The 99,031-nt window shown below is 56.5% G+C and carries 81 protein-coding genes, 1 pseudogene and 1 riboswitch; of the genes and pseudogenes, 37 read left to right on the forward strand and 45 right to left on the reverse strand.

The window, feature by feature from the left end; translation table 11 throughout:
• Nucleotides 1–168: 168 nt before the first annotated feature.
• Nucleotides 169–1,218: a porin gene (locus ABEA08_RS17340; RefSeq protein WP_345336640.1), complete on the reverse strand. Its 1,050-nt coding sequence runs from the start codon at nt 1,216–1,218 to the stop codon at nt 169–171.
• A 240-nt stretch (nt 1,219–1,458) separates the two neighbouring features.
• A complete protein-coding gene (locus ABEA08_RS17345) occupies nt 1,459–3,777 on the reverse strand; it encodes a DNA polymerase II (protein WP_345336641.1) in 2,319 nt (772 codons plus the stop codon).
• 70 nt (nt 3,778–3,847) lie between these two features.
• Between ABEA08_RS17345 and dinG the strand changes: the two genes are divergently transcribed.
• From dinG to ABEA08_RS17395, 10 genes are all read left to right on the forward strand, one after another.
• Nucleotides 3,848–5,923: an ATP-dependent DNA helicase DinG gene (gene dinG, locus ABEA08_RS17350; protein ID WP_345336642.1), complete on the forward strand. Its 2,076-nt coding sequence runs from the start codon at nt 3,848–3,850 to the stop codon at nt 5,921–5,923.
• Nucleotides 5,924–5,943: 20 nt separating this feature from the next.
• Entirely contained in the window at nt 5,944–6,720 is a 777-nt protein-coding gene (locus ABEA08_RS17355) for a TSUP family transporter (RefSeq protein ID WP_425557383.1), read from the forward strand.
• Nucleotides 6,717–7,343 (forward strand): primosomal replication protein, encoded by a 627-nt coding sequence (locus ABEA08_RS17360; protein WP_345336644.1) that lies wholly within the window; start codon nt 6,717–6,719, stop codon nt 7,341–7,343. The genes ABEA08_RS17355 and ABEA08_RS17360 overlap by 4 nt, the downstream gene beginning before the upstream one ends.
• A gap of 15 nt (nt 7,344–7,358) precedes the next feature.
• Nucleotides 7,359–8,036, forward strand: a complete 678-nt coding sequence (locus ABEA08_RS17365) for a YccT family protein (protein ID WP_345336645.1) — start codon at nt 7,359–7,361, stop codon at nt 8,034–8,036.
• Nucleotides 8,037–8,172: 136 nt separating this feature from the next.
• Nucleotides 8,173–8,367, forward strand: coding sequence for a hypothetical protein (locus ABEA08_RS17370; protein WP_345336646.1), 195 nt, complete (start codon nt 8,173–8,175; stop codon nt 8,365–8,367).
• A 37-nt stretch (nt 8,368–8,404) separates the two neighbouring features.
• Nucleotides 8,405–8,668, forward strand: a complete 264-nt coding sequence (locus ABEA08_RS17375) for a late competence development ComFB family protein (protein WP_345336647.1) — start codon at nt 8,405–8,407, stop codon at nt 8,666–8,668.
• Between the two features lie 17 nt (nt 8,669–8,685).
• Nucleotides 8,686–9,375 (forward strand): DUF3108 domain-containing protein, encoded by a 690-nt coding sequence (locus ABEA08_RS17380; RefSeq protein ID WP_345336648.1) that lies wholly within the window; start codon nt 8,686–8,688, stop codon nt 9,373–9,375.
• Nucleotides 9,372–9,845 carry a DUF2919 domain-containing protein gene (locus ABEA08_RS17385; protein ID WP_345336649.1) on the forward strand — a complete coding sequence of 158 codons (474 nt, stop codon included), beginning with the start codon at nt 9,372–9,374 and terminating at the stop codon, nt 9,843–9,845. The genes ABEA08_RS17380 and ABEA08_RS17385 overlap by 4 nt, the downstream gene beginning before the upstream one ends.
• A 112-nt stretch (nt 9,846–9,957) precedes the next feature.
• Nucleotides 9,958–10,524, forward strand: coding sequence for an ankyrin repeat domain-containing protein (locus ABEA08_RS17390; protein WP_345336650.1), 567 nt, complete (start codon nt 9,958–9,960; stop codon nt 10,522–10,524).
• Between the two features lie 89 nt (nt 10,525–10,613).
• Nucleotides 10,614–11,174, forward strand: a complete 561-nt coding sequence (locus ABEA08_RS17395; RefSeq protein ID WP_345336651.1) for a chalcone isomerase family protein — start codon at nt 10,614–10,616, stop codon at nt 11,172–11,174.
• Nucleotides 11,175–11,237: 63 nt separating this feature from the next.
• Here the strand turns inward: ABEA08_RS17395 and ABEA08_RS17400 are convergent, their stop codons facing one another.
• Together ABEA08_RS17400 and ABEA08_RS17405 are read right to left on the reverse strand one after the other, a co-directional pair.
• The gene (locus ABEA08_RS17400; RefSeq protein ID WP_345336652.1) at nt 11,238–12,110 is read right to left on the reverse strand and encodes a DUF6268 family outer membrane beta-barrel protein; all 873 of its coding nucleotides are present in this window, start codon (nt 12,108–12,110) and stop codon (nt 11,238–11,240) included.
• 38 nt (nt 12,111–12,148) lie between these two features.
• Nucleotides 12,149–12,757 carry a TetR/AcrR family transcriptional regulator gene (locus tag ABEA08_RS17405; protein ID WP_345336653.1) on the reverse strand — a complete coding sequence of 203 codons (609 nt, stop codon included), beginning with the start codon at nt 12,755–12,757 and terminating at the stop codon, nt 12,149–12,151.
• A 112-nt stretch (nt 12,758–12,869) separates the two neighbouring features.
• On the opposite strand from ABEA08_RS17405, the gene ABEA08_RS17410 reads away from it, so the two are divergent.
• Nucleotides 12,870–13,970, forward strand: a complete 1,101-nt coding sequence (locus ABEA08_RS17410) for an efflux RND transporter periplasmic adaptor subunit (protein ID WP_345336654.1) — start codon at nt 12,870–12,872, stop codon at nt 13,968–13,970.
• The gene (locus ABEA08_RS17415) at nt 13,967–17,047 is read left to right on the forward strand and encodes an efflux RND transporter permease subunit (protein ID WP_345336655.1); all 3,081 of its coding nucleotides are present in this window, start codon (nt 13,967–13,969) and stop codon (nt 17,045–17,047) included. The genes ABEA08_RS17410 and ABEA08_RS17415 overlap by 4 nt, the downstream gene beginning before the upstream one ends.
• A gap of 57 nt (nt 17,048–17,104) precedes the next feature.
• Here ABEA08_RS17415 and ABEA08_RS17420 read toward each other — a convergent pair whose 3' ends face one another.
• The 6 genes from ABEA08_RS17420 to ABEA08_RS17445 all read right to left on the reverse strand — a co-directional run bounded on the left by ABEA08_RS17420 (nt 17,105) and on the right by ABEA08_RS17445 (nt 22,516).
• On the reverse strand, nt 17,105–17,350 hold the full coding sequence (locus ABEA08_RS17420) for an HP1242/YdcH family protein (RefSeq protein ID WP_345336656.1): 246 nt from the start codon (nt 17,348–17,350) through the stop codon (nt 17,105–17,107).
• 389 nt (nt 17,351–17,739) lie between these two features.
• The gene (locus ABEA08_RS17425) at nt 17,740–17,997 is read right to left on the reverse strand and encodes a DUF3862 domain-containing protein (protein ID WP_345336657.1); all 258 of its coding nucleotides are present in this window, start codon (nt 17,995–17,997) and stop codon (nt 17,740–17,742) included.
• Nucleotides 17,998–18,028: 31 nt separating this feature from the next.
• Nucleotides 18,029–18,940, reverse strand: a complete 912-nt coding sequence (locus ABEA08_RS17430) for a ribonuclease T2 family protein (protein ID WP_345336658.1) — start codon at nt 18,938–18,940, stop codon at nt 18,029–18,031.
• A 665-nt stretch (nt 18,941–19,605) separates the two neighbouring features.
• Nucleotides 19,606–19,713 (reverse strand): cytochrome bd-I oxidase subunit CydX, encoded by a 108-nt coding sequence (cydX, locus tag ABEA08_RS17435; protein WP_067659034.1) that lies wholly within the window; start codon nt 19,711–19,713, stop codon nt 19,606–19,608.
• A gap of 27 nt (nt 19,714–19,740) precedes the next feature.
• Nucleotides 19,741–20,883: a cytochrome d ubiquinol oxidase subunit II gene (cydB, locus tag ABEA08_RS17440; RefSeq protein ID WP_345336659.1), complete on the reverse strand. Its 1,143-nt coding sequence runs from the start codon at nt 20,881–20,883 to the stop codon at nt 19,741–19,743.
• Entirely contained in the window at nt 20,876–22,516 is a 1,641-nt protein-coding gene (locus tag ABEA08_RS17445; protein ID WP_345336660.1) for a cytochrome ubiquinol oxidase subunit I, read from the reverse strand. The genes cydB and ABEA08_RS17445 overlap by 8 nt, the downstream gene beginning before the upstream one ends.
• Nucleotides 22,517–23,508: 992 nt before the next feature.
• Here ABEA08_RS17445 and napF point away from each other — a divergent pair.
• The 7 genes and pseudogenes from napF to ABEA08_RS17480 all read left to right on the forward strand — a co-directional run bounded on the left by napF (nt 23,509) and on the right by ABEA08_RS17480 (nt 30,441).
• Complete coding sequence (napF, locus tag ABEA08_RS17450) at nt 23,509–23,907, forward strand: ferredoxin-type protein NapF (RefSeq protein WP_345336661.1); 399 nt, start codon at nt 23,509–23,511, stop codon at nt 23,905–23,907.
• A gap of 95 nt (nt 23,908–24,002) precedes the next feature.
• Nucleotides 24,003–24,245 (forward strand): chaperone NapD, encoded by a 243-nt coding sequence (locus ABEA08_RS17455; RefSeq protein WP_345336662.1) that lies wholly within the window; start codon nt 24,003–24,005, stop codon nt 24,243–24,245.
• Between the two features lie 25 nt (nt 24,246–24,270).
• Nucleotides 24,271–26,763, forward strand: a pseudogene (gene napA, locus ABEA08_RS17460) (nitrate reductase catalytic subunit NapA).
• A gap of 53 nt (nt 26,764–26,816) precedes the next feature.
• On the forward strand, nt 26,817–27,278 hold the full coding sequence (locus ABEA08_RS17465) for a nitrate reductase cytochrome c-type subunit (RefSeq protein ID WP_345336663.1): 462 nt from the start codon (nt 26,817–26,819) through the stop codon (nt 27,276–27,278).
• 9 nt (nt 27,279–27,287) lie between these two features.
• The gene (napC, locus tag ABEA08_RS17470) at nt 27,288–27,932 is read left to right on the forward strand and encodes a cytochrome c-type protein NapC (protein WP_345336664.1); all 645 of its coding nucleotides are present in this window, start codon (nt 27,288–27,290) and stop codon (nt 27,930–27,932) included.
• Between the two features lie 166 nt (nt 27,933–28,098).
• Entirely contained in the window at nt 28,099–29,229 is a 1,131-nt protein-coding gene (locus ABEA08_RS17475) for a M14 family metallopeptidase (RefSeq protein ID WP_345336665.1), read from the forward strand.
• Between the two features lie 501 nt (nt 29,230–29,730).
• Complete coding sequence (locus ABEA08_RS17480) at nt 29,731–30,441, forward strand: hypothetical protein (protein WP_345336666.1); 711 nt, start codon at nt 29,731–29,733, stop codon at nt 30,439–30,441.
• Nucleotides 30,442–30,642: 201 nt separating this feature from the next.
• On the opposite strand, the gene add is transcribed toward ABEA08_RS17480, so the two are convergent.
• Nucleotides 30,643–31,647: an adenosine deaminase gene (gene add, locus ABEA08_RS17485; protein WP_345336667.1), complete on the reverse strand. Its 1,005-nt coding sequence runs from the start codon at nt 31,645–31,647 to the stop codon at nt 30,643–30,645.
• Between the two features lie 73 nt (nt 31,648–31,720).
• A riboswitch (purine riboswitch) is annotated at nt 31,721–31,820 on the reverse strand.
• Nucleotides 31,821–32,037: 217 nt separating this feature from the next.
• Between add and ABEA08_RS17490 the strand changes: the two genes are divergently transcribed.
• The 3 genes from ABEA08_RS17490 (at nt 32,038) to ABEA08_RS17500 (ending at nt 33,488) form a co-directional block, all read left to right on the forward strand.
• On the forward strand, nt 32,038–32,454 hold the full coding sequence (locus ABEA08_RS17490; protein ID WP_345336668.1) for a helix-turn-helix domain-containing protein: 417 nt from the start codon (nt 32,038–32,040) through the stop codon (nt 32,452–32,454).
• A gap of 62 nt (nt 32,455–32,516) precedes the next feature.
• Nucleotides 32,517–32,906: a VOC family protein gene (locus ABEA08_RS17495; RefSeq protein WP_345336669.1), complete on the forward strand. Its 390-nt coding sequence runs from the start codon at nt 32,517–32,519 to the stop codon at nt 32,904–32,906.
• 204 nt (nt 32,907–33,110) lie between these two features.
• Complete coding sequence (locus ABEA08_RS17500) at nt 33,111–33,488, forward strand: VOC family protein (RefSeq protein WP_345336670.1); 378 nt, start codon at nt 33,111–33,113, stop codon at nt 33,486–33,488.
• 163 nt (nt 33,489–33,651) lie between these two features.
• Here ABEA08_RS17500 and purL read toward each other — a convergent pair whose 3' ends face one another.
• Nucleotides 33,652–37,554, reverse strand: coding sequence for a phosphoribosylformylglycinamidine synthase (purL, locus tag ABEA08_RS17505; protein WP_345336719.1), 3,903 nt, complete (start codon nt 37,552–37,554; stop codon nt 33,652–33,654).
• A gap of 226 nt (nt 37,555–37,780) precedes the next feature.
• On the opposite strand from purL, the gene mltF reads away from it, so the two are divergent.
• Nucleotides 37,781–39,178 carry a membrane-bound lytic murein transglycosylase MltF gene (gene mltF / locus ABEA08_RS17510; protein ID WP_345336720.1) on the forward strand — a complete coding sequence of 466 codons (1,398 nt, stop codon included), beginning with the start codon at nt 37,781–37,783 and terminating at the stop codon, nt 39,176–39,178.
• Nucleotides 39,179–39,523: 345 nt separating this feature from the next.
• Here mltF and tadA read toward each other — a convergent pair whose 3' ends face one another.
• Entirely contained in the window at nt 39,524–40,036 is a 513-nt protein-coding gene (gene tadA / locus ABEA08_RS17515) for a tRNA adenosine(34) deaminase TadA (protein WP_345336671.1), read from the reverse strand.
• Nucleotides 40,037–40,316: 280 nt separating this feature from the next.
• On the opposite strand from tadA, the gene ABEA08_RS17520 reads away from it, so the two are divergent.
• From ABEA08_RS17520 to ABEA08_RS17540, 5 genes are all read left to right on the forward strand, one after another.
• Nucleotides 40,317–41,108 (forward strand): ETEC_3214 domain-containing protein, encoded by a 792-nt coding sequence (locus tag ABEA08_RS17520; protein ID WP_345336672.1) that lies wholly within the window; start codon nt 40,317–40,319, stop codon nt 41,106–41,108.
• A 21-nt stretch (nt 41,109–41,129) separates the two neighbouring features.
• Nucleotides 41,130–42,071, forward strand: a complete 942-nt coding sequence (locus ABEA08_RS17525) for a hypothetical protein (RefSeq protein ID WP_345336673.1) — start codon at nt 41,130–41,132, stop codon at nt 42,069–42,071.
• Nucleotides 42,072–42,128: 57 nt separating this feature from the next.
• On the forward strand, nt 42,129–43,130 hold the full coding sequence (locus tag ABEA08_RS17530) for a hypothetical protein (protein ID WP_345336674.1): 1,002 nt from the start codon (nt 42,129–42,131) through the stop codon (nt 43,128–43,130).
• 85 nt (nt 43,131–43,215) lie between these two features.
• Complete coding sequence (locus ABEA08_RS17535; RefSeq protein ID WP_345336675.1) at nt 43,216–43,791, forward strand: LPP20 family lipoprotein; 576 nt, start codon at nt 43,216–43,218, stop codon at nt 43,789–43,791.
• 13 nt (nt 43,792–43,804) lie between these two features.
• The gene (locus ABEA08_RS17540) at nt 43,805–45,265 is read left to right on the forward strand and encodes a transglycosylase SLT domain-containing protein (protein WP_345336676.1); all 1,461 of its coding nucleotides are present in this window, start codon (nt 43,805–43,807) and stop codon (nt 45,263–45,265) included.
• A 292-nt stretch (nt 45,266–45,557) separates the two neighbouring features.
• Here the strand turns inward: ABEA08_RS17540 and ABEA08_RS17545 are convergent, their stop codons facing one another.
• From ABEA08_RS17545 to punR, 3 genes are all read right to left on the reverse strand, one after another.
• The gene (locus tag ABEA08_RS17545) at nt 45,558–47,801 is read right to left on the reverse strand and encodes a caspase family protein (protein ID WP_345336677.1); all 2,244 of its coding nucleotides are present in this window, start codon (nt 47,799–47,801) and stop codon (nt 45,558–45,560) included.
• A gap of 10 nt (nt 47,802–47,811) precedes the next feature.
• A complete protein-coding gene (locus ABEA08_RS17550) occupies nt 47,812–49,134 on the reverse strand; it encodes a hypothetical protein (RefSeq protein ID WP_345336678.1) in 1,323 nt (440 codons plus the stop codon).
• A 201-nt stretch (nt 49,135–49,335) separates the two neighbouring features.
• Nucleotides 49,336–50,241 carry a DNA-binding transcriptional activator PunR gene (punR, locus tag ABEA08_RS17555; RefSeq protein ID WP_345336679.1) on the reverse strand — a complete coding sequence of 302 codons (906 nt, stop codon included), beginning with the start codon at nt 50,239–50,241 and terminating at the stop codon, nt 49,336–49,338.
• Between the two features lie 146 nt (nt 50,242–50,387).
• On the opposite strand from punR, the gene punC reads away from it, so the two are divergent.
• A complete protein-coding gene (gene punC, locus ABEA08_RS17560) occupies nt 50,388–51,566 on the forward strand; it encodes a purine nucleoside transporter PunC (RefSeq protein ID WP_345336680.1) in 1,179 nt (392 codons plus the stop codon).
• Nucleotides 51,567–51,657: 91 nt separating this feature from the next.
• Here punC and ABEA08_RS17565 read toward each other — a convergent pair whose 3' ends face one another.
• From ABEA08_RS17565 to ABEA08_RS17605, 9 genes are all read right to left on the reverse strand, one after another.
• Nucleotides 51,658–52,623, reverse strand: coding sequence for a flavin reductase family protein (locus ABEA08_RS17565; RefSeq protein WP_345336681.1), 966 nt, complete (start codon nt 52,621–52,623; stop codon nt 51,658–51,660).
• Between the two features lie 82 nt (nt 52,624–52,705).
• Nucleotides 52,706–54,382, reverse strand: coding sequence for a hydroxylamine reductase (gene hcp, locus ABEA08_RS17570; protein WP_345336682.1), 1,677 nt, complete (start codon nt 54,380–54,382; stop codon nt 52,706–52,708).
• Nucleotides 54,383–54,760: 378 nt separating this feature from the next.
• Entirely contained in the window at nt 54,761–55,333 is a 573-nt protein-coding gene (locus ABEA08_RS17575; RefSeq protein WP_345336683.1) for a LutC/YkgG family protein, read from the reverse strand.
• The gene (locus ABEA08_RS17580) at nt 55,333–56,724 is read right to left on the reverse strand and encodes a lactate utilization protein B (RefSeq protein ID WP_345336684.1); all 1,392 of its coding nucleotides are present in this window, start codon (nt 56,722–56,724) and stop codon (nt 55,333–55,335) included. The genes ABEA08_RS17575 and ABEA08_RS17580 overlap by 1 nt, the downstream gene beginning before the upstream one ends.
• Before the next feature lie 12 nt (nt 56,725–56,736).
• Nucleotides 56,737–57,480 (reverse strand): (Fe-S)-binding protein, encoded by a 744-nt coding sequence (locus ABEA08_RS17585; RefSeq protein WP_345336685.1) that lies wholly within the window; start codon nt 57,478–57,480, stop codon nt 56,737–56,739.
• A 91-nt stretch (nt 57,481–57,571) separates the two neighbouring features.
• Nucleotides 57,572–60,406, reverse strand: a complete 2,835-nt coding sequence (locus tag ABEA08_RS17590) for an FAD-binding and (Fe-S)-binding domain-containing protein (protein WP_345336686.1) — start codon at nt 60,404–60,406, stop codon at nt 57,572–57,574.
• A gap of 72 nt (nt 60,407–60,478) precedes the next feature.
• A complete protein-coding gene (locus ABEA08_RS17595; protein WP_345336687.1) occupies nt 60,479–62,158 on the reverse strand; it encodes an L-lactate permease in 1,680 nt (559 codons plus the stop codon).
• Nucleotides 62,159–62,747: 589 nt separating this feature from the next.
• Complete coding sequence (locus ABEA08_RS17600) at nt 62,748–63,614, reverse strand: LrgB family protein (protein ID WP_345336688.1); 867 nt, start codon at nt 63,612–63,614, stop codon at nt 62,748–62,750.
• Nucleotides 63,611–64,006: a CidA/LrgA family protein gene (locus tag ABEA08_RS17605; RefSeq protein ID WP_345336721.1), complete on the reverse strand. Its 396-nt coding sequence runs from the start codon at nt 64,004–64,006 to the stop codon at nt 63,611–63,613. Before ABEA08_RS17605 ends, ABEA08_RS17600 begins: the two co-directional genes overlap by 4 nt.
• Nucleotides 64,007–64,112: 106 nt before the next feature.
• Here ABEA08_RS17605 and ABEA08_RS17610 point away from each other — a divergent pair, with 106 nt between their 5' ends.
• Both ABEA08_RS17610 and ABEA08_RS17615 read left to right on the forward strand, forming a co-directional pair.
• Nucleotides 64,113–64,475 (forward strand): hypothetical protein, encoded by a 363-nt coding sequence (locus tag ABEA08_RS17610; protein ID WP_345336689.1) that lies wholly within the window; start codon nt 64,113–64,115, stop codon nt 64,473–64,475.
• On the forward strand, nt 64,462–65,061 hold the full coding sequence (locus ABEA08_RS17615; RefSeq protein WP_345336690.1) for a hypothetical protein: 600 nt from the start codon (nt 64,462–64,464) through the stop codon (nt 65,059–65,061). The genes ABEA08_RS17610 and ABEA08_RS17615 overlap by 14 nt, the downstream gene beginning before the upstream one ends.
• A 96-nt stretch (nt 65,062–65,157) precedes the next feature.
• Here ABEA08_RS17615 and ABEA08_RS17620 read toward each other — a convergent pair whose 3' ends face one another.
• Nucleotides 65,158–66,036, reverse strand: a complete 879-nt coding sequence (locus tag ABEA08_RS17620; protein WP_345336692.1) for a LysR family transcriptional regulator — start codon at nt 66,034–66,036, stop codon at nt 65,158–65,160.
• Nucleotides 66,037–66,161: 125 nt separating this feature from the next.
• Between ABEA08_RS17620 and ABEA08_RS17625 the strand changes: the two genes are divergently transcribed.
• On the forward strand, nt 66,162–67,334 hold the full coding sequence (locus ABEA08_RS17625) for an MFS transporter (protein WP_345336694.1): 1,173 nt from the start codon (nt 66,162–66,164) through the stop codon (nt 67,332–67,334).
• 323 nt (nt 67,335–67,657) lie between these two features.
• Here the strand turns inward: ABEA08_RS17625 and ABEA08_RS17630 are convergent, their stop codons facing one another.
• The 3 genes from ABEA08_RS17630 to gshB all read right to left on the reverse strand — a co-directional run bounded on the left by ABEA08_RS17630 (nt 67,658) and on the right by gshB (nt 73,720).
• Nucleotides 67,658–70,516: a sulfatase-like hydrolase/transferase gene (locus ABEA08_RS17630; protein WP_345336695.1), complete on the reverse strand. Its 2,859-nt coding sequence runs from the start codon at nt 70,514–70,516 to the stop codon at nt 67,658–67,660.
• Between the two features lie 188 nt (nt 70,517–70,704).
• Nucleotides 70,705–72,693 carry a flavohemoglobin expression-modulating QEGLA motif protein gene (locus tag ABEA08_RS17635; RefSeq protein WP_345336696.1) on the reverse strand — a complete coding sequence of 663 codons (1,989 nt, stop codon included), beginning with the start codon at nt 72,691–72,693 and terminating at the stop codon, nt 70,705–70,707.
• Entirely contained in the window at nt 72,680–73,720 is a 1,041-nt protein-coding gene (gene gshB / locus ABEA08_RS17640) for a glutathione synthase (protein WP_486322306.1), read from the reverse strand. The genes ABEA08_RS17635 and gshB overlap by 14 nt, the downstream gene beginning before the upstream one ends.
• Nucleotides 73,721–73,963: 243 nt before the next feature.
• Here gshB and ABEA08_RS17645 point away from each other — a divergent pair, with 243 nt between their 5' ends.
• Nucleotides 73,964–74,842, forward strand: coding sequence for a LysR family transcriptional regulator (locus tag ABEA08_RS17645; protein WP_345336697.1), 879 nt, complete (start codon nt 73,964–73,966; stop codon nt 74,840–74,842).
• A 130-nt stretch (nt 74,843–74,972) separates the two neighbouring features.
• On the opposite strand, the gene ABEA08_RS17650 is transcribed toward ABEA08_RS17645, so the two are convergent.
• Together ABEA08_RS17650 and ABEA08_RS17655 are read right to left on the reverse strand one after the other, a co-directional pair.
• Nucleotides 74,973–76,187 carry an MFS transporter gene (locus ABEA08_RS17650; protein WP_345336698.1) on the reverse strand — a complete coding sequence of 405 codons (1,215 nt, stop codon included), beginning with the start codon at nt 76,185–76,187 and terminating at the stop codon, nt 74,973–74,975.
• Between the two features lie 232 nt (nt 76,188–76,419).
• Nucleotides 76,420–77,277, reverse strand: a complete 858-nt coding sequence (locus tag ABEA08_RS17655) for a PA4780 family RIO1-like protein kinase (RefSeq protein WP_345336699.1) — start codon at nt 77,275–77,277, stop codon at nt 76,420–76,422.
• Nucleotides 77,278–77,379: 102 nt separating this feature from the next.
• Between ABEA08_RS17655 and ABEA08_RS17660 the strand changes: the two genes are divergently transcribed.
• Entirely contained in the window at nt 77,380–77,745 is a 366-nt protein-coding gene (locus ABEA08_RS17660; protein ID WP_345336700.1) for a hypothetical protein, read from the forward strand.
• A 43-nt stretch (nt 77,746–77,788) separates the two neighbouring features.
• Here ABEA08_RS17660 and ABEA08_RS17665 read toward each other — a convergent pair whose 3' ends face one another.
• From ABEA08_RS17665 to ABEA08_RS17675, 3 genes are all read right to left on the reverse strand, one after another.
• Nucleotides 77,789–79,294: a M16 family metallopeptidase gene (locus ABEA08_RS17665; protein WP_345336701.1), complete on the reverse strand. Its 1,506-nt coding sequence runs from the start codon at nt 79,292–79,294 to the stop codon at nt 77,789–77,791.
• Nucleotides 79,291–80,709 carry a M16 family metallopeptidase gene (locus ABEA08_RS17670; protein ID WP_345336702.1) on the reverse strand — a complete coding sequence of 473 codons (1,419 nt, stop codon included), beginning with the start codon at nt 80,707–80,709 and terminating at the stop codon, nt 79,291–79,293. The genes ABEA08_RS17665 and ABEA08_RS17670 overlap by 4 nt, the downstream gene beginning before the upstream one ends.
• 196 nt (nt 80,710–80,905) lie before the next feature.
• Nucleotides 80,906–81,421 (reverse strand): DUF3087 family protein, encoded by a 516-nt coding sequence (locus tag ABEA08_RS17675; protein WP_345336703.1) that lies wholly within the window; start codon nt 81,419–81,421, stop codon nt 80,906–80,908.
• A gap of 343 nt (nt 81,422–81,764) precedes the next feature.
• On the opposite strand from ABEA08_RS17675, the gene ABEA08_RS17680 reads away from it, so the two are divergent.
• On the forward strand, nt 81,765–82,058 hold the full coding sequence (locus ABEA08_RS17680; RefSeq protein WP_345336723.1) for a GNAT family N-acetyltransferase: 294 nt from the start codon (nt 81,765–81,767) through the stop codon (nt 82,056–82,058).
• Between the two features lie 1,278 nt (nt 82,059–83,336).
• Here the strand turns inward: ABEA08_RS17680 and ABEA08_RS17685 are convergent.
• The 11 genes from ABEA08_RS17685 to ABEA08_RS17735 form a co-directional block, all read right to left on the reverse strand.
• Nucleotides 83,337–85,739, reverse strand: a complete 2,403-nt coding sequence (locus ABEA08_RS17685) for an ABC transporter permease (protein ID WP_345336704.1) — start codon at nt 85,737–85,739, stop codon at nt 83,337–83,339.
• Nucleotides 85,733–86,446: an ABC transporter ATP-binding protein gene (locus ABEA08_RS17690; RefSeq protein WP_345336705.1), complete on the reverse strand. Its 714-nt coding sequence runs from the start codon at nt 86,444–86,446 to the stop codon at nt 85,733–85,735. Before ABEA08_RS17690 ends, ABEA08_RS17685 begins: the two co-directional genes overlap by 7 nt.
• Before the next feature lie 11 nt (nt 86,447–86,457).
• Nucleotides 86,458–87,684 carry an efflux RND transporter periplasmic adaptor subunit gene (locus ABEA08_RS17695; protein ID WP_345336706.1) on the reverse strand — a complete coding sequence of 409 codons (1,227 nt, stop codon included), beginning with the start codon at nt 87,682–87,684 and terminating at the stop codon, nt 86,458–86,460.
• Between the two features lie 163 nt (nt 87,685–87,847).
• Entirely contained in the window at nt 87,848–89,968 is a 2,121-nt protein-coding gene (locus ABEA08_RS17700) for a winged helix-turn-helix domain-containing protein (RefSeq protein WP_345336707.1), read from the reverse strand.
• Between the two features lie 547 nt (nt 89,969–90,515).
• Complete coding sequence (locus ABEA08_RS17705; RefSeq protein WP_345336708.1) at nt 90,516–91,307, reverse strand: phosphatidylethanolamine N-methyltransferase family domain-containing protein; 792 nt, start codon at nt 91,305–91,307, stop codon at nt 90,516–90,518.
• A gap of 335 nt (nt 91,308–91,642) precedes the next feature.
• Nucleotides 91,643–91,993, reverse strand: coding sequence for an HlyD family secretion protein (locus ABEA08_RS17710; protein ID WP_345336709.1), 351 nt, complete (start codon nt 91,991–91,993; stop codon nt 91,643–91,645).
• Nucleotides 91,990–92,187: a hypothetical protein gene (locus ABEA08_RS17715; protein WP_345336710.1), complete on the reverse strand. Its 198-nt coding sequence runs from the start codon at nt 92,185–92,187 to the stop codon at nt 91,990–91,992. Before ABEA08_RS17715 ends, ABEA08_RS17710 begins: the two co-directional genes overlap by 4 nt.
• Entirely contained in the window at nt 92,187–92,390 is a 204-nt protein-coding gene (locus ABEA08_RS17720; protein WP_345336711.1) for a hypothetical protein, read from the reverse strand. Before ABEA08_RS17720 ends, ABEA08_RS17715 begins: the two co-directional genes overlap by 1 nt.
• Before the next feature lie 70 nt (nt 92,391–92,460).
• Entirely contained in the window at nt 92,461–93,114 is a 654-nt protein-coding gene (locus ABEA08_RS17725; RefSeq protein WP_345336712.1) for a helix-turn-helix transcriptional regulator, read from the reverse strand.
• A 2-nt stretch (nt 93,115–93,116) separates the two neighbouring features.
• Nucleotides 93,117–93,332, reverse strand: a complete 216-nt coding sequence (locus ABEA08_RS17730) for a hypothetical protein (RefSeq protein WP_345336713.1) — start codon at nt 93,330–93,332, stop codon at nt 93,117–93,119.
• Between the two features lie 107 nt (nt 93,333–93,439).
• Nucleotides 93,440–95,485, reverse strand: coding sequence for a winged helix-turn-helix domain-containing protein (locus ABEA08_RS17735; protein WP_345336715.1), 2,046 nt, complete (start codon nt 95,483–95,485; stop codon nt 93,440–93,442).
• Between the two features lie 490 nt (nt 95,486–95,975).
• Between ABEA08_RS17735 and ABEA08_RS17740 the strand changes: the two genes are divergently transcribed.
• Nucleotides 95,976–96,926 (forward strand): dihydroorotate oxidase, encoded by a 951-nt coding sequence (locus ABEA08_RS17740; RefSeq protein WP_345336717.1) that lies wholly within the window; start codon nt 95,976–95,978, stop codon nt 96,924–96,926.
• 120 nt (nt 96,927–97,046) lie between these two features.
• A complete protein-coding gene (locus tag ABEA08_RS17745) occupies nt 97,047–98,267 on the forward strand; it encodes a DEAD/DEAH box helicase (RefSeq protein ID WP_345336718.1) in 1,221 nt (406 codons plus the stop codon).
• The last annotated feature ends 764 nt before the right edge of the window (nt 98,268–99,031 follow it).

Below are 99,031 nucleotides of genomic sequence, written 5' to 3' on the forward strand. Positions count from 1 at the left end.
CCTTTGTACTGCCAATCCGGCGAGAGCGCCATTACCCTCGAGCTGTGAAGCGTCGTCCCCAGAAATACGCAGTTCGGCGACCACGAAAGAAAAATGCCAGTCAGCTTAACTGACTGGCATTACCGCCCGAAGGCGGTGGTTTATCGTTATTAGCGGGTCGCTTCAATATTAGAAGTAAACGCGCGCGCCAATAGCGAAGTTGTTGTCGTTCTTAGCGACATTACCGTTGGCGTCCAGGACGTCCAGATCGTGCTCAACGGTGTAACCTACGAATGGTACGAAGTTGGAAGCAACATTCCACTCAACGGTAGCGAAGGTGTGGTTGAAGGCAGCACCGTTCTTACCGAACAGCTCAGTGTCGTTTTCCAGGTACTGGTGCTTCACGGCGTAGGTGAAGGTGCCGGTGCCGTAAGCAGCAACCGCTTCATAGCCAAAGGAGTCGATACCCAAGCCCTGCAGGTTCTCCGCCCAAGAGTAAGCCGCCGCCAAGGACAGGCCGTCACCGTAAGAGCCGTAGTTGGCGGAAACCACTTGGGTGTTTACGTCAACAGTATTGTCGGTAACCATCGCAGGAGAAACAGTTGCGTCAAAGGTCACGTCACCGCCGCTGTAGGCATAAGCTACGCGCAGATCGCCGTGCTTGTACGCCATACCGATGGAATAGCGATCGTCGAAGTTACCCTGGGCACCCTGGTGCTGAGCAACGAAGCTGAAGTTACCGCCAGCAACATCGAAGTTGTTGGTGTACTGGATGGCGCTGTTGGCACGACCCAGACCCAGATCACCGTGGGAGCCTGCGGCACCACCGTAGGTGTGCAGCGCATCGGAGCTGATGTAGATAGGCTGGTCGGTTGCTTGAGAAGCCACGAAGTAGGCAGACCACTGCTTACCGATGGACACACGACCGAAATCTTCGTGGGATACACCGATGTAACCCAGACGGTGGAACAGTACGTTGTCGGCGTCGCCAACTACGTCGGAGAAACCGTATTCAATACGGGAATCCAGCTTGTAGCCGTTACCCAGATCAGAGTTCCAAGAGAAGTTCATACGTGGGGAGTTACCCGCCACATTTACGTCGCCGTCGGAAGCGTTAGCTTGGATGGTCATGTGACCGCCGATAGCGAAAGAGTTTTTACCGTCGTCGTACAGTTCAACAGCGGATACGTTTGCGGCCAGCAAAGCTGGGATCGCAGCAGCGAGCAGTGTCTTTTTCATTTAAGTTTGCCTAACCAATCAAGCGTTCTAATTTATTTGTGTTCCCTGCTAATTCCATGGGAACTTTTTTGTTCATCCGAAAACAGGCGACGACATTAGCAAAGGCACGGAAAGGCCAAAAGAGAGAAAGATCACAAAAATACACGTTCGACCGACATTCACCCCAAAAAAGACAGCGAGTTAACATTCTATTAGCTGATTTGCCCACCCTTTCCAGCTAGAACAACCTGCAAACAACATCTAAAACAGACCCAGTTGATCGCCATCAACCTCATGAAAACCTATCCCTAATGCTATCAATACCGGTTCAGCGATCGGCTTTAACTGCTTTTCAATATAATGCTCGCGATCCAACTCCCCTTTTCCCTCTTTTTGCGGGTAGGCACCGGAAAGGCCGATAAAATAACTGATCTGGCTACCTTTGCGGTAATGTTCCTTATTTAACATTGCATTAGCCAGCCTAGCCGCTTGCACATGCGGCGGTGACGCCTGGTAGGCGTCGAGAGGTTGCCTTAATCGCTTTCGATAAACCAATAGGTGGTCAACGTCGCCACTGCGGATCGCCTTGATCCAACGCTTCAGCAAAGGCAGCACCGCTCTTCCGGAAAACCAGTCATGGTACAACTCTTGCTGCAACTGCCGAGCCATGGCCGTCCAATCGCTACGCACCGTCTCCATGCCTTTAAAGATCAGATCGATCTCTCCATCGTTGATCACGGCGCCAACATAGCGCTTTTTAGAGCCAACGAGCGAACCACGGATAGTAGGCATAAAAAAACGATCAAACTGCGTTTCAAACTCCAACTCGAGTGCACTCTCTAAGCCGAGCTCAGCCAAGTTGTCGCACCAGGCGGCGTTGATCTTTCGACTCAGCGCCAGACCGATCGCACGCGCCTGCGACTTTTCACACCCGTCGCCGACATGGACAAAAACAGAATCGGTATCGCCATAGATCACCCTATATCCCTGCTGCTCGATCCAAACACGGGTCTGCTTCATGATCTCATGGCCACGCAAGGTGATCGAAGAGGCCAGCTTAGGATCGTGAAAGCGACAGCCGCTGGCCCCTAACACGCCATAGAAAGAGTTCATCAAGATCTTAATCGCCTGCGACAGCGGTGCATTCTTGTCGCGCTTGGCGAGCTCCCGCTGCTCAGCCAATTCGGCGATCAAGCCCGGTAATCTGTGTTGTTCACGATGGAATCGGGCACCACGAAACCCTACAACGCTGGCGTCCTCCGGCGCACGCTCCGCTACGATCATCCCCATCGGATCGATCAGGAAACTTCGGATAATAGATGGGTACAAACTCTTGAAATCCAGCAACAAAACATTGCGATACAAGCCTGGCATCGAGTCCATGACATACCCGCCCGGACTCGGTGGGATCGTATGCTCGGTGAGATCCGGCGCCACATAGCCGGCCCGATGCAACAGAGGCAGGTAACGAAAGGTAAACGCCGCCGACGAGCCGCCAGTGCGATCCAACTGCAAGCCGGTATTCGATCCCCGTGCCAGCACAAACGCCATCAGATCGGTTTTTTCAAAGATCCGCCACACCAGCTCACAGTCCTTGAGGTTGTAGTGGGCCAGCGCCAACTTATTGTGATGAAAATTGTGCTCGATCTCCGCCAGCCGGTTAACGCTGTCCTGGCAGGCTTTGCCCTCGCCCAGCAAAGCATGGGCGACATTATCCAGTGCAAAACTGTCAAACGAGTAAAACGCCGCTTTCAGCCAGTCAATGCCGTCCAACACCAATCGTCCAGCGATAGAACACTCCCGGCCCGGCCCCGCCCGCTCCTGCCACGCCGGCTCACTGCCATCCCGCCCTAAGCTCAACCGGATCCCATATAGCTGTGCGCGTTTGTGCAGCAAAGCCAGATCAAAATGGGCGACGGACCAACCGATGATCGCATCGGGATCATGCTGTTCAAACCAATGCAGCGTGGCCCGCAGCAGTTCAGCTTCGTTTTCCACAAAATGAAGGTAGCTGGGGGCGGGCTCCGCCGGCGCAGGGCCGATCATCCATACGCTCTGCTCTCCCTCATGGTAAAAGCCGATGGAGTACAACTCGCCGTGCCGGCTGCACTCAATGTCCAGCGACACCATACTGGGCTGATGTTGAGGCTGCGCTGGCCGCATCGCCAGCAAGCGGTGGCCTTGCGCTCTGACGGTCACGCCATTACGGATAAAACGCGCCATCAGGTATCGCTCTTGCGGAGCAATGTCCGCTTCGAGCAATGACCAGCCTGACGCCTGCGCCTGTTGCCGCACTTGCCGCCACAGCTTGGGGGCAACCACGTCCAGCGCCCACACGGGCTGGTGACTGAAATCTTGCGCAGGCACCGCCGTCAACTCCCAACCCGGCCGCTGCCCCAACCATTGCCGCCATCGCCGCGCATCACTCTCGCGCACAAAACCGCGCCAGCGCTGTTCAGCCAAAGTGACGCAGCGGGGCCCATGCTCGGTGCTCAACCAGTAGATCAGCTCGGCCCCTGAGGCGTGAGCACGATGTTCGCGGCTTAAGATCCAGCCGTCGCAGAGAGAAATGCAATCCATCTGCACATTGTCGGTCAACTACTGGTAATATGTACAGCCGATCCGTTATCCCGCAGCGTCAGAAGGTCACATGCTCAGCGACAAAGTCAAAAAAGCCACGCGCACGGCGTACAACAACCTCGCCGAAGCCATTCCCAACTTTGTCCGTCGCAAAGAGCAGAATTACCTGATCGCCGAGATCGCCAAGACCCTGTCCGGCAGTTACGACAAGGAACGCCGGATCGTCGTGGTTCAAGCCGGCACGGGAACGGGCAAATCCCTGGCCTACGCGCTCGGTGCTCTGCCTCTGGCCCTAGCGCAAGGCAAAAAGATCTGCATCTCAACCGCCACAGTGGCACTGCAAGAGCAGTTGGTAAACAAAGATCTGCCGCTACTGCAGCGCCACAGCGGTTTGGAATTCCGCTATGGCTTGGCCAAAGGACGTCAACGCTACGTCTGTCTATCCAAGCTGGAGTTGCTCGCCGGTGAGGTGCCTGATAACCAGCAAGCACTGTGGGAGAGCAAACCCGCCGACGGCGATGTTGCCTTACTGAAGCGGCTGCACACCGCTTACCATGAAGGCAAATGGGACGGCGAGATCGACTCAGTGCCGGAGCCCGTGGCCGATCACCTTTGGCAGCAGATTAGCTCCGACAAACACAGTTGCAATCGCCAACTGCCTGCTCACCGACATTGTCCGTTTCACAAGAGCCGGGAGAAGATGGACAGTTGGGATGTACTGATCATCAACCACAGCCTACTGATGGCGGATCTTGAGCTGGGCGGAGGCAAGATCCTGCCCGATCCAGACAGCATGTATTACATCATGGATGAGGCCCACCACCTGCCACAGGTGGCCAGGGACTTTTCGGCCGCCAGTGCGCGAGTCAAAGGCTCAGTGGAAAGCCTGGGCAAGCTGGAAAAGCTGGCACATAAGCTGGCACGAGAGTTGGCTTCCGACAAACCCGCCATTCTCGCCTCTGAGCTGTCCGACGACATTGCTGCGCAGTGCGAGGGCCTGGGGCAACTGCAGGCCTTCTGCGACAACAACGCCTTCCTGTTTGACAATGAAGATCGGCGTCACCGCTTTGCCGGGGGCGTTCTGCCAGCCGGCTTGGTGACGCTGGCCGAGAACCTGGAAACCGCCAGTAAAGCCGCCAGCAAAAAGCTCAACAAATTACAGCAAATGCTGATGGAGGCGATCAAAGACGGCGAGCTTAAGAGCCACAAAGCGGAGCCGCTGGTGGCAGAGCTGGGCTTTGCCCTCCAGCGACAGGAAGCGCAATTAGCGGCCTGGCAGATGTTAGCGAAGCCGGTTCCGGACAAAGGTGCACCACAAGCCCGCTGGGTAGAAAAGGTCGACGGCAAGCTGGACGACTTTCTGTTCTGTGCCTCTCCGATCGAGATCGGCTTCCTGCTCGAAGAGATGCTCTGGAGCAAAGCGGCCGGGGCCGCGTTGCTCTCCGCCACGCTGATGGCCATGGGCAACTTTGAGCACTACCGCCATCAGATCGGCTTACGCAGCAACGATGGCACCCGCTTTATCAACCTGCCGTCGCCGTTCGACTATCAGCAAAACGCCACCCTGTTTTTGCCCAAGATGAAGGTTGAACCCACACACGATGAGTTCAGTGAAACGCTCAACCAAATGATCCCCGAGCTATTGGAGGAACAAACCGCCAGTTTGGTGCTGTTTACCTCCTACCGGCAGATGGAGTCCGTCGCCGAGTCCCTGCGCCGTTTTAAGCGGCTGCCCGTCTTGGTCCAAGGTGAATCGCCCAGGCAGGATCTGATCCGCGAGCATAAGGCGCGGATCGATGCGGGTAAGCCCTCCATTTTGATGGGCACGGGCAGCTTCTCCGAAGGGCTCGATCTTCCCGGTGATTACCTCACCAACCTGATCGTCACCCGCCTGCCTTTCGCCGTACCGACGTCGCCGGTGGATCAGGCCCACGCCGAATACATCAAAGCCAAAGGCGGCAACCCGTTCCTGCAGCTTACGGTCCCCGATGCGGCCAAAAAACTGGTCCAAGCCTGTGGTCGATTGCTGCGAAACGAGCAGGATTATGGCAGGATCACCATCCTGGATCGCCGTTTGATCACCAAGCGTTACGGCAGTTCGCTATTGGACTCGCTACCGCCCTATCGTCGCCATATTGAATACTGAGCAAAGCTCACTGGAGTGTTATTTTGGAGCTGGCTCTCTCGTATGATGTCCTCGCGGCCCTCGCGGCCGTTGCCTTTATTGCCGGATTTGTCGACGCCATCGCCGGTGGCGGTGGCCTACTGACCATCCCAGCGCTGCTCACTGCCGGCTTACCGCCCCACCTCGCGCTGGGCACCAATAAACTGGCCGCAACCTTTGGCTCGGCCACGGCCAGTTGGACCTTTTATCGCAAAAAACTGTTTGATCCCCGCTTCTGGCGGCGCTCGTTCATCGCGACCTTTATTGGTGCCATGATCGGCACCTTGACCGTCAGCGTGGTCAGCGTCGACTGGCTGGATAAGCTTTTGCCGCTGTTGATCATCGCCATCGCGGTCCACACCCTGCTCACCCGCGCCCCAAAAGAGGAGCAGCATCAACTGCCCACGCGCACCCCCAGCATTCTACGGCGCCAGTGGGGGCAAGGACTCAGCATCGGTTTCTATGACGGTTTTGCCGGCCCCGGCACCGGCGCATTCTGGACGGCGTCCTCCATGGTGCTGTATCGGATGAACATCCTACTCAGCTCCGGCCTGGCCAGAACCATGAACTTCATCAGCAACGCCACCTCATTAGGCTTTTTCATTGCGCTGGGCTCGGTCAACTTTAGCCTAGGGATCACCATGGGGATCTCACTGATGATCGGCGCGTGGATCGGCGCACACTCCGCCATCCGATTTGGCGGACGATTTATCCGCCCGGTCTTCATTACCATGGTGATGTTGATCGCAGCCAAACTGGCGTGGGAGGCCTGGCTATGAAACCGCCATTGGTGATCAAACTGCGTGAACAGCTCAATCAATTGGAACAACGGATCCAACATCATGATGCGCAGCTCACCGATGCCAACAAAAAGTGGCTGGCCCACAAATCGCGCTTTCATGATCAACTGTTTGACCATCAGGGTGCCAGTCTTGCCGGCTGCCTCACCGTCCTGCGTAAAGATCTCAAGCAGATCGAACAGCTGCTGCAGATCGGCGCCACCGGCGAGACCGTCGAGCTGGCCTGTCAGCGCTTCAGTGGCCGCTTCCAAGCACTGCTTCAAGCTGTCGCCAACACCCAAACCGCCACACGCGGGATCCAAAACAGCGCCTATAAGCGTCGCTCCAGTGCCAATGCGGATGCGGGGTACCAATGGATCGCGCAGAACATCATGAATTCCAGTCACAAGCTGTATCAGGAGCTCAATAAGCACCGCAACTGGGAGCAAAAAATGCAGCAGAAGATCCAACAACTTGAACACGCCCTTGACAACTATCGAGGGGGCGACAAAATCACACTACAAAATGAGATCCTGGCGCAGCATAAGCGCCTCGGAAAATGTCGACAAGCCATGACCTATATCGAGCAAAGAATAGCCTGGCTCGAAAAACCCAAATACTGATAACAAGGAGCCGTTATGAACAGGGCCTTTGCCTTCTCACTGATCCTCGCCCTCAGCCCAACAGGTTGGGCCAATAGCTTAACCATTCCGCTCGAATTTGAGTATTTGGCGGTTAACGGCGAAAAGATCACCTCTTCCTTATTCAGCCACAAAGACAAGGTGGATCTGAAGCCCGGCGTCAATAAGATCGCCATTCAATACAAAGATCTGATCCGGGAAGCGATCGGCGACAACCATAAGCGCGTCAGCTCCAACCCCTTTGTCATCACCCTGGATGCCGCGCCAGACGAAGACTACCGCTTACTGCCCGCCAGCAAGATCCGTGACATCAAAGAGGCGGAGCGCTTTGCCCAAGCGCCCAAACTGAAGATCCTCACCAGCAACAAGCAAGAGGTGCCATTCCAGTTTGCTCTCACGCAAGGCGATGATCCAAATATGCTGGAGCAACTGATGGGCGCACCTGCCCCCGCACAAAGCCTGGAGCAACAAGCCATCGCCGCCAGTGCCGCCACGAGCGTTGGGGCCGTCGTCGCCACGGCTCCCACCTCCACCGATCTCGAAGCGACCACCGCCGCACCAACTTCCGCCGGTGACAACGCCATTCAGGCAGAAGCCATGCTCAAATACTGGTGGCAACAGGCCGACGAACCCACCCGCAAAGCCTTCATGAGCTGGGCAGTGCAACAGCTCTGACCATCGATTTGTCATGGTTGCAAAGCATGCCCGATGTTTCGAGTATGCTTTGCATGCCAGCTCTGTCGCACAAGCGCTTATCTGCGCTGATTGCCCCGTATTCTTCCCATAGGCTCCCTCCCAAGAACACGAGCAAATGACCCACCTAGTCGCGCCCAACAAAGTTGGGCTAATTTACCAACTCAACGACATCGACATCACCAGCGAAGATCCATTAGCCTGTATCCAGGCTCATAAAGAAGTGGGCTTTGCCCAGCGCCGCGGGATCATTGGGTCAAAGTCAAAAACGACGAGCCGACATGGGGACATTAACGCCGAGCGGCTCAAGTGAACGCACAGGACGCGCTGAGCGCCATAGGGAGGCAACAATGAGTTGGGAAATTCAGAACTATTACGAGCTCTTATTGCAAGACGCACTGCAAAGCCGTCGACTGCATGAAAAACTGGCGCAAGACCCACTGACCGATCTCATCTGCCTGGCCTTAAACAAACTGCCGGCGCGCTATATCCGCTATCAGGTCGATATGGCAAACTACGTGGTTGGTGATGAGCGCCGCAACATGGAGTTGCAGGTCGAACAAGCACTGGATGACGCACTGTTTTTCCTGCACGAGCACCCTCGGCAGGACTGATCTTCAGGAGATCTTCGTTGTACCCACGGCTCTTGGCCGCGATAAGCGCGGCCCTACTGTTTCTGCTCACACCCGTTAGTGCTGAGCCCCCCGCCCCCTATCAAGCCCAATACCGCGCCTTCGCCAGCGGCCTGCCCTGCGGTCAAGGCGAGATCGAACTCAAGCGATTGTCACCCGGCCAATATCAATACTCAGCCTCCGGCAAGATCTGCAGTATGGGCCCGCGCGCATCTCATCAGAGCCTATTCACCTACGACGACCGTAAGATCTTACCGCAGCGCTACGAAACTGTCTTGGATGGGGTATGGCGCGATCGGCACTTAGCTGGGATCCAACAAGAAGGCGTCTTCGTCCAAACACTTAATGGCGAGCCCTTACCGCTCGAGCTGCCCTTTCACCCGGCGCAGTGGGAGCCCACCTTATTGATCCATCAACTGGGCCTGGCCCGCAGCTCGGTGCAGTTGTCATATACCTGGGGCGAAGAGACGCGAGATTACCTGTTTGAATACCTCGGAGAAGAAACGCTCGAGACCAAGCTGGGTCAACTTAAGACGCACAAGTTTGAACAGGACCACCCACATAAGCAGCGCGTCGCTCAGTTTTGGTTTGCGCCGCAATTGAATGACGCCTTAGTTCAGGTCAAAGTTTCCCGCCTTGGGATCCCTTGGCTGACAGTGGAACTGAGCGCGTATCAGGCTGCACCATGATCTTCCTTCCGCCAGAACGCCTAACCGACCAGGGTTGGGCCACCCCCAGTCTCTGGCTCTATCTACTGATGGCGCTATGCGGTCGTACCTGGTGGCTGTTGATCGTCGCCGCCATCAGTCGTGAGCATGGCAGTGAACTGCTTGCCCTGTTTTATCCAAGTCGCACCGATTTTTATCTGGGCTTGGCGATAGGCCTGTGCCCGGCTCTGCTGCTCTGGTGCCAGGGCTTTCGCCAGCACAACCGGATTGCTGCTCATCTATGGTATTTGGGGCAGCCCATGCTGCTGCTCACCATGCTGGCCGATCTCACCTTGCAATTGCGTGTGCATATTCTCAGTAACGGCCAATTCTCTTGGGGCCCTGCCATCCTGTTTATGCTGACCATCTGGGCGACCTGGTATCTACTGCAGAGCCGGGATACACGCACCGTGTTCAAGTTACGGGGCCAGCAAGCCGCTCGCCTTCGCTAAACACCAAGGTGCATACAAAATAAACATAAATGGATAGTTTATCTGTTTATGGCGTTAAGTTATGAGTTAAACTGACGCTATTGTCCTTCTCTCACTACTTATCGGCCGCATGATGACACAAAAGCCTATTATTCTCTTCGCCACCCTCTTGTCCATCCTCATGACCGGCTGCGCCCACCGTAATGCCGCCACAGCAGGGGATGCTGATTGGTATGATGCAGCGCAAGTGGGCCACTCCGGCTATGTCGAGCAGCACAGTGGCGATCTGAATACCCAATCGCTCGAAGGCCAGCACCCGCTGTTCTTTGCCTACAGTGAAAGTGACCGACTGGCGTTTAAGGCCCTGCTCGAGGCCGGCGCCGATCCGCATACGGCTAACACACAAGGCACTACCCTCTTGTGTCAGGCTGCCGAGAGTAACGATCCCTTCTATCTGCGTGAACTGCTGGCTTACGGCGCCAACATTGATCAGGCCAACCCCGGCGATCCCAAACGACCGAACGCCGCCTTCTGCGCCGCCGCCAGCGGCCGTAAGCACAATCTCACCCTGCTCATCTCCCTCGGTGCGGATCAATCCGTACGAAATAGCGATGGAGACACCGTTTGGGATGTGGCGGAAGAGTTGCTCCCGACTTCGACACGGCCCATCAAAGAGCAACTGAAGCAGCCAACGCCGTAACTGGTCTAGCCTGTTTTCCATTGTTGATGATCAGGCCGCATGGTACATATTGCGGTCACATTCTCGATTGACAGCAGAAAGTAACGCTGATGAAAAAAATAATCTCTGTATTAGCCCTGATCGGCGCCATTGTCCTACCCGCCCAAGCCAACACCGTGTCCGGGGTAGACTTGGCACCAAGCATTAAGATCCAAGGGCAATCATTGAACTACTATGGCGCAGGCGTGCGCTCGAAGTTCTTTATGAAGCTCTATGTCGGCTCTCTGTATGCTCAGCAAGCCGAACTGAATGCCGCCAACGTCCTGACCAGCGAACAACTCAGCGCCGTTCGCCTGAACATCATCTCCAGCATGATCACCTCCGATCGCATGGTAGATACCATCATCGAAGGCTTTGAGACAGCAAGCAATGGGAACCTGGCCCCACTGCAGCAACGGTTGGATACCTTCCTGGCAGTGTTTGATGAAGCCGTTGAGATCGGCGATCAGTTCACCATGGTGTCCATTCCCGGCGTTGGATTGGAAGCCTATAAGAACGGCAAATTGCTGACCCTGATCGAAGGCGATGATTTCCGTCGTACCCTGTTTGCGATCTGGCTGGGTGACAAACCCGCCGATAAAAAGCTCAAGCAAGCAATGCTTGGCAAGTAAGTCACGCTCAGACATGACAACGGCGCCCCTAAGTGGCGCCGTTTCATTTCCCGAGAACAAACTTTAGAACATAAAGTTGAAGCTCACGCCGAAGCCAAGGCGACCATCAATATCTTGCTTCCGACGCCCCCACTTCTGGCCGTCCCATTCCAACTCACCATCAAATTGATAACCGGCCATTACTGACAGATCCCAACCCGTCTGCGGGAAATAGCTCCAACGTAAAAACGCTAACGGTGCGGCCGTTTCCGCCACGCCATCCGCTAGGGCGAAACGGTCACTGCGATACGCGGCGCCCCACGCCAGTTCATAATGTCGATTCCAACGATAGCTCAGCTCAAGTCCCGCCCCGCCGGAAAAACCCGGCTCGAAGGGGTTATCCAACTTCCATTTTTCATTGATCTGCCACTTCACCAATATGATAGGGAATGCCTTGGTATCCTTGATGTCATGCAGATACGACAGGCCCAAGCCCAATTGCAGATCCGAATTGAGTGTGTACAACCCCCCAGCCAGCACACCGTAACTGTCACCCTTGGACAGACTGGCGTCCTCGGTCGCAGACCACTGCAATCGAGGCGCAACAATCAAGCTCCAGCGCTCATCCAGTAGGTGTATGACATTCAGACCGACGCCCACTTTGTCTCGGCGCTCCCAAACCGGCAGCGTGCCCCCAAACAGTGTCTCCGCGTCAAAATCAAATGCACGGCGGTCATAACTGATATTTGCCCCCACCATCCACCTTGGCCCCAAGCGGGTACGGTAGCCGAGCCGAGCCCCCAAGTGATGGTCGCCGTAGTCACCATCTTGTGCCATGGTGCCATCGGCAAACTGCACCCCATGCAGATCCAGCGCCCACGGTGTACGCGCCGGTTTCCCCGGTTGTGCCATCACCCCACACGCGATCAGGGCCAGCGCTCCAATGCAATACTTCATGATCCATCCTTGTACATCATTACTTCGTGCGCCCGAAGCTATCCTTGTGCGCCCTGTAAAAACAGGTCTAGAACCTGCTCTATCCTAAGCCGACGCTGCTGCGGCGTTTCACGGCATGGCAATCCAAGCTCACAGCGCATGTGCTCTAATCCCCGAGCCATCAACAACAATTGCTCAGCAGCGAATTCCGGCTCTGCCAACTGTATCCAACCGTCAATGCAGGCCTGTTGCAAGTAGTTCGCTAAATGATGATGAACCCTATCGGGCCCCGCCTCAAAATAACGCTGCGACAGCTGGGGATGCGTTTCGGCCGCACTGACACACAGCCGGTAAACATAGATCGCTTCCGGACTGTAGATCATGTCAACAAAGTGCAGCAAAAATTCCGTCAGTACATTGCGCATATCCCTGCCTTTGAGGGTGTCCAACTGCAGCTCGGCCGCGACGCACTTGCTCTCCACACAATAGGTGAACAACTCATCCTTGCTGCCAAAGTGGGCGTAGACCGTCTGCTTGGACACACCCGCCTGCTGCGCGATCTCATCCATACTGGTGGTCAAATAGCCTTGCTGCATAAACAGTTCGCTCGCCGCTTGCACTATCTGCTGCCGTTTCTGCTCACTTCGTGGCGACAATCCTTGACCCATATCCCTTCCCATCTACGCAACCTAACATTCACATTCAAACTGGACAGTCTAGTTTTGTCAAATTAGACTCAGCAGTACAGTTCACACTTTGACCGAAAACAGGCGAAGGATCATGCCCCACTTTTCCACTCTTCAACGGCTCGTCGCTGCTGGATTTGTTCTGCTGCTCAATGGGTGCAATGAGGAGCCCAACACCACACCCACGGCAACACCGACGCCCGTGCAGGTCCAGGCCGTCGCTTTTGACAACAGCTATCCGGTCACGCATCGTTTCGTCGGCCAGATCAACAACGCCAGCACCAGCGTATTGGGGCTTGAATTAGGTGGCGTGATCCGCTCAGTCTTGGCAGATGTCGGGGATCGTATTGAGTCAGGCCAACCCTTGGCCCAACTGGATACCTCGTTGCTGCAAGCCGAAGCGGCGCAACTTGAAGCCAATCGAAACCAGATCCTCGCTCAGCTCAGCCTCAATCGCGCCACTCGCGAACGCCAACAGACGCTACAGCAACAAGGCTATCAATCACAGCAACAGCTCGACGAACTGATCAGCCAAGAGGCCAGCCTGCAAGCCAACCTCAGTGAGCTGGATGCCGCACTGCAAGCCAATGACTTGCGCCAGCAAAAAAGCACCTTACGCTCCCCTTATGCCGGGATCTTATCGCAGCGCAACCTCGCGCCGGGCCAAGTGGTTGCCGCTGGCCAAGCGGTGTTTACCCTAGTGCCGGAACAAGGTGCAGAAGCCCGGATCGGCGTGCCGGTTGCCCTGCTAAACCGCCTGAAAACGGAGCAGGCATTTACCTTACTGCATGGCAAGGAGCCCATCGAAGCGACGCTACTGGGCCGCAGTGCCGAAGTGGACAGCGCGACCCGCACTGTGGAACTGCGCTTCGCGCTGCCGTCCGGGCGCAGTTGGCTCAATGGCGATCTCATCTACCTCTCCTTGGTCGAAACGGTATCCCAGCGTGCCACGGCGATCCCCGCAGATTTGTTGATCAGCGGTCTGCGCGGTCGCTGGAATGTACTGGTGGCCGCGCCACAGGAGGACGGGCACATATTGCAGCGCCGTGATGTCACGGTTCTGCATACCGACCAAAACCAGGTGTATATCGACGGCGCGCTGATCGACGACGAATGGCTGGTCAGCGCGGGTCTGCACAAACTGGTGCAGGGTCAACACGTCGAACTGGTGATCAACCCGGAGACACAGCCATGATCCGTGCGCTGATCTACAACCCACGGCTGTTTCTTCTGTTGCTTGCGCTGATCTTGGTGGCGGGGCTGGGCGCGCTCGATCAGCTACCTCGAACCGAAGACCCAGCCTTTATCAATCGCTTTGCCGCGGTGATCACGCCATACCCCGGTGCCAGTGCCGAGAAGGTTGAGCTGCTGATCACCGAGCCGCTTGAGGCTCAACTGCGTCAGCTGGATGAACTCAAGCTGATCACCTCCAGCTCCCGACCAGGACTGTCGGTGATCTCACTGGAGCTCAAAGACAGTGTGATGGATGGCCAATTAGCCTGGAGTCGCGCACGGGATCTGGCGGCACAGATCATCCCACAGCTGCCGCAAGCCGCCGGAACACCGGATCTGGATGATCAGATCGCCAATGCCTTTACCCGGATCTTCAGTCTGCGTTGGGCTGGTCCGACGGAGCCCGACATGGCCGCGCTGGGCCGCTACGCCGAGGCCCTAGCCAACCGCTTGCGTCTCCCGGCCGGCACCGATTACGTCACGGTCCAGGGGCGACTGGCCGAAGAGATCGCGGTCGACATCGATGAAGCACAGATGCAGGCACTTGGGCTGACCACACAACAGCTCGCACAGGTGATCGCGGCCAGCGACAGCAAAACCGCCGCTGGCACGCTGGACAACGCCAGTCTGCGTGCCCAGGTCGAGATCGGCGGCGAGCTGGATTCCTTGGCACGGATCCGTCAGATCCCGCTGCGACTGGATCAACAACACGCGATCCGTCTGGGCGACATCGCCACCGTTTCCCGCGCACTGTACCGGCCGGCGACCGCAACGGCACTGGTGCAGGGGGAAAGCGCGGTATTGGTGTCGGCACGAATGCTGCCCGACTTTCGGGTGGATCGCTGGGATGATCAGATCGAGCAACAACTGGCGATCTTCCGCCACTCGCTCCCGGCCAATGTCCAACTGGACACCCTGTTTACCCAGCGTGACTACACCGAAGGTCGGCTCAGTGAGCTGACCGTCGGCTTAGGCCAAGGATTTGTCCTGATCGTACTGGTCTTGCTGATCACCCTTGGCCTGCGCTCAGCCCTACTGGTGGCGACGGCCTTGCCGTTAACCGCGCTGATCACCCTCGCGTGTATGATGTTCTACGGCCTGCCGATCCATCAGATGTCCGTTACCGGCTTGGTGGTGGCATTGGGGATCATGGTGGATAATGCCATCGTCATTGTCGACGCCATCGGTCAGCGCCGCCGCGAAGGTCAAGATCCGATCAGCGCCGTGCGCGATACCCTGCGCCATCTCTGGCTCCCTCTTCTCGCCTCCACCCTCACCACGGTCCTGGCGTTTGCGCCGATCTGGCTGATGCCGGGTCCGCCAGGGGAGTTTGTCGGCGGGATCGCCCTGTCCGTCAGCTTCGCCCTGCTGGCCTCCTACATCGTGTCCCATACCCTGATCGCCGGTCTGGCCGGCCGCTTTGTTCCTAGCAGCACAGGTAAGCACTGGTGGCAAAGCGGGATCCAGCTCCCCGGCGTGATCCGCGCCGGCAACCGCCTGCTGACCCTCGCGCTAAAACGCCCACTGCTGACCATCGCGCTGGTAATGATCTTGCCCCTGACCGGATTCTGGAGCGCAGGTCAAATGGCCGAGCAGTTCTTTCCACCGTCGGATCGCGATATGTTCCAGATCGAGATCTGGTTACCGGACACCGCCAGCCAAGAAGCCACTGAGCAAGCCGTGCACTCCGTTGATCAGTGGCTACGGCAACGAGATGGGATCACCCAAACCGCCTGGAGCGTTGGCCAAAACTTCCCTGCCTTCTACTACAACCTGCTACAACGTCAACGCGGGCTGGCCAACTACGCACAAGGGATGATCACCACCGCCCACTTTCGTGTCGCCAACGCCCTGATCCCCGAACTGCAGCACCAGTTGACCCAACAGTTTCCCCAACTGCAGATCATCGTACGGAAGTTAGAGCAAGGCCCGCCGTTTGAAGCGCCCATCGAATTGCGCTTGTATGGGCCGGAGTTGGAAGGGCTCGACCAGCTCGGTGAGCAGCTGCGCTTACGTCTGCAACAGCAGCCGCAAGTGGTTCATACCCGCAGCACACTGACCACCGGCCTGCCCACGATCCAACTGCAACTCGACGAACAAGCCACCCGCGCAGCCGGCCTGAGCCTGACCGAAGTCAGTGCCCAACTGCGCGGCAGTCTCAACGGCAGTATCGGCGGCAGTCTGTTGGAGGGGCCAGAATCCTTACCGATACGAGTGCGCCTTGGTGCCGAACAAAGGCAAAGCAGCGCCGATCTCGCCAACATGCCATTGGCCATTCCATCCGGCGCCCTGTTGCCGGTGTCGGCTTTAGGAGAGCTTGTGGTGCGCCCAAGTCGCGGCGAGATCCCACGCCGAAACGGCGAACGTCTCAACGTGATCCAAGCATACGTAGAAACCGGCGTACTGCCCTCGCAGGTGCTCGACCCGGTTCTGGCGCAGATGGACGCCGACGCCTTCACTTTGCCCGCTGGCTATCGGATCGAGCTGGGGGGGGAGAGTGCCGAGCGCAACGATGCCGTGAGCAAACTGATGTCCAATGTCGCCCTCATCTGCGTCGCCTTGGTGGCCATCATCGTCTTATCCTTCAACTCATTTCGCTTAACCAGCGTGATCCTCGCCAGCGCGCTGCAATCCGTGGGCTTGGGGCTGCTCTGCGTCTATCTGGCGGGTTATCCGTTTGGCTTTAACGTGATCATCGGCTTAATGGGACTGATGGGACTGGCGATCAATGCCGCCATCGTGATCCTGGCCGAGCTGGAAGACTGCCAGCAGGCCAGCGCCGGTATACGCGAGGCCGTCGTTGCCGCCGTTGGCCGTTGCGGACGCCATATCGGCTCGACCACCATCACCACCATTGGTGGCTTTTTACCCCTGATCCTAGCCGGGGGCGGCTTCTGGCCGCCCTTTGCTATCGCCATCGCGGGTGGAACCCTGCTCACCACCCTGCTCTCCTTCCTGTTTGTGCCCGCAGCCTACCGTTTAGCCCGGCGCTCGCAACGCAACACCAGCGCGACGCCCAATATTGCCATCGCTGCTTGAGTGAAACGCTGAACATAAAAAACGGGCCACTTGGCCCGTTTTCCTTCCTATGGGGAGTTAGCCGGCGCCATTGACCAAGCGTTGGTGGATCACATCTTTCAAGTGGACCCGTCGGGTCTTCATCTGGACAAAACGTTCATCACCGGCAGGAACGCCATTCACCTCTAAGCCGCGGATCGCATGATCCAGTTCATGGTACTCCTTCGCCATTTGGGCAAACTCTTCATCGCCCACCTTTAACGAATGGATCCGCTCTTTGTGTTCCGGAAACTCGTACATCAGCGCGTGGTTTTCTCCCAGCATAGGGCAGCCTCTTTGGTCGACGAAATGAACTGTAACCATAGCTCATCCCTCACCGTTCGGCGCAGGGTTCACTCAGTCGGTGTTTCTCCTGCCGACCGCGATGAACATAACGCACTCAGTGCAGATCACAGCCCCCCTCCCACGAGCATTCGAGCCTTACTCACTTGGATCGCTGGGTGCGTGTAACAAGGCGTAGTGGATGCAAGCTCGCCGCCGGTTCAAGAGCGCAGTTTCCCCTCTTGCTGCTATCACCTCCGCTAAGTCATCGTTAGCCGCGCCCATTCAAACCACCGCCTCTACGGTCAACCGCCAGGGTCACACTCAAACCACACACAGCAAAAAGACGAGTAAAGACTCGTCTTTTTTCGTCCCCCCGTCACGGCAACGGATCAGTTGGCTTCCAGTCCTTTGCTGCTATAGAGCATGGCTTTGTCACCGGCAAACGCGACTTTGATCTGGATGTTATCATCCCCCCAGACACAGGTTTGTGTCCCCAAGGTATCATCACAGCGATCCGCCTGACCCAATATGGCCTCGACATCCACCTTGTCCATGCCCAGCGCGATCTTGTCGTAGTTTTCTGCCGTCAATTTGCTGCAGCCTGCGACCAACATCAGCACGATCCCTGCTGCTATCGCCTTCCTCATACTCACCTCATCATTAACACATTCGCAACCACTAAGGTAACAGATCGAAAAAGGACGGACAGCTCTGCTGGAGCCGTGCTGGCGCAAACCGGCTCAATTCAGGCTGCGCGGGTAATTGTGGCGACAGCCGCAGGCGGACCTCCTCCAGTGCGCCATTGCGGCAATGCAATGTCACTGCCCCCTTTGCCCCCCAATGATCGAACCAAGTGAGCACTTGCTGGCGCGATAACCGCGCGCCGGCATGCCGCCGTAACTGCCGCGCTGGCTCGGACTCCTTAAGCCAAAGCGAATAAGCGATCGAACGCTCAAAATAGTCCGCTCGACTCAGTCCAGCGCAAGAGCCATGCTTATGCCACTGATAACGCTGCAAACACACATCTACCCCAGGCATCACACGCCGCAAGCTCGACAGCTGTTGATCGGCCAAAGACAATGACGGGTAACGACAGAAGCTGCGCCGATCACTGCCATCGCAATACGCCGGGTGCGGGGCCTTAGCATTCGAGGGCCAAAGCCCGTGCAACACCAGCTCGGGCCGGGCATTGCGGCAGTCCGGGCGTTTCCCCTTGCCCTCGCAGAATCCCGGATGCCAACTCATCGCTAAGGTGTAGTGCGCAAACGCACTGCCATCCGCGGGTTCGGATCTGAGTTCAGGTTCGGCCTCCCTCTGCCACGTTTCCCCCTCAACCGTGCCGCAGGATTTCGCCACCCAACGTCGCTCATTACCTAGCTGCACCAGCCACCAATCGCCATCCGGGCGATTTTCGGCGTGCAGGATCAGCGTCTGCCCGACCGCCACAAACCGATCGCCAGGGTTGCTTTGCCTTCGTATTGACTGAAACGCGGGACACGGCGTTTGGATCGTCAGTTCACCCGTGGCAGGCACTTGAGCCCAACCTGTCTGAGCAAAGACCAGGCTGACTAACACAATTAAATGACGCATAACTCATTCATATATTGGAGTGAATATCACATTGTACCAAACTTACCTGAGCGCCGTTCGCCCGCCCTGGCGCCACTGCCCGTCCGATCACCGCCGGTCCAACCACACCGCCATCCTTTGCAAGCGCTCACCAATACTGTCGCTAGAGACGCAGCAACTAGTTGATCAAGCTGGAATATTCCCATCAAAGCGGTGCACAAACTGTGCCCAGAGTTTGAAACAGCAGCTAAACCGATTCCAACTCTGACCGCAAAATTGGCACCGTGCAGGACAACAGACACGTCCTCAGCGGTGCCCTCCCCAAAGCTGCCCCTGCTTCCGGCACCGTCCAGCCCAAGTGTTTGGCTCGCCGATGACGCGCACGGATCCTGACTATCCTCGTCGGGTTACTCGCCGAGCTAGTACCAATCACATCTTTCCCCAAACCTGAGATCAGCATGCCCATCGCTCGCGGACAAAGGTTGGCGCGCGGCAAGTCGACGCCCAGTACGACTCTACGCGCGTCGCGCCATTGACCCCACGCAACAGGTTGATATCGCCTTCGATGGCGTTGACCACTCCCACTTCTGCCCGGCCCCAATCACAAAAAAACGCAGCCGAGGCTGCGTTTGCTTGGGCGGCCCACACCGCGGGTGCGGGCCAAGGAGTGGACTAAAGAGGAGTATTTAGTCTTCGTCCTTATCCAGTGCCTCCTGCGCTTCGAGCCACAGGCCATTAATAATGCCAAAGGCACAGGCCAGCAGCACGCCGAGGATCCAAGTGAAATACCACATAGTGTTAAGCTCCTTTCGATCCCGGGTTCAGTACAGGGAAGTGGAATTTTGTTCGATGTGTTGTTCGCTGATCCGCCCCCACATCTTGACGTAACACCACGTGGTGTAGGCCAAAATAAGGGGAACGAAGATCACCGCAGCCGCCAGCATCACCTTCAGGGTCAGCTCCGAGCTGGTTGCATCCCACATGGTCAGCGACTGGTTCGGGCTCTTAGAAGATGGCATCACGAACGGGAACAGGGCCACCACCGCCGTGGTGATCACGCCAACAATGTTCAGCGCCGAAGCGAAGAACGCCAAGCCATAACGCTTCGCCTTCGTGGCGAACATCACCACAAGCGGCATCAGCACGGCCAGGGTTGGCAGAATGAACAGCGCAGGGTAGTGGTGAAAGTTACGCCACCAGGCACCCGCTTGAAGCTCAACGGTCTTGGTCAATGGGTTGGATGCCGCGTTGGTGTCGATCGCCGAGGTGATCACATAGCCATCGATAAAGGCATACTGGAACACACCGGCCAAGACAAACAGCAGCAACGACGCCGCCGCGAAGATCATCGACATCTTGCGGGAGCGCTCAAGCAAGGCACCCTCGGTCTTCATCTGCAGCCACGTCGCGCCATGCAGGGTCAACATGGCAAACGACAATAAACCAGCCATCAGCGGAAACGGGTGTGCCAGCAAGCCAAAGAAGCCGCCGTCATAGTAATTGCGCATCCACTCGTCGTAGTAGAACGGCACGCCCAAGAACAGGTTACCGAAGGCCACCCCGAACACCACCGGCGGGACGAATCCACCGATAAACAGACCCCAGTCCCAAGCGGTACGCCAGCGCGGATCTTCGATCTTAGAGCGGTAGTCAAACCCGATAGGACGGAAGAACAACGCAAACAGAGTCAATACCATGGCCACATAGAAGCCCGAGAATGACGCCGAGTACACCATGGGCCAAGCGGCAAACAGCGCACCACCGGCGGTCAACAGCCACACCTGATTGCCATCCCAGTGCGGCGCGATGGTGTTGATCATCACCCGTCGCTCATTGTCGGTTTTGCCAATGAACGGCAGCAATGCGCCCACGCCCATGTCGAAGCCATCGGTGACGGCGAAGCCGATCAGCAGGACCACAACCAGGACCCACCAGATCAGTCGTAACATTTCATAATCAAGCATTGTTTGGGCTCTCCTTGGCAGAAGTGGTCAGCGCACTGTCAAAGCTGTCGTTGCTGGAGGACTTATCGCCCTGCTCAAAGTGGTAACGACCGGTTTTCAGGCTACTTGGACCGAGGCGGGCAAAGCGGAACATCAGGAACATCTCGATCACCATCGCCAGGGTATAGAAGCTACAGATCAGGATGATGGAAAACCACAGCTGACCAACGCTCAAGCTGGAAGCAGACATGTAGGTCGGCAACACCTCTGCAATGGTCCAAGGCTGGCGCCCATATTCGGCCACGAACCAGCCACACAGGATGGCGATCCACGGCGCAGGCAGCATGAACAGCAGCGCTTTGAGCAGCCATGGCTTCTCATCCACTTTCTGTTTGCAGCTTTGCAGGAAGGCCAGGGTGATCAAGCCGAGCATCAAAAAGCCCAGGCCGACCATGATACGGAAGTTCCAGAACATTGGCCCGACCGCTGGGATGGAGTCGTCCACCGCCTTCATGATCATCTCTTCGGTCGCGCCCGCGATCAAATTCAGATCAGACGGGTCTTGGGTGTAGCGCACCAACAGGAAGGCATAGCCGAGATCGTCTTTATGTTGCTCAAAAATGGCGCGCTCTTCCGGGGTTTCCGTGCCTTTACGCACCGCCCCCAACACCGCCGCTGCCTTCATCCCGCTACGAATGCGAACTTCATGCTCACCTTTCAGATCCGCGATCCCTTTGACCTCTTCATCCAAGGAGCGCGTCGCAATGATCCCCATCACATAGGGGATCTGGATAGCAAAGTCCGTTTTCATATTTTCGCTATCCGGGAATCCAAATGCGGTAAACGCGGCCGGCGCTGGGTGGGTTTCCCATTCCGCTTCCATGGTGGCCAGCTTCACTTTCTGCACATCACCCACTTCATAACCGGACTCATCGCCCAACACGATCACGGACAAGATCGAGGCCATCCCGAACGCCGCCGCAACGGAGAACGAGCGGCGGGCAAACGGCAGATCGCGCTTCTTCAGCAGATAGTAGGAGCTGATCGCCAGCACAAATACGGCACCGGTGACATAACCTGCAGCCACGGTGTGGACGAATTTCACCTGAGCGACTGGATTGAATATCACCTCGGCGAACGAAGTCATCTCCATCCGCATGGTTTCATAATTGAACTCAGAGCCCACCGGATGTTGCATCCAGCCGTTGGCGATCAAGATCCACAACGCCGACATATTCGAGCCCAAAGCGACTAACCAGGTGACGGCCAAGTGCTTACGCTTGGACAGACGATCCCAGCCGAAAAACATCAGACCGACCAAGGTGGACTCGAGGAAGAAGGCCATCAAACCTTCGATCGCCAGCGGCGCCCCGAAGATATCCCCGACGTAGTGAGAGTAATAAGCCCAGTTGGTGCCAAACTGGAACTCCATGGTGATCCCAGTGGTCACGCCCAGTGCGAAGTTAATCGCAAACAGCTTGCCCCAGAACTTGCACATGTCCTTGTAGACCTGCTTGTCGGTCATCACATAGAGCGACTCCATGATGGCCAGCAGGAAGGCCAGACCTAAGGTCAATGGCACAAAAATAAAGTGGTACATCGCGGTTAACGCGAACTGTAACCTCGAGAGATCGACGACTTCATCGATGATCATTGCGTTCTCCTCAACACCGAAGACTCCTTGCGGAGTGGACGGCAACGCCTAGTACAGTTAACAAATTCAAATGGTGTGATCTCAGATCACGCCCCTAACAACGCTCGCCCGGCACCAAATGTTAATAAAGCGAGAGTGGGGGGGGGAAGATACCAACGGCTTGTTGATGATCATCTCGCTTTACGGCCACCTGGCAACCGTACATTTTCTTAACACCGCAACCTCACGTACGATGCCCTATTTCTAATCGAATTCGCCGCCAAGCAGTGAGACCCAGCTAACAAAACTCGCCAAATTTATATCACCGCCAGCACCAAACCCCCAAGCCCTGCCAGAGGCGCACAAACCAAGATGTGATGCATCGCACAAAACAGCGCCATCAGGTTCAAGAAGCTTACCTTGTTTCACAAGTGTTACATTCGCAAGCGTGTTGATTGTGATCCTAATCCCAGTTTTGTTATGTGCTTCAGCCCAAAAGGCCACCACCGACAATTAACACCAAGTCACCATATCGGAACAAACAAGATACAATTATGAAGGTGTAGATTAAGCCACTGTTATTAATGAATTTAATAACGAAAAACCTAGAAGCTTTATCTTTTTGACCATTAATTATTCTAATGGTTAGTTTTTAACTATTTCATTTGTCGCAATTATGTAACGCGACTACCATTTCGCCTGAATTTCAATCACCGCATTGACCCATCGGCCGGGTCACTGCTTTATTCAAGAGGACGCCCATGAAGCACTTCATCAAGGCATTGGCTGTCAGCTATCAGCGCAGCTTTTCTGAGCTCTATCATCTTCACGCCAAATAACGGCGTCGATGGCTAACAAGGAGCACCGTCATGGCGGTGCTTTTTTGCCTCGCCCGAATGGGATTTTTGATCCACATCAACATCACGTCACATCACTCTATTGCTACATCTTGTATGCCTGTTACCAAAGATCTGTTCTCATAGCCTTATCACAACAATTGATCAACAGGCCTTGTGGGAACGCTTCTTGCTTGGCGCCGCTCTCACGCTCAAGCCACTTTCGCAACGGACCATGTGATCCGTATGCCACATCTGCTCGACGGATCGGCGTTTCTTGAGCACTGCAGTCGTTGTGCTGAATGCCTCAAAAGTTGTGAGACCGGGGTGATCACCCTTGGCTCCGGCGGATTTCCACAACTGGATTTTGAACGTGCCGAATGCACCTTTTGCTCAGCCTGCGCTGATGCCTGCCCCGAAGATCTGTTTCTCGCCCCAAGCCTAGCTCCCTGGCCCTATCTGCTAAGCGTCGCCGACACCTGCTTAGCGTCTTTAGCCGTTGAATGCCGCAGCTGCGCCGATGCTTGTGAGCAGCGAGCCATCCAATTTCAACCGGGTCAGATCGCCCCCCCATGATCAATGCCGACTGCACTGGCTGCGGGGCCTGTCTGCCCCGTTGCCCCGTTGCCCCAGTCGATCTCTTTCGTTACAGCCTAAAAAGGAAACTGCTCATGACTGAGCACATCTGCTCTTTGGTGCTCAGCGTAATGCCGCCAAAACGCACACAAGTGGAAGCCGCGGTTGAAGCACTGGACGGTGCCAGCGTGGCCGTCGCAGATCCCAGCGGCAAGTTGGTTGTTCTGCTGGAACACTCACAGCAACAAGCCCAGGTCGATTGCATCGACACCATCAAGGGACTCCCGGGAGTCAGTGCCACCACACTGATCTACCACCAAGAATTAGAAAACGTTTAACCATGACTCACATCAAGGAATGGATATGAAACTGACACGACGTGGATTTGTAAAAGCTCAGGCCATCGCTGCAGGCGCCGTCGCCGCCGGATTGGCTGCACCGGCCGCAGCGCAGGGGATCATTGCCACCCAAGCGGATGACAAAATTAGCTGGGACAAAGCCCCATGCCGTTTCTGCGGCACAGGCAGCTCCGTGCTGGTGGGTACCAATCAGGGTAAAGTGGTCGCGGTTCAGGGCGATCCTCAGGCACCGGTCAACCGAGGCTTGGTGTGCATCAAGGGCTACTTCCTGCCGAAGATCATGTACGGACAGGATCGCCTGACTCAGCCGATGCTGCGTAAGAGCAATGGCCAATACGACAAGAACGGCGAATTCACCCCCGTCTCCTGGGACGAGGCGTTCGACGTCATGGCAGACAAATTCAAAGCCGCACTGAAGGAGAAAGGGCCGACCTCCGTCGGCATGTTCGGCTCCGGCCAGTGGACCGTGTGGGAAGGCTACGCCGCCGCCAAGCTTTATAAAGCAGGCTTTCGCTCCAACAACATCGATCCCAATGCCCGTCACTGCATGGCCTCTGCCGTGGGCGGCTTTATGCGTACCTTCGGCATCGATGAGCCGATGGGCTGCTATGACGATCTCGAGCAAGCGGATGCCTTTGTGCTGTGGGGCTCCAACATGGCGGAGATGCACCCCATTCTCTGGTCGCGCCTCAGTGCCCGCAAGCTCTCGGCCGAGCACGTTAAGGTCGCGGTGCTGTCCACCTTCGAGCATCGCAGCTTCGAGTTGGCAGACACCCCCATCGTCTTCACCCCGCAGACCGACTTGGCGATCCTCAACTACATCGCCAACTACGTCATTCAAAGCGATAAAGTGAACCAGGACTTTATCGACAAACACGTCACCTTCCGTGAAGGCACCACCGACATCGGCTATGGCCTGCGTCCCACTCACCCGCTGGAGCAGGCGGCCAAGAACCCAGGCAACGGCAGCTCCAAGGCGACCGATTTCGAACGCTTCAAAGCCTATGTTGCTGACTATGACGTCAAGTCTGTGTCCGAACTGTCCGGGGTGGAGGAGGATAAGCTGATCGCTCTGGCCGAGCTGTATGCGGATCCGGATCGCAAAGTCGTCTCCTACTGGACCATGGGCTTTAACCAGCACACCCGCGGGGTCTGGGCCAACAATCTGGTCTACAACATCCACCTGCTGACCGGCAAGATCTCCCAGCCCGGCAATGGTCCCTTCTCTCTGACCGGCCAGCCCTCCGCCTGCGGCACCGCCCGCGAAGTGGGCACCTTCGCCCACCGCCTGCCCGCCGACATGGTGGTGAAAAACCCCGAGCACCGCGCCTACGCCGAGAAGATCTGGAAGCTGCCTGAGGGCACCATTCCGGCCAAACCCGGCTATCACGCGGTGCTGCAGGATCGCATGCACAAAGATCGCAAGCTCAATGCCTACTGAGTGATGTGCAACAACAACATGCAGGCCGGTCCCAACATCAACGAGGAGCGACTGCCCGGCTATCGCGATCCCGCCAACTTTGTGGTGACGTCGGATCCCTACCCCACGGTTACCGCCATGGCGTCGGATCTGATCCTGCCCACCGCCATGTGGGTGGAAAAAGAGGGCGCCTACGGCAACGCCGAGCGTCGCACTCAGTTTTGGTACCAGCAGGTGAAGGCGCCGGGCAACGCCCAATCTGATCTGTGGCAGATCATGGAGTTCTCTAAGCGCTTTACCATGGAATAGGTTTGGGATGAGTCGCTGCTGGCCAAAGCGCCGGAGTATCGCGGTAAGACGCTGTTTGACGTGCTGTTTGCCAATGGCCAAGTCGACCGATTTAGCTTGGATGAGATCCCGGAAGACCGGCTCAATGACGACGCCCGCGCCGCAGGCTTCTATGCCCAAAAGGGTCTGTTCGAAGAGTACGCCGAGTTTGGCCGGGATCACGGCCATGATCTGGCCGACTTCGAGACCTACCATCAGGTACGCGGCCTGCGCTGGCCGGTGGTGGACGGCCAAGAGACCAAGTGGCGCTTCAAGGAGGGGTCCGATCCCTATGTCAAAGCCGGCAAGGACTTCGAGTTTTACGGCAAGCCCGATGGCCGCGCGGTGATCTTCGCCCTGCCCTATGAGCCAGCGGCCGAGTCTCCCGATCCCGAGTTTGATCTCTGGCTCTCTACCGGACGAGTACTGGAGCACTGGCACACCGGCACCATGACCCAACGCGTGCCCGAGCTCTATCGCGCCTTCCCCGACGCTGTGGTGTTTATGCACCCACTGGACGCTAAAGAGCGCGGCCTGCGCCGGGGCGACAAGGTGATGATCACCTCCCGTCGCGGCGAAGTGGAAACCGTGGTGGAAACCCGTGGCCGCAATAAGCCGCCCAAGGGGCTGGTATTTATGCCCTTCTTTGATGCCAGCACCCTGGTCAACAAGTTGACCTTAGATGCGACCGATCCGCTCTCCAAAGAGACGGATTACAAGAAGTGCGCCGTCAAAGTGCGTAAGGCCTAAATCCGCAGCGGGCCCAACGCGGGCCCGGTACACCCAAGTTCCTGGAGCAAACTATGAAACTCAAATCTGCTTTGTTGGTGGCCTTCCCTCTGCTGGCCGCCGCCATGATCCACACAGCCCAAGCGGCCGAAGACGTCGAGTTTGGCCAGCGTGGCGACGCCCCGCTGGCGCAAACCAACCCGGCCCCCGACCTCAAGCCTGTGCTGAAAGAATCCGGTCGCAAGGCGCTCAATTACGTCAATCAACCGCCGGTCATTCCGCATAAAGTCGCCGGTTATCAGATCACCCAATCCACCAACCGTTGCCTGCAGTGCCATGACGTCGACAATTACCTGACCACCGGCGCCCCCCGGGTGAGCCCGACCTACTTCACCGATCGAGATAGCATCGTGCAACCACAAGTGGCACCACGACGTTACCTCTGCCAGCAGTGTCACGTGACGCAAGCGGACGTAAAGCCGCCGGTAGACAACAACTTCCAGCCATTGGGGCAATTTGCCAAAGACAGGGACTAGGAGGGATCGATGAAACGACTCAATTGGATCACCAAACTCTGGCAGTGGCTGCGCCCCCCCAGTGGTATGGCGCTGGGCGGCCTGCTCGGCATCGGTTTTATCGGCGGCATCTTGTTCTGGGGCGCCTTTAACACCGGCATGGAAATGACCAACCGAGAAGAGTTCTGCATCGGTTGTCATGAAATGGAAAACAACGTTTACGAGGAATACATCACCACGGTGCACTACAACAACCGCAGCGGCGTACGCGCCACCTGTCCGGATTGTCACGTGCCCAAGGAGTGGACGCCGAAGATCATCCGTAAGATCCAAGCCTCGAAAGAGGTACTGGGCAAGATCACCGAACTGATCGACACGCCAAAAAAGTTCGCCGATCACCGTCTGCAGATGGCGCAAAACGAATGGGCGCGGATGAAGGCCAACGACTCGCAGGAGTGTCGCAATTGCCACAACTTCGAGTTTATGGATTTTACCGAGCAGAAGTCGGTCGCCGGACGAATGCACGCCGAGGCCAGTGATCAAGGCAAGACCTGCATCGATTGCCACAAGGGGATCGCCCACAAGCTCCCCAGTGACTACCACGGTAACGACGCCATCTCGCAAGCCCTGTCTCAGGAGATGGCCACCCAAGCCGCGACCACAGGGCACTACTAAGCCTTCGAACCGCGCTTTGCCCAACGCCTCGTGTCGCTGGGCAAAGCGCGCTCTGACGCAGCGCTGTACGCGTGTTCAAGCGCCATTTTCCCCCTTCGCTTGATCTGCCCCAAATTCCGCTCCACCCTAACAGCTGCTCTTCCCTCCCCCACACAAGGAACGAATCGTGCAGATCACCAGTGCGTTTGACAGCGGCAACATCGAGGTGGTGGCGTGTGACCACGCCAGCGATATCCAGCTCAAGATCCAAACAGACCACAACACCGAAAAGTTTCAGTGGTTTCATTTTGCCTTGCACGGCGCAGGCCAAACCCCGTGCCAGCTCAAACTGATCAACGCGGGAGAGGCGGCCTACCCCAAGGCGTGGCAGGATTACCAAGCCGTGGCCAGCTACGACCGGGAAACCTGGTTTCGGGTCGATACCGCCTACCAGAATGGTCAGTTGATCATTGACCACACTCCGGCGTGCGATCTCATCTACTTCGCCTATTTCGCTCCCTATCTGGCAGAGCGCCATCGAGATCTGATCGCCGTCTGCCAAACCGACGAGCGCCTCCAATACCACTGTCTAGGACTGACGCCAGATGGCCAAAGCCTAGATCTGCTGCAGCTGGGCGAGCACGCTCCGGGCAAGAAAGTCTGCTGGCTCATCGCCCGCCAGCATCCGGGCGAAACCATGGCCCAGTGGTGGATGGAGGGCTGCATCGACAGTTTGCTGGACGAGTCCAACGCCGTCAGCCAGGCACTGCGCGCCCAGTGCGTGTTCTACCTGGTGCCCAACATGAACCCGGACGGCAGCCGCCGCGGCCACCTGCGCCATAACGCCCACGGCACGGATCTCAACCGGGCGTGGCGCAGCCCAGATCTCGCCACCAGCCCCGAGGTCGCATACGTCCGCCAAAAGATGGAACAAACTGGCGTCGACTTCTTCTTGGATGTGCACGGCGACGAAGAGCTGCCCTACAACTTCATTGCCGGTGCAGAAGGGATCCCCGGTTGGACCGCCCAGCATCAAGCGCAGTTGGACGGCTTTAAGCAGGCACTGCTCCACGCCAGTCCCGAATTTCAAACCCAGCACGGCTACCCCTTCGACGCCCCCGGCCAAGCCAATCTGGACATCGGCAGCAATTTCATCGCCAGCCACTTCAAGTGCCTGTCGATGACTTTGGAGATGCCGTTTAAAGACAACGATGCCCTACCCAACCCTGCGGTCGGCTGGAGCCCTGAGCGTGCCGCAGCCTTCGCCCCAGCCAGCCTTCAGGCCTTGCTTCGCTGCCTACAGCACGCTCTGCTCTAACCGCGTTCATCGCGCCGAAGCCAACCAGATGATATCAATTGGCTTCGACACGTTTGACCTGTCCGGGACGCGCCGCAGCTGGCCGTATTTAGGCGCCAACGTATCTGTCGGAATCAACAACTTCAGCTTCATTGTGTCCAGCGTCAGCGGCGATGCCGACTTATCTGTCCGTTATGGCAACCAACCGGCAAGACGGGCCTATGACTGTCGATCCTTGTATCTACGTCAGTGGTAACGAAGAAAGCGGCCCCAACCTAACCATCAACTACGAATAAGTCCTCCAGCCGGTTGCCACGCTGCAACCGGCTTCTCATTCGCTCCTCAATACCTCGCACTCTTCATCTACCGTCAGGGCCGCCAGAGCCTGTCCCCTCCCCAGCGCTAAGCCCTCAGGCTAAAACAAGAACTGGATAAAAACCGGACAGAAACTGGACGGAAACTGGACAAGCACACATTAAGAGCTGTATAAATAAACACTGTTTAAAAAAACAGGCCATTACGATGCCGAGCTACCAACTTCGCCATGACCAACCCGTCCATTGGCTCAACCAATTGGGCACCCAATCCGTCGACCGACTGCTCACTTCCCTGTGCAGAGGGTCGAAACACAAAGCCCTGGGGCAGTTTCACTGTCGTAATGCCCATTCCTGTCGTAATGCTTGGTATGAACTCTTTCCATCGCAGGAACTCGTCGGCCTGTTTGATCAACTCTATCGTGTGCTCAAGCCCGACACTCAAGGCCAGATCCTGTGCGAGCAGCTGGATCTCCCCAGCCTTATCCCCATGGCACAAGCGGCCGGGTTTCGGATCGGACCCGCCCAGATCTGGCAACAACTCAAGGGGCAGAGCGGTAAACGATCCCATCTGCACTTCATTTTACAGCTGTACAAAGGCAAGCCGGTTCCCAGCTGGCAACAGCGAGAACAGCTCTATATCTACGAGGATGAGGTTGGACGCAGACTCCCCCACGCCCTATTAACACGACTGCTGGAGGGAATGGAGGACGGTTTAGTGATCGATCCCTTTATGCAGGATCACAGCATCGCGAGCAGCACTCTGCAAACAGGCTTACGCTTTTCCGGTGCCCATGCCGATCCCGAATTACGCCACGAGCTTAGAAAAGAGCTGGAAAACCAAACCAATGCCTTTGAACTGATGCGCCAAGCTCCGGTGCGCCCGGAAAAGGACGGCATGCAACTCCCGTTGATCTGATCCCACAATAAACGTCGCTCTATGCAGTGATACGCCTTTTGCCCCTGCTGGCAGACCCCTTGATAGGGGACTCGGACAGCGGGCAGACACATTCGAGCCGCTCATAGCCGCAGCCAAGCCCCCTTCCTTGCTGAGCTAGCGGTGATCCACCCAAGCAGATACACCGACCAGACACGCACAATGGGCTCAGGTAGTATCACCTCACCACCAGTGATCGTTCAGGGCCAATAACCCTTCCTTTATCTCAGATGTGGCAAAACACGCCGCCACGCTGGCTCGGTAGATCCGACGGTACTCCTCGATGGTCAGCACAAAGGCCTGATCAACCCGATCCAGCTCGGTCGTCACCGTCGTATCACTGACGGTGCGGTTATCCGTGCTGATATTCACCGCCACGCCATCGCGGACAAACTCCGCCACCGGGTGGCGCGCCATCTCGGCAAACGCCTTGGTTTGAATGTTGCTGGTGGGGCAGACCTCCAGCGCTACCTTGCGAGCCTTTACCAAGGCCAAGGCTTGCGCGTCCTGACAGACGTAGACCCCATGGCCGATCCGCTCAGCCCCTAACAACTCGATGGCGTCCACCACGTTCTGGGCACAGCCTGTCTCGCCGGCATGGATCGTCAGGCGGTAACCCATCGCCTTAGCCTTCTGGCAAACCTCGACATAATCCTTGGAAAAGCCGGGATCTTCCCGCCCAGCCAAATCGAAGGCCACCACGCCTTTGCCCAAAAAGGCTTGGCCCGCTTTCAGAGTCTGGTGACACAGCTCAATGGGAAAGCCGCGCATACCGCAGAGGATAAGATTGGCGTCGATGGCAAACTGGGCCTTAGCCTTATCCATGCCATCAAGCACCGCAGCAATGGCCTGCTCCATGCCCAGTCCCTGTTGCAAGTGGAAGGATGGCGCAAAGCGCACCTCGATGTAGCGCACCTGCTCCGCGGCGGCATCCTCGAGCACTTCGAAAGCCACCCGCGACAAGGCCTCGGCAGTTTGCATCACGGAGATGGGCAGCTCGAAGCGCTGCAGGTATTCGATCAACGAAGGGCAACTGGGCGGGGCCACCATCAGGGCCTGGATCTCGGAACTGTCCTCAGTCGGCAAAGCCATGCCCTGTTGTAAGGCCAGTGCGAGCACTGTCTGAGGACGCACGCTGCCATCCAAGTGGCAGTGCAGTTCGATCTTGGGCAGTTGGGTGAAGTTCATTGGTTACCTCGGTAGCAGAAGAGATCCCGCCGAGCCCCAATGATAGGCACAAAAAAACCTGATCACGAAGAGGCACGGCAAAGTACCTCTTCGTAATCAGGATTGTTCGGTTCCTGGTAGAAACTCCCCGACCGTATTACGGGGATTATACGAAGATCATTCGGCACCAAGCCGAATTTGCGCGGCACTTTGCCACAGAGATCTCAGGATAGCAAGCGTCTGTTGAACAAAGCGTTCTATCTACAGAACGGGTCGTGGAAGCTCAGACAAAGACCACCCCTTCATTCGTGGGATCGGCATTGAGGCAGTTGCGGGTAACGCCTTGGTACGATGCATCGAACCTAAGAGCTCTGTTTGATATGTTAAGATCTGCCCTCTCCAGCCGACCACATGCCGTTTCCAATGCCGAGCAAGCCCAAAACCTTTTATGAAATGGAGCTGGAACGCGTATACCAAAAGACGTCGTTTCGACCCGAGCACTATCTTCAGATCAGACAGTCCAAGGCCTTTATGAAGAAGTACCACACTGAGCGAATCGAGTTGAACGATTTGGCTGCAGTGGCCTTCATGTCCAAGTTCCATTATGTCCGCACGTTTCAACGCATGTATGGCTTAACCCCGAGGCACTACCTGCGAGATCTGCGGATCGCAAAAGCGAAAACCTTACTCCGCCAAGGGATCAGTATCACCCAGACCTGCTTCGATGTGGGCTACGAAAGCCTGCCCACCTTTTCAACCGCCTTTAAAAAGTGCACCGGCCTCACCCCCAGAGCATATCAAAAGCGTCATCAGAGCAATCTGGAATAAGTATCCGCAATGCCGTTTCACTATCCTATGCGTATTCCTGTTCCGTTAGAGCGTGTGAAACCATGATTAAGATCAGCGTCACCAGTATCCCGGTAGAAGACCAAGAGAAGGCACTGGATTTCTACACCCGGGTATTGGGCTTTATTAAAAAGCACGAGATCCCCCTGGGTGAGCATAAGTGGTTAACCGTGGTGTCCCCACAAGAGCAATCCGGTGTTGAACTGCTGCTGGAGCCCATGGCCTTTGAACCGGCAAGACTGTACCAGCAGTCACTGAAAGAAGCGGGGATCCCTTGGACCTCCTTCGCTGTGGATGACTTAGAAGGTCAATATCAGCGGCTGTGCGATCTGGGGGTCGAATTCTCCATCGCGCCCAGAGAGGCCGGCTCCGTCAAGATCGCGGTGCTGGATAACACCTGTGGCAACTACATCCAACTGATGCAAGAGCTGTAACCGTGACCGCGCTTTATGAAAGTTGGCAGCAGCTCTGTACCCCTTCGCAACGCATCGCGCGGTAACCGGATCATGCCTTAAGGCCGCCTCGATGCTTATTGCCCCAGTCAGCCGTGCCATTCAGGGCCTGGCGAAACCATGACCTGCATCGCTGCTACATAGCGTGATGGATACTTAAACCTGAGTGAAAGAAAGGATCGAAAGATGAAATTGGAAATTAATCTGATCGTAGCGGACGCAAAAGCAGCCGGCGACTACTACCAAAACCTGCTGAACGCGGAGATCCTTTCGCAAACCGATGAAGCGACGGCAATGAATGAGACCTTGATGAAACTCGGTGGCACCGAGATCCGGGTGCTCAATGAAAATAAAGATTTCGGCCTGTTCGCCCCGGTCGAAGGCACGCCCGCCTCCATCGGCATCAACCTGTTCGTTGCTGACATCGACGCGTTTTTTGACAACGTGGTGGCCATGGGCTGCAAGGTACTCTCCCCGGTTCAGGAGTTTCCTCAGATCCCAGCGAAAAATGCGGTATTTTCAGATCAATTCAATCATATCTGGGTCGTAAATCAGCAGTATTGATCGACCCATCCACCACGCCATAAAGGCTTAGCTGACGGCGCCACGCCAGCATAGAAAACAAAAACGCGCTTCCCTCGAATGAGAGAAGCGCGTTTTTCTTTGGCTCTTTCCTAGAACCTAGCAGCGCAGCGCCCTCGCAAGCGCAGCGCCCTAGGATCGGCTCTTAACCCAGCTTAACGCGGGCGCTGCGGAACATGCGCATCCACGGCGAATCTTCGCCCCAAGCGTCAGGATGCCAGGAGTTGGACACGGTGCGGAACACCCGCTCAGGGTGCGGCATCATGATGGTGGCACGACCGTCAGTGGTGGTCAGGCCGGTAATGCCCGCCGGAGAGCCGTTCGGGTTCGCCGGGTAGGCCGTGGCGATCTCACCGCGGTGGTTCAGGTAGCGCAGCGCCACGGTACCGGAGGCGTCCGCCGCCTGGAACGCATCCAGGTTAGCAAACTCGGCACGACCTTCACCGTGGGACACGGCGATCGGCATAATGGAGCCGGCCATGCCGCCCAGGAACGCAGACGGGCTTTCCTGTACTTCCACCAGGGAGAAGCGAGCCTCGAAGCGCTCGGAGCGGTTGCGCACAAAGTGCGGCCAGTGCTCCGTGCCCGGGATGATCTCTTTCAGGTTGGAGAGCATCTGACAGCCGTTACACACACCCAAAGACAGGGTGGTGTCGCGCTCGAAGAAGCTCTGGAACTGGTCGCGCGCACGGTCGTTGAACAGGATGGACTTGGCCCACCCCTCACCGGCGCCCAGTACGTCACCGTAGGAGAAGCCACCACAGGCCACCAGGGCTTGGAACTGCTCCAGGGTCAGGCGACCCTCCAGGATATCGGACATGTGCACGTCGATGGCTTCAAAGCCAGCACGGTCAAACGCCGCCGCCATCTCCACATGGGAGTTGACGCCCTGCTCACGCAGAATGGCCACTTTCGGCGCGGCACCTTTCGCGACAAACGGAGCAGCGATGTCCTCCGCCGGATCAAAGGTCAGCTTGGCAAACAGACCCGGATCGTCCGCGTCCTGCTTGGCTTCATGCTCCTCACGGGCACACTCTGGGTTGTCACGCAGAGACTGGATCTGGTGCGTAGTTTCGCCCCAGAGGGTGCGCAGCTCGGTGCGAGACTCTTCCACCAGTACGGTGTCACCCTGACGGATCACAACGCTGTCGCCCTTCTCTTTACAAGAGGTCAAGCCACCAATGGCGTGGCTGCAATCCCTCAGGCCGTTGGCCGCCAGGATGGCATCCACCGCAGCGCGGTCGTCCTTGCGGATCTGCACCACGGCACCCAGCTCTTCGTTGAACAGCAGGGCCAGGGCATCGTCGCCCAGACCGGCTAGGTCGACATCGATGCCCTGCTTACCGGCAAAGGCCATCTCCGCCAGGGTCACCAGCAGACCGCCGTCGCCCTTGTCGTGGTAGGCAACCAGCTTCTGTTCAGCAGACAGTTGCTGGATGGCGTGCCAGAAGCCCTTGAGCAGCTCAGCGTTGTCCACGTCCGGCGCTTCGTTACCCAGCTGGTTGTATACCTGAGCCAAGGCGGAGCCGCCCAGACGCTGCTTGCCGGCGCCCAAGTCGATGAACAGCAGCTCAGAGTCACCCAAGTCGCTGCGCAGCTGCGGAGTGACCGTATTGCGAACGTCTTCAACACGGCCGAAGGCGGTGATCACCAAGGACATCGGAGAGGTGACGGCCTTCTGCTCGCCATCCTGCTCCCAGGCGGTCTTCATGGACATGGAGTCCTTGCCCACCGGGATGGTAATGCCCAGGGTCGGACACAGCTCTTCGCCCACGGCCTTAACCGCTTCATACAGGCCGGCATCCTCACCCGGGTGACCTGCGGCGGACATCCAGTTGGCGGACAGCTTCACGTGCTTCAGCGCACCGATGTGAGCAGACGCCAGGTTGGTCAGGGACTCGCCCACGGCCATACGGGCGGAGGCACCGAAGTTGATCAGCGCCAGCGGGGTACGTTCCCCCATCGCCATGGCTTCACCCTGGTAGGAGTCCAGGGTCGCAGTGGTGACCGCGGCGTTGGCCACCGGGATCTGCCAAGGACCGACCATCTGATCCCGCGCCACCATACCGGTAACGGAGCGATCGCCGATGGTGATCAGGAAGGTCTTCTCGGCCACCGCCGGCAGACGCAGCACGCGGCGGATCGCATCTTGTACGCTGACACCACTCATGTCCAAAGCCGGGGAAGCGCACTGCGCGGTGATCGCCTCGCGGTGCATCTTCGGCGCTTTGCCCAACAGCACGTCCATCGGCATATCGATCGGGGTGTTGTCGAAGTGGCTGTCTTCCAGAGTCAGGTGACGCTCTTCCAGGGCTTCACCGATCACGGCGTAAGGCGCGCGCTCTCGCTGGCAGATCTCGTCAAATTTCGCCAGGTTCTGGGGCGCAACGGCCATCACGTAGCGTTCCTGAGATTCGTTACACCACAGCTCCAGCGGCGTCATGCCCGGCTCATCTGAGAGAATGTCGCGCAGCTGGAACTTGGCACCACGGCCACCGTCGTCCACCAGCTCAGGCATGGCGTTAGACAAGCCGCCCGCGCCCACATCGTGGATAAAGGCGATGGGGTTGTCGTCACCCAACTGCCAGCAGCGATCGATCACTTCCTGACAGCGACGCTCAATTTCCGGGTTCTCACGCTGTACGGAGGCAAAATCCAGATCCTCGGAGGATTGACCGGAGGCCATGGAGGACGCCGCAGAGCCACCCAGGCCGATGTTCATCGCCGGGCCACCCAGCACGATCAGCTTGGCGCCGACCGGGATCTCGCCCTTCTGTACGTGATCTTCGCGGATGTTACCGAAGCCACCGGCCAGCATGATCGGCTTGTGGTAACCACGCACCTCAGAGCCGTTAAAGCTCTGCACTTCCTGCTCGTAAGTACGGAAATAACCGTTCAGCGCAGGACGACCGAATTCGTTGTTGAACGCGGCGCCGCCCAGCGGGCCTTCGATCATGATGTCCAGCGGGGTGACGATGCGATCCGGCTTGCCGTACTGCTTCTCCCACGGCTGTTCGAAGCCCGGGATGTTCAGGTTGGACACGGTGAAACCGGTCAGGCCGGCTTTTGGCTTGGAGCCGCGGCCGGTGGCGCCTTCGTCGCGAATTTCACCGCCGGAGCCGGTGGCGGCACCCGGATACGGGGAGATGGCGGTCGGGTGATTATGGGTTTCCACCTTCATCAGGATGTGGACCGGCTCCTGGTGGTAGCGGTAGGTGCCGTCCTGATCGGCAAAGAAGCGACCGCCTTCGGAGCCGGTCATCACCGCGGCGTTGTCCTTGTACGCGGACAAGGTCTCTTCCGGGGTCACTTCAAAAGTGTTCTTGATCATCTTAAACAGCGACTTGGGCTGCTCTACGCCGTCGATGGTCCAATCGGCGTTGAAGATCTTGTGACGACAGTGCTCTGAGTTCGCCTGGGCGAACATGTACAGCTCGATGTCGTTCGGGTTACGACCCAGTTTGGTGAAGTTGGCGACCAGGTAATCGATCTCATCTTCGGCCAGAGCCAGGCCCATCTCAACGTTGGCCTGCTCCAGAGCAGCACGGCCGCCCTCAAGGATCTCAACGCTGGTAAATGGTTTGGGCTCGGAGGCTTCAAACAGCACCTTGGCATCGTCAAAGGTGGGCAGTACCGCTTCCACCATACGATCGTGAATAAGGCCCAGCAGCACTTTTTGCTGCTCATCACTCAATTCATCTTCCAACTGGATATACCAAGCCAGACCGCGCTCCAGACGTCGCACTTCAGACAGGCCACAGTTATGGGCGATGTCAGTAGCCTTGGAGGCCCAAGGAGAAATGGTGCCAGGGCGCGGCACCACCAACAACAGTTTACCGGCTGGCTCGTGCTCTTCCATACGGGGGCCGTAAGTCAGGATCTGGGCTAATTGCTGGGCGTGTTGTTGGGACAGCGAAGCTGAGAGATGGGCGAAGTGGTAGTGTTCAGCGTAGAGGTCGGAAACGGGCAGGTTGGCGTCACGGCAAGCTTCTAGTAGCTTGGTTACCCGAAACGCGGACAGTGCCGGCGCGCCGCGAAGGATCTCAATCACGTCGATTCACCTTATAGTGTTATGGTGCAGGGTATTATTATTCCCCTTTATTGTTCGATGCTGATATCCATGTCCCCAAAAACAGGACCTGAAACGTTCAGACATTGACCAGGGGATTTAGAGGTGGCGGTATTATAAGGAAAAGTCTTTGGCAAAGCACCCCTACGAGGTACGAATGACAGGGAGACTGCGGGCTCAGCAAAAGGAAAAAATGCGATCTTTATTGCAAAGTTTTGCTTACGCCCATTTGGGACTCACCCTTACCGCCTGTGTCGAGTTTGAACAAAACTCACCCCCCTCTCGTCCTGAGCTACCCGAGGTGTTAGTGGTTGGCACCCTCAGCAGTCCAAGCAGTTACCAGATCAGAGGCCAAGGCCCCGTCGGCTTTGATTATGAATTGGCACAGGAGTTTGGCGATTACCTCCAGCGCCGGGTCAAAGTAACACCTTACAGCTCCATGGAAACACTGTTTCAAGCAATGGACGCCGGTGAGGTCGATCTGATGGCAGCAGCCCTCACTCGTACACCGTTGCGACAGCAATTTTGGCACTTTGGCCCCCCTCTTTATGATGTCACCCCGAAACTGATCTACCGCCATGATCGCCCCAAACCAGTCGATCTCGGTGATGTCACCCTCAGCTTGGTGGTCGTGAAAGGGTCAAGCCATGCTGAACTGCTACATCAAGCTAAGAGCCTCGACTACCCCAACCTTGAATGGGGCGAAACCGTCGAATATGACAGCGATGAGCTGGCCGCGATGGTGGCCCAAGGTCAACTCGATTACACCTTGATCGACTCCACTCACCTGGCCCTTAATCAAAGATACCATCCTACGCTTAGGGCCGCGTTTGACGTTGGCCCCCCGCTGCCCGTGGCTTGGGCACTCCCAAAACAACGCCATGATCCCCTGTTCAGTGCCTTGCTGGACTTCTGGGACAGCGAAGTCAAATCCGGTCGTCTCAAGCGCCTAGAAGAAAAGTACTTCGGTCATGTTCAACGCTTCGATTTTGTCGATACCCGCGCCTTTATCCGAGCCGTAGCGACAGAGCTACCGCGCTATCAAGCCTTATTTCAGCAATATGCCGGTGAACTCGATTGGCGTAAATTAGCAGCCGTGAGTTACCAAGAATCCCACTGGGATCCCAATGCCCGCTCTCCGACCGGCGTAAGGGGGTTGATGATGTTGACCCAGTCCACGGCCAAACGCATGGGGATCAGTAACCGGCTGGATCCAGAGCAAAGCATCCGCGGAGGTTCCGCTTATCTCCAACAATTAATCACTCGATTACCTCCCAACATTCCGGAGGACGAAGCCATGTGGTTTGCCCTCGCAGCCTACAACATCGGCTTAGGTCATCTCGAAGACGCCCGAGTGATCACCCAACGTCACGGCAAAGACCCCAACAACTGGGGAGACGTGAAACAACACTTACCCTTACTGCGTCAACGAAAGCACTACGAACGAACCAAATACGGCTTCGCCCGGGGCGACGAAGCCGCACACTATGTCGCGAACATTCGGCGTTATTACGACACCCTACTCTGGCTCGACCAACAAATTTCCCCGGCCGAAGAGACAGCAGGTACCGCAACAGTTGGTGACACAGATCTCAGTCCATAAAGAAAGCAACCTGCCTGCCTCTCAATTCTGAACCGGCACGTGATAACCGGCACCGTTTATGGTATTTACTTGTCTTGACAATGAGATAGCACAAGCGCAAGGTGAATACATGGGAACAGAAGTGGCATCTTCGTTTTGTCATATCCGTGACATGGGGAAGTCACTCTTTCAACCCACAATCACAGTAAGAATGAATAGGAACAGCTAGAAGAGTAAGGGAGGTCACACTATGGCCAAAGGTAGTCGTCGCAACAAGGCACTGAGCAGCAATCTAAGTCGTCGCCGCCAGTGTCGAAAACGCACCCACATGCGCGTTGTTCATCGAAGTAAGATGTTTACCCAGATTCACAATGATGAACTGGCACCGTCCGAAGCCAGTTTTTGAGCCTTCTTTAAGGCTTTCTTCTCCGCCCTGCGCCGCCGAAAAAACGCGCTTAACTGCTCCGCGCAGGGCTCAGCCAACACGCCACCAACCACTTCCGGCCAGTGATTGAGTTTCGGGTGATCCAACAAATTCATCACGCTGCCCGCCGCACCGGTTTTGAGATCGGACGCGCCAAACACCACTCGCCCGACACGGGCATGCACCAACGCCCCCGCGCACATAGGGCACGGCTCCAGCGTCACGTATAAGGTCGTGTCCAGCATCCGGTAATTTTCCAGCTTTGGACCCGCCAAGCGCAAACATTGCATCTCAGCGTGAGCTGATGGGTCATGATCAATAATGGAGCGATTGTAACCCTCAGCCAACACCTCATCACCGCGCACCAACACCGCACCAACGGGCACCTCACCGATGGCCTCCGCCATAGATGCAAGCTCCATCGCCCGCACCATCCACTTTTCATCTTGTTGCATCAGATCATTCCACAGCCGACAGGGCCAATAATGCATGTATCAAAACGTCCTAGGGTATCGAAAAAACACCACAGTGTTTAGTGCTAATCCTTACCAGTCAAGCTACAACCAATGACAAGAACCTACCGGAACAACAGGATCTAATTCTGAAAGCCCCCAACCTATCGATATGGACGCATTTTTCACCTAACCACTGCAACACCTAAAAACACCCGCTCATGTTTACTTTTGAGCGCTCTCCGATTATCTTTCACTAAAGGTTTTTCATACCTAAGATCTCATGGACGAGAATAGAAATAGTCAAAGCCCGATGACAGTGTCTCCGACGAGGCTGTCATGGCAATATGTAAAATCTGTTGGCCTATCCATTGTCGGATTGATGCTGGCTTTTGGTAGCTGGAGTGATACCAAGCAGCTTTCTATTTCACTCTATCACAGCGCAATTTCGAACTTTACACATAATGTCGAGCTAGCTCAACTTGATAAACTCGATGTTGGAAACTACCTTCCTTTTGCTGAATTAACATTTGGAACACCACAAGTAATTAAAACATCACGCCTTATTGAAGGTGTACAATTTAGATACCACAAGAACAACAAATACCTTCTTACCCTTATCGTTAAAAATGAAATTATTGAAGGGTATATTGTTGAGTCACTGATGATGTTCGAAAACTTGGGCTTACCCGGTCAATTTCAGCCACCAGTCCCCTTTTTAGAAGCTTTTCTTGGACAACAACCATTTGATAAATTTACCTTTCCTGATAATGGCTTATGGCTTGATACAGCCAACTTGGTTTATTTTATAGAACAACATCAAATGGGAGCTCCTGGGCTTTTCCTCAATGTTTTCCTTGGCTATATAGAGCATGAGCGTCATCATGACACGTCAGCTGAAATGCTAGTTAAACTCGACCAAGCACTCATCTATGACAACATGGAAGCAACTGAAACCAGCTTAAGTAACTTTCGCCGTCACCAAGTACCAAACCTTTATGCTGTCAGCAAGCATACAGGCTCAATTGTAGCGGAAGCATTGTTAACAAAGTACGAATTCAATACATATTTCTAATCTTTACATATATGGCTAAATATGCGCATCCTCATTTTCCTTATCTTTTTGGTATATCCGCTCTTTGCTTGCCATTCAGTTCAAGCGGCCCCCGCCTGGTTTGGTAACCCGCCCAATGACGATCCCACATCAATGCATGGTACAGGACAAGGCCACACTCCCCAAAGGGCTAATAGCCAAGCATTAAAAGCGATAGCCAGTCAACTAAAAATCACGATCTCAGCTCAAAGTGAAAGCCGAATAAATATCTATAATGGTCAACTCAGTGAAAGGCACCAGCAAATCATAAAAACAAAAGTCCCTCCCCTACCAATCGAAGGATATACCGAGGTTAAAACCATTAACCAAGGCGGTGTTTACTATGCTCACTTGAAGATCACTCGTGACAGGTTAGCACGAGGGCTGACTAATGAACTTCAACGGTTAGATACAAAGATCGCCAATCTCCGCTCGTTACCAGACAGCGACCTAAGTTTGCTTGCCATACTGGTTCAACATCACCAGTCACTACTTCAAGCCTCTCAACTGATCGACGTTATCGAACTCTTAGGCTATCAAACCCCTAGCGTTGACAATATTGACTGGGCGACAAATGAACTACCCAAGAGGCTCAGAGAAGCTTCCGTAGCGTTGATAATCAGTGGCGCGAGCGAAGACTTTCATTTATCCCTACAAAATTGGATCACTGATGCCGGGTTAGCTATTAATAGCGATTCGTCATTAGCCACGATCCATATCGAGATAAAACCCCATGATACTCGATACCTGTTCAGCCAGCATCACCGTAAAGTCGACGCCAACTTAAAAGTATACGATGCCAACGATTTAATTTTAACTGAAGCAATAAGTAAAACAGGAGTGTCGAGTCTAAACGGTGAACTGGCTAAGGTTTCTGCTGAATTACAGCTACTGAAGCAATTACAAGAGCATGACGTTTGGCACTTACTCACCTCTTCGATGTGAGCACAGGAACAATACTAACGGTTCCAATTTCAACACCATTTTCACAAGGAAGGTAATATGAAAAAACGTATCTCGCTATCAACCGCTGCCCTGACCATCGCCATGGTGTCTGGCTGCGTTTCAACTGGCCCCAGCAATACCAAGATCTCATCTTTGCCAGATATTCAGATGCAAGACGTCGAGAATATGCCCAGCAAATTGTTTTCCAACGAACAATACACTGTCATCGTCATGCCGACAGTTGTAGGCGCCTCCGGTGTCAATAAAGACGTCGTGCAACGACAATTCCAAATATCACTGGATAATATTCTGGCAGAGGCCGGAATTCAGACCATCGATCGCGACATGCATGAGCAACTCATTGACGAGCTACAACTAGCAGAGAGTGCAGGTCGCCTGAACTTTGAAGGCCCGATGATCGCTGACTTTGCCATCTACAGTAACGTCAGTACCGCAACGATCCGCCCCAAGTACTTAGACGGCCTTTCACCGCCTAACTGCGCCTATTACGGTGATATCCAGGGTCAGGTTCGCATTGTTGAATTACCCTCTATGCGCCACATTGCAACCACTGCAATGCATGGAACGCAAACAGAAACTCGACCAACTTTCGATCCAGCCTGCCCTATGACCCACACTTTGGTCGAATCCATGATGAATAACTCGTCCAACGACGCCCTACAATCTGCTAAGACGGAGCTACGCAATCACATGACGCCTAAGGGGCATGTGATCGCCCGCCGTGGAAACGACAGTCTGAATGTTTTCAAGGTCTCATTAGGGATCGCACGAGGCGCCAAGCCCGGTGAGAAAGTGGAGATCTTCCGAAATCGTATCAACCAGTACGACACCGGCGAGGTTGAGAGCGAAATCATTGTTGTTGCCGAAGGTAAGTTCACAGAATCCATTGACGGCCGAAGCTCATGGATAGAGCTCACCAATAGCAATAAGGCTGATTTGATCCTTCGAGGCGACATGGTTCGCATCGTTCATGAAGACTCCTTACTCGAAAGTGCAGACAAGAGTTGGAAAAACCTCAAAAAAACGCTTTCATTCTAATTTGTTGGCCAGCAGCCCTCATAACCAGAGGGCTGCCTGACTGGATGTACTTAATCAGCACTTCTCCCTCGTTAAGGATAATGTGATGCAGAAGACAATCTTTCTACCAATCATTTTTTCTGGCCTACTTTGGGGCTGCAGCAGCAATCAAGACACTGTACTGCAATGCACCTTCCCGGACGCGGCCGATCAGGCTGCGCCAGCTTGGGTCTGCGATGAAAGCCTCAAAGGCTACGCCCTGACCGGCGTCGGCTTTGCCAAGCAAAACCCAGCAGGTATTGGCTTTATGAAGGACGTTGCGTCCAACGATGCTCGGGTCAAAATGGCGCAAGCCTTCCGCACTCAGGTAGCCGCCGTGTTCCGTCAAAGTGTGAGCGTGACCGGCTCAGACGGCGATGACGCGACCGAAACCCTGATTGAATCCGCCTCCCGCAATGTTACAGAGCAGGCTCTGTCCGGAACCCGTGTCATCAAGTCTCGCACCAGCCCATCCGGCGCTATGTATGTGCTGATCGGCATGTCCGACGCGGACTACGAGCGCACGTTAAAAAACGCGATTAGTGTCAGCAAAACCAAAGACAGCGAATTGTGGCAGCGCTTTAAGGAAGAAAAAGCGATTGAGTCACTGGAAGCCTTAATGGGCCGCACCAATAAACTGTAACAAAGGAACCGCTATGGCACAGTTCACCCGCTTAGCATCGAGGCAGCACCTCTTAGCCAAATCCGTCGTAGCTGTTGCCGTCGCGGCATTCTCTTTGCCTTGCACTGCGTTGGCAGCCACCACGCCGCAAAGTGAATGGCAGGAATTCTTACAATACCGTCAGCAACAACTGTCGGAATTTGAGCAGTACCGCAACGCATACCTCAAAGCCTACGATGCCTACCGCAGCGAGATCCTAGCCCTTTGGGATGAAGCACCTGTTAGCGATGCGCATAACCTCGTGCAATACAGCGAAGATAAGACGCTGCGCAGCGAAATTGACTTTGCAAATGACGAGATCAGAATTTCTGTCATACATGCACCCGACAATGCACCCGATCAGGAACAGGTCCAACAGCAAATATCCGCCCTGCTCCAAGCCAAGATAGGAGAAGTTCAGCAAGCCGATCCCCTGCAACAAGCCGTTGAACTGGGGTCCATTCCATTGCCATCTGAGTTGGCGCAACAACCCCTGCTGCCAAGATTGGCTTCCGACACCAGTACTCAAATAGAGGCCGTCTCTGCGCGCTTAATGGAACAAGCGAAGCGTAATACACGGGTTCGAGACTATACCCAACAACGTATGCTGCAAATGCAACAGGAAGTCGATGACCAACAGCGCGCCGCTCTGCAAGAGTTAGAAAAACAGGAAGATCTCAAACAACTGGCTGAGCCACTCAGCCAGGATCTCGCCGCAACACGTTCGGGAGTCCCCCTTTTGCCCCCTGGCCCCTCGCTAGAAAGTAAAACCCAGGCATTAACCGAGCAGGGGAAAGAGCGCAAGGCCGCATTAGCCCAAGCGTATACTGAACAGCAAAGCGATCCCACGGAAAAGCAGATCACCACATTTCGGATCCAACTGCCCCAGCACAGTCTGCAGAAAAAGGCTCAGCCATTCCTCGGGATCGCCCATGCGCAATCCAATGAATGGGAGGTCCCGCTGGATCTGGTTTTAGCTATCATGCATGCCGAAAGCAGCTTTAATCCCTTAGCTCGCTCACATGTGCCCGCGTTTGGCCTGATGCAGATCGTGCCCTCCAGTGCGGGCAAGGACGTCCGTCAGCATTTTGAGCAAAGCCAGATCGCCCCAAAACCGGATGAGTTGTATCAGGCCGACTTTAATATTCGCTTTGGCAGTGCCTACCTCAATATCCTCGACAAACGCTACCTTAAAGGGATCACAGATCCAGAAAGCCGTCTGTACTGCGTCATTGCAGCATACAATACCGGCGCAGGGAATGTTGCCAAAGCCTTCAATACTGATCGTAGTCGTCGATTGAAAACCGCCTTGCCGAGGATCAATAGCATGTCTCCGACACAGGTGTACAAACACCTCGTGGAGCACCTGCCCTACGATGAAACCCGCAAATACCTGAAGAAAGTCAGCAAGTACCAGCAAAATTACGCTGAGATCAGCAAAGAGCTGGTGTTATGAATCGACAAAAAAACCGCTAGATAAAGGACGTATCGCGGCGTAATACCTGCCAATCAAGCAAAAGGGAGTCCAAACATGGCTCCCTTTTGGGTCAGTCATGCCTGAAACCTGCTCACCCAATTCAGCTCCATGCCCTTCAGTGGCCGAAATTACATATCGCGGCGCCCGTCTTCTTTGAGTATTGGTGTTGAACTTAACTTTGCCACAAACGCTCACTGCCAGTGACATGACCCTCCACAGGACCCCTCGTCGACAGGCTAAGTAACGTTAGCCCCCAAAGCATTACTCGGGGTTACAGGCGGAGCTGCTCCAACTGCCTCTGCGCCCATTGGCTCCCCTCTCGCGCTGCCTCTTGCAGCAACCGGGCCCCTAGCTTTCTATCACGAGTGACCCCATCACCGTTATAGAGAGCAATAGCATAGTACGCCTTGCCTTGAAGGTTACCCTGTTCATAAGCTTGCCGATAAAGCTCTGCGGCCTGCTGCTCATCTTGGTGGCCACCCTTACCCTTGCTGAGAAGATAGCCAAGTTCGACCGCCGCAGCGATATTGCCCTCGTTGATGGCCTTGCGGTACCACTGCCGTGCCTTACGGTCGTCGCTGCTAAAGCCGAGACCATGGTCATAATTAATCCCAAGAAAATACATGGCTTGTGCATCCCCCTCCTCGGCGGCCTGCAGATACAACTGATTGGCCCGATCCAGATCCTTGCTGACCCCTTGCCCTTTCTCATACATCACGCCCATTCGACGGATAGCAGAACTCTTACCTAGCGTCATGGCTCGGCGGAATAATCGCAGCGCTTCCGAATGATCTTGCTCGACACCTCTACCGTCAAGGTAACGCGTGCCCAAGTTTTCCATCGCCCAAGCGCTGCCCAGCTTCACCCCTGTTTGGTACCACTGCAGCGCAAGTTCATCGTCCTGCTCGACCCCTTTGCCAACAGAGTAGGCATAGCCCAACGCAGCGGCGGCATCGCCATGGCCCCGCTCAGCCACTTTACGAAACAACGCCACTGCGCGCGCTGGATCCGCTTCGATCCCCTCGCCGTCTCTGATCATTTTAGCCATGTCATACTGAGCGGAAAGATCTCCACGCTGCGCAGACTCCCTTTTCAGCGCCAACCCCTTGGCCAAGTTTATGCTAACTCCACGGCCCAAAAGGTAAGCGCTACCAAGGTTGGATAACGCAGTCGCCGATCCGGCGTCAATCGCCCTTTGGTACCAAGCGTTAGCTTTACCATAGTCCACCTCCACGCCATCACCATCGGTATAAATACCCGCGAGGTTATTCATCGCGCTCATGTGTCCTTGGTGTGCCGCCAACTCATAGTAATGCCGGGCCGTCTCATGATCCTCGTCAATATTCTTCAGCAGCACTGCGTACTGGTACTGAGAAGAGACGTGACCCAACTCCGCCAGCGGCCGAATTTTAGGCATCGCCTGAGTTGCCCAGTATCGGGCTTTCTCCATATCTTTGCCGAACCCGGTGGCCCGACCATGGGCCCACATTTTGGCCAACGAGGCCATAGCCGAAGGGTTACCCTGCTTAGCCGCCTGCTGATACAGCTTAAAGGCCGCAACCTCATCGTGGTTGTCGAAGTAGAGGTAGTCAGCCCGAACCAACAGTTCTCGCGCCATATCAGCTCCCAGCTCTCGTTGCAACATCGCCTTGGCCTTAGCCGCAAACCGTCCCTCTGGATGGCGCGCCAAGTACTTGTTAAGCATCAATTCAGAACCATCCTCTTGGGCCAGTTGCCAAAGCAACGCTTCGCCATCGGTAACCGCTTTCTGCGGCGCACCCGCCAGATAGACATCGCCGGTTAGGGCACTCGATTCCCAAGGGATCTGCTTGCCTCCTGAACCTTGACGAACATCGTTACGTACTCGCGTAAAGACCTGTTGCAGAGTCAGCCCCGAAGTACGGAGATAGTTGAGCAGGTGCCGCGTGTACAGACCATTTCGACCCTCGCCATCGGCCGCAACCGAGCCCGGCGCCGTCGAGAAGGCGATGATGGAGCCGACGGGCCCATCAATGCGTCGCAAGCCTCGACTGGCAGAACGAAACTCCGATTGGAACGGATTATTACGACAGGCGTCGAGGATTAAAATATTGGTGTGATTGCCCGCCGCATTCATTTTGCGCAACACCGCATTGACCGACACTCCCTCATCGGGGATCTCATCTTCCGCCTGGATATCCGAACCGACAGGGATAAGGAAGTTCTCGCCGTCTAATTGCATGCCGTGGCCCGCGTAATAGAATAGGCCGACATCATCCTCTGCTAGGTTATTACCAAACTGGCGGATCGCACCACGCAATTCAGATCGATCGAGATCGGACAACAAGGTTACTTGGAAATCCAGCTGCTTCAGCGCTTGTGCCATGTCCGTGGCATCATTGGCCGGGTTGGACAAAGGGGCATGACGATATTGGCCATTACCGATCACCAAAGCACGCCGTGCGGCCTCTACTGGCACTAGCATGCTGAACAGCAATACAGCGCTTAGCACCCAATTGACACTCCTTAGCTCCATCTTTCTCTCCTTAGAAATTCGCAGCTGAGGTAAAGCTCAGCACCGCTTCTGCCGTCAACACCTGGGGCTGCTCAGCCTGCCTGCGCTTCAAGCCTCGGGTTGCTCCGATCCCACCCTCTTGCAACAAACGGTGATAACCACTTTTGCCGTCATAACGGGTATTGGGTAGGGCATGCTCCAGTGAGTGGTTACTGGCGATCATCTGCAGCATTTCATAGCCGTAAGGGGCATCGACAGCGAACTCCCCGAGCAGTACCCATTTGTTTACCGAGCCGGGTCCGATGTAATACATAAAACGGTAAGGCCCGGGCTCGTCGGACAATTCCAGCAGATAGCTGTAACGGTCATTCCCATTTTGGCTATGCCCCACCAAATAGAAATATCCAGAGCGGTTGAGCTTCGCCATCACTTGTACCGTCTCTCCATCGACAAAACTGAGCGCCCGACTGCCCTTATTGGTCTGTAGATCCGCTTTGAGTTCCGGCGTATCCAAATAGCCTGCGAACAGCAGTTGATCCAGATCCAACGATGAGGGCTTATGCTCCAACCCCCGGTAGGCTGAAGGGAGCAGCAACACGCTAGTGGCCAAGATCACCTTGCCGGTGGCGACCTCTGTTAAGGTGTATAGCAGATCCAATCCTTCGCCGACTTCTTGGTATGCACCGGACAACTTCAGTCGGGCCTGAGCAGGATCACCTGTGGCTCGATCCCCCAGTGCAGTCGTCAGTTGGTGCTGAAATCGCCGCGAAAAAGGAGTGATCTGTTGCGACATGGACGGCAGCGGCGGAGTGACCAAGATATTATTCGCTTTATCCATTGCCTGGGCTAACGCCATTGCCGCGCGCGCCAACGATGGGTGACGATCGCCGTAGGCAGCCAAACGCGCTGCGATCTCTGCCCCCGTATCTGAGGGAGAGAACTTCACATTAGGATTGAGGGCCAGCAAAACGGTTCGCAAACGATTCAGCCGTTGCTGCGTGGTGAGCAACTGCTGCAAGTGGAGCAATTGAGCGTCACTGAGCTCATTGGCCAGGGATCGTAACCCCTCGCTCAGATCGTGCTCAAGCTGTTTTATCTGACTTCGGTAAGGCGCCTCAGCCTGCAGTGGATCCAGCCATCCTTGGCAATGATACCGCTGCGAGGATCCTTCAAGTCGGCACTCTTGCTCAACACCCAGCAGCGGTAGCTGGGAATGAGAGCGAGTATGCTGCTCAAACAGGTGCTCCCCAGAGGTGGACTGGAAGCCTTGGGTCTGTGACTCAACGCTAACAAACAGCTGCTTGCTCAGTCCAGCCAATACGCCCTGCTGGGCCTCTGATTGACACTCAACCAACGACGTAGCCGGTTTACAATTGACGACAGCTTCCGCCGTCCAAACATTGCCGTGGGCTGCTCCCCAAACCCAAAAGAGCAGGAGTGAAACTGCTAACCATCGAGCTTTCATTGACTCTCCATGTCAGATGGAACCATCCTCCATACTTACACTCGAAGGTGAATTTGAGAACCCCAGTAACGCAGAAAATTTCAGCAACCGTTACTCCGCTAACCAGTCCCGATTCAACTGGGCCTCATCTCCCAAATACACCAATAACCAATCGAGTAAGGCGTTATCCTGTTCCGGCTTGCGCCACGCTAGGCAGCATTCACAGGTGTTTTGCCCTCCTTCGAAATAGCGCTCTACCAACTGTCCAGACGCCAGCAGAGGTTTGGCTAGGTGGCGCGGTACATAACCGATCCCCAAGCCATCCTTGTAGCAGGTCAGCGCATTAGCCCAGTCCGGCACCACGATGCGGCGCTGATTGTCCAACAACCAGGTGTTCCGCTTTGCCAAAGTACGCGAGGTGTCCTCCAGACCGATCACTGGAAACGCCGCCAGCTTTTCACCGGTTAGTGTCGTCATGGTCGCAACCGGATGGTCGGGAGCCATCACTAACGCCCAATCCATCTGCCCCATATCCCTCGCGCCAAAGTCGCCCCCGACGGGCACCGCCGTCGTTGCCCCGATGGCGATATCCGCCCGACCATCCGCCAGCGCGTCCCAGACGCCGTTAAATACTTCCATCGAGATCACCAACTCCGCATCGTCAAACTCGGTATAGAAGTCATGGATTAACGCAGAGATCCGATCGGCCTTAACGATGTTATCCAGCGCCACCTTTAAGCTGCGCTGCCAGCCATTGGCCACTCGCTGGGTATGACGGCGCACCGACTCCATCTCCCGCAGCCATTGCCGCACTTGGATCAGAAAGTGCTCCCCCGCCGGAGTCAGGACCACTTTGCGCGCTTGGCGCTCAAACAGCACTACCCCCAGCTCCCGCTCGACTTGGCGCACCGAGTAACTGATGGCGGACGGCACCTTGTGCAGCACTCCTGCCGCGGCGCTGAAACTGCCTTGACGGGCCACCGTATCCAGCATCTGTAAGGTTGATTTTGCAAACATTTTTGTCGCAGCCTTATCTTTCAAAAATTTTGATAGGTATAGGCAAAATATAGCGTTTAACAGATAGTTTTGCAGCCAGTAAACTCGCCGCCCATTGAGAGGTGGGCTTTTGCGCCCGCCTAAGACTGAACAAATGAGTTAACACTATGCGCATTTCCAAACTGGAACTGGTCTATCTGGCTGGCCTGTCGATGCTGGGCTTTATCGCCACCGACATGTACCTGCCCGTCTTTAAAGAGATGGAAGGCTTCTACGGCACCGGCCCTGAGTCCATTGCCCTGTCTCTGTCCATCTTCCTGGCTGGCTTGGCCGGTGGCCAGCTGCTGTGGGGCCTGGCGTCCGACCGCTTCGGCCGTCGCAATACCTTGATGGCCGGTCTGGCACTCTACACCCTGGCCTCGCTGGGTTTGGCGTTTAGCAGCGAAGTTTGGCAACTGCTCAGCCTGCGTTTTGTTCAGGCCATCGGTGTTTGTGCGCCAGCGGTGATCTGGCAAGCCATGGTGATCGATCGCTATCCGGGCGAGAAAGGTCAGCAGATCTTCGCTACTATCATGCCGTTGGTGGCTCTGTCGCCGGCGTTGGCACCGCAGCTAGGCGTCGGCCTGTCACTGGCCTTTGGCTGGCAGAGCATCTTTGTCGCCCTTACCGTACTGGGCGTGGCGCTGGTGGCCATGACCTACCGCATGCCGAACACGATCCCTGCCCGCTCGGAACGCTCTATGGCTGGCGATCTTTCCGCGCTATTGGGCTCGCGTGTATTCATGGGCAACGTCATTATGTTTGGTGCTGCCTCCGCCGCCTTCTTCGCCTACCTGACCGGTATGCCAGAGATCATGGCTAGCATGGGCTACGACGCTAAGGACATCGGCTTGTCGTTCATCCCACAGACCATCGCCTTTATGGTTGGTGGCTATATTGGGAAGAAGCAGGTGGCACAACGGGGTGATAGCGCGGTACTGCGCGCTCTGGTGATCCTGTTTGTTTCGACCGCAGGTGTGTTGTTGCTGGCATCCCAGTTGCCATTGGCCACCATCTGGCCTTTGCTGATCCCCTTCTGCTTCTTGGCCGCAGCCAACGGTGCGTTGTACCCGATCATCGTCAACCGCGCCCTATCCAGCGCGCCGGAATGCGCCGCCACCGCGGCAGGTCTACAGAACAGCCTACAGATCGCCATCAGTTTTGCCGCCAGCGCCGTCGTTGCCGCGTTCGCCAGCCAAGCGCTGTCCGTCGCCGGCATGGTGATCGGCGCTAGTGCGCTGCTGGTGCTGACCGGCTACAGCGTGTCACGCACCGTCAGTGTGACACCGCAAATTGAAAATGCCTAAGCCGCTTATTCTTAGACAATAAAAAGCCGCCGCCCTCAACGTTCGAGGGCGGCGGCTTTTTTACAACGCGTGCCAAGGTTCGTGCCCAGTTTTAATCGTCCAACTCCAGCGTCATATCTCCGGTCACCGTGCTGGAGCAGGCCAAAAACGTCCCCTGCTCTATCTCCTCCTCAGTCAGCCCAAAGACCGAGCTGCTTTGCAGCTTGTCCTTTTCCCCCTGGCACTTGCAGCTGCCACAGACGCCGGTTCGGCACGCCGCAAAGATCGGAATGCCTCCCGCCTCCAAGCTGTCGAGCACCGTCTGGCCTGGCAAGATGGGTAACTCGACGCCATCCACCGATAGGGTGTGCCCTTGCGCCGCCTCCGCCGCGCCGACGGCGGCCGCCGTCGCTGCAGCGTGAAACGCCTCACAATGTACCTTGCTCGCCCCCAACTGCTGCGCCAACGTCTGCGCGCTGACCATATAGCCTTCGGGGCCGCAGATCATCACGCTGCGCGATGCCAGATCGCCCACTGCCTGCAACTGAGCTTCTCCCAGACGATCGCCCTCGCCGCTGAGCAGCCAGTGCAGCTGGAAATGGGGGTACCGCCGGGCTAGGTGCTCCAGCTCCAGCGCGAAGATCTTATCCGCCTCGCTGCGCACACTGAACATCAGCACAATGTCGGCGTCCGGCTCTCTGCGCAGCCGATCTTTGAGCATGGAGAACAAGGGGGTGATGCCACAGCCTGCCGCCAACAGTAACCAGGGCTGATCCCCCGCCAGTTGACTGTGAAACTCGCCCGCCGGGGCCAAGGCTTCCAGCCGATCGCCCATCTTCAGCTGATCCAGCAGATGATTGGACACCCGCCCGCCTTCCACCCGCTTGATCGCCAGTTGCAGGCGGCTGTCGTCTGGGGTTGAGCTTAGGCTATAGGCGCGCACCGAGGTTTGCGCACCGATGGGCACTTTCAGGGAGATGAACTGGCCGGGAATAAAATCCGGCTGCGCGTCTGCCATAAAAGTAAAACGGGTGACATCGCAGGTTTCCGCTTGGACACCGACACAAGTGAGCTGCATATCCGCTCCTATCTAGTGATGAAAAAAGGGACCTGATCCCAAAGAGTCCAGGCCCCGTTCCTTGCAGGGAATGTTTGTCGGCTTACGCCGCCAGAATGTCGTTGAGGTCCTGCTCAACCGTGGTGATCAGGCGCAGGCCAAACTGCTCGTTAAGCGCCGCTACCAGGTTGTCGGTCAAGAACGCCGGCACGGTCGGGCCCACACGGATATCCTTGACGCCCAGCGCCAGCAGGGTCAGCAGGATAGCGATCGCCTTCTGCTCAAACCAGGACAGCACCATGGACAGCGGCAGATCATTGACACCGCACTCAAACGCCTCGGCCAGGGCCAGCGCCAGCTGGATGGCGGAGTAGGCATCGTTGCACTGACCGACATCGAGGAAACGCGGAATGCCGTTGATCTCCCCAAACTCCAGATCGTTGAACTTAAACTTGCCGCAGGCCAGGGTCAGGATCAGCGTATCCTGTGGCGCCTGAGCGGCAAACTGGGTGTAGTAGTTACGCTCGGCCTTATCGCCGTCACAGCCACCCAACAAGAAGAAGTGCTTGATGTTGCCCGCCTTGACCTGATCGATCACCGCAGGCGCCGCCGCCATCAGGGCGTTACGGGCAAAGCCGGTGGTGGTGTAATGGGGGATCTCATCGTACTTGAAACCTTCTTGCGCCAGGGCGCAGTCGATCACCGCGGAGAAGTCCTCCCCTTCTAGGTGCGTTACGCCAGGCCAGCCGACGATGGAGCGGGTAAACAGACGATCGCCATAGCCTTCAATGCCGCGGCCCGGCTCAGGATCGATCAAGCAATTGGAGGTCATCACGATGGCGCCGGGGAAGTTGGCAAACTCCTTTTGCTGGTGCTGCCAAGCGGTGCCGTAGTTACCCACCAGGTGCGGGAACTTGTGGCCCAGCTCTGGGTAAGCGTGGGCCGGCAGCATCTCACCGTGGGTGTAGACGTTGATCCCTTTGCCCTGGGTCTGCTCAAGGATGTGCTGCAGATCGATCAGATCATGACCGGACACCAGAATGGCCTTACCGGCCACCGGCTTCATGTTCACCTTGGCCGGCTCTGGGTGGCCAAAGGTGTCGGTTTCACCTCTGTCCAGCAGCTCCATCACGCCGTAGTTGACCATGCCGATCGCCATGGACAACTCGAGCAATTCGCCCATCTCAGAAGGATCTTCGCCCAGGCGAGCCATGATGCGGTGGAATTCGCCGAACAGATCACGGCTCTGCTGGCCCAGCACGCGGGCATGCTCTAAGTACGCCGCCACGCCTTTGAGGCCATACAGACACAGCAATCGCAGGCCCATGATATCTTCGCCCACCTCAGACAGGCCACGGTTGACCATGGTTTCCGGAGCGCGCGCCAACATCGCCGCCTTATCGACGCTCAGCTCGAACTGACCCGCGCCAAGGGGTGTCTCGGCGGTGGCCAGGGCCTGGGTACAGGCGGCCAGGTAGGCGTCTTTCATGCGGTTGCGCAGCGCCATGGCACGCTCGGTATAGGCCACCAAGCGCTTAGCATCAAAGTTCACGTTGGTCAGGGTAGAGAAAAACGCCTGGGGCACATAGGCATCCACTTCGGCATCGACGATGTCGTACTGACGGGCCAGGTGCGCATAGGCGCTGACGCCCTGCAGCAGGTAGACCAGCACATCTTGCAGATCGGAGATCTCCGCCGTCTTGCCGCACATCCCCGCGGTGTAGGCGCAGCCATTACCAGCCGGAGTTTGGATCGTTTGCTCACACTGTACACAAAACATAGAACACCCTCTTAAGTTGCATTTTGCCTGCATGTTTTGTTTTAGCCTACTTGCTCCGCCAGGAAAAAGCATGCATTTCTTGTGCATGTTTTAATTCGCATTGAGCCAGATCACAAAATTACGCAAGCAAGATAAATGTCCACACCAATTCCAAGGTCATAAGACATTAATCCTTATAGTGTTATTGCAAGGAAAGGGAGCAAAGGCTGGGTACCCAGGAAAGATACATGGGTGTATTAGAAGCATTAAAGGCGTGAGATGCCGAGCGAGAGCAAAAGGCTGAGTGCAGGGTCCTCTCGTATAAGCGATGCGCAACGGGCTATCGCGCGAAAAGGCCCGCCACTTCGATGGCGGGCCTTGAAGGTGCCTAAACGACGCCTACTCGAGCAAAAATACCGTCATCGAGCAGGCACCGTGTGCGCCGATCACCAAGGCTTGTTCGATGTCAGCGGTTTTCGACGGACCTGAAATGAAAACACCATGATGACCGCTCGGTAGACCGGTGGCGGGCACCGCCTGATGCATGGTCATATGCAGCGCATCAGCACGAAGCAGGACCGCCAGGTGCTCGGTGATGTAAGGCAGCGCGCGTTGGCCACAGTCATCGTCCAACACAAATACCGCGCCGTTTTCCGCCACCCCGAACCTGGCTTGGATCAGGGCATGCTTCACATCCTGCAAGGCATGTGGAGTGTCATCAAGCGCCCGATTGCCCTTGAGCGTCTCGATCATCGACAGTACCTGCTCGCCTTCGGCCATGCGTCGATCGAGGTACTGTTGGATCTCCGTCAGGCTTCCTACTCGATATAAGCTGCCGCCGACCTTGGCTAGGCTGGCTTCAAACTGTTCAGAGAGATCACTGTCATCAACAGCAATGTCGATCTCCGGCATCGGGGGCTGAGGCAAATCCACTGTTTCTAAGGCATCTAAAATGGCATTACGGCTGGACATCATTTGTTCTCCCGATGCTGTTTAAACCAATGCTCGAATGAGCCCGTGGTCGGCGCCTGAGGCAATTCGCGGTGCTCTGTCCATGCGCCTCCCAAGGGGTTCATGACCGCGCCAGGTAAGATCCGCAGCGCACCCCGAGCGACCCCCATGCCGACGTTCAACATGCTCTCATTACCCATCATACTGCCGACCAGCGGCATATAACGACGCTTACCGTATGGCAGCTTGCCGCTATCGGCATGCAGTTTGCGCCAGTGGTGAATGATGGTGTCCAGCGGCACTTTGGTGGGGCACACCTTGGTGCAGGAGCCGCACAAGGTGCAGGCCCAGGCCATGGAGTGGGTTTCGTCATTACCGGCCGACACCGCGATCCCGATCGGGCCGGGGATCAGCGCGTTGTAGGCAAAGCCGCTAGAACGCCGATAGACTGGGCAGGTATTGAGGCAGCCGCCGCAACGGATACACTTGTAGGCCTCGGCCAACAGCGGATCCTGAAACAGCTTAGAACGACCATTGTCGACCATAACAATGTGCATCTCCCCGCCCGCCTTCGACCCTTTGTAGAAACTGGTGTAGGTGGTCGACGGCTGACCCGTGGCGTTGCGTGCCAGGGTCCGGGTCAAAACACCAACGGCCTCCAGATCCGGTACGATCTTATCGATCCCCATGGAGTGGATCTGCAAGGGCGGCAGGTTCACCCCCATGTCCGCATTGCCCTCGTTGGTGCAGACCACCACCGCCCCCTCCGATGCCACCGCCATGTTCACGCCGGTCAAAGCCGCATCGGCAGTCAGGAAGTGCTCACGCAGATGGGCACGGGCCTGTTTGGTCAGATAGGTGGGGCAAGATGCGCCTTTCTCTGAGCCGATCTTTTCATGGAACAGCTCCCCCACTTCCTCCTTTTTCAGATGGATGGCGGGCACCACAATGTGGCTGGGTGGCTCCTTGCGCAACTGAATGATCCGCTCGCCCAGATCCGTGTCGATCACCTCGATCCCCTGTGCCTCCAGGTAGGGATTCAAGTGGCACTCCTCGGTCAGCATCGACTTGGATTTCACCAGCTTTTTGACCTGATGGCTAGCCAAGAGCTGATGCACGATCCGATTGTGCTCCTCGCCGTCGGCCGCCCAATGCACCTGGATCCCATTGTGCTGACAGTTGGCCTCAAACTCTTTGAGGTAGCCCGCCAGATTGCCCAACGTGTGCAGTTTGATCTCGGAGCCCAGCTGCTTGAGCCGCTCCCATTCATCGCCGCCTACGCTCTCGGCGGCCAGATCCCGTTTGTGTCGCAGTGCCCACAAGGCTTTGTCGTGCCAATTGACCCGCTCTTCGTCCTGATTGAACTTGGCCGCCGCACTGGCATGACTTTCCATTTCACCGATTAACGCCATATGAGGGTCTCCTTACAGGACCTGATTAATGAGTTCGGCAATGTGCAGGGTTTTGATCCCGTGCCCTTGCCGACGAAGTACGCCATCGAGGTGCATCAAGCAAGAGGGGTCGTAGCCCACCACAAAATCGGCACCGGTATTTGCGTGGGCCAGCGCCTTGTCCTTGCCCATCTTGCCGGAGACCGCGCCCTCATCCAGAGCGAAGGTGCCACCGAACCCACAACACTCATCACGGCGCTCGGGATAGCGGATCTCGATCCCCTCAATATGGGAAAGCAGGGCCTCCACCTTGTTGTAGCTGCGCCCTTTGGTTTCCGATGGGGTCGCCAGCTCCAACATGCGGATCCCATGACAGGACAGCTGCAAACTGACCGGGTGCTTGAATGCCTTATTAAAGCGCTCCAAGCCGTGAATATCGTGCAGAAACTCGGTGAGTTCCTTAAGTTTGCCGATCACTTGTGTCGCTTCTGGGCTGCAATCAAACTCGTGAAAGTTCTCCTTCGCCGCCACCAGACAGGATGCGGCCGGACAAACGACATAGTCACAGTCCACGCCCTTAAAGGCATCGAGCAACTTAAGGGTGGTTTTCTTCGCTTCGTCAAAGCAGCCCGAGTTGGTCATGGGCTGGCCACAGCAGGTCTGGCCCTTGGGCAGGATCACCTCATGGCCCAGCTTCTCCAGCAGCTCCACGGTGGCGATCCCGACCTGAGGGAGCATATGGTTGACCAAACAGGGAATAAAAAGCGCAATTTTCATCAGTACTTCCTAACTGAATGGAGGGCTACACTGCCCCTTGATATCGCAAAGGGCCCGGTCATTGAATTCCGGGCCCTGACGGTTACGCGTGCTAAGCCTTTGGTTTGGAGGCGCGATCCAACAGGCTCAGAATGTTCTTGTAGGGGATCCCAGAATGAGTGGTGAGTCCCACTTCACAGGTGGCCGATACCGAGTAACCACTGGTACAGCCTTGATCTTTGGTCTCCTCCTTTAAATGACGAAGACCGTGCTCATTAAGCTCAGGGAAGTTCATACCGCGGTTGCCCGCCATGCCACAACACCCGACTTTTTCCGGCACCACCACCTCGCTGGCGCACAGCTTGGCCAGGCCGACCAAGTCATCAACGATCCCCAGCTTACGGCAGGTACAGGTCGGGTGGACCGCGATCTTCTCCTCGATCGGCGTGATCGCTAGACGGTCCACCATGTACTTCATGGCAAACTCCTCCGGCCCCAACAGCGTCAAGCGCGTATCACAAGCCCGGCGCATCCGCTCCAGACAGGCGGTGGTCTCGACCAAGATCGGGTGCTCACCATTGCCCGAGACGTCAAGCAACCAATCCGATAGCTGATTGGATTTGGCGTCCGCCTGCTCGTCGTGGCCATAGGACTCCCACGGCTGACCGCAACACATCCCCTCAGGCTTGTGGCCGCTCAGCATCTCAAGGCCGCATTTTTCAAACAGCGACTTGATAGTCTCCGGCACCGAGCGTTGATCTGGGTGCTGCGGTGAGGTGCCCATCATTCGGTTCAAACACGCTGGGAAATACACCGCTTTGGTGTCACCCATGGTGTGCAGCTGAGGCAAGGCCTTGCCACGCTTGGGCATACCCGGCGTCCATTGTGGTACCGGCAACCCCACCTTACGCATCCCTTTGGTCAACGCGCTGATGGCGCCATCCCCCGCCACCGAGCGCACCACATCGGTGCCCGCCAACGCAAAACGGGCCACACTTTCCAGTGATGAAAACTTGTCGGCACTGAATTGGGAGATCTTACGCTCCCCTTCGGAGGCGTTTTCAGCCCGCAATGCCTTAACGTATTTGCCGGTATCGATCCCCATGGGGCAAGCCGTTTTACACAGCCCATCCGCGGCGCAGGTATCCAGACCAAAATACTGATACTGCTGCTTCAACTCGGCCAGTACCTGAGGCTCGTCACCGGTGGTATCCAGAGTTTTGATCACCCGGGCCACCGCCGTACGCTGGCGCGGTGACAGGGTCAGGCCGTGGGCAACGCAATGACTCTCACAAAAACCACACTCGATACATTTGTCGACGATCTCATGTACCGGCGGCAGAGGCTTAAAGCCCTTAGAGTGCGCCTTGGGGTCAGGGTTGATGATCACCCCAGGATTGAGCATCGCGGCAGGATCAAACAGGTTTTTCACCCGCTGCATCATGGCGTAGATCTCGCTGCCCCACTCCTTCTCAACAAAGGAGGCCATGCCAAATCCGGTACCATGCTCCGCTTTCAATGAACCGTCGTATTTCACCGCGACCAGCTCAACCAACTTCTCCATAAAGCGATCGAAGCGGTCAACCTCTTCTGGACTATCAAAGTTCTGAGCAAAGATAACATGGTAGTTACCTTCCAGCGCATGGCCGTAAATCACCGCATCTTCGATACCCAGATCAATGAACAACTGCTGTAACTCGATGGTAGCCTGCGGCAGCACCTCAATCGGAAACGCAATATCCTCAATGATGCAGGACGTACCTTTAGGCCGCATCGAGCCGGCCACTGGGAACACCGCCTTACGAATGCTCCACATGTTGGCGATCTCGGCCGCATCCTGGGTGAACTCCACCGGCTGGCACAGGCCATGATTAGCCATGATCTCCGCCATCTTGGCGGTATTGGCGTCGATATCGGCTTGGCTCATGCCAAAGGTTTCAAACAGCACGGCAGTGACGTTTTCGTCAATGTCATTGATGAACTCAGGTGTCTCATACTTGGAAGCCGCCACAGCTTGCAGTGCGAGGTTATCCAGCAGCTCCGCCGCATTGGTTTCTTCAAACGCTTTTTCTCGCAACTCAACGATGGCTTCGCAAGCACCACGCAGTGAGTCAAAGTAAACCAAACCTGTGGCACTGTGGGTCGGCTTGGGTACACTCTTCATCGTGACTTCTGACAAAAATCCAAGTGTGCCTTCCGAGCCCACCATAAGGTGCAGCAAAATATCAAAGGGGTCGTCATGATCGACGAACGAATTCATGCCATAACCGGTCACATTTTTGATCTCGTATTTGCGCTTGATGCGTTCACTGATCGCCGCATCGGCTCGGATCTCATCGCGCAGCTGCGACAGCTGGTCGATGATGCTGGGGTGGGAACACAAAAACTGCTCCCGACTTTGCGCGTCTGCGGTGTCCAGCACGGTGCCATCGGCCAACACAATGCGCGCCGACTCAATCAACCGATAGCTGTTGTGGCGGGTGCCGCAATTCATGCCGGACGCGTTATTGGCCACAATGCCGCCCACCATGGCCGAGGCGATGGTGGCCGGATCCGGTCCAAACTTCCAGCCGTAAGGAGCCAGCGCTTGGTTGACCTTGGCGCCGATCACGCCAGGTTGCAGACGGACCCGCTCGCCCTCATCCAGCACTTCGAGATCGGTCCAGTGCTGCCCGGCGACGACCAACACCGAATCACTCAGGGCCTGACCGCACAAAGCCGTGCCCGCTGCGCGGAAGGTCACCGGACGCTTAGCCAGAAAACACTCAGTCATCACCTGCGTCAGCTCGGCTTCATTTTTGGTATGCACCACCAACTGTGGCCGCTTCTGATAGAAAGACGCATCAGTGCCCCAGGCGACCCGGCGCAGCGAGTCGGAAAACACCTGAACGGGACTTAATACGCTGGCCAATCGGTTGGCCAGCTCCGTGACATTGGACTGCAACATAAGCACTCCTCTCCTCAATTCTTGTTAAGACGAAACGCCGGGCATCACTGCCCGGCGCTTGTTCAGACCGATTTAGAAACCGCCCCAGATAAAGGCGATGGTGCCCGCGAGCATGGCGTAACCCAGCGCAACCGGCATGGTTTTGCGAATGATCTCGGACTCACGTCCGGCCATGCCCACTACGGTTGCCGCAGCCACCACATTCATCACGCACATCATGTTGCCCGCGTTAGCACCGATCCCCTGCAGTGCCAGCACCAGGGCCTGATTCATACCGATGTTTTCCGCCACTCCAAATTGCAGGCCGGAGAACATCATGTTGGAGAAGGTGGCCGAGCCAGACAGGAAGGCACCAAATATGCCCACCACCGGAGCCATCCAGGCCCAGACCGCGCCCATGGAGCCAGCCAGTAATTCCGCCAGCTGGGTCGGCATGGAGCCAAGACCTGCGGCGTTTTGACCGGAGTTGAGGAAGATCTTCACCATCGGCACAGAAGCGCCCAAGGAGATGATGGTGGGGACCATGGATTTGCAAGAGCCGGTGAAACCACTCTTAAACGCTTCCGGCTTCATCTTGAAGACAAAGTAGCCCAGCAGACACACCGCGATAAAGAACGCGCCAGGCGCGTACAAAGTGGCAAAACCCGCCTTAAGATTGGTCCCCATGATCTCCGTCCAGCTGATATTAAAACCGGTCAGGAAGGATTTGAGCGGCGCCACGGTGCGCGACAGTACCAGCAGTGCCGCCATCACCAGGTAGGGAGTCCAGGCCGCCAGTTGCGAGAACTGAGGCTGGGTCGCCGCGGCCCCAACCGACTGAGGTTGACCGGCAAACGTCGGCTTCTCTTCAGCTTTCGGATCGTTTTCGGCGAAGTCGTTCCACTCCTGAGCGGGCAGCAAGAAGCCTTTTCGGGCCGCCGGGATCACAATCGCCATCCCCACCAGAGCACCGATCACCGACGGGAATTCCGGCCCCGCAAAGAAGTTGATGGTGAAGGCGGGTACGGTAAAGGCCAGACCCGAGAACAGCGCAAACTTCCAGATCTGCAGACCTTCGGCAAACGACTTGTTGCGACCGAAAAAGCCGGTCAGGACGCACACCATCACCACAGGGATCAGCGAACCGGTGATGAGATCGATGGTGATCATGTGCATAGCAATAAACTGCGCGTAGTCGGCAAAGCTGCCGCCGTGCTCGGCGATCTGTGCCGCCGCCATGCTGACGCCACCTTCCATCAAGCCCTGCTCCATGCCAAACAGCACAGGCAGACCAATGGCACCGAACGACACTGAAGTGGAATCGGCGATCAAAGCCACCACCGCGGCAGCCACCGGTGGCACACCCAGCAGCACCAACAAAGGCGCACCAATGGCGGCAGGCGTGCCGAAACCGGCTGACCCCTCAATAAAGGAGCCAAATAACCAACAGATGATGATCACCTGCACCCGCGCATCGCCGCTGATATTAGTAAAACCGCTGCGAATGGTGTCCATCGCTCCGGAATTCTTCAGGGTATTGAGCAGGAATATTGCACCAAAAATAATGGACAGCGGCGTCAGAGCAGCGTAAAAGCCCTCGACAATGGATGCCATCAGATAGGTGGTATCCATTTTCCAGACAAATAATGCCACCAGGCCGGTTAATACTGCGGATATCGGCATAGCGCGCGAAGCGGGCATGCGCATTATGACTAGAAATACTAAAACAGAAAGTATTGGTGTCAATGTGGCAAGAGTTTGAATAAAGGTCACCAGAGCCTCCTCGCTGTAAGTCCCTTTTAAATACTTGTCGTGTTAAATTCCATTGCTCAGCCCAACCCGGTTGGCCCTAGTTGGCTCACACTCTTATTCAACAGAGTTATTCTTTCTTACCCGAGGCAGAGATAGTGTGATCCACATCAAGCCTATTTGCCTGTTTATAACTTACAACCCATGAGCCCACACCCGCTCACAAACATCGCTCATTCGTGTTTGTAAACTACAAATTTACCCATCCTTTAGCTACGTTACAGAGCCCACAACCAGAACCATGAGACCACGTAAAACAACATACCTAACAAACATAAATGACTGTGAACTTAACCTGCAGCTCACCCAAGCCATGCCAGCACATTCAACTAAACGGCACACTATTAAGTAGATCAACCTACCAATCTTGTCTTGCCCAAGACTATCAAAGCGAACCAAGCCATCTGGCCCTCAAATTCCGTCACAAGGAGTCAAGGAGAGTCCACTTCCAAGAAATTAATAACGATGGGAATTATTGACGCAGTGCAATGTGGATAGAATGTCTCGCATCAAAATATAAAAGGCAGACGTGCGAACGAACATATATGGTTATCTAAATGAGGCAGAGCAGGAACTTTTGGTAGCAAAAATACAATATCGTTATTTTAGATCCGCAAAGGACGTCAATTCCCTGATTTTCTGTTCCTAAACCGGAACTGCTCGCATCAAAATTTGCTTTATTGGAGCCAGCCCCTTCGCACTTACCACCAAAATCGCACCAACCAAGGCACCAATACACTGCTAAGCAAAGCGGATAAAGCCATCGCCAAACCGCAAATGAGCCCATTTCTACATTCAACTGAAAACCGCGGGCCGTGCCCACCCCATGGGCGGCACTGCCTAGCGCGACCCCCTGCACCGCCGGATCGCGGATCCCGCACCGCGACATTAATCCCGGCCCGATCACGGCACCGAAGATCCCGGTGGCGATCACCACGCAGGCCGTTAATGAGGGTATCCCGCCGATAGCCTGACTGATCCCCATGGCTACCGGCGTAGTCACAGACTTCGCCAGCAAGGATCGCTGCACCAGCTCATCGGCTCCCAGCACAGAGGCGATCAACAACGCACTGCTTAGGGTGATCAAGATCCCCGTCAATAAGGCCACCGCTACCGGCAGCGCCATCTGCCTGAGTTTGCCCAACTGTTGATACAGCGGAACCGCCAAGGCCACAGTGGCGGGTCCCAACAAGAAGTGAACGAACTGCGCCCCGGCAAAATAGTGCTGATATTCTATCCCAAACAACAGCAGGCCCGAGGCCAAGACCGCGATAGCCGTCGCGACCGGATGCAGGTAGCCAGGCCGCCCTAAACGCTCATACAACTGAACCGACAGGCTGTAGATCAGCAACGTCGCCGTCAATCCCAGCAGCGGTGAGCCGGAAAGATAAACCCACAAACCATCCCAATCCGGATTCAAAGTCTCCGTCTCCAAGGCTTAGCGAGCAACCATTGCAAAACCCAACCAGTCGCCAACAATGTCGATACCGTACCCAACACAATCACGGTCACAATGGGTAGCCAGCTGTCTTGCAGCAGCTCCAGATACAGCACGATCCCCACGCCAGCCGGTACAAACAGCAACGCCAGATGGCGCAACAAGGTTTCTGCCGTCCGCTCCAATGCGGCAACGGGGCGCCGTCGCAGCCAAAGGGCAAACAGCAGCAACAACATACCGATCACAGGGCCCGGGATCGGCACTCTGCTGAGTAGGCTGATCGACTCCCCCGCCAACTGAAACAACAGCAACACAATCAACCCGTTGATCCGCTCCAATCGCTTGTCCCCTTGCTCCTGTTTCACGCCGACCATCGACGCCAAGATCTGGCGCCTGAGCGCCCTTCAACAACAACGCTTCCCAGTTCCAACCAACACAGGTACTGTTGTTTGTGACACAGTGCACACTACGGAGTCTGATATGTCCATTCGAGTTTGCTCGCTAATGGCCCTGTTTACCCTGCTGACCGGCTGCGCCCAATACAGCAACAATCGAGGCGTCGAGGTAGGCTGGCAAAGCGAATGGGATGCTCAACTGGTGAAAGGGCAAACGCAGCGCAGCGAGGTCTTAGCCAAACTGGGGCCGCCTTCGCAGATGGTGGCACTCGGAGACAAAAGCGCGCTCTACTACCTGTTTGAGAAAGCCAAAGGGGAAGCGCTGATCTTGGTGTTCTACAACAAGCTGGATGTGAATACCCAATACGATCGCGCGGTGTTTTTCTTCGATGAGAACGACACCCTGACCGACTACAGCACGGTGATCTATGCCGATGATCCCTCTTAACCGCCCACGACTCAACGCCCTGGCTTCGCTGCTGATCCTGCTTAGTCTGTGCGGCTGTACCATCAATCAGTATCAGATGGGCCAGCCGATCGCCCAGCGCAGCGGCATAAGCCACTCGCCCACACTCACTGAAGTCCTCACCCTACTCGGCGCACCGGTCCGATTGGCGGCAACCCGCTCAGGCTACGTGTTAGCCTGGGAGCATTGGCAGATCCGGGAGGACGACATCGGCCTGAGCTTGCGCGGCACCGGGGCAGATTTCCTCAATTTTGACTGGGGCCAGGCGCGGGTCCAAGGCGAGTTTCTGCTGCTGACCTTTGATCTGGATGACAGACTCAGTGGCCAAAGCTTCCACCAACTCGACAGCAAGTTAGGCGGCGGCCAATCGGTGCAGCCCCTATTCAGCCTTGTCCCCGTGGTCGACGTCTCCGACTTGCTCAACGAATTACCCCAGCACACCTGGGGCGCCATGTCGCTGGACTCTCTGCCGCAAACACTGAATCACCTACAGCGCATCGAAAACGGCCAGTTGGAGCAGCGGGGCACGCCCACCGGCACCGGACAACGCAGTTTAGAGATGCTGTAACGCACCCATGTGGCCCGGCAGCCGCCCTGGATGTCTGTCCCTCTCAGCGCCAACAAAAGAAGCGACGGGGCTCTTAATGAAAGAGCGTCCAGACAGTTAAAGCGTGAGCCGCGGCTGCAGAAAATCGAGGAAGACCTGGATACGGGGCGATAATACACTGTGGCGGTAATACACCGCACTCACGGTTTCACGCTCGGGTTGCGCGATCTTGTCAGTGGTCAGCACAGAGATCAGCCGACCCTGCTTGAGATCTTCCTGCACCATAAACTGCGACAAGCAGGCAACGCCTTCGCCTGCCAACGCCAGTTGCCGAACGGTGATCCCGCTCGAAGCGGCAATAGAAGGCTGGATCTCACCACCGCCCGCCAGCGGCCAACGATTGAGATTGGCGCTGGCAATAAAGCCCAGTAACCGATGCTGGATCAACTGCGCAGGCGCTGTTGGCGTGCCGTATTCGGCCAAATAACTCGGACTGGCCACAATGTGCAGCGGACTGTTGCCCAGCGCACGGGCATGCAAGCTGGAGTCCTGCAACGCCCCGACCCGGATCGCCACATCGGTACGCCGCTCCAACAGATCGATCACCCCATCACTGGCACTAAGCTCAAGTTCAATGTCCGGGTAGGCCCGTAAAAATTCGCCAACATGCGGCACGATCTGATGTTGCATAAACGGACTGGCGGCATCCACCCGCAGACGTCCAGCGGGCAACTGCGTGCTGCCCAGCCCCTCTTCTGCGGCGGCTAACCCCGCAAGAGCGGGTCGTACCGCGTCAACAAAGCGCGCGCCCTCATCGGTCAGCTCCAACCTTCGTGTGGTTCGATTCAGCAAGGTGGTGCCCAATTGCTTCTCAAGCCGAGTCACAGCACGGGAGATCTTCGCCACCTGCACCTGCAGCGCCTGTGCAGCCGCGGAAAAACTGCCACTGTCCACCACAGCTAACAGCAGTTGCAGATCATCTGAACGGGTCTTCATGGTATTACCTTTTCATTTTTAACAAAGGTATTTTGCTCAACTGTGCATTTTTCGCAAGGTTCAATGTGAGGATAATCGCCGTCATCGAATTGGGGCCTGTCCCCGTTATCCACAGGAGCGCGATGATGCCCATTGCCCTATTTGCTTTGACCTTAAGTGCCTTTGCTATCGGCACCACCGAATTTGTTATCGTGGGTTTGATCCCCACCATGGCCGCCGATCTCGGCGTTTCTATCCCATCCGCTGGCCTGCTGGTCAGCCTTTACGCCCTGGGTGTTGCCATCGGCGCCCCCGTGCTGACCGCGCTGACCGGTCGCTGGCCACGAAAACGTGTACTGCTGGCCGTAATGAGCCTATTCGTCGGCGGCAACCTGCTCGCATGGCAAGCGCCGGGATACGAGTCGCTTGTGCTGGCGAGGATCCTCACCGGGTTAGCCCACGGTGTCTTTTTCTCTATCGGATCGACCGTGGCCACCAGCTTGGTGAGCAAAGAGAAAGAGGCCTCGGCCATTGCGATCATGTTTACCGGCCTCACCGTGGCACTCGTGACGGGCGTTCCGCTGGGCACCTACATTGGCCAGACATTTGGCTGGCAGTCGACGTTTTTGGTGGTCTCTCTGCTAGGCCTGATCGCCTTGATCGGTTCGGCCGCATTGATCCCTGCCAACTTAAAGCAACCACCGGCGGCGAAGCTGGCGGATCAGTTAAGCGTATTGACCCAACCGCGCCTGCTGTTGGTGTATGCCATTACCGCGCTGGGCTATGGCGGTACCTTTATCGCTTTCACTTATTTGGCGCCAATTCTCGAGCAAGTCTCCGGATTTAACGCCAACTGGGTCGGTGCCATCCTGCTGATCTACGGTGTATCGGTCGCCATCGGCAACATCTGGGGCGGAAAACTGGCAGATAGCAAAGGTCCGGTCGGGGCGCTGACCGTCATTTTCATCGGCTTAGCGGCGGTGTTGCTGCTGTTGAACCTTACCGCTTACAGCAAGATAGGCGCCGTGCTGACCATTCTGATCTGGGGCGCCTTCGCTTTCGGTAATGTCCCTGGTCTGCAAGTCTATGTCGTGCAACTGGCCCAGAAACACACGCCCAATGCCGTGGATGTCGCCTCCGGATTAAACATCGCTGCATTCAACGTTGGGATAGCGCTGGGCGCATGGGGTGGTGGCTTGGTTGTCGAGGGCGCCAGTCTGATGGACACCACCTGGATCGGGGCACTGATCGTCCTGCTGGCGCTGGCATTAACCCGCTACAGTGGTCGCCTCGATCAGCGCGAGGCCGGTGTCGCTTAGGGCACAGGACAGATCCTGTCTCTGATCTAACCCAAGAGCCAAGCCCATTTTGTCTGTGCTTGGCTCCTCTTTATATCGACATGTCGAACAATGTGCCCAACGCCCGCCGCCAATCAAGATCGATCCGCGCCAGATAGTGAACGAGCGCTAGTCTCAGATCCGCCTGCTGAAACGGCCATAAAGATGATATCGACACCCCAGCTTTTCGACCAACCGATGGCACGCCCAAGTCCCCCCAGTCCACATCGACGTAAAAGCAGCCTCGAGTTCCTGCCGCGCCAATACCGCTTGCTCAAACCAGCGAACAGCGCAGGTCCCTTGCGCTAAGGCAGAGGTCGCAGTGCCCGCAAGGCATCACACTCGACACCTTGTCCGTCCCCCTGCAGATAGAGATCGGTTTGCTCGGCCGGATCGGCCGCGAGATCAAAGCAGGCCGGGCTGCCTTCATTCTCCAGATATTTCAGCTCGCCACTGCTCACCGCCCAGCGGTCGATCCCCTCGCTGGCGCTGTACAGTTCGGAATAGAGGCTCTCCCGGCTGGTTGGCAACAGATGCCCGGCGCTGAGATAACCCAGCAGGCTCTGGCCATCGATGGGGTTGGCGGGGGTCTCGCCACTGCCCACCGCCAGCAGGGTCGAAAACAGATCCTGCACCAACACAGGTGCGTCCACCTGTGCCGGACGGATCCCCATCTTTGCCCCGCCACTGATGATCAACGGCACCTGCACCCCGCCCTCATACACGGTGCCCTTACCGTGTTCCTTACGAAACGGGTAGCCCGCCTCCTCGACAATGGCACTGCCGGGGGTGCCGTTGTCGCCAACAAAGACAATCAGGGTGTTGGCCAAGGTGTCGGCGTCCATCCCCGCCAGCAACTCGCCGATGTAGCCGTCCATGGCAGACACCATGGCCCGATAGCAATCGCTCACTTTGTCGTTGCCACCGTTACAGAGGGTGCCGGCGGGATCGATCAGATCCACTCCCTGATAGCTGCCCTGTGGCGGCACCTGAAACGGCGAGTGCGGCGCATTGAAGGCCAATTGCACAAACCAGGGCTGATCGGCCGGCTGCGCTTTGATCCACTCTGCCGCCTGCCGCGCCTGCGTCAGGGTGGCGTACTCGCTGCCCGAAACGGTGACCGGCGCTTCGCCCGCCTGCGCTTCACGCCAACTCCAATCGAAGTAGTCCTCGATATTGCCCGGCGTCCACGCCGCATAGTCAAAGCCCCGATCCGTCGGATAATAACCGCTGCGATTGCCCAGGTGCCACTTGCCAAACAGCGCAGTGTGATAGCCCTGGCGTTGCAGCAGCTCCGGCAGCAGTTGCTCCGACGGTTCCAATAGCAAGTCGCTGGTGTGAGTCACGCCATGACGAAAGGCAAAGCGTCCGGTCAGCAGGCTGGCGCGGGTCGGAGAACACATGGGATTGGCCCAGGCGTGATCAAAGCGCACGCCATCGTCCGCCAGGGCATCAATGCTGGGGGTCTGCGCGCTGTGGTTGGGCTGGGCGCCGTAACCGCTGATGTTATCGATCCCCACATCATCGGCGATGATCAGCAGCAGATTGGCACTGCCATCGGTGGGCACCACCAAGGTTTCGGCATGACGCACACAGCGCAGTAGGTTGTCGTGGCGCAGGATATCCCCCTGCGGCCCCTTGTAGTAATACACCCCGTTCGGGCCCGTGCCCTGACTCACGCCGGAGGTGGTGGCTACATCCAGCTTGTCGTTGCTGCGCTGGGCGCCGGCGCCGTGCACATCTTTCAGTGCCCCGTTATGAAATCCTAGGGCCTCGCCAAAGCTGACGTAGGCGGCGCTGCGGCCACGGCCATTGACGTCTTTATGGGTGGTGGAAGACCAGTAATAGCCCCAATCGGTCAGTCCCGCTTCGTTGCTGATGGCCGTACTGGCAAACACAGGATCGATCGCCGCCGTGGCGTGACTTTGCGGCGACCGGCTGTAATCCAGCAGGCTGTGTAGCTCTTTTACATCCGGCAGGCGCCAATCCTCGAAGCCGCCGGTGGTGGCTGCTTCGCATTGCGCTATCGCATCCGGCCAATCCGTGCTCTGGCTGTCCTGCTGCTGCCACATTAAAGCCGTGGCCTCATCCACCACAGTGCTATCGCCTCGATCAATCAAGGCGTTGCGGCCGTAATCCGGGTTGCCCGCCACGCAGCGCACGTAATAGGTGCCGTTATTGAGGTTGTAGCCCTTGATACGGCCATCAACGAAATTCACCCCAAACATGGTCGGGCTGTTGTTCATGGTGGTGCCGGTGTACACGGTGGACGAGGCGTATTGGCCGTCGATCAGACGCTCACCGGCGTCCAGATCGCCAAAGGTCCAATCCAGCTCCGGCGCCAGAAACGGCTTGAGCACCGAAGGATCCGTGCCCAGATAGCCACTGCCGTCCTCGCCGCTGAACAGGATAAGGGAATAGAGGGTTTTGAGATCCGGCAGACGCCAGTCATCGCGTCCGCCCAGCGTTAATCCATCACAATACGCCAGCGCCTCGGCTTGGCTGAGCTTGTCGCCCGTATTGACCACGCCATCGCCGTTGCGATCCGTACTCTGCTGCCACACCAGTCCGGTCACCTCATCGGTCACCGTCAGGCCATCGGCGGAGAGGGTATAGCTGGGGCCATTGCCCAGATAGTCGGCATCATGTCCCTGCCCCGCGCAAGCTGCAACCTCACCGGAGGCGGGATCAAAGCATTGGCGCTGATCGGTGCCGACGATGGCATACGTTAAACGGGACTGCCCCGCTGCGGCGGTGATCACCACCACCACAGGCGCGCTGTCCACCGTGCCATCGTTCACCACCAGCTCGACCAAATACTCACCGCTCTGATCCGCATGGAAACTCACACTGACGCCATCGTTCTCCGACAGCTGCGCCTCGCTGCTCTGCGGCTGGGACAGCAGCTGCCAACGATAGGAGAGCGGATCGCCATCGGGATCCGAACTGGCCGCCGCCGACAACTGCACCAGGGCACCGGCACTGACCGCTTGATCCGCCCCGGCATCCGCCAGCGGCGGTTGGTTCTGTGGCGGCAGCGGCGTAGTACCGTCATCCGCGGTCCCCTCCGAGCCGCCACATCCGGCAAGCACCAGGGCGATGGCAGCCGCACAAGGCAGCGGATGGGCAGACAACATAGGGGGTGAACGGCGGGGCAGACTCATAAGACCGTGTCCTTCTCTCGGCATAAGTTGACGATGAAAACTATCGCATCTTCGGCCGACTTCGGGTGTAACCCTTTGTATCGGGATGTCCTATTTCGTCAAGAAAGCGTGGCGTAGGGAGACAAAAAGGGCTTGATGCAACCTTGCATCAAGCCCTTTGCTCTCACTCGTGTTGGCTCTGGTTGGCCTCAACGCATGGAACGGACCAAAAATGGGATGATCCCGGCCTGCTCTGAGGAATTTGCCAAACGGACATAGGCCTGTCCAGGCTTTAACCACCCCCGCTGTACCAGTTCGTCCAGCAGATCCAGATGATCAAATCCGGTCTTACCCAACAGCAGATTATCCAGCGGTCGCGTCTCACTGGCGCGCAGCATGGCTAAGAACCCACTCAGATAGAGGTGATCTTTGGTAAAGCCACCGCCCCGATACACCCTTGAGGTGATGGTGAAGGCCTCATCCATCTCAAGGCCGTGTGTTTCATGTAACCGCTCAAAGGTATTCAGAAACCCCTCTCGGCGCACCATGGAGTCGACCGCAATCACCCTCGCCGCCAGCTGCTTCAGCCGCGACAACTTCATCTCGCCACTGGTGAACTCCGCCAGGATGGCGATCCCTTCCTGAGTAAAGGTCGAGCCGGGCAAGCCAAGACGCAATAACTTCAGCGGCTGCTTACGGGCATTGAGCGTGGTGGCGACGTGTACGCCCAATTCATGCTGCGCCAGGTTGGCCAGCTCAGACAACTCAAAGCGGGCATAGCGGTTGAGCAACAGCTTGGGGCTGTCATTCACCACCATGGCCCGAGCCGCCAGTTGACCGCTCAGCGCGACCTTGCACTCAAGCCCCCATTGTTGGGCTTGGGCACTGAGCAGCTCCTGTGCCTGCTCGGCGCCGATACGTTCCGAGGTCTCACTGTCCAGATCGGCGGCATGAAGCAAGAAGGCGGCATTTTTCAGATCCCCCTCGCTCGGCTGGCCGTAGTGGCGCAGCGAATTGTAGAGAAACTGGTCAGTTCCCACCGAACTGATCAGATCGATCTTCATCGCCAGATTGTCGACCGCCGCCGAATACAGCTGCTTCAATGCCGGATCGTCGATCCGCTCCAGCGGCAACCGGTACATCTGCTCGCGAAACACCGAGGGATCCAGCGCCAACTGTCGGTATCGATAGTTGGGCTGGTAACGCCGCGGCGACGCGGCGAAACGGCGGCGCTCACTGTGCAGATTCAGTGGATTGACATACAACAGGGTGTCCACCCCTCGCGCCAACCGGTACAGGGAATCGTCCAGCTTTAACAGGGCAGGATCGATCGCCGAGCTGAGCATGTCCGCTTTTCGGGCTTTGCGCTTACGGTTGTGTTTGCGTTCAAAAAACGCACTGGTGGCACTGAACGCGTGTTTCAACCCCAGCTTGAGGCCATCCACCACCAGCGGGTAAGCCTCTCCTGTGGTCTCATCCATGTAGATCTTCTTGATCTCTGTTGGCAGCACCAACGTCCGATCAAAATGCGCATTGGTATGGGCGATCAAATAGCCCCGTCCGGCAAACACCGCATCCAACTTGGCGTCCACGCTCAAGTTCGGTAACTCAATCGTGTTCAACTCCTGACAAAAACGGGCAACCACCTCGCCCCAGCGCTCCTTGTCGATCTGCTCGGTTCCAACATTAAACACCGGCGTCGGAGTCTCGATCCGCTGATAGTTATAGGAGTGCAGATCAAACACGATCACGTGACTGAACATCGACTCCAGCTTGGCGATCAACGCCTCATAGAGCCGATAGAACGCGCTGTGCTTGCCATGACTGGCGCTGCGCTGGCGGGTCGACAGCGTTTTCTTCCAAACTTGCTTGCCCCATGCCGACTTATAGTAAGTCGACAGGGTCATCGAGCGATTCAGATCGTACTCAAAGCGCGAGTCACAACCGACTAAGGTGATCGGCTGGGACGAGATCACCTCATCGGTGAAGGGATCCTCCTCAAAATACCTTTCTTCCCGGGTTAACAAACAATTGGGCACCAATTCATCACGCACTCGGTGGCCCGCATGAATGGCGGTGCACACCACCGGCAGATAGGCGTCGATCTTCAGGTAAAAACTGCCCTCCTCGATATGGCCGGCAAAGCTTTCCCCTTTGCGGATCAGGCCGATGGCCTGCTCAAGGCTATAGGTTGGCATCTTCAACCGCGCGGCGGAATTCGGTCTTACGCTGAGCCAACAGCTCCCGTGACTGGACAATGTTTTCGGCAAAATCGATCACCGGACGCTGCAGCTTGACTCGGTTGAGCTTGTTGATCCGAGCAATACCGCCGGGGCTGAGCACGTTCACCTCAACCAGCTTGGAGCCGATCACATCCAAACCGACAAAATAGAGGCCGTCCCGCACCAGTTTAGGGCCGATGGCGGCGCAGAGACGACGCTCCTCCTTGGTCAGCGTGTGCTTGACCACAGTGCCTCCGGCATGCACGTTGGAGCGGATATCGCCCTTAGCCGGCACCCGGCGCATCGCCCCAATGGGCTCGCCATTGAGCAGCAGGATGCGCTTATCCCCCTCCTCGGCGCCTTCGATGTAGTCCTGCAGGATCACATAATTGGAATTGCCACCATGACCGATGTAAAAATCCAGTAGCGAGCTGAAGTTCTGCATCGCGCTCTTCTCAATCAGGATCACGCCCTGGCCGCCGTAACCATTGAGCGGCTTGAGGATCATCTTCTCCTGCTCACTCTCCTCCAGCACCTTGATCAGGTGCTCTTTATTTTTGGAAACGTGGGTGGTGGGGATAAACTCCTTGGCCGCGCCGCCCATCGAAGCGGTATAGAGCTTGTTGTTGGCCAGGCGCAATCCTTCGAGATCATTGATGATCAGGGTGTCTTCCTTGACCGAATCGAGGAAGTTGAGCGCCAGCGCATCCAATGGCGGATCGCTGCGCATGAAGATGCAGTCGAAGCCCGCCATCGGCAGCATCGCCTTACGAAACTGCACCTGACTATAGAAGGTGGGGACCTTTTCATGGATCTTCTGACCCTTGGTGATCACCTGGCAAAAGCCATACACAGTGCTATCCCGAATGGTCAAGCCACTGGGCGTCGTGATGGCCACGGTGTGACCGCGCAGGGCACACTCATGCACCAGGCGCAAGGTTGAGTCGTGCTCAGGCTCAACCCGCTCCCAGGGGTACATCATAAAACAGATCCGCATCGTCATTTTCTCTCTTACATACGGAATCGAGCGCCCCGTTTCACAAGAACAAAGGCGCTCGACCAAAAGCGATCGCACCGGTCATTTCACCGTGCACATCCAGTTAAATTAAGGCATCAAAATGCATACAATGCACCTTGCTGCGGTTTATAGTTCAGGGACAGGAAAAAGAAAAACCAGAAGTTTTTGTCGATACGACAATTTCACCTTATTATCCAACCGTGTCTGTTTATTTCTCTAGGTAACCCAATGGATGTAAAAGTTTTTCGCACTTTTTTGGCCGTCGCAAAACAGCGCCATTTCGGCCGTGCCGCTGCGGATCTCTACATCACTCAGGCGGCGGTCAGTGCCCGCATCAAACAGCTCGAGAGCTTCTTCGACACCCAGCTTTTTGTGCGCGATCGCAACGCCATCAAGCTCACCTCCGCCGGTGAACGACTCACCAGCTACGCGGAAGTCATGGTGTCGACCTTGGAGCAAGCCAAACTGGAACTGGCGCTGGAGGACAACAAAGCCATCCAGCTGACCATCGCTGGCACACCCAATATCTGGGATGCCTATCTGCAACATTGTCTGAGTTTGATCACCGACGCCTTCACCGGTTATGGCTTTAACGCACAGGCACTGGGCCGTGAACAGATCAACACCGCGCTGGTGGATCGCACCTTGGATCTGGGCCTGTTATTCGATCCGATCAAATCCGACGAACTGATGTGTAAGGAGGTTGCCAAGCTGGATCTGATCCTGGTGGCCACAGAAGCGCTCCCCCTTCAGCAGGCCCTGTCCAGTCGCTATATCTACGTCGATTGGGGCACCCGTTTCGCGTCGGAGCACGCGCAGCGTCACCCGAGGATCCCGCCGCCTTTCCTGCGCACCTCGACCGGACGCATTGCGTTGGACTTCATTCTGGAAAAAGGCGGTGCCGCCTATCTGCCCCTCTCCCTCGCTCAGCCCCTGCTCGATTCCCAGCAGCTCTATGCGGTGGAAGAAGCCCCTTTGTGGCAGCGCCCCGTCTACCTTAGCTATCGCAAAGGCAGCTCATCGCTTGACGCCGTAGAGCGCATTGAGCAATTGATCAGCGAGACCGATCCCGCCTCGGCGTTTACGCTGCAGCAGTTGGGCAACTGAGCCTCGTCACAGGACAGGAAACGCTACGGGCAACAAGGTTGAGCCACCGACGCTCAGATGCACAGGGCTCAGAAACCCAAACGCCGCCAACATCGAAATGTTGGCGGCGTCTTCTGCCCAGTGGCCACATTCAATCGCCAGCGGTCGATCGTTTATCGTGCTCCGGCGGCACCGGCAGGCCATTATTGACCAGCACCACAGTCCCCTTCGCTGCGCGCATCAACATATAGCCCGTGGTGATCAGCAGGATCATCGCCAGGTAGGCCAGCAGATCGAGCTCCCGATCCAAACGCGCCAATCCGCTGGTTAACAGTAGGCCTAGCACGGCCCCAACGCTGTAACTCAGCAGCATCAGCTCGGTGATCGACACGATCTTTTCCGTCGGCTGATCCACACACGCCTTAGCGATCGCCACCGGGTACAGCGCAAACGATGCCGCTCCCACGCCCGCCATACTCAACACCACAAACCACAACGAATCGCCGCGCTGTACCCCGGCCAACGCCATGATCCCGAGAAAACTCAATAACGCCATCAGCAAAGATCGGCTCATTCTTGGGGCCAGATAGCTGGCCAGAGGCTGGATCGCCATGCCCCCCAGGATCAAGCTTGCCATCAGCGGACCTGTGTGGGCCTGCCACAGAGCATGGCCATCCAAGTAGAGCGGCATCAAACCGTACAACGGCCCGAGCAGTAATCCCGAGACTAGGCAGCCCACCAAGGCCGGTCGGTTGAGTTGCTTCACGGCGCGCAGCGGAATGCGCTGATGATGCGCCAATCGCGGCGCCCCCTGGCGAACCAAAAGCGGCGGCAATATCGCCGCAACCAACAAAGCGCTCACCACGGCAAATGGCAGGACCCCACTCACACCAGAGCCGGAGAGCAACAACTGTCCCAGGGCATTGCCACCATACAGGGCCATCATATAGAGCCCGAGCCGACGCGAGCGCAGCCGGTCATCGTCGACCAGCAGTAGCCAGGATTCGATCACCACGAAGACCCCTGCTGTCGCCACGCCCGCAACGAAACGCAGTAACAGCCAGGCCGATGCCATTGGTAGCAGCGCCATCAGCACCACCGTCAGCAGCAACAAACTCAAAAAAAGGATCAGCGCCCGCCGATGCCCCAACAGCCGCACAACCGGTTCGATCCTCAACGCCCCGAGCAGCAAACCCGCATAGAACAGGCTGGCAAGCCCCGCCGCTAACGAAGGTGGCAGTCCGACCGATGGCAACGCCAAGGGCAACAGACTCATAAAATATCCCGCCGCTACGGCGAACAACACGAGTCCCGCCACCGGAACAAAAATGCCGGTACGGACCCGATCAACAGCACGGCTATGCACTGCAGAGCTCCAAAATAGAAAGGCCGATGAGTGCGCCCGAATGAGCGAGCGCAATGAAAAGATCGGCGCGATTTTGGTGGCAAAAATGGTGTAGGTAAAACGAAGATAATTTGTCGTGACGACAAAGCCCACACATGCAGCATGATCGGCGCCCGCACGGTGAAAATGAGAGAAAAAAGCCCAAGCGTCGAAACGCTTGGGCAGCTGTTCTATCCGGTTATGTGCAGAGGCATTAGACCTGCTCGTTGTCTCCCTCCCGGCGCTTGCGCCGAGCCTGCTCCTCCTCCATCGCCGCCTGGATCTCCTCCATGATGGCCCCCAGATCGGCCGACTTCGTGCTTTCCACAAAGGTGCCGGTCAGCTCAACCTCAGGGGTCAAATCGCCCTTTTCATACAGCGCCCAGATCTCCTCGCCATATCGGGTCTTCGCCAATTGAGGAGCAAACTCGGCGTAGTAGGCGGTCATATTGTTGACGTCGCGCAGCAGCATCGACTTGGCATGATTGTTGGCCGCCGCATCCACCGCCTGGGGCAGATCGATAATGACCGGGCCGTAATCATCGACCAGCACATTAAATTCGGACAGATCGCCGTGCACCAATCCGGCGCAGAGCATGCGCACCACGTCACGCATCACCAGTTGATGATCCTCCACCGCCTGCTCGGCGGACATGGTCACATCATTGAGGCGGGGCGCCACATCCCCCTCGTCATAGGTGATGAGCTCCATCAACAGCACACCATCGAAGCAGCCGTAGGGCTTGGGCACCCGTACCCCCGCAGCCGCCAGCCGGTATAGGGCATCCACCTCGGCATTATGCCAAGCCTGCTCCTGTTGCTCGCGGCCGTACTTAGAGCCTTTCTCCATCGCTCGTTGGCGTCGGCTATTTCGACCCTTGCGGCCTTCGCGGTATTGCACCGCTTGCTTAAAGCTGCGTTTTTCTACCTCTTTGTAGATCTTGGCGCAGCAGATCGCATTGCCGCAGCGCACCATAAAAACATCGGCTTCTTTGCCGCTCATTAATGGCCGGAGGACTTCATCCACCAGGCCATCTTCAACCAGAGGTTGGAGTCGTTTTGGTATTTTCACTGGATTTTTATACCGTACAATTGGGTCGGAAGGAACCCAAGCCGTGCCTTAAGGCGACAAGCACCACCCGAACGGCGGATCTGCGACCCGAAAAGGAGCACCATGAAACAACGCCTCTTTGTCTCGCTATGGCTCACTGTGTTGATCGGCCATGTACAGGCCGCGCCTGTCGAGGCACCGCTTCAGTCGGTTGCCGGCTACTGGATCTACGGCTTCGAACAATCGCAACTGCACACCTGTGACGGCCGCCAATATTGGATGTGGACCCCGCTGGCGTTTAAAGGGCGCTACCAACTTGAGGGCTTCGCCAACCCCGTCCGGACCATGGGCCGGCTAGCCCCACCGGATCCGGACAACAATATGAACACCATACTGCCAACCTGGCAGGTGAGCTCAATCGAGCACGCCCAATCCCCCTGCGGCGAGACACGAATAGGCCCGCCAGCACCGACTGAGCCCACACGCTGAACCAGCCCGCTGCTCCCTGACGGTGCCCAAGCGCCAGCGCCCCTCAATCGATCGTGGTGAGCTGTACCCGCCAATCCGGCAGTTTTTCTTGTAGATCGGGTACGATCTTATCCGCGTCCCCACGCAAGATCACCCAGGGCGCCGGTGCCAGCACCGCTCGCGCCCGCTGCGACAGCTGCGCCGGGGTGATGGTATCCAAGCTCTGCTGCCACGGTGGCCGCTCCCCCTGCAGCAATCGTTGGATATGCCACTGCTGGCGTCCGGCTGGCGTGCTCTGCTGCAGTCGCAACGCGCTGCGCTCATACTGACGCAGCGCCGCCAACTCCGCATCGCCGATGGGCTCATTACGCGCCAGCGCCAGGTGATCCAGCACGCCGGCAACAAACGCACCGGTATGTTCAAGCCGGGTGCTGCCATAGAACTTCAAGGTGGTCGACAGGGGATTATCGAAGCAGCGGCCGTATATGCCGTAGGTCAGACCACGCACTTCGCGCAGATCGTAAAACAGCCGGCCGGAAAAGCCCCGCCCCAGCCAGCTGGCCAGGATCTGACAACTCTCCACCGTCGCAGCGGGTGCCCCCAGATCGCCCTGACCTAAGCCATAGCCGATACGAACCTGGGTCTGCACACTGCCCGGCGCGTCCAGCAGCAGGATGGTCGGCACATCGTCCGCTTCCCCCCCTTGCGTCAGAGCTGGCGCGCCGAGGCCGCCTGCCGGACCATCTAGTGCGCTTGCTGCCAGCAGAGGCTGCAGGCGGGTCCGATAGGCGGCCAACCGCTGCGGATCCACGGCCCCCTCACCGGAGCTGAGCAGCGTCCAGCGCGACTGAGCGCGGGCTTGCTGATGGACTCGCTGCAACGCCGCGCCATCCAGGCTGTCCGCCAGCGCCTTATCGTTGAGCGCTTGATTGTAAGGATGGGTCTCACCTAGCACCCGCTGCATCCAGAGCCGTTCGATCTCAGAGCCGCTGAACGCCTCGATGTGCTTCGCCAGTTTCAGCTGACGGCGCACCTCCGCAGGATCAACGCCCTGCAGGGCCTCCTGCTGCCAAAAACTCAGCAGTAAAGCGAGTGCTTCCTCGCTCACCACCGGCCCTGCCGGGCAGTTCAGCCCCAACGTCAGGCTGTGCAGGCCCGCCTGCAAGAACAGGGTGTTGGCGCAGGGCAACTCTGTGTCTGCCAACCGCTCGATACGCCACAGCTCAAACGCTTGGCGCAATACATCCACGTTGGCGTAGGGCCGGTCCGGACTCAGTGCCACCAGGCGTAACCCATTCAGCCCGGAGGCATTCGCCGCAAAGCGGTGCCACTGCAGGTGAGCCGTCAGCGCGATCTGCTCAAGCTCCACACTCGACGCCAAGATCACCGGCGCCACCTCAGGCGCCTGAGCCAGGCGAGTAAACTCGGGGAGACTCGGCTCGGCGGTCGGGGTAAACACCAGCTCGGTCTGCTGACAACCGCTCAGGCCCGACAACAGCGCCAACCCAAGGAGTGACAATAGCCGTGGCGAGATCCCCCCCCACAGTCGCTCGATCCGTTTGATCCTCATAGCACCGCCTCCTCCAGCCAGTCGGCAGTCGACGACGGCAACCACTCCAATACTCGCTTTACCGCGCGAACGTACCAGGGCGGCAGCAGATCCAGCCGCACCGTCCCCGCCTGAAAATAGTCACGGGCCACCCGCGCAATGTCCTGTGGCGTTACCTGCTCTATCCGTTGCCAAGGCCCGGTCAGTGGCGTCTCGGCGTCCATATCCAAGGTCGCCGAAAGGGCAATGGCTAGGGATCTCGGGGAATCCAAGCGTGCCAACTGCTGCTCCAGCCACATCGTTTTCAGGCGCGTCAGCGTCTGCGCGTCCAATGGCGCCTGCGCTACGGCATCGATGTGCGCGGCGACACTGTCCGCCAAGCTGTCCAGCGAGGTACGCGCCCGGGGCACCAGCACCAGATTGGCCACACCGTGCAGCTCCATGCTCACCGGCAACGAGAACGTCAGTAATTGGTCGGGATCCGTCAATCGGCTTTGCTGCACCACACTGGCCTTGCTGTGCAATAGGTACAGCTCCAATAGCGCCACCGCAGCCGCATCCGGATGGGTGCTGCCCACCGTGTGCCAACCCAGCACCAAGCCGGGCCAAGGGCCGCGCTTATCCACCAGACGCTGGTGCACGGCACGGCGCTCAAGCATTAATTGGCCAAATTCCGGTGGGGCATGGTTCGGCCGGGACCAAGCACCGAACGCTTGCTCTACCCAAGCTAAAGCTGGCTCAGGGACGTCACCGACCAGACTCAGCTGCATCAGATCCGGTCGATAAAATGCCTGGTGAAACGCACTGAGCGAGGCGGCGCTGGAGCCGCTCACGTCCTCCACCGAGCCTATCACCGCGTGGCCGTAGGGCGTGCCCGCGACCTGATCGAGCAAAAATTCCATTGCCGGGCGAACGTAAGGCTGGTTGTCGATGGTCATCGCCATCTCCTCCAGCACCGCCCCCTGCTGATTTTGCACCCCCTCTTCCGTCAATGTGGGCCGAATGAAGCGATCCGCTTCCAGCCAGAGTCCCAACTCCACCGCTTCGCTGGGCAGCGTCAGGTAATAGTTGGTGGCATCAAACCAGGTGGTGGCGTTAAACCGCCCGGCATAAGCGCCGATGGTTTGCACATAGGTGTCTCCCGGCGCGTTCTCACTGCCTTTGAACAGCATGTGCTCGAAGATGTGGGCGTAACCGGTCTGCCCCGGTCCTTCATTGCGCGAGCCCACCGCAAACTGGCTGGCGATGGACACGGTCTGCCCGGCGGGCAGGGGCAAAATACGCAGCTGCAAGCCATTCTCCAATACCTCGGATCGGATCTGCTGCTCCAGCTCATACAGAGGTGCAGCTCGCTGCGCCAATTCGGACTGAGCAGTCACCACAGCACTGACGGCGACGCTCAACAACCACCACCACGGTCGAATGTTCCGGCTCATCTTGACTCCCTGTTTATCTGAGCTCTTCATCATCCAAGGTCATGCACCAAGATCCAAGCCCCCAGCAACGGAACACGAAAAAAAGAGCAGGACACGAAACGGTTTGATCCCAAACAGAAAAAGGACAGCGATATCTGTCCTTTTTCGTCAATGAGAGAGGGGAAAGAGCGACCGGCCCGCTCAACCAACTTCGCGATCAACTCCAGTAGGGCTTCAAACCCGAAGCGGAAACCGGTCGCAGAGCAGGAACGATCCCTTTATCCTCCGCAACGACCTGCAAAGCGATCAACTCCAGCTCCAATGTGGCCAGCGAGCCACCCGCGTTATCCAAGGAATACACCAACATGCGACCCCGAAAGTAAAACAACAAGATCTCAACAGCACGACCGTCGCCGTTTCCTGCCGCCAACTTTAACGTCGACAACCTTTGCCCTATCTGCCACAGCAGCCATTTTAGCCGACAGACGTAAACCACTTCCTGCAGTAACGAATGCTTGCGCCCACCGTGTAAAACCGCCGCGCACAGCCCAAATGCCATCACAAAGGCCGTAAACGCCAACCACTCTGAATCGATCCCACCTGCAACACCAAAGCGCGCGTCCAAGACTTCGGAAAAAATGAGACTCAGCGCCAACACACTGACGACAAAACCGCCGAGGATCTGGTTTACCCGGTTGCGGTACACATTTTTATTGATAGTCGATAACTGCATCCCAACCCCCAACATCAGCCAGTCAACAATCTCACCATACCAAAACGTGACCCATTTCAAAAAATTTTAAACAAATAAGAAGGTTCGCTCATCCTTGATGATCATTCGACACCCACTCATCGCCCATAGCCGGCAAAAACAAGCTGAGATCCTAAGGGGTTAAGCGACGCTTTCACCCTGTCCGCAGATCCAGTGAATGGCCCATTCGCCCGTGACAACACAGACCGCCCACTGGGGATCAGGAACCTGGCAACTGACTGCTGTGACTTCGGTTGAATACGCATTGCACCTGCGCGCCATTTCGGCATGATCACCCCGTCCTCGACACGCGGCGCAACGCGCAATACCTAACGGCTTGTGTGGCGTGCAGATCTGCTGCGGCGGTGAAACCGTGGGGATGGGCCGCATCGTTGGCGATGGCGGTCTTAACTACGAACTGGTCGATATCGCGGTGGCCCCCGCCCACCAAAGCAAAGGCCTCGGCCGAGTCGTGATGGAACACCAGATGGCCTATCTAGAAAACGCCGCGCCGCCGGACGCCTACGTCTCATCAATGACGGACGTGCCAGCCCTGTACGGTAAATTTGGCTTTGTGCTGGCCCGGCCGGGCAGCGAAGGGATGGTTTGGAAACCGTGATCCGAAAGGATTAAACCGGGTGAGATCAAAGGCGTCCCCGCGTCGTTTCAAATTCTGTAGTCCGTTTGCCGAGGCGCCGCCCCCAAATGGAGCTCAAGCGTAAACAAGGCGGGTATGGCTGGGCCTGCAAGGCGCAACACCAGTATCGCGAGAGGGTTGCAAGCCCAGAGAGCGACTTCAGCCAGAGTGGATCAAGTGCGGCGCTGTCGCATTCAGGGGCATTGTGTGTGACTCCAACTTGCCGTGAGCTTGCGCTGCTCTACGTGCGCTCTGTTCCCGCCAAGCAACACCTCCGAAGCGCTTTTGGCGCAGCAACCGATTGTCCGCGCCCAATGCCGATTTGTGGTCGTTTTATCAATCAGGTAACCTGAACACCAGTAAAGCGAGTGTGCAAGATAGACGGATTGATACTCACGGAAAAGTGGGATCATTACAATATAATAAGCTGTTGTACCTAAAGGACATTTCTTGAGTAGCATGAAATCCGCTAAAAGTTGTTACCTGTGTAATTCGAGTTCCAATTACATTCAGACTGACAATGAAAATTCACGTCATTACACATGCTCCAATGAAGACTGTGGTGAATACGAAATATCGATAAGTGCTATGGAGTACTTAAAAGATAACGCTGATCTTAAATTGCAGTTCTTGCCGTTAGCCAAGCGGTGTAAAGGCTCCAATAATTTATTGAGGATCAACGTACGAGGTACCGCCGTCGAAGCTAAAATTCGTCCAAGAGAAGACATTTAAGCGTAAGCGGGTCGCTGGAGAACGCGATTTTCCAGCCCCTGCACTTAAACCACTCTGCTGTTCAGCTCCCTCACCCGGGGCAACTTTTCATGGCCAATGCGCCAGCGCCCATATTCGAGGCGAAAGGCCAACTTGCCGAGATCTCATCGTTTACCCCGTTTCTAGCAATCGCCCGCAATCCAATCAACGTCTCTCAGTGCTCCGACCCTGCGACAGGCCACTGAATAGCCACCGGCACGGCCAAGGACTCATTCTCAGCGCCATGATCCGCGATGCCATAGTCCATTAATGGCTATAGCAGCACGAACGTTCAGCCGGCATAGAGCAGAGCGCTAACCCGTAGCGTTCATTCTGATCTACGCCCTGGACCTTATCGAGACGCCGCTTTATCAATTGGCCGAATACGAGGGTTTCAGCCGGTTTAGGCTCGCTCCCATCACAGGGGAGTGTGACACGATCCGATGGTCCGATAAAAAACGGCAGTGTGCTCTCACAACCACCGCCGTTTCGTTGCACACTCTGCCTTCGTTAATCGTTACGCAGTGCTTGCAGCGGATCCCCCGCCAGCACCTGACGAATGGGGAAGTAAGCCACCAGCAACACCAAGGCGAGAAACGCCAGCAGCAGTGTTCCGATCAAAGACCAGTTCGCCACCAGCTCTATAGCCGGCTGCGACAAAGCGTAGCCGCTGAGCATAAACAGCAAACAAAACGCCATCCACAGTGCCATCAGCACCGGTGCCAGCAGCTCCTTGAAGCTCTCTTTGAACAGCACCGAGGTACCGGCCCCCATCGCCAGCTTCACCCCCAGACTGTAACGACGCGAACGCAGCATGTAGCTGACGATACCACTGACCCCCGCCACCACCATCAGCAGCGCCACCAGCGCCAGCGCAATGGCCACCCCCGCCGCCGACAGGTGACGTTGACGGTACTGATCAAACAGCGCCTGAGCCGAGCGGAAGTCCGCAATGTCCAAACGGGGATCCAGTGCTTGTAACCTTGACGCTAACCGCACCGCAAGTTGCGCCGCATCCAAGCTTTCGCTGCCGACAAACACATAGGTATGACGGTAGTCTCCACCATAACCGGTGGCACGGTAGTGCTCAGGCACCTCTTTGCCCGGACTGCCTGGCACGGATACATTGTTGACGATCCCGATCACCGGGTGCAGCAGTTCATCCCCCAGTTTGATTTTACTGCCGATCACCTGACTCGGATCCGCATTCATGCTCTGAGCCAAGCGTTGATTCACCATCACAGGATAGGCTTCAAGCAGCTCATCGCCGTTTTGGAAGCCCGCCCCATTAACGGGCATGCCCATCAGCTCGAAATAACCGGGGGCCAGGGTGATCCCTTGCGCATTGGCCAGCGTGCGCCCCTGCTCATCCTCCACCATATTGATGTTCACCGTCTCGGCTGGCCGGGTGACATTGGCGTGGCTGACCGTACTTACCGCCGGTAACTGCTCCAGCGTACGTACCACGCTGCGGTGCAGATTGAGCCGGGCTTCACCGCGTTCGATATTGCGATAATCCAACGTCAGGCTCCAACGGTTTTCCGTGGTCACGCCCGTTTCCTTCAGCGCTTCCCCCAGCGTCAGTAGCACCACATGACAGGTCACCGCCAGCACCACGAATGAGAGGCCGATCTGCAGCGCCATCAGCAGATGGCTGACACCGGCGCTGATCTGCTTACCCACGCCCTTACCGCTGGCCTGCAAACTGGCCATCAACTGATCTTCCTTCACCGCCTTAAGCTCAATGTAGGAGAACAGCCAAGCGATAAGGCCCGCCAACAACACGCAAAACAGCACCGTGCTCAGGCTCAAACTTAAGGTATCGAGACGCGCAATCGAATCTGCTGCCAGAATGCGGATCTGCCCCACACTGAGCATCGCCAGCCCCAATCCCAACAATACAGCCAACCCCACCACCAAGAGGTTGTGCTTAAACGCATCGAGCATGATCTGCCTCGATGACGCACCAAAGGCAAAGCTCACGGCCACGGCTTTACTGCGACCAATGGCTCGGGCCATCTGCATGCCAGACAGATTGATCAAGGCGATGACCAGCAAGGCACTCACCCCGGCCAACAGCATCAACACCAGCGCGCCACTGTCGCCGCGCAAAGCCTGCTCAACCGACGTCAGTTTGCTGGCAATATCAAAGGACTTCAGCGTACCTGGCATATACAGCTGACCGGCTTCCTGAGTGAGCCGCTCGAACTCTTGCTCAAACTCGGCTGGAAGGGCTCCATTGCTGGCCCGCATGATCAGCTTGTAGCCACCCATGAGCGCTTGCGAGCCTTTGATCTGCAGCGATTCGTCCATGTCCATCGGCAACCACAGAACATCATTGATATTATCCAGATCCGGCAGTACCAAGTTGTCCGGCAACACCCCGACGACATTAAAACGTCTCTTATTGAGTTGAACCTTTTGTCCGACCACATCGGCAGCACCATCGAAATGAGTTTGCCATGCGCGATACCCCAGCAGCACCGATGGCTGCTGATTGCCGGTTTGCTCGCGCTCATCAAACAAGCGGCCCAAATGCGGCTGCACCGCTAACACCGAAAACAAATTACCGGTGGCCAGTCGCACCGGCACCGACGGCCGCTGCAACCGATCCGTCAACTTGTACTCACTCCAGCTGTGATAGGCCGCCAACTGCATTGAGGGATCGAATGTACTTTGGAAATAATCGATAAACTGTGGGTTACCGCCATCGAAACCGCCATTGGGCACCACCACTTGGGTGCGCAGTTGATGCAACTGCTGCGGCGCCGGATAGGGCAAGGGCTGGAAGAACACCAGATCCACCAAGGCGAATACGCTGATCATCATCGACAGCGTCAAGGCCAGGGTAAAGGTGACCGTGAGGTAGTATTGCTTGGCACGAACAAAGCCGTGCAAGAATGGATTTAGCATGCCTGGGCCACCCCAGCGTCATGGCCCTGGCGCGCATCCACCACCACCCCGTCCATCAAACCTATGGTGCGATCCGCCATATCCGCATAGCGGGGATCGTGGGTCACCAGCACGATGGTGGTGCCCTGCTGGTTCAACTGCTGAAGCAGCGCCATCACCGCATCGCCGTTTTTCGAGTCCAGGTTGCCGGTAGGCTCATCCACCAGCAATATTCCGGATTCCCCCGCCAGCGCCCGGGCAATGGAGACCCGTTGCTGCTGACCGCCGGAGAGTTGACTCGGCAGCAACGCCGCCTTGTCGTCCATACCGACGCTCTTTAAACATTCCAATGCCCGCCGCTGGCGCCCAGCGGCGCTTTGGCCCATGTACTTGAGCGGCAGCGCCACATTATCCAGCACCGAGATCTCATCGATCAGATTAAACGACTGAAACACGAAGCCGATGCGACTACCGCGCATCGCCGCACGAGCCTGTGCGTTCAGCTCGCTAATGGCGAGGCCATCGATCCAATACTCACCGCCATCCGGGCTGTCCAGCAGACCCATGATGCTCAGCAAGGTGGATTTGCCGCAGCCGGAGGGACCGCTGATGGCGACAAACTCGCCCTCACCAACAGTAAAAGAGACGCCGTTAAGCACCGTCGCTTTTTGATCGCCCTGGCCGAACGAGCGGGTGATCCGATCAACTTTCAACACTTCCTTACGCATGTTTCGACGTCCTATCGCTTTAATTTGATCTGCTCGATATCGGCGTCGACATCGAGACGGGAGGTGATCAGCCGTTCGCCCGGGGCGACGCCTGAGAGGATCTGGATCTGATCCCCGGAGCTTTTGCCGAAGGTGATGGGCGTGCGGATAGCCCGATCCTGGCCGCTCAGCTTAAACAGCGCATGCACCGAGTCCGGCTTCACACCGGTGGGCGTGCGCACGTACATGACGTTTTTATCCAAGCTGGCTTCGATGGCGGCATCGACCATCTGCATCGGCTTAAAGTCGCCGCCGTGTTCACCAAGCAGCACATCCACCTGCATCGCCCCGTCGGTGATCACAGGATCGATCCGGGCCACCTGCCCTTCCCCCTGTTTCCCTAGGGAGGCAATGGCGACGTTCATGCCGGTGCTCACCAGATGCGCCTGCAGTTGCGGCACTTTGATCTCCGCCACCAGCGGCGACAAACTGCCCACCATCGCCAGCTGAGTCCCCGGTGTCACGCTTTGCCCCAGCTTGACCGGCAGTTGCTGGATCACCCCTTCGATCCCGGCCTTCACCGCCAGCTGCTCTACTTGCAGTTTGACCTGCTCAAACTCATCCTGCGCCTGGGCGATCAAATCATCTTGAATGGAGAGTGACTCGGTGTGCACCTCCATCAGCTTGTCCCGCTTGGAGCGCTCCAGCTCAACCCGCTTGGCCAACTGCCGCGCTTGGAGCTGATTGCGGCGGGCGTGGATAGCGGCGATCACCCCGGACTCGACCAGAGATTGCTCGGCTTCGGTTTGCAACTGAGCGATCTCCGCCTCGGCCTCCATCTCCGCAAGCGCCGACTCGTTGTTAAGCAGCTCGCGCTGCTGGGTCAGCCGCAGCTGACGTTTCTGGGTTTTGGCGCTGTTCAGATCCGCCAGCGCCTGACGCAAGTCGCCTTCGAGCTGGGGATTATTGAGGGTCATGATCACCGAATCCGGCGTCACCTTGGCCCCGGCTTTGAGGCGGATCTCATCCACCACCGCCGCGCTGATCGCCGTGATCATCCGACGATTTGCCGACTGCAGCGTGCCATAGCCCTCCACCTGCAAGCTGAACTCGCCCACTTGCACGGTCTCGACGCGAAGCCCTTCCCACAGCACGCTTTCCATGGGATCGGAATAGCCCATACGCCAGCCCGCCAATAACATCACCAAAGACACCACACCCAAGCTGAGGTAGACGCGTCTTCCTGTTCGATCCAACATCCTGCTTCCTTTCAGCTAATTTCCTGGCTTTCGCACCCCAAACCGCCCGTTCGCCGCGCACAGAAATGCGCCGCAGAGCCTCAATCTAAACCGTGGCCAATGCGAACGATATAACCGCGGTGGGTTCTTGCGTGACTATTGCGTAACCAGCCGTAAAGCCTTGCTACAGCTGGATCTCGACAAACTGGCTTTTTGCCATGGCGGCGTGACGCAGCAGCAGTTCATGCCCATTATCGGAGACATCAAAGCGTGAGGCGAAGCGCTTTTGGCTGCCGCTGGCCAGCTCGCGCTGGCCCTGATCGTCGCCGGGACACATGGTCACGATGCGGTAGCTATCCAGTTCGTGAACGTTCCAGAACAGGCAATCGGCCCGGCTAAACCAACGCAGGCTGGTGTATAGATGCTGCAGTTGGGGCAGCGGCAACATCGCCGGATCATCGTTTGGCGCCAGGTAGGCCAGTTGCCCCGCCTCATCCATTACCACTAATCGACTGCCGAGCGAACGCGCCCCCTGCAGCCCGGGCAGGTACGCCACTACCCGCTGCTGCGCGATGTCCCACAGCGACAGGTGCCACTGGCCCTGCTCAAACACCGCAAACGCAACCTGACGCTCGCCCCAGATAAAGCCGGGGGCATTGGCCAGTGCCTGCCCTTGCGCCGTCAAATACGTTAGTTGGTTTTGGGCCAAATCCACCAGCGCCAGCCGCTGGCCCACCCGAAGCAGCGCCAGCTCACTCAGTCCCGCCACATCAACCAGCTCAACCGACTCAGAAAACCGCAGGTGGGTGTGCTCGGTATCGGCCAAACGGGAGCGCAGCTCATAGCCCGACTCCGTTTGCACGGTATAGAGCCAATGACCGGGCCTGACAAACGCGCCATCCACTATCCCTTGCACCTGCAACACCAGGCGAGGTTCCGACGTGCGCGGCACCGAGCGTTCAAAAAAGATCTGAGCAGGGATCTCGTTCCTAACGCCCATCACTCTGCCATCACTCAGCACCACCAAGTCAGACCAAGCATCGCTAGCCGCTACCGGCTCCCACTGCTCCCGACGCTCGCCTAAAGTGATCTGCCAAGTTTGCGCCTTATCCAACATCACCAGTGCCTGCTCCGACAGCCAACGCAACTGATGCACCCGATAGGGGTGGGCTAAGCGGCGCACCAGCCGTTGCTCGTGCAGATCGATGATGCTGATCTGACTGCTGCGCTCCTCCACCACAGAGACAATGGCGAGCTGTCGGCCATCCGGCGAAAAACGCGCCAATTGCGTCGGCAAGAACGGCTCGATATGAGAATAGAACTCAGAGAACTGCTGCGACGCTAAGTCAAAACGAACCAATCGTGGTGTCTGTTCAGACGTACGCATCTGGGCAAAGACCAACCCCTCTCCGCTGTTATCCCGCTCCATTTGGCCAATCAAATGGAAATCGTCCGCCAGCATCACAGGCGTCGCCCCCGACGACAAAGGCAGCGCCATCAGCTGGGCGCCGTTTTGGCGATGCGCGGCGTAGTAGAGCGTCTGACCGTCCCGAGAAAACACAGTGGATAAGACGGTGCCCGCATCCAGGGTGAGCTGACGACTTCTGCCTGTGGCGAGCTCCATCACAAACAGCTGCTTGCCGCGCACCGCATCGGTTTCACTGGTGTAGGCCAACCACTGTCCGTCTGGGCTGATAGCCGGTGTTCCAGCTGCCCCCATCTTCTCAACAACAAGCTGCGCTTGCTGAGCGGGGTTGGAAGCGACGCCCGACTCGGCGGGCACAAAGCCAAACCCTAGCGCCAATAGCAGCGCAACGAATACCACCAACCCCAAGACCACTGCCAATGCCTGCGCCGACCGGAGCGTCCGAAACCGCATAAGCGGGCCCACACTGCCACCGACCTCGAACGCGGCGACGGAAGGTTGAGAGCGGGGAATAAAGGGGCGGGGGCATGGCTGGCTATGCAGTTTGTAGCCCCGACGCGGCTGGGAGTGCAGGTATTGAGGCTGTGCAGCGTCGTCTTCTAAAAAGGCTCTGAGCTTGCTGATGGTGCGCCGCACCGCCGCATCACTCACCACCCGACCGGCCCAGACCTGCTCATGCAACTCCGCGACAGGCACGTATCGATCGCCACATCGGCACAGATACCCCATCAGCTCCAGAACTTTGGGCTCGACCGACGCCTCCTCGCCGTCGCGGAAACACCGCTCTTGCGCCAGATCAAGCCGAAACGGGCCGATCTGATAGAACAGCTCGGCCCGTTTCGGCTCATTTGAGTGCTTTGCCGCCTGGACCGACGTCATTTTACTGCCCCTAAGTTAACTGGCTGTTACGTATGATAAAGAAAAGGGCTTGCAATGCCCAACGCAAAAAAATGGGACACAAAAAAGGCCGTGTCTTAACTCACGGTTGAAGCTCTAAGATGAAGTTCGAGGTTAACGCGTTTTTAAGCCGCCGAGTGCAGCGCCGAGCGTTGGTGTGTGGAGACAGACCTAGAGCGCAGCGCAGCCGTTTGTGAAAGCGGCTGACCGCTTTTGCTTTTGCCCATTCCCATCCAGAGCCGGGGCAACTTTCAGCCAACTTTCAGCCAACTTGCTGAACTTGGAGTTGGAGTTTGAGTTGGAGCGCACCATCAGCGAGGGCACAGCGAAACGAAGCGGTAGGGGTGCGCAAAGGGGCGCGCCCCCCATGGTTTCACAAAGATGGATTGCCGTCGCCAACGCGACTTCGGATTTAAATTCAATGCAATCGGCTGAGATAGAAAACGAAAAACTCGACCAACGGTTAACTCAGTCACAACCCCAAAAAGCGGCCTGTCCGGCCGCTTTGTCGCGAACTCTGTCGCCGCCCTTACAGTACGTATGGGATCAACGCCTTGCGGTCACTCGGGTAATCCTCGAACTTCTTCTTGTACCAACCATGAGTAGCCAGCGCACGAGGGACCAAGTTGGCCATGGTCACCAGCAGGATAAACACGCCAGCCAGTGACCAGGTTAGGATGGCAAAGCCGAGCCAGGACAGCATCTCGCCGAGATAACTTGGGCTGGAGACAAAGCGGAATCCACCACCATGGGGAATGGTGTAGCGTGGCGCATTCGGCTGTGGCACTTTTGGCCGCAGATTACGTACCACTGCATCGGAATGCACATTGAGGGTGAATCCGATGGCGTAAACACCTAAGCCGATGATAAAGCGCGGATCGCTCAACCAGGCGTCGGTGAACTGAGGGCTGAGCTGCGAGATAAAGGCGGCACTGAAGTAGCCGTGCAATCCGGTCGCTATCCAGCCAAATACCACCACAGAGATGTTAAACGAGGCTTTCGAGCCGGGGAACACCCGCATCAGCAGCGGATTGATAAAACCCCGGTTAGCGTAGTGGAACATCCACAGACCGCACAGCAGCATAGGGACCAGTTCACCACGGTTGTCCCCTTGCAGATACACGATGGCGAACACCAAAGGCGCTGGCAACTCCATCAACATCCAGCCCAAACGCGGTGGAAAACTAACGCCCGGAGCTCGGCCACCAAAGCGGCCATACGCAGACTGACCAAACAGTGAAGCCAGCATGATCAGGCCTGCAAACACAAAGCCCCCGATCAAAGCCGTATCGTAAAACTGATCACCGGTATACCACGTCATGTCGTCCTCACTTATCTTTGTTCGTTTGAATTGAGCCTTCACCAACTGGCATCAGCATGACATGGCGGCGACAGATCACGCATGACCAAAATGGACGATGATAAGTCAAGCGGGCAACGAGGCAGTCAGCGGTAATGGGACGTTAGAATCGCGTTAAAATGCCAACGGTAAAGCGCAAGTTCCAAGGAATAACGGTCAGATCCTGCGCATTAGCGACGCACACCATAAAGTGATGCGATCTTGGCTCAACGGGCAGCACCCAGCCGTCCATTGTGAGAGTGATGGGAGTGAATAATGCGTTATTGCATGGAGATGCCAGGTACCTTTTCACCCGACTATAAAACCCGCGGTGAGATCCAAACGGGCACACCATAGAATTGCGAGAGATCCTCCCCGTCCGGCATCTTAATGCCAAATTTAACAGACTCAGAGTGTGAATGGCCGATCAACACCATATTAAAATAACCGGACACATCTTTGCCGGAAACCTTAAGTGTAACCGCCTGACCAAGTTCAAGATAACGCTCTAAATGACGTCCACCCTCAAATAATATCTCTTGCTGATCCTGAGGGAAAATAAGTCCGACCGGCTCTCCATGCCTGATCAGCCCACGGGGATCCCGCCAATAGATCACGCCCGATGTTGGCGCCCGTAAAATCGATCCCGACAGATTGGAGCGGATCAATAAATCGCTTTGCTGCGCTTGCTCACCCGATGAAACCAAGGGCAACCAAGACTCGAACGATGTAAATTTATCGGTTCAAAACTGTCGCCACTTAAATAAAGTGGCCCTAACTCTCCTTCGGCTTCCGGTCCCAGATACAGCAACCCACTCATAACGAACAAGGCACCGGTACCAGCAGCCAACCACAGGTTCATTACGCGATGTCCTTCCACGACTGCGCATTTACCAGCAGCACTCCCGACTCGGTCTCCGTTGCCCCATCGAGATCCTGCTCAAGCGCCCAAACAGGACAAACAAACCGCTCCAACGCACTAAGAGCTTCAGCCTCCACCGTCCCGATCGCCACGGCCTGCTCCAAACAATTCATCTCACCATGCCTGCTGCGCTTCATCGTCAAGCCTCTCCATTCTCGAGGTGTTCGCTGCGATTCAACCTCACAAAAAAATGTGACCTTTTCGTAACCAGCATCACACCCAATCAGCCAACTGTCCCCGGATCAGACACTTAGCGATGGCCTGCTGCCGATTGACACTGCCGGTCTTCTCCATGCAGTTACTCAAATGAAAGTTCACCGTTCGCTCGGAGATCTGCAAGATCTGGCTGATCTCCCAGGAAGTCTTGCCCTCAGAGGCCCAGCGTAGGCACTCCTTCTCGCGCGGGCTGATCAGCGGCATCGGCTTGGCAGGCAAAGCGCGACGATAGGCCTGCAGCAGATAGGGCAGAATGATCCCCCAGAACCAACCCAGCTTTTCGGCCCAGATGAGCTCCTGACAAACCGGGATCAATGGGAGCCGGATAAACACCGCAACGGACTCGCCCTCTCCGCCTTTTCTCGGGACCACCACACAGCGCTCTGCTGCCGGCTCCTGAGTAAGCTCCCGCCATAATCGTGGCTTCGACTCCGACATTAAACATGCGATAAGAGGCGCACGATGCGCCTCTGCCACGATCCCTGTTGCAGCAACCTGTTGAACATCGAATACCGTCGGGCTTTGCGCCGTCGCGACCGCCATGCCGAGGCAATGTGATGCTTGCACCTCAGACAGAGCAAACCAAGCCTGCAACTGTTCGAGTGTGGACACCGCCTCGGCCTGTCGGATCAGGGATTCGAGGTGCTTCATGGTTAACTCCTATCACAACGCTCGTTATCGATATGGCAGCTGCCACCTCCCGACATTGGCGAGGGCTTGGGCCGCTCCTGCGTCGTGTCGCTACCATCAAGCTGTAACGCTGGCTTCATGCCCTCGCCAGCCACAGCGACGCCACAACCGACTCCGGCGATCCACAGTGTCATCAGAGCCTGACGGCCAAGTAACGTTATCCCTGTCTTCATGTTCATGTGCTGACTCCATTTCGTTAATAAGACACTGTCAAATTAACAAGCCGACCCATAAACCAACAGCAACCAAAATGAACTTTTTTGCGACCCTGAGGGTTACTCTCTGGTTACTCTCTGGTTACCTCGGGTAACCGCAGTCGCCGGATCTCACTGTCCGACATCTTCCAGTGACGCAGCAGCAAGCGCTCACCATCATCAGACACATCGAAGCGGCCGCTGATCCTCTGACCTTCCTTTGTATATTCATGCACTCCATCCTCGCCCAGCACATGCGAGTAAACCCTCGCACCGGAGATATCATACTCACTCCAGAACAGTCGATTCCCCCAAATAAACCAGCGGGTATTAATTTCAGAGACATCCGGTTGGATCGACAGCTTTTTAAGGGATTCAGAGTCAAGTGAGTCTGCCGCAAAAAAAACATCGTCAGCACTTAACAGGATCCATCGCTCTAAATAACTGCGCGCGGCTTTAACCTCGGCGCGAGTGAAGACCACCTCGCGTTCGGCCAGATCATACACCTTCAAGACCCACTCCCCATCGGAGTTAACGCCGTAGGCGATCTGTTTTCCGTCATTAATAAAGTTGGCGTGATGGCCGACCAGCTCATGGCTATCACTTAAATAGACAACTTGACTGCTCGACTTGGATAGCAGCGCCAAGCGCCCGCCAAGCAGCATAAGCACCGACTCACCCTCCGGCGAGCCGCTGAGCAACTCAATTTTGCGGTTCACTTTCAGGTAAACCTGCTCAGTATCATAATCGTATGCCGACAACTCGTACGTCGACCCGCTCAATCGCAGGCACCAATAGGCATTATTGGTGCCGCCATAAAGTACCTGCCACACCTCACCTTCCGGGGTATCGACAAACCGGCCGGTGTTAGCTTCAAGCGTCGAAACTTCAAAGAAAGAAAAATCATTCCCCTGTTGTCGCAGATAATAGAGATCCTCCCCCCTCTCCACATAGAAATCCGTCACCCAATGAAACGCTTTCTTAAACAAATGATTTATTGAGCCGGAGTCAATATCCACTCGATAGATCGCCTGTCGATCCAAAACCAACAACTCTGTGTCGGACACCCACTCCATCGAGTAGACCGGTGACTCTAAAATAGCTTGGGAAAGCAAACTTTTAGAGGCTGCCTCAATCACATTCAGGCTCCACACGTTGTTAAAACCCGAACGAGACAGCACCGCATACTTATCTTGTGCTGGCGACAGCTTGGCCAATATATCTGAGGTGTGTCGGTCAGACCGGCCATAGAAACTATTCACATTTCCGGTTATTGCATCGTACTCATAAAGGCGGATAGGCGAGTTTTTCTCCCGAATAGCAACAAAAACAATCCCCCGTCCTTGCGGCAGCAAGTCCATCTTGCCCAAAGCAAACCAACCCTCTAACAGCAACTCGGGTTTCCCATCCATACTGGTTGCCACCCGGTTCAGCTGTCCGCCGGAACTGCCATTGGTGGCGTTCACGCTGTAGTAGATGAACTGATCGTCGGCTGAAAACGCCAGATCCAATACATTTCCCGCGGACTCAGACAATTGGAGCACTCTGCGGCTATCAAGCTGCATTAAGAACAGTTGAGCTCCAAGAAACTGATCCATCTCGGCGGTGAACGCAAGCATGCTGCCGTCATGGCTGACCGCAATCGCACTCTTCTCACCCGGCATATCCGACAGCAACTCGGAATCGGCAAATACCAGCTCATGGCTCAATAACGTGTCGGGCGACATCCGGTATTGGCGCAACAGACCAAAAGTCATTGCCACCACCACGAGCAACACCATGCCGGAGGCGATCGACCAACGCGCCCAAGGCGAACTCACTCGCCCATCTCCCGCCATCGCTAGCTTTGCATTCGCAGAGACCGTGTCCGGCGTTTCGGCGTCACGGTACTGCTCAGGCACATCGACCCGGTCACAAGTTATGCGATAGCCGCGTTTGGATACCGATTTGATCAGGGTCGGATCTTTTGGGTCATCCCCCAACAGCGCCCGCAGCTTACTGATCGCTCGCCGAACCGCAGCGTCACTGACCACCCGCCCTTGCCAGACTTCATCGTGGAGCTCCTGCAGCGAAACATAACGCTCATGCTGCAGACACAGATAGCGCAAGACATCGAACACTTTGGGTTCAATGGCCACCTCTGCCTCATGCTGATATAGGGTTTGCTTCGATACATCCAGCAAGAACGAACCGATACGATAATATCGCGAAGCGCTCTCGATCTGTTGCCCTGAGATATCCGTCTCTCTCACTTGCGCCTCATGTTACATCTATGTAGCCACTCCATTTATGCTAATGAAAGATTGGCAAAAATCCTACACCTGAGCAAGCAGAACACCTTCGCTTCACACCAGCCAACCCGCGCGCACCTCCCTCTTTTTCGACTGCAGCTCGATTGACGCTCAACCCATTTGCCTGGTTCTCCATCGAGAGGAGCGCATTTAGTTCGAAAATCTCTTTAAAATCGAGCAAACATCCATCTCCAGCTCGTGTGCCGCATCACACTCTGGATTCAAGTCGAGTAAAGCTTATGTTCCACATTGCCGATGGGCGCTAGCTCAAAGTACGCATTCTCTCACCACGCTAAGGTGTCGCTCCGTTTGGCCCCCACACCCTACGGAATAGAATATGAATGCTACCCAACGCCCCGTCGATCTTCGCGGCCAAATTGGCCCCATCACGCTCAGCAGTTACCTGTTCAACGCCTCCGGCCCGCGTTGCACCACAGAGCAAGAGTTAATTAAGCTCGGTCGCTCGCGCTCGGCTGCCGTCATGACCAAGTCCTGCACATTGGCGCCACGGGCCGGCAATGCCGAGCCGCGCTATCGGGCGCTGCCGCTCGGCGCCATCCAGTCAATGGGACTGCCCAATCTCGGCTACCAAGCCTATCTGGAGATGCTGCCTAGGTTGAAACAAGTAGGAAAACCTGTGGTGATCAGTATCTCCGGGCTTAGCCTGGCCGATAACACCACCATGGTTTCCGCCTTTATGGCCAGTTCGGCCGATCTACTGGAGATCAACTTCTCCTGCCCGAACATCGAAGGCAAACCGCAACTGGGTTACGATCTGACCCAAACCCGCCAAGCACTCGACACACTCTGCACCCTCGGCGATAAACCCATCGGCCTAAAACTGCCGCCCTACTTCGATATGGCACACTTCGATGCCATGGCCGATCTCCTCCAACAATACCCCATTGCCTTTGTCACCTGTGTCAATTCGGTTGGCAATACCCTCGTCATCGATCCCGAAACGGAAACCGCTATGATCCGGCCCAAAGGAGGCTTCGGTGGCCTGTGTGGCGATTACATTAAACCCATCGGCCTGGCCAATGTGCGTGCCTTTCGTCAACGCCTGCCGCAGCGGATCGATGTGATCGGGGTTGGCGGGATAAAAACCGGTACCGATGCGTTCGAATACCTGTTGGCGGGTGCCAGCGCGGTACAGATCGCCACCTGTTACGAAGAGGAAGGGACGTCGTGCTTTGATAGAATCGAACGTGAGCTAGGCCAGTTGCTGCAGCGCAAAGGCTATGCCTCTATCGCCCAAGCTAAAGGCCAATTGAAAACCCTCGATTAAGACCGGATCACAAAAACTCATGAGCACGCGTCATGCCAGAGTACACTCCCCACTCTGGCATGACTCAACAGTACACACCACGCATGATAGACTTGTCCGCTAAGTTATCCGGGAGTCTCCATGTCTTTTGCCGCCTTGCCCTTGCACGCTGCACTTATCCAGCGATTAGCCCAACTCAACTACCAGCAACCCACCCCCATTCAGCTTCAGGCGATACCAGGGATCATCGAGGGCAAAGACGTGATGGCCGGTGCTCAAACCGGCACAGGCAAAACCGCCGCCTTTGCATTACCGCTCATTCATCGTTGGCTACAACACAATGAGCAGCCCAAGTCTCCGCAGGTGCTCGTGCTGGCCCCAACCCGAGAGTTAGCACAGCAGGTCAATGCCAGCTTCGAACAATACGCTCAGGGCACCGAGCTCAAAACCATCGCGCTCACCGGTGGCAACAGCCAACAAGCACAAGCCGAGCAACTGCGCCTCGGGATCGATATTGTGATCGCGACGCCCGGCAGGTTGCTGGATCACCTGCGTAAGCGCACCATCTCTTTTGACGGGCTCAAAACCTTAGTACTGGATGAAGCCGACCGAATGCTGGATATGGGCTTTCAGGACGAGATCACCGACGTTCTCAAGCGTCTGCCCGCGCAGCGGCAAACACTCCTATTTACGGCGACCGTGGATGAACGCATGAGTCGCTTCGGTCGCCGTCTGTTGCGATCGCCACAGGTGATCGAGATCGCCCCCCGCAATACCACAGCCGCTATGATCCACGAGCGGATCTACAACGTCGATCCCAATAAAAAAACCGCGCTGCTGTGCCATTTGATCAAACAGGAAGGTTGGCAGCAGACCGTGGTATTTAGCCGTAAGCGGCAGGATGCTGACAAGGTCGCCAAACAGATGCAACAAGCCGGGATCCACGCCGAAGCATTCCACGCAGATCTCACCCAATCCGCCCGTGAAAGCGTGTTAGCCCAATTTCGACGCGGTGAGATAACCGCGCTGATCGCCACCGACGTCGCCGCCCGCGGCCTGGATATCGACGCACTGAATTACGTGGTCAATATGGAACTGCCTTTTCGTGGCGAAGACTATGTTCATCGCATCGGCCGCACTGGCCGGGCGGGCAATGAGGGCCATGCCATCACCCTCTTGAGCGTGGATGACGAACCCCTGCTGATCAAGCTCGAGGCTCTACTGGATCGCCGCTTACCCCAGCAATGGTATCCTGGGTTTGAGCCGGATCTCACCCAGGTAGCACCGACAACCAGAAAGACCAAACGCGGCGCCTTAAAGCAGCAAGCCCGAAAAAAAGCCCTGGCCAAACATAGGCGCTGAGCGGCTATCGATTCGATACACCGGCAAGACATAAAAATGGCGGGCTAATGATCCCGCCATTTGTTATTTACCGAACAAGCAAAAAAGCTATATGCAATTTAAAGCGATAGGCTCTAAATAAGACAACAGCTCCTCTTCCGTCGTCGGTATCGCTCCAAGGTTATACACCTGATTTCCCCCCAGCATGTACGCGCTGGGCTGGCCGTGATCATGATGAAACCATTTTCCATGGATGCAGATATCGGTGTAGCATTTCGGCAGCATCAATAATTCCTTCTTCCCCAACCCTTGATCATCGTCCTATAAACACGGTGTAAAACAAGATCACCTAGTGACTCGCTCCTCCACTGTATAAAAACGAATTTTATCGACGTGATTATTGATTCAAATCATGGAAATGGCGCTGTGGCGAACATTCACCAAAAAGTAAAAAAATAACAGTTATACCCAGTTTGCAGTAAAAAGCGCGGTTTCCTTTTCCACTTTTATCCCTTGCACCAGAGGCTCTAACACACCACAAAAATACTGGCGTCGAGGAGACGTCCACCACAGAAATGGCAGCATATATTGGTATTACATGATACTGACGGTCACGACCAGTAGCCTGACCCAGCGTCCAGCCTCACCAAACCTCTTGCTCAGGGCGGGATCGTACTTTGTTAATGGAAGTTGATACCAGCGATCTGCTGTGATCTAATCGGGCTCTCCGTCATCATAGATCCCCCCCAAATGACCCTGATTGAACACCTCACCGTTATTGAAGA

Source organism: Ferrimonas pelagia, assembly GCF_039543565.1.
Classification (GTDB): Bacteria; Pseudomonadota; Gammaproteobacteria; order Enterobacterales; family Shewanellaceae; genus Ferrimonas; species Ferrimonas pelagia.

What these genes read in the sequence shown, in the direction of transcription:
- tadA (WP_345336671.1), bottom strand. Translation starts at nt 40,036, where the DNA reads ATGCAACAAGATGAAAAGTGGATGGTGCGGGCGATGGAGCTTGCATCT.
- ABEA08_RS17535 (WP_345336675.1), top strand. Translation starts at nt 43,216, where the DNA reads ATGCAGAAGACAATCTTTCTACCAATCATTTTTTCTGGCCTACTTTGG.
- ABEA08_RS17370 (WP_345336646.1), top strand. Translation starts at nt 8,173, where the DNA reads ATGACCCACCTAGTCGCGCCCAACAAAGTTGGGCTAATTTACCAACTC.
- ABEA08_RS17695 (WP_345336706.1), bottom strand. Translation starts at nt 87,684, where the DNA reads ATGTTGGATCGAACAGGAAGACGCGTCTACCTCAGCTTGGGTGTGGTG.
- ABEA08_RS17495 (WP_345336669.1), top strand. Translation starts at nt 32,517, where the DNA reads ATGATTAAGATCAGCGTCACCAGTATCCCGGTAGAAGACCAAGAGAAG.
- ABEA08_RS17375 (WP_345336647.1), top strand. Translation starts at nt 8,405, where the DNA reads ATGAGTTGGGAAATTCAGAACTATTACGAGCTCTTATTGCAAGACGCA.
- ABEA08_RS17415 (WP_345336655.1), top strand. Translation starts at nt 13,967, where the DNA reads ATGATCCGTGCGCTGATCTACAACCCACGGCTGTTTCTTCTGTTGCTT.
- ABEA08_RS17395 (WP_345336651.1), top strand. Translation starts at nt 10,614, where the DNA reads ATGAAAAAAATAATCTCTGTATTAGCCCTGATCGGCGCCATTGTCCTA.
- ABEA08_RS17745 (WP_345336718.1), top strand. Translation starts at nt 97,047, where the DNA reads ATGTCTTTTGCCGCCTTGCCCTTGCACGCTGCACTTATCCAGCGATTA.
- ABEA08_RS17610 (WP_345336689.1), top strand. Translation starts at nt 64,113, where the DNA reads ATGTCCATTCGAGTTTGCTCGCTAATGGCCCTGTTTACCCTGCTGACC.
- ABEA08_RS17575 (WP_345336683.1), bottom strand. Translation starts at nt 55,333, where the DNA reads ATGTCCAGCCGTAATGCCATTTTAGATGCCTTAGAAACAGTGGATTTG.
- ABEA08_RS17730 (WP_345336713.1), bottom strand. Translation starts at nt 93,332, where the DNA reads ATGAACATGAAGACAGGGATAACGTTACTTGGCCGTCAGGCTCTGATG.
- punR (WP_345336679.1), bottom strand. Translation starts at nt 50,241, where the DNA reads ATGTTTGCAAAATCAACCTTACAGATGCTGGATACGGTGGCCCGTCAA.
- ABEA08_RS17715 (WP_345336710.1), bottom strand. Translation starts at nt 92,187, where the DNA reads ATGAACCTGTGGTTGGCTGCTGGTACCGGTGCCTTGTTCGTTATGAGT.
- ABEA08_RS17545 (WP_345336677.1), bottom strand. Translation starts at nt 47,801, where the DNA reads ATGGAGCTAAGGAGTGTCAATTGGGTGCTAAGCGCTGTATTGCTGTTC.
- ABEA08_RS17630 (WP_345336695.1), bottom strand. Translation starts at nt 70,516, where the DNA reads ATGAGTCTGCCCCGCCGTTCACCCCCTATGTTGTCTGCCCATCCGCTG.
- cydB (WP_345336659.1), bottom strand. Translation starts at nt 20,883, where the DNA reads ATGCTTGATTATGAAATGTTACGACTGATCTGGTGGGTCCTGGTTGTG.
- ABEA08_RS17530 (WP_345336674.1), top strand. Translation starts at nt 42,129, where the DNA reads ATGAAAAAACGTATCTCGCTATCAACCGCTGCCCTGACCATCGCCATG.
- ABEA08_RS17430 (WP_345336658.1), bottom strand. Translation starts at nt 18,940, where the DNA reads ATGCGTCATTTAATTGTGTTAGTCAGCCTGGTCTTTGCTCAGACAGGT.
- ABEA08_RS17615 (WP_345336690.1), top strand. Translation starts at nt 64,462, where the DNA reads ATGATCCCTCTTAACCGCCCACGACTCAACGCCCTGGCTTCGCTGCTG.
- ABEA08_RS17345 (WP_345336641.1), bottom strand. Translation starts at nt 3,777, where the DNA reads ATGGATTGCATTTCTCTCTGCGACGGCTGGATCTTAAGCCGCGAACAT.
- ABEA08_RS17725 (WP_345336712.1), bottom strand. Translation starts at nt 93,114, where the DNA reads ATGAAGCACCTCGAATCCCTGATCCGACAGGCCGAGGCGGTGTCCACA.
- add (WP_345336667.1), bottom strand. Translation starts at nt 31,647, where the DNA reads ATGAACTTCACCCAACTGCCCAAGATCGAACTGCACTGCCACTTGGAT.
- ABEA08_RS17740 (WP_345336717.1), top strand. Translation starts at nt 95,976, where the DNA reads ATGAATGCTACCCAACGCCCCGTCGATCTTCGCGGCCAAATTGGCCCC.
- ABEA08_RS17420 (WP_345336656.1), bottom strand. Translation starts at nt 17,350, where the DNA reads ATGCTGGGAGAAAACCACGCGCTGATGTACGAGTTTCCGGAACACAAA.
- ABEA08_RS17620 (WP_345336692.1), bottom strand. Translation starts at nt 66,036, where the DNA reads ATGAAGACCCGTTCAGATGATCTGCAACTGCTGTTAGCTGTGGTGGAC.
- ABEA08_RS17480 (WP_345336666.1), top strand. Translation starts at nt 29,731, where the DNA reads ATGCCGAGCTACCAACTTCGCCATGACCAACCCGTCCATTGGCTCAAC.
- ABEA08_RS17635 (WP_345336696.1), bottom strand. Translation starts at nt 72,693, where the DNA reads ATGCCAACCTATAGCCTTGAGCAGGCCATCGGCCTGATCCGCAAAGGG.
- ABEA08_RS17585 (WP_345336685.1), bottom strand. Translation starts at nt 57,480, where the DNA reads ATGAAAATTGCGCTTTTTATTCCCTGTTTGGTCAACCATATGCTCCCT.
- dinG (WP_345336642.1), top strand. Translation starts at nt 3,848, where the DNA reads ATGCTCAGCGACAAAGTCAAAAAAGCCACGCGCACGGCGTACAACAAC.
- ABEA08_RS17360 (WP_345336644.1), top strand. Translation starts at nt 6,717, where the DNA reads ATGAAACCGCCATTGGTGATCAAACTGCGTGAACAGCTCAATCAATTG.
- ABEA08_RS17455 (WP_345336662.1), top strand. Translation starts at nt 24,003, where the DNA reads ATGACTGAGCACATCTGCTCTTTGGTGCTCAGCGTAATGCCGCCAAAA.
- ABEA08_RS17425 (WP_345336657.1), bottom strand. Translation starts at nt 17,997, where the DNA reads ATGAGGAAGGCGATAGCAGCAGGGATCGTGCTGATGTTGGTCGCAGGC.
- ABEA08_RS17500 (WP_345336670.1), top strand. Translation starts at nt 33,111, where the DNA reads ATGAAATTGGAAATTAATCTGATCGTAGCGGACGCAAAAGCAGCCGGC.
- hcp (WP_345336682.1), bottom strand. Translation starts at nt 54,382, where the DNA reads ATGTTTTGTGTACAGTGTGAGCAAACGATCCAAACTCCGGCTGGTAAT.
- ABEA08_RS17410 (WP_345336654.1), top strand. Translation starts at nt 12,870, where the DNA reads ATGCCCCACTTTTCCACTCTTCAACGGCTCGTCGCTGCTGGATTTGTT.
- ABEA08_RS17705 (WP_345336708.1), bottom strand. Translation starts at nt 91,307, where the DNA reads ATGACGTGGTATACCGGTGATCAGTTTTACGATACGGCTTTGATCGGG.
- ABEA08_RS17540 (WP_345336676.1), top strand. Translation starts at nt 43,805, where the DNA reads ATGGCACAGTTCACCCGCTTAGCATCGAGGCAGCACCTCTTAGCCAAA.
- ABEA08_RS17685 (WP_345336704.1), bottom strand. Translation starts at nt 85,739, where the DNA reads ATGCTAAATCCATTCTTGCACGGCTTTGTTCGTGCCAAGCAATACTAC.
- ABEA08_RS17385 (WP_345336649.1), top strand. Translation starts at nt 9,372, where the DNA reads ATGATCTTCCTTCCGCCAGAACGCCTAACCGACCAGGGTTGGGCCACC.
- ABEA08_RS17525 (WP_345336673.1), top strand. Translation starts at nt 41,130, where the DNA reads ATGCGCATCCTCATTTTCCTTATCTTTTTGGTATATCCGCTCTTTGCT.
- ABEA08_RS17490 (WP_345336668.1), top strand. Translation starts at nt 32,038, where the DNA reads ATGCCGTTTCCAATGCCGAGCAAGCCCAAAACCTTTTATGAAATGGAG.
- ABEA08_RS17390 (WP_345336650.1), top strand. Translation starts at nt 9,958, where the DNA reads ATGACACAAAAGCCTATTATTCTCTTCGCCACCCTCTTGTCCATCCTC.
- ABEA08_RS17605 (WP_345336721.1), bottom strand. Translation starts at nt 64,006, where the DNA reads ATGGTCGGCGTGAAACAGGAGCAAGGGGACAAGCGATTGGAGCGGATC.
- ABEA08_RS17665 (WP_345336701.1), bottom strand. Translation starts at nt 79,294, where the DNA reads ATGAGGATCAAACGGATCGAGCGACTGTGGGGGGGGATCTCGCCACGG.
- ABEA08_RS17340 (WP_345336640.1), bottom strand. Translation starts at nt 1,218, where the DNA reads ATGAAAAAGACACTGCTCGCTGCTGCGATCCCAGCTTTGCTGGCCGCA.
- ABEA08_RS17400 (WP_345336652.1), bottom strand. Translation starts at nt 12,110, where the DNA reads ATGAAGTATTGCATTGGAGCGCTGGCCCTGATCGCGTGTGGGGTGATG.
- ABEA08_RS17565 (WP_345336681.1), bottom strand. Translation starts at nt 52,623, where the DNA reads ATGCAGCTCACTTGTGTCGGTGTCCAAGCGGAAACCTGCGATGTCACC.
- ABEA08_RS17660 (WP_345336700.1), top strand. Translation starts at nt 77,380, where the DNA reads ATGAAACAACGCCTCTTTGTCTCGCTATGGCTCACTGTGTTGATCGGC.
- ABEA08_RS17645 (WP_345336697.1), top strand. Translation starts at nt 73,964, where the DNA reads ATGGATGTAAAAGTTTTTCGCACTTTTTTGGCCGTCGCAAAACAGCGC.
- ABEA08_RS17465 (WP_345336663.1), top strand. Translation starts at nt 26,817, where the DNA reads ATGAAACTCAAATCTGCTTTGTTGGTGGCCTTCCCTCTGCTGGCCGCC.
- ABEA08_RS17580 (WP_345336684.1), bottom strand. Translation starts at nt 56,724, where the DNA reads ATGGCGTTAATCGGTGAAATGGAAAGTCATGCCAGTGCGGCGGCCAAG.
- gshB (WP_486322306.1), bottom strand. Translation starts at nt 73,720, where the DNA reads ATGACGATGCGGATCTGTTTTATGATGTACCCCTGGGAGCGGGTTGAG.
- ABEA08_RS17365 (WP_345336645.1), top strand. Translation starts at nt 7,359, where the DNA reads ATGAACAGGGCCTTTGCCTTCTCACTGATCCTCGCCCTCAGCCCAACA.
- ABEA08_RS17590 (WP_345336686.1), bottom strand. Translation starts at nt 60,406, where the DNA reads ATGTTGCAGTCCAATGTCACGGAGCTGGCCAACCGATTGGCCAGCGTA.
- ABEA08_RS17405 (WP_345336653.1), bottom strand. Translation starts at nt 12,757, where the DNA reads ATGGGTCAAGGATTGTCGCCACGAAGTGAGCAGAAACGGCAGCAGATA.
- napC (WP_345336664.1), top strand. Translation starts at nt 27,288, where the DNA reads ATGAAACGACTCAATTGGATCACCAAACTCTGGCAGTGGCTGCGCCCC.
- ABEA08_RS17675 (WP_345336703.1), bottom strand. Translation starts at nt 81,421, where the DNA reads ATGCAGTTATCGACTATCAATAAAAATGTGTACCGCAACCGGGTAAAC.
- cydX (WP_067659034.1), bottom strand. Translation starts at nt 19,713, where the DNA reads ATGTGGTATTTCACTTGGATCCTCGGCGTGCTGCTGGCCTGTGCCTTT.
- punC (WP_345336680.1), top strand. Translation starts at nt 50,388, where the DNA reads ATGCGCATTTCCAAACTGGAACTGGTCTATCTGGCTGGCCTGTCGATG.
- ABEA08_RS17445 (WP_345336660.1), bottom strand. Translation starts at nt 22,516, where the DNA reads ATGATCATCGATGAAGTCGTCGATCTCTCGAGGTTACAGTTCGCGTTA.
- ABEA08_RS17700 (WP_345336707.1), bottom strand. Translation starts at nt 89,968, where the DNA reads ATGACGTCGGTCCAGGCGGCAAAGCACTCAAATGAGCCGAAACGGGCC.
- ABEA08_RS17520 (WP_345336672.1), top strand. Translation starts at nt 40,317, where the DNA reads ATGGACGAGAATAGAAATAGTCAAAGCCCGATGACAGTGTCTCCGACG.
- ABEA08_RS17690 (WP_345336705.1), bottom strand. Translation starts at nt 86,446, where the DNA reads ATGCGTAAGGAAGTGTTGAAAGTTGATCGGATCACCCGCTCGTTCGGC.
- ABEA08_RS17625 (WP_345336694.1), top strand. Translation starts at nt 66,162, where the DNA reads ATGCCCATTGCCCTATTTGCTTTGACCTTAAGTGCCTTTGCTATCGGC.
- ABEA08_RS17670 (WP_345336702.1), bottom strand. Translation starts at nt 80,709, where the DNA reads ATGAGCCGGAACATTCGACCGTGGTGGTGGTTGTTGAGCGTCGCCGTC.